Below are 115,343 nucleotides of genomic sequence, written 5' to 3' on the forward strand. Positions count from 1 at the left end.
GCCTGAGCGTCGCCAAGATCCTTAATGGGAAACGTCACGGGGCGTTCCGTGCCGTTGAGGTCATCGTTTATGCCAAGACCTTTAAGCACAAACAGCGGCGCTGTTACACGGCGGAGACGAAGCTCCGTTGAAAGATTCTGCTGAAAAAAGTCTTTTATCATTTTTATGCCCTGCTCCGTCTGCCTGACGTTCAGCAGCGGCTTATAGTCTACAGGCCTTATCAATTTGCTCATATTCTCTCTCATTAATCATAAAATACGGCAGCAAAGATAATAATTTATTATTAATATGCAACAATAATAGATAATTTATTGTCATTATTTCAACGAATACGCAGACAAAACAACACAAAGATCACAGAAAAGACACAAAGAAAGCATAACCATAATTTATCTTACATATTGATTTAGCAAAATGGCATTAAACGGCGACAGAATAAGATTTAGGTGAGACAGTGCCATTTTTTGCGCAAAATTGTGTGCAAAAATAAAATGCAGTACGTCAGAAAGATATTGAGACATAATGCCTGTATGTGCAACAAGAGGAATGACAACGCCGTGCAAAAGGGCACAAACGAGAAGCCGAAAGACCGCAAATCAGAAGGCGAAAGACGGCATAACGCAAAGCGAAATGTATAGTAATAAAACGGCAAAAGCATACCTTTTGCAGACCGACGGCCATAAACCGGCACTCAAAACGCATGAAAACAGGCAGCAAAAGACACAAAGCAGACTTATCAGAAGACTAATACGGCAACAAAAGCGCACATACACAATATGTCATTATAAAAGAACAACGCGCCATTTACTTACATTTTAACATCACACAAATCACCAGATAACAGCCCCCGACAGCCTGACCCGCATACACAAGGCGCTAACCGGGCGCAAAGACACGAAAAAGGGCCGGGGGCTGAAAGCCCGGCCCTGTCATCACAAGAAGAAAATTCAGCAACGCTTTGCTTATATTATGCAAAAAAAATATATGTTCACGGCATTAAGCCTTGGTGCAAGCCACATGACGGCAGAGCCGCTGTCTACTTGCCTATCCATCCGAACATCCTGTCGGGATAGTTGGTTATGATGGCATTCACACCCGCCTTAACCATCTTCTGCGCATCGGCCTTGGTGTCCACGGTGTAAGGAATGACGCGCATTCCGGCAGACTTTGCCTTTGCTACGAAGGCTGCATTGACCATGGGATAGTCGGGACCGACGGCATAAGGCACGAAGCCGAGCTTGGTCATGGCAGCATCATAGCCGCCCGACGTATTGTCTATCAGGTAGAGCAGGCGCATCTGCGGATACTTGGCATGGAGATACTTCAGCGTGCGCACGTCGAAGCTCTGCACGAGCAGGCGCGAACCGAGGTTGCGGGTGCTGAGAGCCTTTACACACTGGTCAGCAAAGGTCTTGTATTCGGGCGTAAGTTTGCCGTCGAGAGCGGCGTCAGACTTGATTTCTATAGTGTATCTTACAGGCGCAAGGCGGTGCTGACGGCAGTATGTTTCAACAGAATCGATGAGCGCCGTCACCATAGGCACATGGGTGTAGAGGCGCTTGCTGTCGGGGAAGGCAGGGTCTTTTACGTTGCCTATGACCTTTGCCGAAAGCTGTTTCCATGTGAGCGAATAGATGGGATACTTCTGTCCGTAGCCTTTGACATAGGGATCGTGCGAAACCACCACTACCCCGTCCTTGGTTACGTGCAGGTCCATCTCAAGGTCGGTTACGCCGAGCTTCACTGCATTGAGCATTGCCTCGATGGTGTTCTCGGGATAAAGTCCTGCACCTCCACGATGAGCTATGACAGAGACGCGAGGTCTGATGACGTCAGAGACGGTGCGGCCGAAGCGGTTGGTCATAACCACCTTTATCTCCTTATAGTTGCCCACGGGCTTGCATCTGAACAGGTGCGACGTGTTGGCGGGGCGTCCGGCAGCAAGCGTGCGCGAGCCAAACTCAAAGTCGACGCCCGTGAAGCGCTGCATGGTGCCCATCAGCTTGCCGTCCTGATACCACTCAACCTTGCAAGCAGGGTCGTAGTCCCAGATATTGGCAACGACATATCCGGGCTGCGTGCCGAAGTCGCCCTTGTCGTAGAGCGTCATCTGGCGCGAGAAGGGGAAGCCCGTGGCCTTATACTGCCACTCGACGCTGCTTCCGTTGACATCTACCACCATATATCCGTTAGGCGCTCCGCAGCGGTTGAGCCATCCGTTCCACCATGCTCCGCTGGCAGCTCCTATGTTGTGCTGATAGAGGTTGCTGTTGACCACCACGTTCTGAAAGTAATGGGTGTGGCCGCAGAACACATGCACCTTGTAGCCCTCGAGCAACTTCTGCAGCGAGGCAGCCCCGCGCATGTTCTGGGCAGGGTCGTCCTTGTTCCATGCGGCGGCGTGCATGTTGAGGATGACGAGCGAGCCCTTGGGCACAAACTTCAGGTCGTTGGCGAGCCAGCGCAGCTGATTCTCCGTGAGCGTCTCAACATACGCCTTGTTGCCCTTATAGTTGATGTTCTTCAGCGTAACGACGTGGGCCTTGCCTATGTTGAACGAATAGTCGGTAGGTCCGAACACAGCCGCATAGGCCATCTCGCCGTAGGCTCCTGCACCAAGGCGCGCGTTGTTGAGTCCCTTGTAGCGCTTGTCGAAGTCGTGGTTGCCGATACACTGAAACATGGTTATCTTCATGTTCTTGAACGACGCGGCATAGCTGCGCAGCAGCGGCAGATTGTCGAATACGATGTCGCCCACGGTGATGCCCACCACCTCACGCGTCTTGCTCAGCGAGTCGACCACGGCACGCATGTCGGGCACCAGTTCGGTGTTCCATCTCTTCATGTCGGCAGCATCAAGCATCTGCGGGTCGGATATGGCTATGTAGCTGAACCTGTCGGCAGGCTTGGTGCGCTTTTCGAGCACAAAGTTGCAGCTCTTAGAGCTTACGGCCGTCCTGACGGGCACGTAGAAGCCGGAGGCTATGCCGTTCTTGGAAGGCAGCTTGTAGGCGGCCGGCGTGGAGATGCTTATAAACTTGCTGACAAACGTGTCGGTGCGCAGCGTCCAGTAGCCATTGGCGTCTGTACGGGTGAAGGCCATGCCGTTGTTGACCACCACTCCGCTGATGCCCCTGCCCGCCTTGTCGGTAACGCGGCCCTTTACGGTAAACACGTTCACACTGGCCTGACCATTGCTCAGAAGCATCATGGTGGCCATAAGGAATAAACATATTCTCAACTTCATAGGCTTTATGTTTTTGTTTTTATACGTTCGCTCTCTGTTATGCCGCACCCGTCATCGGCAGACAACACCCTGCGACGTGCCGCTGCATAGGCAAAACACGCACACGCCATACTGCAAAACTGCGGCTGCGGGCGGCGCAAATCCGGCGGCTTGTAAATTTTTGTACAAAATTACCAAAATATGTTTACATTGATGATGCATAAGAGGTTCAATTGCTTTAAAAAAGTATAACAAAAACATTTCTGCCGTGAAAAAGCCGTCAGAATGACCGATTTTTAAGTCTGTCAGGCACATAGGGGCACTGACGGCATGGTACAATAAGGAGCAGAGAAGATGAAAACTGGCTACAGAGGAGAAGAAAAGCACGCATTGTTACAATAAAAAATTTAAAGTTACATTAATTAATATGATTACAAACCTAAAATCTGAGCGTCATAACATAAACAAGAAAAACTGAAATGAGAAAACTTTTTTTGTCTGCCATCGTTATGTTGACAACGACGGCACCAAATCTTTCTTACGCGAAAGACATTTACGTTTCCACATCATTCCATGAGCCGGCCAACGAAGGCCTGCGCTTTATCTACAGCTATGACGGACTGAGATGGGACACCATACAGGGCACATTCCTGCGCCCGGCGGTAGGAGAACAGAAGGTGATGCGCGACCCTTCGATAGTGAAAGGACCCGACGGCACGTTCCATCTGGTATGGACATCGAGCTGGAAAGGCGACAAGGGTTTTGGTTATGCATCATCAAAAGATCTTATCCACTGGAGCAAGCCAAGACTGATAAACGTCATGACAGACCCTACAACGGTGAACGTATGGGCACCGGAACTGTTCTACGACGACGTGAAGAAGCAGTACATGATTATATGGGCATCATGCATACCGGGCAAGTTTCCCGACTATAAGGAAGACCACTACAACAATCACCGTCTGTACTACGTTACGACAAAGGACTTCAAGAAGTTCAGCAAGGCCAAGGTGCTTATCGACCCTGACTTCAGCAGCATTGACGCCACTCTCGTAAAGAGAGGCAAGGACGACTACGTGATGGTGCTGAAAGACAACTCGAGAGACCAGCGCAACATCAAGGTGGCTTTTGCCAAGTCGCCCTACGGCCCATGGAGCAAGGCGTCGGAGCCGTTCACAGAGAGCTTCTGCGAAGGTCCGTCAACGGCAATGGTCAACGGATGGTATTACATCTACTACGACTCTTACCGCCACGGCATATACGGAGCGGCAAGGACAAAGGACTTCAAGAACTTCCAGGACCAGACAGGTGCCGTAAAGTTCCCTGTAGGACACAAGCACGGAACGGTGTTCATGGCCGACGAGGAGATTGTGAAGAACCTGATAAAGGAGAACCGCGACGCCGTTCACTACACCGGAACGACCGTGGCAACGCCTGCACGACATGACGGCGGACTGTCGCCCGTGGTGGGAGTTCACAGCATTCAGACCATGAGAGGCGAACAGGGATGGCTCTATAACCATCAGCCCATGATGGCATACTGGAAAGGCAAATTCTACATGCACTACCTGACCGACCCGAGAAGCGAGCATGAGCCGCCCGGAAAGACCATGCTGCAGACTTCTGTAGACGGATACAAATGGACTAAGCCCGTTGAGCTGTTCCCTGAATACAACGTGCCCGACGGATACACAAAACCGACATGGCCGGGCGTTGTGGCAAAAGACCTGAAGGCCATCATGCACCAGCGCGTGGGCTTCTATGTGTCTAAGAGCAACCGCCTCATTGCAATGGGCAACTACGGCGTGGCGCTCACTCCGAAAGACGACCCCAACGACGGCAACGGAATAGGCCGCGTGGTAAGAGAGATAAAGGCCGACGGCACATTCGGTCCTATATACTTTATATATTATAACCACGGATTTAACGAAAAGAACACCGACTATCCTTACTACAAGAAAGCAAAGGACAAGGAGTTTGTTAAGGCCTGCGACGAGATTCTGGCTAACCCGATGTACAGAATGCAGTGGGTTGAAGAGGCAGACAGAAACGACGACATACTGCCGCTGAAGACTCCTTACAAGGCGTTCAGCGGATACACTCTGCCCGACGGACGCAAGGTGGGATTGTGGAAGCATGCGCTGACAAGCATAAGCAGCGACGGCGGAAACACATGGAGAGAACCGGCAAAGAGGGCTCACGGCTTTGTGAACTCTAACGCGAAGATATGGGGACAGCGCCTTTCTGACGGCACTTATGCCACTGTATATAACCCGGCTGAATATCGCTGGCCGCTGGCTATATCGCTGAGCAACGACGGACTGGAATACACTACGCTCAACCTGGTGAACGGCGAGGTTACGCCCGAACGCCACTGGGGCAACTACAAGAGCTACGGACCGCAGTATACACGAGGCATACTGGAAGGCAACGGAACACCGCCGGACAAGAACCTGTGGGTTACTTACAGCAACAATAAGGAAGACATGTGGGTGTCGTGCATACCCGTGCCTGTAAAGATAAAGGCTACAGAACATGCAGGAGGCAGCTTCAGCAAGTATGCCAAACTGCAGGACATGAAAGAATGGAACATCTACTCGCCGCTGTGGGCACCCGTAACGCTCAACGGCGAATGGCTGACGCTGAGCGACAAGGATCCGTATGACTACGCCAAGGTGGAGAAACTGATACCGGCTACGAAGGAGCTTACTGTAGACTTCGACGTTAAGCCCGCACAGAACGACCACGGACAGCTCAACATAGAGTTCCTTGACGACAAGGGCAACATGTGCGCCCGCATCGTGCTTGACTCTGCAGCAACAATGAAGGTAAAGGGCGGAGCGCGCTATGGCGGCATGCTGAAGCACTATGACGCCGGACAGACATATCATATCACAGCCAAGCTGTCGGTAGACGGACACGTGGGAACATACTTCGTGAACGGCAAGAAGGCAACGGCACGTATGTTCGACACACCCGTTGACGCCATAACACGAATAGTGTTCCGCACAGGCGACCTGTTCACTGAGCCGAGCATTGAGACTCCTGCCGACCAGTATGTTGACATGCCGCGTGCCGACGAGCAGGACAAGCTGGCATCATTCTCTATTGCAAACGTAAAGACTGCATCGGCAGACGCCGACTCAGCATCAACAGTGCTGAAGTATGACGACTTTGCACACTATGCCGAATACTTCAACAACATGGAGGACGAGAACATCGTTACGGACATACCTAACAGCAAGTCGTCTGAATGGATGAGCAAGAACATACCTCTGTTTGAATGTCCCGACAAGGACATGGAAGAGATCTACTACTTCCGCTGGTGGTCGCTGCGCAAGCACATCAAGCGCACTCCTGTAGGACTGGGCATGACCGAATTCCTCGTTCAGCGCTCTTATGCCGACAAATACAACCTCATTGCCTGCGCAATAGGACATCACGTGATGGAGACACGCTGGCTGCGCGACTCGACATATCTGCACCAGATACTGAACACATGGTATCGCGGCAACAACGGCAAGGCAATGCAGAAGATGAACAAGTTCAGCTCATGGAACCCTGCTGCCATATATGAGGCTTACAAGGTGCTTGGTGACACATCGTTCGTAATGGCGCTGAAGCCGTCGCTCGAAGAAGAATACGCACGCTGGAAGAGCACCAACCGACTGAAGAGCGGACTCTACTGGCAGGGCGACGTGCAGGACGGAATGGAAGAGAGCATCAGCGGCGGAAGACGCAAGCAGTATGCACGTCCGACAATAAACAGCTACATGTACGGCAACGCAATGGCTCTGGCAGAACTGAACAAGCTGGCAGGCGACACAAAGAAGGCAAAGGAATACACAATGGAGGCCGACACGATAAAGAACCTGATACAGACAAACCTCTGGAGCGAGAAGCAGTCGTTCTTCGAAACTATGAGAGGCGACACTCTGGCTGCCGTGCGCGAGGCCATAGGATTTATTCCATGGTATTTCAACCTGCCTGACGCAAAGAAATATGACGAAGCATGGAAACAGGTGGAGGACGAAGAAGGATTCTCAGCTCCCTACGGACTTACAACGGCTGAGAGAAGACATCCCGAATTCCGCTCGCACGGAGTGGGACGCTGCGAATGGGACGGCGCCGTATGGCCTTTCGCAACAAGCCAGACGCTTACAGCCATGGCAAACTACATAAACACATATCCCGAGCCTGTTGTTGGCGACTCTACATTCTTCAAACAGATGAAGCTGTATGTTGAGAGCCAGCACCACAGAGGACGCCCGTATATCGGCGAATATCTCGACGAGAAGAACGGAGCATGGCTGATGGGCGACCGCGAGCGCAGCAGATACTACAACCACTCTACATTTGCCGACCTTGTGATAACCGGTATAGCAGGACTAAGACCGCAGGCCGACGGCAGCATAGTTGTCAATCCGCTCATACCGGAAGGCACATGGAACTACTTCTGCCTGGACAACATAAGCTATCGCGGCAACAACATAGCCATCGTCTACGACAAGGACGGACAGCGCTATCACCAGGGCAAGGGCCTCATGCTCTTCGTTAACGGCAAACTGGCCGCCAAGAGGGACGGTCTGGGTAAACTGACTTATAAAATAAACAAGAAATGAAACGTGTTATAATTCCGGCACTTATGCTACTGAGCATGAGTGCCGGAGCTCAAACTTTTGAAAACAAATTTACAAGACCGCTGAGCGACGTGCTCAACGACGTGTCGGCAAGATTCGGAATAAGACTGAAATACAACGTTGACACAACAGGACTGAAACTGGCGTATGCCGACTTCCGCGTGCGTCCCTATTCTCTCGAAGAGACTCTCAACAACATATTGTCGCCCTTCGACTTCAAGGCTGTTAAGCAGAACGACAAGTTGTATAAGATAAAGCCTTACGAATATCCGCGCAGACAGCCCGAAGACGGACAGAAGATGATAAGCTGGCTGACATCGCTTTACAGCAATAAAACAGAATGGGAGGCACGACGCGACACGCTGCGCAAGGAAGTGAGAGAGCGCCTCGGCATAGACAAGCTGCTGCCGATCTGCTCTAAGGAGAAACCCGAATACTCGAAGATAAGGAAGTTTGACGGATATACCGTGCAGAACTTCAGACTGAAGACAGCGAACGGCCACACTGTGTGCGGCTCTATCTATGCCCCGACGAGCAAGGGAAAGCATCCGCTGATAATATGCCCCAACGGACACTTCAGCAACGGACGCTACGGCAAGGTGCAGCAGCTGAGACTGGGCACGCTGGCACGCATGGGCGCGATATGCGTTGACTATGACCTGTGGGGATGGGGCGAATCTGCCGACGAAGTTGGTAGCAAGGCACACCAGACACCTGAGGCTCACGTGATGCAGGCACTCAACGGTATAAGGATACTAGACTGGATGATACAGCGCAAGGACGTAGACACCAAGCGCATAGGCGTGAACGGAGGCTCAGGCGGCGGCACTCAGACCGTGTTGCTGACGGTGCTCGACGACAGATTTACGGCTGCCAACCCTGTGGTGAGCGTATCGTCGTGGTTCGACGGCGGATGTCCGTGTGAGAGCGGAATGCCGATACAGCTGGCAGGAGGAGGCACATGCAACGCCGAACTGGCTGCAATGTTTGCCCCGAAGCCGATGATGCTGGTGAGCGATGGCGGCGACTGGACATCAACGACGCCCGAACTGGAATATCCTTACCTGCAGCGCATATACGGATTCTATGGTGCTACAGACAAGGTGAGCAACATACACCTGCCGAAAGAGCGCCACGACTTCGGCGACAACAAGCGCAACGCTGTATATAAATTCTTTATTGACACCTTCAACCTCGACGCATCAAAGCTCGACGAGAGCAAGGTTACGATTGAAGACGAGAACGCACTAAGATTTACACCTAAGAAATAAATGAAAAAAACACTACTAAAGACAACATTGCTGGCGGCCGTATGCCTGATGACAACAACAGAGGGAATGGCCGAAAACAAGCATGTGCTGTGGTATGACAGACCGGCATACACATGGACAGAGGCTCTGCCGATAGGCAACAGCCGCCTGGGCGCCATGATATACGGCACGCCGGGCTCTGAGCGTCTGCAGCTCAACGAAGAGACAATATGGGCAGGAAGGCCCAACAACAACGCCAACCCGGAGGCAAAGGAGTATCTGCCGAAGGTGAGACAGCTGGTGTGGGAAGGCAAATACAAGGAGGCGCAAGACCTGGCCACGGCACACGTGCAGGCAAACACCAACAGCGGTATGCCTTATCAGCCGTTTGGCGACCTGTATATCAACTTCCCGGGCAACGGCGAGTACACCAACTACTACCGCGAACTGAGCCTTGACTCTGCCCGCGCCATAACGAGATACACAAGCAACGGCGTAACATATCAGAGAGAATACATTTCGTCGTTCGACGGAAACGTAATAGCCATACACCTCACTGCAAGCAAGAAAGGCATGATAACCTGCAACGCGCAGATGACATCGCCGCAGCAGGACGTAACCATTAAGTCGGAAGGCAACGAGATTGTGCTGAGCGGCATAAGCGGATGGCATGAAGGACAGAAAGGCAAGGTAACATTTACGGGCAGGGCTACGGCAACCGTAAAGGGCGGAAGCATGAGCAGCCGCGACGGCGTATTGCAGATAAGCGGTGCCGACGAGGCCACTATTTATCTGACAATAGCCACAAACTTCAACAGCTATAAGGACATCAGCGGCAACGACACGCTGCGCTCTGAGACGGCTCTGAAAGAGGCACTGACGAAGGACTTCAACACGATTAAGGCCGCACACGTAAAGAAATACAAGTCTCTGTATGACCGCGTGAAGCTCGACCTCGGCAAAGACGCATTTGCGTCAACCACAACCGACAAGCGCGTGGAGCTGTTCAAGAAGCAGACCGACCTGCATCTGGTTGAGACCTACTTCCAGTTTGGCCGCTATCTGCTGATATGCACATCTCAGCCGGGCACACAGCCGCCCACGCTGCAGGGTATATGGAACGACAAGATGCTGCCGTCGTGGGACAGCAAATATACATGCAACATCAATCTTGAGATGAACTACTGGCCGGCAGAGTCGACCAACCTGACCGAACTCAACGGTCCGCTGTTCAGTCTTATCAAGGACGTGAGCGAGACAGGACACAAGTCGGCCGACATAATGTATGGTGCCGACGGATGGGTGCTGCATCACAACACCGACATCTGGCGCGTAACGGGAGCCATAGACAAGGCTCCGTCGGGTCTGTGGCCTACAGGCGGCGCATGGATGTGCCAGCATCTGTGGGAGCATTATCTCTACACAGGCGACGTGAAGTTCCTCGAGAGCGTCTATCCGATAATGGAGAACGCAGCACGCTTCTTCAATCAGATTATGGTGCGAGAGCCTAAGAACAACTGGTGGGTTATCTGCCCCAGTCTGTCGCCCGAGAACCAGCACCCGTACAAGGCAACAACGGCAGCCGGCGTAACGATGGACAACCAGCTGCTCTACGACCTGTTCAACCACGTAATTGACGCTGCCGACATACTGGGCAAGACCAAGACGGCTACAATAATCGACAGTCTGAAGCAGAAGCTCACGGAGATGGTGCCCATGCAGACAGGCCGCTGGGGACAGCTGCAGGAATGGATGGACGACTGGGACAATCCGGAGGACGTGCACAGACACGTGTCTCATCTGTACGGACTCTTCCCGAGCAATCAGATTTCTCCGTTCCGCACACCCGAACTCACAGCCGCTGCACGCAAGTCGCTCATACACCGCGGCGACCCGTCTACGGGATGGAGCATGGGCTGGAAGGTGTGTCTGTGGTCACGACTGCTCGACGGCAACCACGCATGGAAGCTAATCGGCGACCAGCTGACACTGGTGCGCAACGAGAAGAAGAAGGGCGGAACATATCCTAACCTGTTTGACGCACACCCGCCATTCCAGATTGACGGAAACTTTGGCTGCACGGCCGGCATAGCAGAGATGCTCATGCAGAGCCACGACGGCTTTGTCTATCTGCTGCCAGCCCTGCCCGACGCATGGAAAGACGGCTCCGTAAGCGGACTGAAGGCGCGCGGAGGCTTTGAGGTAAGCATGACATGGAAGGACAACAAGATAACAAAGACAACTGTTAAGTCGGAACTTGGCGGCAACCTGCGCATACGTTCAGCTGTGCCTCTGAAGGGCAAGGGCCTGAAGGCTGCAAAGGGCGAGAACAAGAACAGACTGTTTGAAACTCCAACGGACATCCGTCAGAAGATAAACTATCCTGACGCCATCGAGAAGATGCCGGAGGCTGAGAAGACATATCTGTATGACATAAGCACCAAGAAGGGCGCTGTGTACACATTTGAAGCAGAATAATATATGTGGCGGAATATGGGAAAAACAGAACAAAGCCCATATTTCCGCCACTTTACGTATATAAGCCGGGCATGGCCAAGCGGCACAAAATCGGCCATGAAGCAACCGGCTCTGCAACCTACTGATATTCAACGGGTTGCAAAAGGCTACCTTTAACATCGCAAAAGGCGGCCTTTTGGCGTGTAAAAGACCATGTTTCGCAACGCGATATGCCGTCTTTCACAACGCAACGGCGATAAAGCTGGAACATTAAGAGGCAAAAGCAACTTTACAAAACTAATTGAAAAGTGATTGCAAACCTTATGAATTAACCGAGAAAAAGAATAATATTAACTAACAAAAATCAATAAAAAAGTAGTATGAATAAAAGCAGAATACTATTTATCGCAACCCTGCTGCTCAGCACTTTGGCAATAAATGCGGCAGGCAAAATCTACAAGCCGTGGAGCAACGGACGGCTCGTGGTGTCTGAGAACAACCGTTACATAGTGCACGAAAACGGACAGCCGTTTTTCTGGATGGGCAACACGGCATGGCTGCTGCCCGAACGTCTTAACCGCGAGGAGGCCGAATATTTCCTCGAGAAAGACCGTCTGGCAGGATATAACGTAGAGCAGATACAGGTGCTCAACGCCATCCCTACGTTCAACGTGTATGGTCATGCTGCCAACAACGCCGAGTTCGACTTCAGCAAGGTGTCTAAGCCGGGTGTTTACGGCTACTGGGAGCATCTCGACTATATCGTAGACGTGGCTGCCAACAACGGCATCTACATCGCCATGGACTGCATCTGGGGCTCTATGATCGACAAGATGGACGTAAAGAAGGCTGCCGCTCTTGGCAAATTCCTGGGCGAGAGATACAAGGACAAGCCTAACATTATATGGATGATCGGCGGCGACATCATGGGCGACAAGAAGCCTGAGGTGTGGGACGCAATGGCAAGGGCAATAAAGAAGGTGGACAAGAACCACATCATGACCTTCCACCCGAGAGGACGCACAACGTCGGCATGGTGGTATAACGACCGCGAGTGGATGGACTTCAACATGTTCCAGAGCGGACATCGCCGCTACGGACAGCGCAACGGCGACGGCGACTACACTATTAAGGAGAACACCGAGGAAGACAACTGGCGCTATGTTGACATGAGCTTTGAGAAGAAACCGCTGCGCCCTGTTATCGACGGCGAGCCTTCATACGAGGACATTCCGCAGGGACTTCATGACTTCTCGGCTCCGCGATGGATGGACTACGACGTACGCCGCTATGCTTACTGGGCTGTGTTCGGAGGAGCTTTCGGCCACACCTACGGCCACAACTCTGTGATGCAGTTTATACGTCCGGGCCTTAAGGCATCGTTCGGCGCCGAGAAACCTTGGTGGGAGGCAATGGAAGATCCGGGCTACAACCAGATGAAGTATCTCAAATGGCTCATGCTTAGCTTCCCGTTCACTGAGCGCGTGGCTGACCAGAGCATCATCTCAGGACAGAACGGCGAGCGCTACGACCGCATAATAGCTACCCGCGGCAACGACTATCTGCTCGTCTACAACTACAGCGGCAAGCCCATGAGCATCGATCTGACAAAGATTAGCGGCGCAAAGAAGAACGTATGGTGGATGAATCCGGCCGACGGCAAGCTGACTTATCTCGGCGAATACGACAGCAAGGTCGTTGAGTTTACTTACGATGCAGCCTATCTGCGCGGCAGCGACCGTGTGCTTATTGCCGTTGATTCAAGCAAGAATTACATCGGCAAGACAGACGTAATGCTGAAGGAAAAGAACTAAGAAATTAAGAAGTAAGAGTTAAAATAAGTGCTCTAAAGAGAAGAACAAAGGAAGTTAGCGGATTGAAAATCCTTATACTTAATTCCGGCGGATTGCAAATCCGCCGACAGATTAGCTAACGTAGTACTCGCGAGAAAAAGCTACAAGGCATTTGGATTTTTCACTCTTCACTTTTCGTTCTTCACTTAAAAATGCTACTTTAACTACAATATATTAATATCATGTTTAGAAAAATATTATTGGCGGCCCTGGCCTTGTGTCTGTGCATGACGGCTCCCGCGGCAAAGAAGAAGAACGGACGTAAGGCGTCGTTCCCCGTTGCCGTGACCGGACTGAAGACGGAACGCATGGTCAACCCGATGAGCATCGACACGCCACAGCCGCGGCTGGGATGGATGATAACATCGGACGAGAACGACGTGATGCAGACGTCGTGCCGCATAATCGTAGCCTCAACACCTGAAAAGGCCGCAAAGCTTGAAGGCGACCTCTGGGACGCAACGCTCGAGGGCGACCAGTCGCAATGGATAAGATATGCGGGCAAAGAGCTGCGCAGCAACACACCATGCTACTGGCGCGTGAAGGTTACAACGACAAAAGGCGAGTCTGACTGGAGCGAGACGGCAATGTGGAACGTCGGACTGCTCAACGAAGCCGACTGGAGCGGACAATGGATTGGTCTTGAGAAGGCAATGCCGTGGGACGTTGAGGACGTGCACAGCAAGCTCAGCTCGCGCTATCTGCGCACCGAATTCGACCTTGACAAGCCCGTAAAGCGTGCTACGCTCTACATCAGCGGACTAGGCATGTATGAGGCATACATCAACGGACAGAAAGTGGGCGACCAGGTTCTGGCACCTGCTCCTACCGACTATCGCAAGACGGTGCTGTATAATGCGTTCGACGTTACACAGATGCTGACCGCCAAGAACGCCATTGGCGTAACTCTTGGCAACGGACGCTTCTACACCATGCAGCAGAAGAAGAAGCCTTACAAGATAGCCAACTTCGGCTATCCCAAGCTCCGTCTTAACCTCGTCATTGAGTTTGCAGACGGCAAGAAGAAGGTTATCTCGTCGAGCAACAAATGGAAACTGAATCCCGACGGTGCGATACGCTCCAACAACGAGTACGACGGCGAGATATATGACGCCCGCAAAGAACTGGGCGCATGGACTTCTGTGGGCTACGACGACTCTAAATGGATGGCGGCAGAGCGCGTGGGCATACCTACGGGAACGCTGCGCGGAGCGATGAGTCCCAACATGAATGTGGTGAAGACCATGAAGCCCGTGAGCGTAACTAAGCGCGGCAAGGGCTACATCATAGACATGGGACAGAACATGGCGGGCTGGATAAAGCTGCGCATAGGCGGCGTAAATGCCGGCGACAGCGTGAAGATTCAGTATGCCGAGAAGCTCAACGAGGACGGAAGTCTGTTCACAAAGAATCTGCGCAACGCGTTTACAACCGACTATTATGTTGCTGCCGGCAACGAGGACGGCCGCTGGTGGGCTCCTACGTTTGTATATCACGGCTTCCGTTATGCCGAGATTACAGGTCTTGACGATGTAACTGCTGACGGCATCGTGGGCGAAGTGGTAAGCGACGAGATGGAGTTGACAGGCTCATTTGAATGTGCCGACACCATACTCAACAAGGTTTACAATAACGCCATGTGGGGCATCTTGGGCAACTATAAGGGCATGCCCGTTGACTGTCCGCAGCGCGACGAGCGTCAGCCGTGGCTTGGCGACCGTGTGCGCGGATGTTTCGGCGAGGCTTTCATATTCAACAACAACGCTCTCTATGCCAAGTGGGCACGCGACATAACCGAGGCTCAGCGTGAAGACGGCTGCATACCCGACGTGGCTCCTGCCTACTGGAACTATTATTCTGACAACATAACATGGCCTTCTGCCCTGCCCTTCTCGCTCGAGATGATGTATAACCAGTATGGCGACGCCGAACCTATGAGCCGCTTCTACGGCAACGTGAAGCGCTGGCTCGGCCACATGAAATATCAGTATGGCAAGGACGGACTGATGCCGCGCGACAAATACGGCGACTGGTGCGTGCCGCCTGAGGACATAAAGCTGATACACAGCCGCGACCCCAAGCGCGTAACCGACGGCACTCTCATTGCTACGGCCTACTATTACAGACTGAATAAGATGATGGAGAGGTTTGCCACAATTCTTGACAAGCCGGCAGACGCTGCTGAGTTCAGCGCAGAGGCAGCGCGAGTGAAGGATGCTTTCAACAAGAAGTTCCTCACCATAAACCGCAACACGGCTGAGGTGCCGGGTCTTATGCTCTATCCCGACAGCACGTTCTACGGCAACAACACGGTTACTGCCAACCTTCTTCCGCTGGCGTTCGGCATGATTGACGACGACTATGTGCGCGGCGAGGTTGAGAAGAACATCATACACAACATCATCACACTTAACAAGGGAGCCATATCTTGCGGCGTGATAGGCGTGCAGTGGCTTATGCACGGACTAACCGACATGGGCCGCGGCGACATGGCATGGCTGCTGGCAACCAACAAGAAGTATCCGAGCTGGGGCTACATGGCCGAGAACGGAGCCACAACGATATGGGAACTGTGGAACGGCGACACTGCCAATCCGTGGATGAACAGCGGCAACCACGTCATGCTGCTCGGCGACCTCGTGTCGTGGATCTATGAGGATGTGGCAGGCATTAACTCTGACGAGAACAAGCCGGGCTTTAAGCATATCGTGATGAAGCCAGCGTTCAACGTCGACGAGATTGACGACATCAACGCGTCTTACAAGTCTATCTACGGCACAATAGTAAGCCGCTGGCACAAGAAGGCGGGCAAGCTGATATGGCACGTTGAGATTCCGGCCAACACCACTGCCGAACTGCACATGCCCGACGGCAGCATCAGGAACATCGGTTCGGGCAAATACGACATTACTGCCGATATGCCCATGACCGGCAAAGCCGTAGTTTCTGACGAGTTTCTGTATAAGTCGGCATCATTCCCCGAGTGCCATTCTGCCACGATAGCAGAGACAAGCAAGGGCGACCTTGTGGCAACTTACTTCGGCGGAACTAAGGAGCGCAACCCTGATGTGTGCATCTGGGTGAGCCGTAAGCCTAAAGGCTCTGATGAATGGCTGGCGCCTCAGCTCGTGGCCGACGGCGTGTTCAAGACAGGAAGTGAGGAAGCCAAACTGGCTGGTCTGTCAGGACTCGACAGCACCAACGCCCCGGCTGCCAAAGGACCTATACTCGACAAGAAGATAAGAAAGAATCCTGAGGGCTATCAGCGCAAGGCCTGCTGGAACCCGGTGATATATCAGATACCCGGAGGCGACCTTGTTATCTACTTCAAGATTGGCAACAAGGTGGCCGACTGGACAGGCTGGATGGTGCGCTCTAAGGACGGCGGCAAGACGTGGAGCGAGCGCGAGCCGCTGCAGGAGAGCTATCTCGGTCCGATAAAGAACAAGCCCATAATGAGCAAGGGCCGCATCATTGCGCCTACAAGTATTGAGGAAGGCGGATGGCGCCTGTATTTTGAATACTCTGACGACATGGGCAAGACATGGAAACGCACCGACTTTGTTAAGGCCGACGAGGGCGTGAAGGCCATTCAGCCGGCAATAATGGTGCTCAACGACGGCCGTCTGGCAGCCGTGGCACGCACACGCAGCGAGCACATAGGCATAACCTACAGCTCTGACAACGGACTGACATGGAGCAAGCTGCAGCTTATTGACACTCCAAACAATAATAGTGGCCTTGATGCCGTTACACTGAAAGACGGCTCTCATGTGCTTATCTGCAACGACCGCCCGATACCAAAGGGCATAAAGAACGGCAAGGGAGCGCGCACTCCGCTGTCGGTGATGAAGTCTGACAACGGCACCGACTGGAAGCACTGGATAACGCTCGAGGAGTCGCCCGTAAGCCAGTATTCTTATCCTTCGATAATCCAGACATCCGACGGTAAGATTCACTGCATCTACACATGGCGCCGTCAGCGCATCAAGCATGTGGTGATAGACCCTAAGGTGTCTGCCGAATAACTTTAAAGACATACCCGCAACCGCAAGCCATGGGAATGTACACGAGGCAGACGGCCGCAGTGATATTGCACCATGCCCGGTGCGGGTTTTCTTTTTATCTAAGCATCAATTTAATCAGCATAGCATGAAAAAGATTTTTCTTTTATTATTGTTGTTCGTCTCGCTGACGGCCGGAGCCTACAAAGGCTCTTCTGTGGCAGGGCTATTCCCCCTGCAGGGCAGCGGACGCGTTATCTACAACTTCAACCAGGGCTGGCGCTTTCATCTTGGCGACGCCCAGGGTGCCGCTGCTGCCGACTTTGACGACAGCCGTTGGCAGGTGGTGTGCGCCCCTCACAGCGTAAGACTCGAGCCTGCCGAGGCAAGCGGATGCCGCAACTATCAGGGCATTGCCTGGTATCGCAAGCATTTCACCGTGCCTGCCAACATGAAGGGCAAGGACATCACGCTGCACTTTGAGGCCATAATGGGCAAGCAGGAGGTGTATGTCAACGGCAGAAAAGTGAAAGAGCATCTGGGCGGATATCTGCCCATAACCGTCAACCTGACCGAACAGGGCGTAAAGGCGGGCGACAAGTGCGTAGTGGCGGTGAAAGCCGACAACAGCGACGACAAGACTTATCCGCCGGGAAAGAAGCAGACGGCTCTCGACTTCTGCTATCATGGCGGTATGTATCGCGACGTGTGGCTCATAGGCAAGTCGCCCCTGGCAATAACCGACGCGCTCGAGGCCAACAAGGTGGCAGGCGGCGGCGTGTTTCTTCACTACGACAACATATCTGAAAAGAGCGCCGACGTGTTTGTCAACGTCGAAGTTGGCAACACATCTGCCTCAGCGGCTCAGCCTACAGTGGCCGTGGTGGTGAAAGACAAGAGCGGAAAGCGCATCAAGTCGGTTACAAAGAAGATTAAGGTTGGCGCCAAGTCGAACGCTACGGCATATCTTGCCATGAAACTGAAAGACCCTGAGCTGTGGTCGCCCGAGTCGCCCTATCTCTACAACGTCGAGATAAGCGTCATGCAGGGCGGCAAGAGCGTGGACGGCGGCATGGTGCGCATGGGCATCCGCAAGGCCGAGTTCCGCGGAAAGGACGGCTTCTGGCTCAACGGCAAGCCTTATCATCAGCTTGTCGGCGGCAACCGTCATCAGGACTTTGCCTACGTAGGCAACGCCATGCCCAACAGTCAGCAGTGGCGCGACGCCAAACGCCTGCGCAAGGCCGGCATGGTGATAGTGCGCTGTGCCCACTACCCCATGGATCCTGCCTTCATGGATGCCTGCGACGAGCTTGGTCTCTTTGTCATCGTGCCCACTCCGGGCTGGCAGTACTGGAACAAGGATCCGCACTTTGGCGAACTTGTTCATGAGAACACGCGCAACATAATACGCCGCGACCGCAACCACACCTGTGTGCTGATGTGGGAGCCCATACTCAACGAGACACGCTATCCCGAAGACTTCGCCATCAAGGCGCTGCAGATAACCAAAGACGAGTTTCCTTATCCCGGCCGTCCTGCTGCCGTGGCCGATGTGCAGTCGGCTGGAGTGAGAGACAACTACGACGTGGTGTACGACTGGGCCGACAACATTGGTAAGGGCAACTGGCCCGAGGACAAGTGTGTCTTCACGCGCGAGTTTGGCGAGATGGTGGACGACTGGTATGCACACAACAACATCAACCGCGCGGCGCGCTCATGGGGCGAGCGTCCTATGCTCATGGCTGCCCTCTCGCTCTGCGACACCTACGGCGAGATGTACCACGGCCAGCGCCAGTTTATAGGCGGTTGCCAGTGGCATCCGTTCGACCATCAGCGCGGCTATCATCCTGACACTTACTACGGAGGCATATACGACGCCTTCCGTCAGAAGAAATACGCCTTCGAGATGTTCCGCTCGCAAGACCGCAACGCAGAGCCTATGGTGTTCATCGCCAACGAGATGACTCAGTTCTCCGACAACGATGTTACGGTGTTCTCCAACTGCGACAGCGTGCGCCTTACGATGTTCGAGGGCGACAAGGTGATGACTCTTCCTGTTATTCACAACGACAACGACAAACCTTGCGCCCCTGTGGTGTTTAAAGACTTCTGGAACTTCTGGGCAGCACGCGAATACAGCTACAAGCAGCGCAACTGGCAGCGCGTTTCGCTCCTGGCAGAAGGCATAAAGGACGGCAAGGTGGTTGCCGTACAGAAGAAGATGCCGTCGCGCCGCTCTACCAAGCTGCGTCTCTATGCCGACGACATGGGCCGCAAGCTCAACGCCGACGGCAGCGACTTCATTGTGGTTGTGGCCGAAGTTACCGACGACAACGGCAACGTGAAGCGTCTGGCCAAGGACAACATCTACTTCACCGTTGAGGGCGAAGGGCGCATAATAGGCGACGGCGAAAACATCATGGCAAATCCGCGCATCGTTGAATGGGGCTCGGCTCCCGTACTGATACAGGCCACCGACAAGCCGGGCAAGATAACCATAAAGGCACGCTCATACTACGACGGCGTGTATGCTCCGACTGCTGCCGAACTGACAATAGAGAGCGTAGCCCCCACTCTGCCGGCATGCTACACCGACAAGCCCACGGCAACCGTAAGCAAGCCCGTGCGCACAACAGGCGAGACAAAGCAGACGATGACCGACGAGGAGCGTCAGCGCACTCTCGAAGAGGTGAACAAGCAGCAGGCTGAGTTCGGCGTACAGTAAAAGATAAGCCACACAGGAATTCCGCACAGGGATACTTATGTAAAGAAATCTATTTCAAAAATTATCCCGCCAGCATCCCCAAGCGGACGTTGGCGGGATTTTTATTTTATAATCTGCCGACACCCCGCCATGCACTCGTCTGCCCTATCGTCCGCAGCATAATTGTCCGTAAGCAGCCAACCGTTCACCCGTTCTGCTAGTTCCTCAAAAAAACTCTATTGTTTTCGGTTAAAAACTCGGCCACTTTTGATGCAAAAGTGGCCCATTTACGGGTCGTAAACCTATCATTAACAGTTTGAAAGCTGCAAGACCGATTTTGCTTAACAAATAGCTCCATTGCAGATAATTTTAACGCGGACTATAAGGGAAATGACACAAAAATGTTTCAGATTTTCGAGGCATTTTCATCATGACTACATTTTGTGGATAAAAAACATTGGACGCACCTTGAAACTGTGCCGTTCCAAGGTGCGTCCAACATCAATATTATTATTTCTTCAATTATTCTTCTGAACTGATTTTTACATCAATACAGCAATGATATTTTTCAGTTCGCTGTCGATGCCTTCGAGATATGACACCACATATTTATCTTCGCCAAATCCCTTGTATTGCTGCCACGAGTCTTCATCAATATAAGCATCCATGTTTTGGTATGCATTTGGGTGTTTGGCATAAGATATTAAACAACAATATTCAGCGAAATTTTCTGCATTATTGTTGAATATTTGTTGACTATTTACATATAAATTTGTATTTTTGCACTTGACTAAAAAATATAAACCAACAAAAAGTATCCATTCTTATGAAATTAGTTAAAGGCGTATACGAAAATATTATTTCTGAACAAGTTTCAAAAGACATTGAAGAAGCTCAAGATGAAGGACTGATATGTAAAAAAGATGATATTGACATTGCCGAATCGCCATCAATACTGACAGCCTATGTCAGCAAGATTATCAAGAATAAACTGAATGACGACTCATTATCCTTAATTGAAAAGCGCAATTATATCAACAAAATAATAGAACTTATTGACGACGACAACAACGATAAGATAAAAGAACACGATAAACTATTGACTGCCGTTATCAGTAATGAGGAAGAAATAAAACTAAAAGCTACAAACAAAAGTTTGGTTCGTCCTTTATCTGGTTTTAGGGTAAGCAATCTTTTTACCGGCGGACAAAGTACGGTATCGCTGGGCAGTGAAATTGAAAGAGACATAACATGCGCAGATAAGATATTTATAATCGTATCGTTTCTTCGTTTGTCTGGAATTAATCTTATATATGACGCCTTAAAGAAATTCTGTTCTAATCCAGAACACGAACTTCGCATCATTACAACAACATATTGCGGAATAACAGAAGCCAAAGCACTGGAACGACTGGCGACACTGCCAAATACACAGATACGAATATCTTATAATACAAGAATAGAACGACTGCATGCCAAAGCGTTTATTTTTGAAAGAAATTCGGGCCTTCATACGGCATATATTGGCTCATCGAATCTTTCAAAATCAGCACAAACTGACGGATTGGAATGGAACATCAGAATCACTAACGTTGAAAATCCGCATATACTAAAAGCTGCTATAGCAACATTTGAGCAATATTGGAACAGTCATAACTTTGAGGACTTCAACGAAGGAGGTATAAAACGTTTCTATGAACAGACAAGAAAAGAACGTGAACAGTTTAAAAGTGAAGTAGTTCTTCACCGATATTCAATATTGCCACACCAGAAACAGATTTTAGACAGGCTTCAGGCAATAAGAGAGGCCGGCATAAATAAGAACCTTATTGTTGCTGCAACAGGAACAGGTAAGACTGTTATATCTGCTTTCGACTATAAGATAAACTCTGCAAATAAAATTCCATACGGAAAGATACTGTTTGTTGCTCATCGTGAAGAAATTCTTAAACAATCATTATTTACGTACAGGGGTGTGTTGATGGATGCAAACTTTGGCGACATGTGGGTAGGCAATTTCAAGCCAGGCAATATCGACCATCTGTTTGTGTCGGTACAAACGTTTAATTCCAATTATGCAGAAATATTTGAAAAGCTGCCTTCTGATTATTATGAATATATCGTAATAGATGAAGCCCATCACCTTGTTGCAAACAGTTACAGAAAAATAATAGAGCATTTCACTCCAAAAATATTGATTGGACTGACCGCCACACCAGAACGTATGGACGGACAAAGTCTTTTGCCTGACTTCTGCAACAGGATAAGTGCAGAAATACGACTGCCACAAGCATTGGACGAAGGTTTGCTTACACAGTTTCAATACCTTTGCATAAGCGACGACACAGATTTAACCGATGACGAATTAATGGCTGGAAACAAATATATATCCTCAAAGATAATTACCAAACTTTGTACCAGCCAAAGGGTTGCGCTGATCATTGATAAACTAAGGTATTATTTGGCCGATGAACACGAATGCAAGGCGCTATGCTTCTGCGCCAATACAGAGCATGCCCGCTTTATGGCTGAAGAATTAAACAAAGCCGGTTTTAAAGCTGCATCTCTGACTGTTGACAATTCGGAAGAACGACAATCTATAAACAGAAAATTTTCTAACGGCGAAATTAATTATCTATGCGTCGTAGACATGTATAATGAAGGTGTCGACATTCCGGCTGTTGATACAGTTTTGTTTCTCCGTCCTACAGAAAGTATCACAATATTCTTGCAGCAGCTTGGACGAGGATTGCGCCTTTATCCCGGCAAACAAGTATTGACCGTTTTAGACTTTGTTGCGCAACTAAATCAAAAGTATGATTACGCAAGCCGCTTCCGCAGTTTGATGACACATACAGACAAGAACATTGTTGACCAAATAAAAAACGGTTTTACATTACTTCCTCATGGATGCTCCATTCACATGGAGGAGAAAGCGAAAGAATATGTATTGCAAAATATTAAAGCTGCAATTTATAACAGGAACAGACTTATAAATGAGCTGCGCTCTTATACCGTTTGTCCAAGTTTGTCTGAATTTATAGCTAACAACGGACAGGACATACGACTAATTTATAAGAATAACTTATGCTGGACTAAATTAAAGAAGTATGCAGGATTTTGCGACTATAAGGAAGACAGCTATACAAAACGATATGAAAAGGGACTGGGTAAATTAATACATTTCAACACCGCTTCTTTCCTGAAGTTCATAAAAGCAACAATAGCAAACAACTGTAATATAAGCTGTAAGGAAGAAAAAGACAAAACTTTTGCCTTAATGCTTTATTACGTTTTATACCAAGATAAAATTCAAGACCTCGGTCTCAATTCGATTGATGTAGCTATCAGGCAGCTTAACAATTATCCTTTATTCATAGAGGAAATAAAAGAAATTGTGGAATATCTTATTGACCACCTATACATCAAGACATTTTCTATCGGTTCAGGCCTGCCTGACGCTCTTGAACAATACGGCTGCTACACACGTGAAGATGTTTTCACGATTTTTGGAAGACAAACTGCCGAAAGGCGTATGCAAGGAAGTGTAGCCGGTGCATTCAATTTTGAAGAGTATAACACAGAAGCCTTCTTTGTTACACTGAACAAATCGGATGCAGACTTTTCTCCAAGTACCCAATATGACGATTATGTTATAAGCGAATATAAATTTCACTGGCAATCACAAAATAACGATTCTCATGCCGGCCGTGGAAAAAGATTTGTTGAACAGAAAAAGAACAAAAAGAAGTTTCTGCTATTTGTCAGGGAACAGAAAAAAGACGGTTTCGGCAACACATGTCCTTTCCACTGCTTCGGATTGGTAGACTATATACGCTCATACGGCGACTTTCCAATGAATATCGAATGGAAGCTGCAAGAGCCTATAATGCCACAATATTTAAAATCGGTGTAGTAGATAAAAATAATCAATACAAGCAATATGATAAAATCTACTTTCATCGACACTACGTTTGATGGAATTGAGACGGTATAATATTGAGATTGCAGAAAATCTCCCAAATATTCACTACCTTTGTCTCCCGAAGACAATATTTGCGGAAAGATGTATAGCGTTCACGACACGTTTTTTGACGAGGTAAGGCATGAGGGATATGAAACCGTGATGCCATGCGATGAGGTTACGGTGTTCAGCACTAAGGCCGGCATGGGCACGGAATATAAGGTTGCGCCCATGCTCAGCGACTCGTTCAGCATAATGCTGGTGAAGAGCGGAACGGTGAAGCTCTCGGTAAACTACAGCACGGAGACACTAAAGAAGAACTCTATAGCTTTTCTGACGCCTAACATGGTGGTGTCGCTGAGCGATGCCGACGAAGACTTCATGATGGAAGGCGTAAGCTTTATGCCGGCATACTTTGACGACCTGTCGGCCTATGCGCCCGTGTATAACCAGATGATTTCGTTTGCCAACGAGAACGCGCTGCCGATAAGGAGTCTGAGCGAAAGCGAAATGGAATGTATGCAGACGATGCTGGGGCTTTATTCTGACATCAACACGGAACAGCTGCACTACAACGGCCTGATGCTGCATCTGTCTAACCTGCTGCTGTTGCGCTTTGCCGAGATACTGAGGGCGGGATGCGCTGCAGATCCATCGAAGGTGCCGCACACCGTGGAGATTTACCGCGAGTTCAGAAAGCTGCTAATCGGCAATTACCTTAAAGAGCACTACATATTGTTTTATTCATCGCAGCTTAACGTGTCGTCAACCTACCTGTCGCGCATAGTGCGCAAGGTGTCGGGACGCTCGGTAAACGAGCACATAGCGCACATGCTGACAACCGAAGCGCGACGGCTGCTCGACTGCACCGACCTGCCCGTGAAACAGATAGCCTACAGACTGGGCTTCGCCGACCAAGCCTCGTTCGGCAAATTCTTCAGAAAACAGTTCGGCGTCTCGCCTACGGAATATAGAGCAGGCGCAGAACGTAAGTAAAAGTAATCAAGGAGTTATGGAGTTAAGACGTATGCCTTGACGGATATTATCATTTGGAGTTAAAGGAGTTATCCTTTCGCAAGCACTACGTTTACTAATGTGCCGGCGGATCTGCGCTCCGCCGGAATTTAGTATCAGGATCTGTGATCCGATTACTTCCTATTTTGTCTTTATACTGTTGTATTAAACTCGCTTAGACATTTAGATTTTTAACTTTTAATTTTTAATTTTCGCCAGAACTTTCCGATCACTTCCTATTTAAAATTACCTTATAACATTATACCAATTTGGTATTTGGATTTTTAACTTATCATCCTTAACTTAAATAAGCGGTATTTTAAGCGGATCAGGAGATCCTGATATTTAATTCCGGCGGAGCGCAGATCCGCCGGCACATTAGTCTTGTTGATTATTGCCACAAGCACTACATGAATCCACGAAGCAAATGGAATTTAAACAATGTAGCAAAAGCCTCCCCACGGGAAAATCCAAATGCATTGTTGAGTATTGTCATTTGGAGTTAAAGGAGTTATCCTTTCGCAAGCACTACGTTTACTAATGTGCCGGCGGATCTGCGCTCCGCCGGAATTGAATATCAGGATCTGTGATCCGATTACTTCCTATTTTGTCTTTATACTGTTGTATTAAACTCGCTTAGACATTTAGATTTTTAACTTTCGCCAGAACTATCCGATTACTTCATATTTAAAATTACCTTATAACATTATACCAATTTGGTATTTGAAATTTTAACTTATCATCCTTAACTTAAACAAGCGGTACTTTAAGCGGATCAGAGATCCTTATATTCTATTCCGGCAGATTGCAAATCAGCCGGCACAATAGTCTTGTTGATTATTTTCACAAGCACTACGTTAGCATTTGGATTTTTCACTCTTCACTCTTCGTTCTTCACTTAAATATGCTCCTAGCTCACCTTAGTGAGCGATAACTCCTTTAACTTCTTTAACTCCCAATTACAATATCCAACAAGGCATTTGGATTCTTCACTCTTCACTCTTCGTTCTTCACTTAGAAAATACTCCTTTAACTCCCAATAACAATATACCCAACAAGACAATTGCAAAAATAATTAACAAATAACAGAATTATTAAGACATTATCATTAACATGGCATTGGGGCTTATGGTAAAAGAAATAACACAGAAAGAACCTGAAAAATGGACAAAATGAGGCTATTTGTTTCGTATATGACAAATTTAGGGCTGATATAGAATAATCTTAATCAAAGTTAAATCCGTAATTTTGCACACCAAAAAAGCGACATAAAGTATGAGATTACGGAGATTAGCCGTGTTGTTATTATTTGCCGGCAGCAGTGTTGTGGCGTGCCGGATGTCCGCTCAGAAACCGTTGAGGATGACAATTGACGAATTATTTAGAAGAGTGGAACAATCGAATGTAGAAGTTAAAGCGGCACAAAAGGATGTGAACATTTCCAGACAACTAGAAAAGAACGCAAGGGCAAAGCGACTGCCCGACATCGGTCTGGAAGCAGGAGTAAACTATCTGGGGGATGCAACAATTCTGGAACGTGACTTTTCGAACCCTACACGTTCGGCAATGCCCCATCTGGGCAACTTGCTTTCTCTTTCGCTCTATCAGCCTCTCTACTCCGGAGGTGAGATAACGGCAGGAATACAGAAGACGAGATATCAGACACAGATGGCATCTACCGACCTGAAGATTGTTACGGATAACATTAAAATGGAGGTGCTCGACTGCTATCTCAGTCTTCTGAAAAACCGCAACCTGCTGAGTGTGTACGACGAGAACATCAAGCTGACAAAACAACTGATTGAGGAGATGAAGGTGCGCTCTGAACAGGGGCTGGCACTGGCAAACGACGTTACGCGCTACGAACTGACCCTGTCGAACCTTACTTACGACAGAAGCACCGTGGCCAACGCCGTGGAGCATCTTAACTACAGTCTGCTGGTGTATCTCGGACTTGACGAAGACACGATGATAGAGCCATGGCTCGGCACGGACGAGATGAATCTGCCCGACCTTGGAGCAAGCCACTGGAGGCAGGAGGCCGAGATGTCGCCCAAGCTGAAACGGCTCGACCTGGCCTACTCGCAGGCAAAGACCGAAGAGAAGATTGTGCGCAGCCGCATGATGCCCATGATAGGACTGACGGCAGGCAACAGTCTCGAAGGCCCGATAACCAACTGCGCTCCCGTGAAGAACAACAACATTAACACATGGTGGGTGGGCGTGAAACTGTCGATGAACCTGTCGGCCTTCTACAAAGACAACACCTCGCTCAACGCCGCAAGGATGCAGACGGCAAAGCTGGTGGACAACCGCCAGGCCGAAAAGGAAACGATAGACCGAAAGGTGGACCAGATGTACAAATACTACACCGAGGCATGCCGTCAGGTGGAGACGCAGAAAAAGAACGTGGAACTGGCCAACGAGAACTACAGGATTGTGGAGCAGCGCTATTCGGCCGACCTGTCGCTGCTGACCGACATGCTCGACGCATCGACGTCAAAGCTCGACGCCGAAGTAAGACTGGTTAACGCACGCGTGAATGTGGTGTACTATTATTATCAACTAAAATATATTTCAGGAAACTTTTAAACATGAACCGCAAGACAAGACGAATGATCCAGAACATCGTGGTTCTGGCTGTGCTGGCAATAGGTATATGGTGGATATGTGTACAGTTTATAAAATTCAACGTTTCAACCTTCACTGACAACGCGCAGGTGCGCCGACACATCGTGCCGGTGAACGCACGCGTGCAGGGCTACATCAAAAAGGTGTGCGTTGAGGAATATTCCTTCGTGCATAAAGGCGACACGCTGGTGATACTCGAAGACAGAGAATACAGGCTGAAACTGGCCGAAGCCGAAGCCGAACTGCAGAACGCCGTGTCGGGCAAGACGGTGATGAGCTCGGCGATAAGCACCACGGAAAGCAACATAGGCGTGAACGAGGCGTCGATACTGGGCACAAAGGCCGAACTGGAGAACGCCGAACGCGACCTGCAACGCTACTCGGTGCTGCTGAAAAACAAGGCCGTGACGCAGAAACAGTATGACGACGTGAAGACAAGATATGAAAGTACAAAGGCCGAATATGACATGCTGTGCAGACAGAAGCGCTCAACGTCGCTGACCAAGAACGAACAGACAAAGAAACTGGGACAGCAGGACGCAAGCATAAAACTGGCCAAGGCGCGCAAGGACTATGCCGCACTGGACGTGTCGTACACCGTGATAACGGCACCTGCAGACGGATATACATCGAAGATAACGCTGCAGGAGGGACAGCTCGTGCAGCCCGGACAGACGCTGATGTCGGTGGTTGACGAAAACGACGTGTGGGTTGTGGCCAACTATAAGGAGACACAGACAGCAAAGATGAAGCCAGGCGACCGAGTGAGGATAACCGTAGACGCCATACCGGGCATTGAATATGTGGGCGTGATAGAGGCCATGTCGAATGCCACGGGGGCACAATACTCCATAGTGCCGCAGGACAACGCCACGGGCAACTTTGTGAAAGTGGAACAGAGGCTGCCGGTGAAAATACGCTTCACGAAGGAGAACAGCAAAGAGAACATAAGGCGGCTGCGTGCCGGCCTGAACGTTGAATGTGAAATGATCGACTGATAATGGCCAAGCTATATCATACGACAAACACCGTGATACGCATGCGGCAGCTCCTGATGTATAAAGACTGGGTACCGCCACGGCTGCGCTTCTGGCTGTATATGGCGTTCGGCTTTCTGTATCAGTATGTGGGAAGCATCAACACGTCGTACTCAAACCAGATTGTAAGCGAGATAGCGCTGCTCAACGAGGACATACAGATGGCAGGCTACTGCACCCTGGGCGGCATAACGGTGTGCTTCCCGGTGATGTACAGGCTGAAATTCTATATGTACACGCGGCAGCTGTTTTTCGTTTCTGCCATCGGAATAATAATATGCAACGCCCTTACCATGTCGGTAACCGAGCCGTGGATGATATGGGGACTGGCCTTCATTGCGGGCTTCTGCAAGATGCTGGGCATGTTTGGCTGCACGAGCGTGTTCCGTCTATGCGTAACGCCGTCGCGCAACTATGCCGTGTTCTTCCCTGTTGTCTACATCATGGTGTGCGGCGGAACATATCTTTCAGGCATAACGACGGCATATCTTACATACTACGGCAACTGGCGACTGATGAACCTGTTTGTCATAGCGCTGATGATGATTCATTGCGGCATAGTATATTTCATGATGAAGCCCGACCATCGTCCGGGTCCGTTCCTGTCGCTAAATGGTGTCGACTTCATAGGTCTGTTCCTCTGGAGCGCGTTCCTGATATCAGGCATGTGGATGTTCACCTACGGCGAGCATTACGACTGGTGGATGAGCAGCACTATATGGCAGGCCACGGGCATAACGCTGGCGTTTTTTGCCGCAGCCCTGTGCCGGTCGAAGTTTCACGAGAAGCCGTATCTGCCGCTGTCTATATTCAAGTTCAGGTCAGTGCAGCACCTCATGCTGCTTCTGCTCGGCGTTGGCATTCTTCAGGCTGCGCCCAAGCTGTTGCAGTCGATATATCTGTCATCTGTGCTGAAATACGACTCGCTCAACACGATATCGCTCAACTGGCCTATACTCTACGGCGTGGTGGTAGGCTCGCTGCTGGCCTTTGCCACATTCGTAAAGTGGCACTGGGGATTCAAGAAATACTTTATTGTGGCACTTATGCTGCTCACCTTTTACGAAGTGTCGATGTATTTTCTCATCGACGGCGACACCAACAGAGAGGCATTCTTCATCCCGCTGTTTGCCTTTGGCGTGTCTGAGGTGATGATAGGCTCGGCGTCTAACGTATATCTGTCGCAGTCGCTCCCCTTCTCTCACTTTTTCTTCGGCCTCAACTCCATAGGATACATACGCTGTGGCATAGGAACGGCCTTAGGCTCGGCCACGGTGCAGCGACTATACAACTGGTCGATATCAAAAAACAGCCTCAACGCGTCCGACAACATGGACGGAACGGTGATGCCGTTCGACCTGCCGTCGTGGAGCGACACGATGGCTGTGATATCCAAGCAGGCCGTGATGATATCCATAAAGGAGTGCTACGGCTACATGACGGTCATAGGCATACTAATGATGATGCTCATCATTATTCACCACTACCGCCTGCCCGTAATCCGCCTGCTGCCCAGAATGGCAGCCATACGCCAATGGATGAACACCGAGAAGACCAACGACCCGAAGGGCTCCGTTATTCCGAACAAAGCGGAAGAGGACGACAAAGATGAAGAAGATGACGCTGATTGTCTGGAAGATAAAAAAGAAAAGGAGAACTGACGGAAGACAGACACCCCCAAAAACTTCACCTTTCGCCTGCTCCTCAGAATGAAGAGCAAACAGAAGCTAAAACATTAAGACGGCATAAAAGTTGTAAAATTTTGAACAGTTAAGTATGTTTTATATATATTACTGTTCAAAATTTTACTATATTTGCAAAAACAAACAATGTTCTCAATATCCATGCTAATCTAAATAAGCATGGTTACCAGACATCTTGTTTGAGTAAACTTTATCCGTACATCATGAATAATGTTTTAGCAAAACTCGGCAACATACCGGTAACGTCCTCAATAATTGAATCACTATATCCACAATTAAAAGGAGGAAGCCAAAAAATAAGACAACTTGAGAAAAGCGGAGATATTATCCGCCTTAAGAGAGGACTGTACATATGTAATCCTGAGATATCAGACAGGCCTCTGTCTACCGAGCTTATCGCCAATCATCTTTACACCCCGTCATATGTATCTATGTCTTCTGCATTGCGTTACTATGGCCTCATACCTGAAATGGTTTACACTATGCAGTCAATGACGCTAAAACATTCACGTTGCTTTGACACTGCATTTGGACGGTTTGAATATACATACACCCCAAGAAAATCATTTTCAATAGGACTGTCGAGCATTGAAAAGGACGGATATGCGTTCGTGATGGCTACACCGGAAAAAGCACTATGTGACCTGATTGCCAACTCACCAAGCGTAAATCTAAGATCCATAAAAGATGCTGAAACGTATCTTGAAGAAGACATACGCATGGAGATGGACGACTTTTTAATGATGAACGTAAACATCTTTGAAGAATATGCCAAGACTGGCAAAAAGTCGGAATCAATAAGAACCTTAATAAAACTGCTAAACAATGACAAATGACATTTACGACAGTATGCTTTCGGCATACGACCTTTCTACCGAACAGAAGAAACGCAATGCCATATTTGAGGTTAACCAGCAAATAATACTTGCCGGTCTTTATAACGGAGGTTTCTTCAACGTGGCTGCGTTCTATGGCGGTACATGTCTTCGTATTTTCCATGGTCTTCAACGCTTTAGCGAAGACATGGACTTCTCTCTTTTGGCACCTGACGACGAATTTGATTTCAAGAAATATTTTCAGCCCATCATCGATGAATTTGCCGTTGTGGGAAGAAACGTGGAAATAAAAAAGAAAGACAAAAAGAGTTTTGGAAAGGTTGAATCGGCATTTCTAAAAGACAACACTGATGTTTACGACATATCTTTCCGTACAGACAAATCGATAAAAATAAAAATTGAGGTTGACACACAGCCACCGCTGAAATCTGAAACTGAGCAAAAGTTGCTGTTGCAGCCACATTCATTTATGACACGCTGCTTTGTTTTGCCCGACCTGTTTGCAGGCAAAATGCATGCACTGGTGTACCGTGCCTGGAAAAATCGAGTAAAGGGACGCGATTGGTATGATTTTGAATGGTATGTACGCCATAATGTACCACTTGACTTCAAGCATTTGGCAGAACGCGTAAAGCAGTTTAATAATGAGGAAATTGACATGGATACATTTATCGCGTTGCTGAAAGAAAAATTATCAACTGCCAATATAAATCAGGTTAAAAATGACGTCCTGCCTTTTGTCAGGAATCCGAAAGAACTGGATATCTGGTCAAATGATTACTTTGTACAACTGGCAGATTTGATAAAGATTATAAATGTGTAAGAAATAACAAAAACTCGATAATATGAAAGAAATAAGATGTCCTAAATGTCAGAGCGTGTTTCAGGTAGACGAGGCCGACTATGCTTCTATCGTCAGTCAGGTTAAGAACGCCGAGTTTAACGACGAACTCAACCGCAGACTTGAAGAGGTGAGGAAACAATATGCGGCAGAACTGAAGGCCGACGTGATGAAGTCGAAACAGACGTTCGGACAGCAGCTGTCGGCAAAGGATCTTGAAATAGGAGAAAAGAATACTGAGATAGAACGGCTGAAGGCTCAGATAGACAGCATGGCGCAGGCGAAGGCGCTTGAACTGGCTGAAGAGATGAGCAAGAAAGACCAGGAGATATCAGAACTGAAAGCCAAGATAGAAAGCACGGCACAGGCTAAGGCACTAGAACTGGCCGGAGAAATGAACAAGAAAGACCAGGAGATATCCGAACTGAAAGCCAAGATTGAAAGCACGGCGCAGGCTAAGGCTCTCGAACTGGCCGGGGAAATGAACAAGAAAGACCAGGAGATATCAGAACTGAAAGCCAAGATTGAAAGCACGGCGCAGGCTAAAGCTCTCGAACTGGCAGGAGAAATGAACAAAAAGAATCAGGAGATATCCGAACTGAAGGCTAAGATAGAGAGCATGGTACAGACTAATGCGCTCGAGCTGGCCGGTGAGTTGGCAAAGAAGGACAAGGAGATTTCGGAACTGAAATCCACAATTTCGCAGAGTAAGGATGCCTGTCAGATAGCCGTGCTTGAGGAACAACGCAAGGCGCAGGACGCTCTGAAGGAGAAAGAAAACAAAATTGTTGAGCTTACGGGCATGGTGAACCAGCAGAAGAATGAGGCCGCACTGCGTGAGAACAACATAAAGGAAACTTACGAGATACAGCTGAAAAAGAAGCAGGAAGAGGTTGACTACTATAAAGACCTGAAGACAAGGATGTCGACAAAAATGGTCGGCGAGACGCTCGAAATACACTGCAGCACGGAGTTCAACCGCATGCGCCCGCTATTCCCCAACGCCTACTTTGAGAAAGACAACGACGCATCGGGCGGCAGCAAGGGCGACTTCATATTCCGCGACTATGAAGACGGCTTTGAATATATCTCCATTATGTTTGAGATGAAAAACGAAATGGATCAGACTGCGACGAAGCACAAGAACGAGGACTTCCTGAAGAAACTCGACGACGACCGCAAAGCAAAGAAATGCGAATTTGCCGTACTTGTGTCGCTGCTCGAACCTGAAAGTGAGCTTTACAACACGGGCATCGTTGACATGTCGCACCGCTATCCTAAGATGTACGTCATCCGTCCGCAGTTCTTCCTCCCGCTGATAACGCTACTTGTGCAGACGTCAAAGAAGAGCATAGAGTATCAGCGCCAACTGGCCATTGCGCGCAGCCAGTCGGTAGACGTAACCAACTTTGAGAGCCGCCTCAACGACTTCAAGGAGAAGTTTGCCAACAACTACCGCCTTGCGAGCGAGAAGTTCAAGACAGCCATCGACGAGATAGACAAGTCGATAACTCACCTGCAAAAGATAAAAGAGGCCCTCGTAGGCTCCGAGCGCAACCTCCGCCTTGCCAACGACAAGGCAGACGGCCTGACGATAAAGAAGCTTACATACAACAACCCGACTATGAAAGAGAAATTTAAGGAAGCACGGGCTGTTGAGGAGGATGAGGACGAATAATACTCCTGAATGACACACATCAGGCAAAAAACGATAGGCCCCGAAACATCATTATTTACGCACACAAGAATGTAAAACCAATGACGCTTCGGGGCTTATTATGTGTATCTTAACATGGCAATACAGCCACAACTTTTATAAGGGTGTGACGGGAGATACAGTGAACGTGCTTCTGGCGTCAGCGGTCTATAACTTCAAAAGAGCCATGAAAGCTATTTGGTGCATACTTCAAAAAATATGCGAGATACTGTGTCAGAACAATATCTCGCAAAAATGTTTTTTTAAAGGGACGACTAGTTATTGAAGCCATCCCGCTTTCCGCTTAATAAAGAGAATCTTATACCACCAATAATATAGGCGCATTAATCCCAAATACTGCTTGCGTTGTTTTTTTCAAAACCGGGAAAAGGATTATCATCTGAACCAACACCTGCATAATCATCATCAAAATCAGGGTTGCTAGACGGATTTGATCCGGCTAATATACTTATACTACCTTTAATGTCTACAACCTCAATTGTAGGTTTAATATATTTCAATTTATTCATATTTAATTACATTTTATTATTTAACCAATACTTTAATTCCTCCTACGATGTAAACACCTGCCGGCATGCTTATCTTTGTTGTACCTTGACTGACATTATATGAGTATGAACGTCCGTCAACTGTAGATATGTTTATCTTGCGCGGGGAGTCTGATTCGACAACAATTAATCCTTTGTCAGAATTTACCTTATAACCATCATTTTTACCATCAGCAACGCCGGCAATTACGGTAGTCTCATCCTTCATCACGTCACCTTTTAAAGAAAAAGACTTAAACATGGTTGAAACAATGTCTTTTGGTTCAAAGTATGCTTCAAACTGACGAAGTGTTACAAGATTGGCATCTTCTGTACTTGCTGTGTCCCACTTATAAAATGAACTTCCGTCACGATTCATGACATAATATATAGATGGAAGTTCTAAAGCATAGGGATATGGCGTCATGTCAACATTCAATCCTCCATTATTATAATTAGGAGTAGCAAAATCTCCTTTATCCACCAATTTTTCGCCATTAACCAATGTAGGTCCAACAAAAGTAAGAGGAATACCAATAAGACTGTTCTTACCTTCATCCGGTACGGAAATTATGTAACTATGACCAGCCTCAATTGATTCCACATTTGAAGAGAATGTAAGCTGTTGAGCATTGTCAGTCATCTCACCCAACCAGAAATCACCAGTCTTTGTTGATGTAGCCCATGACATCTGGCGTCCGTTTGCATTCTCAATACGAAGTACATTAAACGGTAGAGCCAACGTTTCCCAACCATATCCAGAAGTTCCTGCAGAATTTTTTATCACCCTATCAAAAGTTCTAGTATATGTAACCTTAATATTCTCAAATGTCATATTCTCCAGATTGCTAACAGTAATGCCATGCTGGAAGTTTAACACACCACCTGCAGTTGAGTACGCACGAGGTCCGTCGTTTCCATCATAACTATCATTTGCCAGTTTCAAAGTACCATTACCTTGTATCGATACTGTATGACCATTATCAATGAGGAAAGACTCGAACTTAGAATAGTATAGACCGGCCATCTCATTATTGTTCTTAAGCACAATATCCATATCAACAGTACCAGTCTGTATTGAACCGATACGTGCATTATCAAGAGTTATTATAGCCTTTGCCTTAGGCAAATTGGTTGCATAGCCACTGCGCAGTCCGAAATAGAAATTGTGAAGGTCAAGTTTATCATCACCATCACTATTTGTCCAACCTCCTATCAACGTTACTTCCATTCCATCATAGATATATGGATAAAAATAATTCTGTCCTTTTTTTGCTCTTTCTTCAACAGCTTCTGTAACATTGAGGTATATATCCATTTTAACATTAACATCATTAATGCCTCTTGTTTTCAGTTCATTAAGTTTCTGAGTCAGATTGAATGTATAATCTGCATTATTTGCTGTCCCATATACATATTCTTCTTTATTTTGTCCGTTTTCTGCATATGATACCAAGGCACGCAATTTCCACATCGTAGATGATACTGGAGAAGAAATGGTTGGTAATACTTCGTATGTATCACTAGACCAGATTGCCGATCCAGGCTTTTTTCCTCCTTCACGGAATGTAACAAAACTAGTACGCATCAGCTGCACCTTCATTTGGCCTTCAGCCTCTTTCCCCATCTCTTTACACGTCCCTTGTGAACTTCCGTCATGCCAACGATTGTACCATTCGTTGATTGAATAAATTGTACCAGGCAACTTATTGGCATTATCTGAGCCAACATAGAGTTCTTTAACTCCATAAGGCACATGTAAAGTAGAATTATCACTTATATTCTTAAATACGCACCAATTAATATAATATGGTACCGGATTATAGACATAAACATCGTGCAAACTTCTACAACTGAAAAATGCATTGTAGTTTATATTACTAACATTTTTCGGAATATGTACTTCTTCCAACTTTGAACAATACATAAAAGCATTAGCACCTATAATAGTACAACTGTTTGGCAGATATACTGTTTTTAGTGCAAGTGTATATCCATCGCTATTATAAATTTCTTTATAGAAAGCCGCTTCTGGAACCGCATTTGCAGGGTGACTTCCGCTCGCCACAATGTTGACTTCAGATAAATTAAGTGTTTCAAGCATGGGCATGTTGTCTCGAATATAATAGAAATCATCCGCATTCATGTCTCCTATTACAGTAAGCTCTCCGATGTTACATGGATTAACATTTTTGTTATTTATAACATCAGACAAATACCCTGCCTTTCCTGTTAAATCTACGTTTACATTTTCAAGCTTTGTTTTGTCTATAATCTGCGCTTGAATGGTCATTGTTTCAGTAGGAGTAATATAGAATGCTCCATCAAAAAGATTAGCGAAATTCTTGCTGGCAAAATAGTCTTTCATAAGATACTTCTTACCATTAACAGTAAGTATTACTTCATTGTCTGAAACAGCAGACGATGTACGTTTAGCAAAGAACAGGAATGGGGTGCCATATGCGAGTTCAAGTTCCTGTCCATTGATACTCTCATATGTGAGGCTTGTACTCGTAATGACACGCTGCAGCAAATCAACGCCACCTGTTTGAGCAACTTCAAACTTAACTTTTACGACACCTGCACTAACTGCCGGTATAGATGTAATAAGATCACTGCTCTCACCTGCAAGTGCTTCGACGAGCCTGATGTTTAAGGCACGTTCACCTGTATTTAAATTATCTGCTGTTGCCAAACGTAAAGAATAATTACTCAAGTCGACATCTGACGATGCTGTAAACTTTACTCCCGAAATAAGCAATGAATTTAATATTCTGCGATATGAAAATCCATCAGCACTGTTATACTGCTTTGCTATTTCTAATGTGTTATCTGGCTGTGTAATTATAATTTTTCCACTATCGTCTGTACGTACTAATACTGGAAAAATGTAACCAGAAAACGGCTTACCATCCAAATCCCAATTCTGTAGAGCTGAAGCCGTTACATCAAAAGGCTGTCCTGAAACAATATTATTTACAGACATCGACAAACCACGAGAGCCTTCATTAGACACTAGTTTGAGTGATGATACATCTGCACGAGCTTGCTCTTCCGTACGAATGCCACATACCATTTCAGGAGTATCACCATAAGTTTTATTTCCTATTGTTACACTGAAGATATCATCAACCCATTGAGAATTGTCCGCTATATCAGCGCCTTGTCCACCATTAATATGAAACTTATAACCATATTTTGTATTTACGTCCCTTTTAATACCGTCAATTACAAATGCATGCCTTATAGTTCCTACGCTAAAATCAGATTCTGATTCTGAAGTATAGGTAGCAGCAGGCTCAGTCCCGGCACTATATATTACAGGCATTCCATTATTTATGTTACGTACTATCAGAGCCACCCATTCTTCATCTGTCATCCCACTACTGGCTTTAAGGTAATACTTAACACTGTTTCTGTCAAACTCAAAAGAATTAACCAATTGAACAGCAACTTCAGATAATGCTGCTGAACTTTCATTCTCCCCATATTGTGTATTTATGCTTTGTGCCGCATCATACATAAGTTGGGCAAGGCCATTGTCACCCGTAACTGTATTATAATCATATTTTGTTGGTGACTTATGGTAATCCATTATAATGGTCATAGCCGTTGCCATGCATCCCATCGGATAATCATTTTTGGTTATAGACTTGTAAACATAATTGTAGTCACCCTTCTGCTGGATGGCTGTATTAGTCGGAAAATACAGCTGTTGAGCTGAAACAGCCCACACCGATGCAAGAAGAATAGCGATTGAAGCTAAAAATCTTTTCATTAAAATCAAAAATTAAAAAATAAACAATCTTTTTATACTAAAAAATATTATCCTTAAACGCACATTTATTAATGTGTTACTCAAATTTTATTGCAAATATATAACATTACGATTTAAATATAGGTTTAGATTACATTTTGTTAACTTAAAAAGACAAAATATAATGATTAAACTTAATTCCACATTTAACTCTGTCAATATTTCAATGTATTAACTAACATAGTGATTTAGTGAAGAATGGTTACCGAATGCATGACTTTATCAGTCTTACTATTGGCGGTAGGAAGATGGCGTACTAAATAAGTTGTCAATCTCCTCCAATAAAAAGTATGTCCAGTACACTGCTATTGACTAAAATTAGTGGCCCGGTAACGAATAAAAACTGGGCCACTTTCGGTTAAAAAGTGGCCCACTTACGATGCGTAAACGATAGGTTAATGATTTAAAACCTAAACACTGTTATTTGCTTACACATTTGCTTGTAAAAACATTTTTCTTGCTTATTTTTTTACCATAAACACATGTTTTCCTTTCGATTTTCAGCACTTAAAATCTTATATGCCAAAGACGGCGCAGACATTATACGTCTAAAGCAGCAAAACAGACATATAACATTTTACATTTTTATCAAAGCTACGACAATCAACCTTCCCTACCCTCTCTGTTTCTGTTTGAACAACTGAAGAGGTTTGCCGTAGTTGAGCATGCGCCAGATCCACTCTAGGGGGCCGAAAAGGCAGTAATGAAGCCACAGACGGCTTAGCAACATCTGAAGGACAAACACGCCGAGGGCTATAATCTCTGTAAACGAAAGGCCCACGCCGGCACCAAGACCGAAGCCTATGCCGTAGAAAAGGAACATGCCTGCTATAGACTGACAGATGTAATTGGTCAAAGCCATGCGGCCGGGAGCGGCAAGGGCGCACCATACCGCCGAACTGCTGCTGCGGAGATAAAGCAGGCAGAGGGACGACATATAGGCGAAACCGAGCGGATAGACGCTGACAGCGTAAAGCAATGAGTGGGCAGCGTTGCCAAAAGGATGACCGCCAACGGCGCTCCATGCATAGACAACAGACAAAGGAATACCGACACTGAAGCCTATAACCGACACGCGGCGCAGCAGGTGCCGGTGGGCAGAAAGGTCGGCGTATATCTTCTGACGCCCGATGTAATAGCCTATCAGAAACAGGCCAAGGACCTTAAAGTAGCGGTTGCCGTCGACAAACTCCTGCACTCTCACCAACGCTCCCTGAATAAGAAACTGAAACACCTGAGCATAACTGTCGGCATCGCGCAGCCAATAGCCGAAGTTTTCTTCTGTTATGCCGTACTTGCGGCAGTAATGCCACTGAGCCTCAACGGCAGGAGCCGAGAGACTCACGCCGAAGATTTGTGTCAGTGTGTCGACAGCCACGGGCAGCAAAAGGAAGAAGGCTGCCCACGAAAGCATCTTCCGGTTGCTCACGTTTCTGAACAACGGCAGCACCATTCCCATAAGGGCATAAAGCATAAGTATGTCGCCGCTCCAGATGAACATAAGATGCATGAATCCTATAGCGAGCAACACGGCCATGCGCCTATAGAACAGCCTGAAAGCCCCGTTGCCTTTCTGTTCGGCATGACTTATTATTATCGAGAAGCCCATGCCGAAGAGCAGCGAGAACAGGGTGTAGAACTTGCCGTCGATGAACACATACTGCAAGAATCGCACAATCCTGTCCACACCGGCTGAAGGCATTGACGCGGCAACGTCGGCCGGCTGAAACGTATAGAGCGAGAACTCGGGATAATTGGCAAGACAGATGCCAAGCAAGGCGAAGCCTCTAAGTGCGTCGAGAATGACATAGCGTTCCGACGGCTTTACTGGGGAATAGTTGGTTTTGGACATGGATATATTTTTTAGGAGTTAAGGAGTTATGAAGTTAAGGAGAAGTTCCTTGAGCATAGCGAAAAAAGACGTATGCCTTTAGGGTATTGTCATTTGGAGTTAAAGTAGTTAAAGGAGTTATCGCCAACAAGTTGGCTAGGAGTTAGAGCCATATGCTTTGTGAATCCTTATCCAGGGATAGACACAAGACATTTGGATTTTTCACTCTTCACTTTTCACTGTTCACTTTCGTATGGCGCTGTTTAATTTTTACTTTTTAATTTTTAATTACGCATCGCGCTCCCCGCCTGCTCTTCACATTCACAAGGCAAATCATAATTAGCTAACGCTGAACTTTGTTTCTCCATTCTCAACTCTCAATTCTCAATTTACTTTCTGTTCACCATCATCACGCTTATCAGTATCACGGCAAGACCGGCGAGCTGTATCAGCGTTACGTCCTCATGACCAAGGCCGGCACCGATGACTACAGCAACAACGGGATTGACGTAAGCATGAGTGGCAACTTCGGTGGCAGGACGCACACGCAGCAGCCAGATGTATGCCGTGTATGCCATCATTGAACCGAATACTATAAGATATGCCAACGAAAGCCATGATACGGATGATACTGCGGAGAGCTGCAAACTGCTGAAATCGCCCGACAATCCTGCGCACAAGGCAAACACGAATCCCGCACCAAGCATCTGCCAAGCCGACGACGAGAGTCCGTCGTCATCACTGCCGCGGATGTGATATTTTGAATACAGCGTGCCGCATGCCCACGATATGCATCCGCCTATAAGCAGAAGCACGCCATACTCATAATGACTGCCGCCGTGGCGCTGCATGTTGAGCTGTTCGAGATAGAGCATGGCCACACCAAGAAAGCCAAGCACGATGCCTGCCACGGTGGAGACACCTCTGAAATTGCGACGCCACTGCGGAACATCGAGCAGCATTATCCACAAAGCCGTAGACGAAGCCATTATTGCGACAAGACTGCTGCTGACATAGCGCTGGGCAAACATGATGACGCCCTGGTCGACAAACAGAAGAATGATGCCGCACACGGCCGACTTAAAGATAAGTCCACGGCGCAACAGCCGCTCGCCACGCAACCGGCATACAGCAAGCAAGGCCAGACCAGCCACGGCGAAGCGTACCGTGCCGAGCACGAACGGCGGAAAGTCGTGAAGACAAACCCCGATGAAATAATATGTAGAGCCCCATACAACGTATATGAGGAAATAGGCTGCAGCTACCGTAAGGCGGCCGGGTGGCTGTGGCATAGGCAGTTTGTTTTGTAAATAGTAATAATTGTCAGGCCGAAAGCAGCGCACCAGCCCTTTGGCCGGCACGTTGCCCTATATGCGTCAGCACCATAAGCAATGATGTCAGCCTCTGGTCTTTATCTCGCAGTTGGCTGGTGCCTTGATGTTCTCGTCGATAGTTACCGAACCTATTGAGTCGGCCACAATAACGCCCGATGTCGGATTCTTGATGTTGGCGATAGCTCCGCGTATGTCGGCGTTGAGCGTAGAATACTCGAAGGCCCTGTCGCACTCACTGTCGAACGTGCAGTTTTCCAACACCAGGTCGTGAGCATAGCACAGCGGCTGTTCGCCTGAGATATGGCAGTTTACAAGGCGCAGGTTGCGCGAGTGCCATCCAAGATACTCGCCGTTAAGCTCTGAGTCGTAGATAGTAACGTTCTCCACCTCCCAGAAGGCATCCTTCGTGGTTATCTTGGCGTTGTGTATCTCTACGTTCTTTACATACTGGAACACGTATTTGCTGTCGCTCTCAAAGCCGTCTATGCATATGTCGTTGCTGAACATGAAGGGATAAGTGCCGCCGTGCAACTTCAGGTTCTTCACGTTGATGCGGTTGCAGCGCCAGAATATCTCGTCGGCGTCGTTTATCTCAACGTTCTCGATGTCGATGTCGTTCATCTCGCGGAACATCTTCGGCGCGTCTATCACGGTGTTCTTCATTGTCAGATGGTCTGAATACCACAATGCAGAACGTCCGCCTACGGCAAAATAGCAGTTGTCTATCGTGAATCCGTGGACATGCCAGAACGGATAGTTGCCTTCAAATCGGCAGTTAGTGGCCACAATGTTGCTGCATTCCTTTATGGCCGACTCGCCTTCGCGTATGGTTACGTTGTTGATGTGCAGGTCGTGCGACGCGAACAACGGGCGTTCGCCGCCAAATTCGGTGTTCTCAATCAGTTTCATAATATGTAATCTTTTTATAATTTATTTTTTCGTTGTCAGTAGAGCTGTAGAGCGTTTCTTGCGCATCCGGCTTTAACAGACTATCGTCAGCAACGATATTTCTGCTGTTTTTTCTTTTGCAAAAATACGTATAATCAGATAAAAAAGCTGTATCTAATTTACTGATTAGATGAAACAATTCACAGAAAATATGATTTGCTCAAATTAATTAACCGCCAATATAGGACTTTTCGGCACAAAATGATGACACAGAAACATTTGGCGGAGCTACCTGATTACCCCGAAACAACAGTTTATACTTACACCTGAAAGCAGCAGAATAATAACAAAAAAGGTTGGCATCAACGGCAAAACGGCCGACAGAATCAATGGCTTTTCAGCGCAAATCTGACTCTTCAATACATCTAACCACCGCAAGATCAGCCTCTGCCCAGTCGACTGAGCGCAGCTCTTTAGCGCCGAGCCACACATAGTCTACATGCTCCGAGAGAACGAACCCGTCTGACAGCGGCTCGCAGAAATATGCGTTGAGCGTTATCGAAAAGTCGGGATAATCATGACGGGCAGCCACAATCAGGCTGCCTACAGATATGTCATAATCAAGTTCCTCGGCAAGTTCGCGTCTCAAAGCCTCCTGCGGCGTTTCGCCGGACTCAATCTTTCCGCCCGGGAACTCGTATTTGTAGCTTGTATAACTGTATTTTGTGCGGCCCTTTTTCACGCAGAAATATTTTCCGTCCTTGCGTATTACAGCTGCCACCACATTATAATGTTTAGCGTTCATATTCAGCCTTTCTCCTTTTCTTGTTTCTTATATACTGCCGCAAACGGTCATTCGCCCTGCCCTTCTGCCGCTTTGCGTCTCTTTGCCAGTTCTGCCTGCATCTTCTCGTTGAAACGCTTTGTTATGGGATAAAACACTACCGACGCCAAAGCTATGCCGAACACCACTGCCGGCACTATGCTCGACACGAGGCGTATGCCCTCAACAGCCCCGCTGCTCTGCATGGCTGTGCCGCCCGACACGTAGCCGAATGCCGACAGCAGTATGCCAGACAAGGCTCCGCCGAAGCCGAGCCCCATCTTCAGTGCAAACATTATGCCCGAGAAGCAGAAGCCTGTTGCGCGCCGGTGGTTGAGATATTCCATATAGTCGGCCACATCTGCCACCATTGCCCACATAAGAGGTATCGTCGGGGCATAGGCCAGACTCTTCAATACGCACAGCAGATAAACAAGCACAACATCGTCGGGCGAAGGCAGATAGAACAGAGCCTGAAACAATACGGTGAGCGACAGGCACACTATATATACGGTCTTCTTGCCCAACTTGCCGGCAAGCCATCCCGAAAGGAACACCACACCGACAAACTGCATTATGGCGTTGAGTATGTTGAACAGCGAGAAGCCTGCCGAATAAGCCTCACGCTCCGTATCGGCAAGTCCGAAGTTATGCAGAAACTCATAGAGCGAGCGCTGGTCGAGATAGCTCTGAAAATAAAAGTTCATCGACGAGCCGAACATCGCCAGTGAGGTATATACGGCAAGACACAGCACAAACATTACGCGCCACGACACGTTGCCGAAGGTTTCCTTTACGTCTTCCTTAACGCTTGCCTTCTGTTGCGGCGGCTGGGCTATGCGCTCTCTGGTGGTGAAGAATGTTATGAGCAGACAGATAAAGGCGATGAAGGCAAACAGCAGAATGGTGCGACTCCATCCGCGACTCGCATCCGAACCGCCAAGGCGGTCAATCAGCGGCAGCGTAAAGCCCTGCACGGCAAACTGAGCTATGGTGCTTGCCACAAACCTCACCGTGTTGATGCTTGTGCGCTCCTTTATATTGGCCGTCATCACTCCGCCGAGCGAGGCGTAAGGCGTGTTGTTGAACGAATACATCATCAGCAGAAGCACATACGACACGGCGGCATAAACGGCCAGCAGCGTCTTGTCCTGTATGTCGGGCCTGTGGAAGGCAAGGATGTAGAACAGGCAGAACGGCAGGGCCGACGCCAGTATCCACGGACGATATTTGCCCCAGCGCGTGCTTGTGCGGTCGGTCAGTATGCCCACTATCGGGTCGGCAAATGCACTCACCATAGGCGCCACAAGCAGCACCGAGCCTGCAATGGCTCCGTTGAGTCCGAACACGTCGGTGTAAAACTTCAGCTGATATATCATTATCATCTGAAACACCAGATTGGCAGCCAGGTCGCCCAACGAATAGCCTACCTTCTCGCCGAAAGAAATCTTACCGTTATATGAATTATCTGCTGACATTGTTCTTATCTAGCTTTTCGTTTACATGGCGTATACCTCTGCCAGGCTCACGCCCATTGCTCCGGCTCATAACCATGAGACCGGCACACCGCCCCTCTCAGGGCCATGTTATTAGCAGGAACAAAAGTAATAAAAATTCCTGACAGGAATAACAAAACAGCGAAATAATACAATAAATTATATTACCGTCAGCAATTCAAATTCCGTCCGTATATCTTTATCCTCTTCATTCGTCCATTTTCAGTGCCACGTTTAAAATTCTGTCGTAGCCATTCATATAGTCTGTGGCATAAACGGGAATTGTGATGTCGGGCTTAATGCCTCTTGCGTGATGCTGTTCACCGTCCATGCAGCGCATGAGCATCCCTGTCATTGAGAAAGGAAACAGGGGCAATCCAAACATCGTCATGTCACCCGTTGTGCCGGCAGTGGCCTGCCCAACAATCTTCCCCAACTTATAATTACGCACCATCATCAATATTGTCTCTCCCCAGCTTACAGTTGCTCCATCGCACAAGAATGTTGCAGGCAGGGCTATATGCGGCTGTTTAGCCTTTAGCGTTTCGCTATTTACACGCCATGTAACATTTTGCTGATATGGAAAATTGTTTATCGGAACTTCAGTGGCCGGAGCCGTTACGTCGGATGCAATCAGATGAGCCAGAATATCTTCAAACTGATAAGTGGGAAGTCCGCGCAGGTCGAAACACAACCCTCTGACATCGGGCGTCAATGCCGACATAAAAAGTTTCTCGTTCAGCTCGCGTGAAGTGGCGTTGACATACAGTATTCCGTTCTCTAATTTCCTTATAGGCTGTTTTTCCTTCTCCATCTTCGGAATATTCTGGCTCCGTGCATATAGAGTGTCCTCATATGCCTGTCCCGAAGCATTGACAGTCTGAATAACAAAAGGCGTGCCGTATTCGGCTGAAGACAGCATCTTTTCCACAGCCATCTTGTCGCGATGGGCTTCTGTGGCGGCATTGGTTATCTGTCTGCAATACTGCAAACGCTCAGATGCCTGTTGACCGTTTACGGCATTGAGTATGCGCCACGGTTGCTTGCCGTCTGTCCCTATCATTACAAGCAGCGTGTCGTTCACCGCTTTTGTCTCGGCTTCAGCGTAAAATTCGGGCAGATATGTTGACATGATACCTGAAACATTCATATCTCTACGCACAAACATATGCCCGTCCTTCACCGGATTCATAAAGCGGCAAAGCGTATCATACCATTCCACAAGCGACTCAAAAGAATTTACGCCTGCCATTTGAACGGCTTTTTGCAGATATCTTTCCAACTGGTTGTCCCAATCGAGACTGTCTTCTTCGTAATACGGATAAAAATGTCTTACTATATTCCAGCGTACTGTTATATCAGCCACTCTCACCGCCTTGTCCGACAGCAGTCCGAAAATGAATCGCCTTCTTTTTGACAAAGCCTTATCGTCAATCTGATGATTCTTCCAATAGTCCTTTGCGTCTGCAAGCAAACGGCGTGTTGCCTTGCCGTCAAACTTTTCTTCGGGCAGCGCATGCTGTACGTTAAGGTATTTCCCTTTGCCAACAGGACAAGAGTAATATCTGCAAGCCAAAGGCACGGCTGCCGTATCAGTGCTGCCGGAAATCGTTGAGAGTTTTTTGTAATATGGTATATAGTCGGCAAGTCCGGGCATAAGCAGCTTGGCAAGAAAAGGAACATTGAGCTCGCCCGAACCGCTATAGCTGTAATACATGGCACGGCCACCTGAGCATGTGTCATTTTCACCCGAGGACGAAACAGGCACGGCAGTGAACGACATTGTAGGGGCAAGCGGCTTGAACAATGTCTCTAGGGATTGCGTCTCCGCCCTGTCTGCAAGCAGCGCACACACTTTCATCCAGTCGCTTTCCGACCAGTCTTGTGTATATGGATTGGGCGAAAAGTAACGGACTATGCCATACGTGCGGGCAAACTCCACATATCGTGATGTATCTGCAGCCACGACATCTGCCACAAACGCAAACATACCAAACAACAACAGAATTATTTTGTTTTTCATATTATATTCACATTAAAAGAATATCACCTGTCATTATATTGCGTTATCAAACTGTCATTATATTTGTAACATCAAAAAATCAAGCAAAAGCGGTGTGTTTCCGCCCAAAAACTTTTTATGAAATCCTTCTGAATCTATTAATTAAGGCAACCAATATCAGCAGGCAGAATATGGCGATAATGATGAATCTGGTCTGATTCATTATGTCGGCATAGAAACTGCTGCCGGGGCTTATATAATCTATGACGCATGATGCAGAATTGTTTACCAGGTGCATGCCGAAGCACACCATGACGTTGCGCGTTTTATAATAAACCCAGCCTATAAGTATTCCGCTTATGAACGTGCCGATAATCAGGCTTGGATAGAAATGCAGTATTGAGAACATAAAGGCGGAAATCAGAATACCTATCCACGGATTTGTCTTCCATTGGAGCAGTTTTTCCTCTATACCTCCGCGAAACACTATCTCTTCTGCCAGCGGAGCCAGTATGCTGATGCCTATTATACTTGCAAAAGAGAGCTGTCCGTCAGCTGCAACGGCTTCGCTATAGTCGTTAAGGTTTAGGGCCGAAACAAAAAGGTTGAGCGGCAATATTGAAACCAACATCATCAGCATTGCCATCAGATAGACTGATGCCGGAGAGTTATCTGAGCCATGCTGACCAAAAGACGGCAGCTTCACATATTTTCTCTTTATAAAGAGTGCGGCGATAAACAGATTGCTCAGAATCAGCGTGGCGCTGTCCATACTGCCCAACTGCATGACATCCTCTATCGGCATGTTGTTGTTGAGTACGTAATTCTCAAAAATCCAGCCGGCAACATAAACAATGGCCGGTACAAGTATCAATACGCCAAGAATGTATAACACGTAATATGTTATGGCGACAAATGGTTTTGGCATTGTTTCCATCATAATTTATAAGTTTTTATAAGTTCTCCATATTTTATTTAAGGCATCGGCCTGAGTATGTTACGATTGTTGCCAGCCGACATCATGTCTGCAAATATATAAAATTATTTGTATTGCCGCCCGTTAATCTGAAAAAATATATAGGCCATAGAGAAAAACAATACCTTTTCCGATTCCGACAGCAGATTAATTCTTATTTCTTTGCGTTTATCTTTTTATTTCATAATTTATATGTATCTTTGCCGCCGGATATGACACAACGCTCACGAACGCTGACAAGAGCATGCGCTGCCATGCTGCTTACCGTGTTTATGGCTTATTATGCCATAATCTCGGTGTATGCCCACGTGCATGTGGTCAACGGCGTGATGGTGGTTCACTCACATCCCTTTAAAGACAAGCACAGCCACCCTACGGGGCAGACGCTCGTGCTGCATCACCTCACACATTTTAATTCGCTCGAAGCCGGACCTGCAGCCAAGATTGAGGCGCCCGACGTGAAGTTTATTCACACAAGCTACAGCGAATATGCAGTGGCACACGCCACGCCCGACTACAATTCGGGCATATATCTGCGCGCGCCCCCCGTTTCTTCATTTTCATAAATCATTTTATCCCGAAATCGGCCGTTGGCATTCGGTTGGATTTTTGTTTTGCATTGGGCTGACTGACGTATGACTTTTTGCCGGCATGGTGAACTATGCCTGCGAAAAAGCAGACGGCATGACGGCAACAAGAAAGCGAAAATACGGCCGGTAAGGTTATATCCTATGGCATTAATAACCTCCAAACGGCCCGATGACCGATCAGGGTTTATCTCAACATTATTATTTATGCTGTGACGACGCAGGCATGCCGTGCCGTCATGGCCGGATATTACGCATTTTTTAAGAAATAAATGAAGAAACTAATATTACTTTTTCTGGCGGGCCTGCTGTGCTCGCTGGCAGGGATGGCCCATCCCGTTGAACCAAGTACGGTGAAAGAGGGCAACATCATAACAGGACACGTCATTGAGAAAGGAACAGAGGAAAACCTGGCCTACGCCACGGTGCTTATTGTGGAAAACGGCATGGGCACCGTTACGGGCGACGACGGCCACTTCCGCCTGAAGGATGTGCCGGCAGGCAAATACACGCTGAAGGTGCAGCTCATGGGCTATGCCTCGCAGACCAAGACCGTTGTGGTGAGCAACGAATATACCGTAGACCTGCACTTCGTGATGGAGAAAGAGGACATCATGATGGACGAGGTGGTTGTCTCGGCCAACAGAAACGAGACCAACAGAAGGGTGGCTCCGGTGGTGGTGAACGTGATGAACAGCAAGCTGTTTGAGACGGTCAACTCTACCGACCTTGCCAAGTCGCTCAGCTACCAGTCAGGACTGCGCGTGGAGAACAACTGCCAGAACTGCGGCTTTCCGCAGGTTAGGATCAACGGTCTTGAGGGTCCTTACTCGCAGCTGCTCATAAACAGCCGCCCCGTGATGAGTGCGCTGTCGGGCGTGTACGGGCTGGAACAGATACCCGTAAGCATGATCGAGCGCGTAGAGGTGGTGCGCGGCGGAGGCTCGGCGCTGTTTGGCGCCAACGCCGTGGGCGGCACCATCAACATCATAACCAAGGACCCTATAAACAACTCGTTTCAGGTAAACTCTACGATGTCGAACCTCGGCGGCAAGACATGGGAGCAGTATTTCGGCGCAAACGCCTCGCTCGTGTCCAAGGACCGCACCTACGGCGTGGCATTCTATCAGGCTTACAGAAACCGCAACCCTTATGATGCCGACGGCGACGGCTTCTCCGAGCTGGGCAAGCTCAACATGAACACCTTCGGACTGAGGGGATATTACCGCCCCACGCAGTTCAGTCGCCTGAGCATAGAGTATCACACCACCAACGAATTCCGCCGCGGAGGCAACAAGTTTGACCTGCAGCCGCACGAAACCGACATAACCGAGCAGACGCGCCACGTGATAAACAGCGGCGGACTGACCTACGACATATTCATGAACGAATACAAGCACAAGCTGTCCGTGTACGGCTCGGTGCAGCACACCGACCGCGACAGCTACTACGGCGCGGGCATGGACGCCAACGCCTACGGCACTACCGACGACCTTACGGCCGTGGGCGGAGCCATGTACTCGGGCAACTTCGACCGCATGCTGTTCGCGCCTGCCACGCTGACGGGAGGCTTTGAATACCAGTTTAACGGGCTTCACGACGTCATGACGGGCTACGGCCGCGACCTGAAACAGTATGTGAGGATTGCCGGGGCGTACCTGCAGAACGAATGGAAGATGAGATACCTGACGCTGCTTGCCGGATTCAGGCTCGACAAGCACAACCTCGTGGACAACGTGATATTCAGTCCGCGCGTCAACCTGCTGTGGAAACCCACCGACAGGCTGCAGGGCCGACTGACATGGTCTACCGGATTCAGGGCGCCGCAGGCTTACGACGAAGACCTGCACGTGGCTGCCGTGGGCGGCGAGGCGATGATGATAAAGCTGGCAGACGGACTGAAACCCGAACGCTCAAACAGCTTCAGCGGCTCGGTTGACTGGGCTTTCAATCTGGGACACTTCAGCTCTAACCTGCTCATAGAGGGTTTCTACACCATGCTCAACGACGTTTTCTATCTCGAAGAGACAGGATTCGACGAGACCACGGGCACCAAGATACAGGAGCGCCGCAACGGCCACGGGGCAAGAGTCTACGGAGCCAACATCGACTATAAGATAGCCCACGGCAAGGAGGCGCAGCTGCAGCTGGGCTTCACCGTGCAGCAGAGCCGCTACACCGAGGCGCTGGCATGGAGCAGCGACCCCGACGTGGCGCCTACAAAGCGCATGACGCGCACGCCCGACTGCTACGGCTACTTCACCTTCACGTCGGCTCCGCTCAAAAACTTCGACTTCTCTGTGTCGGGTGTCTACACGGGCAGCATGCTCGTGCCCCACTTTGCGGGATACATAGAGAAAGACAGAATGGAGAAGACGCCCGACTTCATGGACCTGAACCTGAAGCTCAACTACACCTTCGTGTTGAACGACCATCTGAAACTGCAGTTCAACGGCGGCGTGAACAACATATTCAACGCCTTTCAGAAGGACCTTGACAAGGGTGCCGACCGCGACTCAAAATATTTCTATGGCCCCACTCAGCCGCGCACGCTGTTCATAGGCGTCAAGATATTCAACTGACACTAACGGCTGCAATTATCGGCCGCAACCATGCCCTGCCCCGCTACACACAGCATCTGCCGCAACAGCCATGCGGCAATGGTGCATGTGTAGCGGGGCATTTCGTCTGCACAAGCCAGACTGATGACAGCGAAACGGAGCTGAAACGCCAGCTCCACGAAAGAAAAGTCTTTACATTTTTCATGTACAGAGTTTTCTTTAAAATAGAAAACGGACTTATAACGGATGTTAAAGAAACAGACATTCAAGCCTTCGGGATTTAACTTTGATTTACAATTAACGCCGTCTGACACCCCCAGACCAATGGTTTTTATGCCCTTAATCAGGCTTTTTAGAGGCACAAGTCAATGACTTACGAGTTGAAAACCTATTGTTTTTCACCCGTAAGTGGCCGAGTTATATTTTTTAACATTCACGCCCCGACATCTCTATCGGCATAAATCACACTATATCAACAACTTAACAAAATTACGAAATTTCAGCGTTTTTCGTCCGAAAGCCGTGTCTGCGCTGACGGAGGCCATTCTGAGAGCGTCAAAATCAAAAAGTTTTCTGTCTGCCAAGTTCTCAACAGGCAATAAAATAGAGGCGAGTAAATCCCGCTAAAATTCATCTCGATTTACTGTTTTAAAACTAGATTTAAAAAGTAGATATTTAGGCTTAATTTGTTCTCTTGAGAAGCCGAATTTATTCTAACCATTTCATTCCAAAACACAAGGGAAAAAGTAATATAAATTGCTGATGCCAATCTAATGTTTTTACATAAGTTGTTATAGAATGTCGATTAAGATGGCAGAATATAGAACTGATGTATTATTTATCAAATTATTTATCAGATTTTTTGGGAAAAATTGTGAGAATAAGGAAAATATAGTATTTTTGCATCAACATACTTACCCCGCTTCCCACTAGAACAGCGCGCTCAGGGTAAGTTTTTTTATTAAAGATATGTCGAAGCAAATATATAACCAACCACAGATTTCGGTAAGTGAGCAGATTCAGCTATTAAAATCAGAAGGTCTGTCTTTCAAAGACGAAAAGCGTGCATTTCATTTGTTGCAGAATATCAGTATGTTTAGGATGAAAAGCTATCTCAAACCATTCAGACAGCACGAAAGTCATCAGTTTAAAATCGGCTCTACTTTTGAGGAAGCATACAATATTTACAAGTTCGATTCTGAACTTAGGAAGATGGTTTGCTCGGAACTGGAGAAGATAGAGGTGTCTGTTCGGACGCAGTTGTCATTGATTATGAGTGATGCAGCCGGTATATATTGGTTTGAGGATTCTGCGAATTTCCGTAATGCGAACCGTCATTCTTCCTTACTGAAAAGTTTGGATGAAGAACTTCACCGCAGTGATGATGATGCCATTGTTGCCTTTCAACAGAACTATTCTAACAAATTTCCTCCGAGTTGGATGACCTTTGAAGTCAGCTCATTTGGTACACTCTCCATGATGTACAGATGGCTCAATGCCGGTCTGTCGAGACGTCAGGTGGCAAAGTTCTATGGCCTGTCAGATACTGTAATGGAATCATGGCTGCACTCCATCGTCTATGTTCGCAATATCTGTGCACATCATAGCCGTTTATGGAATCGCAGACTTAGCATCAATGCCATAGTGCCAAGACGCACCAATCTAACTTTTATTCCAATCCCGAGTGATACCAAGAAAGTATATTACGTGCTTTCAATCATACTGTACTTCTTACAAACAGTAAATCCCAATACTACTTTTCCTGCCCGTTTTAAGGCATTGCTTAATAAATATCCTTCTATTGATGTATCTGCAATGGGCTTTCCAACTAATTGGGAATTAAATTCCTTATGGACTGATATAACAACATGTAGGATATAACTCATCAAAAGAGCTTCTGTGAAAAGAAACTCAAAGATTCCCTACGGATACCTATACGCTGCCTGCAACTGATGCTGAATGCCAACATGCCGCGGGCATGACAGCAGAAATAAGCCGGAATGACATGAGGCAGACGGAGCCGTGGGGCCGCTGCAGAACAGGCAAACAGAACCGGCACGACAAGACTGAAAAACAATAGCCACAGAATTTACGCCGCTCACCAATAATCTGACACACAGACATTTTCATCACTTAATTCTTGCACAGATGTTTTTTTGTTATTATCTTTGCAAGACAAGTTTATACGAGCTATATACGGCAGTCTGACGCCATTGGACACAGATGCCTGCATCACGGCGCCGGCTGACTATCACCTTACATTTTGTTAATCTCTAAACAACTTACAGAATCAAAAAAATTAACACCATATAAAGATGAAATCCCTGTTGCGCCTTATATTGCTGATAACGTTATTACCCGCTGTCGCCGCGGCCCAGCCCGACATGATAGTGGAGCACTACACCAAGGAGAGCGGACTGCCAAGCAACACAGTGTACTGCGCGCAGAAAGACGGCGACGGCTTTGTGTGGTTCGGCACATGGCACGGCCTGTGCTCGTTCGACGGCACTACGTTCACGCCCTTCATAACACGCACCAACCACAGGTCGGACATGCCGCCGCGCAAGGTGCGCAACATCATTGGCGACAAGAACGGATATCTGTGGATACGCAACACGGACAACCATCTGTATATGTTCAACAAGTATGACGAAACCTACCACGACATATACAACGAGCTGAAAAAGCAGTCGCGCAACGTGCAGGTGATAAAGATACAGGCCATGGACAACGGCCACATAATGCTGCTGACGCGCAACAAGGACGTGTTTGAGGCATACGTCAACGAGGAGAAGAAGATTGAGGTGAGAAAGATATTCGACTCGCGGCGCCACATCGACCCAGCCACAATGAAACTGAAGACCAACATCCTGGGCGAAAACAGCCGCTATGTCTACTGGATAAGCAGGAGTCTGGTGCTCAACATCGTTACGAAGAAAAACAGCGCCCCGCTGCTGGGCAGGATAAAGGACAGAGACATAACATGCTTCAAGAAAAAGAAGCAGTATCTGTGCATCGGAACTGCACGCGGCATCCTGTATATCATCAACACCGCCAACGGTCACACCGACCAATATGCCTTCAAGGGGATGCAGTCGGCCGTGTCGAGCATAAACATCATCGACGGCAAGGTGTACTTCACCACGAAAGACGGGCTCTACTCCTTTGCCAGAGGCTCGGCACCGAGGCTCATAACATCGCAGGCATCGGGCATCACGCAGTCGTTCACCGACAAATATAACAAGCTGTGGCTGTGCTCCGGCAGGGGCCTGCTTATATGCCACGACCCCAAGACAGCCACGTCGCAGACTTTCACCATGCCCACAGACAGCCTGTTTGCAGAGATGAAGTTCAGAGACACAGGCGCCAACGGCCTGTTCATACTGATGCGCAACGGCGAGGTGTGGCGCTACAACCATCAGACAAGGATGGTGCAGAACATCAACCGGCAGAAAGACTTCAGCAACTACACGTCGGAGCCTCACTTCTTTGACATCGACATCGACGCAAACGGCATCCTGTGGCTGTCGTCCACCAGCAGCGGTGTCTACAAGGTGTGCTTCCCGCGATACAACTTCAGGTTTATGTTCCCGCAGATGCTCATAACCGACAACGACAGCGACAACAACGGCATACGCGCCGTATATCAGGCACGCAACGGCGACCTCTGGATAGGCACGCGCAAGGGCGAGCTGTTCTGCATGGACCTGAAGACCAGGAACATAAAGCGAAAGTTCAGCAGCAACGAGATAGGCCCAGTCTACCACATAATGGAAGACAAGAAGGGCAACTACTGGTTCTCTACAAAGGGCGCCGGACTGATAAAGGCCACACCCGACGCCATGGCGCCACAGGGACTGCGCATAACACGGTATACCAACAAGCGGGGCGACCGCAACTCGCTGAGCAGCAACCGCGTGTATTACACCTATCAGGACAGCCGCGGGCGCATATGGGTGTGCACCTTCTACGGCGGACTGAACCTCATAGAAGAACGCGGCGGCAGAATAATATTCAGAAACAAGCGCAACGGGTTCAGGCAGTATCCGCGCTACGAGCTATACACAGACGTGCGCTCCATAACCGAAGACCGCAACGGACGCATGTGGGTGGGCACAACAGACGGACTGATGTCGTTCGACGGAAAGTTCAGCAAGCCGTCTGACATAAAGTTTGAGACCTACCGCGAAAGCCACAAGTCGGGAATAACCGACAACGACATCTTCACGATGTATAAAGACCACAAGGGATATATCTGGATGGGCATATTCGGCAGCGGCCTCAACAAGATAGAATATTACGACGAGAAGAACCGCCAGCCCGTGCTGAAGACATACATGATAAACGAGAAGCAGGGCGGCGACGTCATATCATCTATCGTCGAAGACAAGAGCCACTGCCTGTGGATATGCACCGAGAACGGACTGGCAAGCATGAAGCAGGGCTCGTCTTACCTGAAGAGCTACGACAGGTTTGCGGGCTTCCCCGAGGTGAACATCGAGGACAACACATCGATATGCCTGCACAACGGCACCATACTGATAGGCAGCCGCCAGGGCCTGCTGTCGTTCGACCCTGAGGCAGTAAGAAACGACAACGACGCCCGATACCCCACCTTCATAACCAACTTCAAGGTGGTCAACCGCGAGCTGTGGGACTTCAATCCGCCGATATTCGAAGGCTCGCTGAAGTATGCCGACAAGATTGTGCTCGACCACGACCAGTCGACATTCACCATTGAGTTCTCAGCCCCCTACTACGCCGACAACAGCCTTATACCCTACACCTACATACTCGACGGATACGAAGACGAATGGCACAACAGCGGCACCAACCGCATAGCCTCGTATGCCAACGTACCGCCGGGCCACTATAAGTTCAGAGTTAAGGTCAACGACAACAACTCGCCCGAACGCGTCATCGAGATAATCATCAGTCCGCCGTGGTGGGCCACATGGTGGGCTTACACCATATACACCCTGCTGGCGCTGTTGGCTCTCTACGGTGCGCTGCGTCTCGTGATGTACATGATAAAGATGCGCAACGAGGTGTATATCAACGACCGTCTGGCCGAACTGAAGATACGCTTCTTCACCAACGTCAGCCATGAGCTGCGCACGCCGCTGTCGCTCATAAAGGGCCCGATAGAGGAACTGAAGAACACCGAGAAGCTGAGCCCTACGGGCAAGGAGTATATTAGCCTCATCGACCGCAACGCGCGCAAGATGCTGCAGCTGGTAAACCAGATACTCGACTTCCGCAAGATTCAGAACGGCAAGATGAAGATGCACGTGTCGTATGTCGACCTCAACAGCATGATAGAGCAGCTCATGCAGGAGTTCAGGATGCATGCCGAAGAGCGCGACATAGCCTTCGTGTTCGACAAGGCTGAAGAACACGTCACGGCATGGTGCGACGCCGAAAAGATAGCCATAGTGCTCAACAACCTGATGAGCAACGCCTTCAAGTACACCGGCGAGGGAGGCAAGATATGCATAGCGCTCGAACACGACTACGACAGGCACATGTGTACGATAAGGGTTGAAGACGACGGAGTGGGCATACCAAAGTCGCAGCTTGAGGTGATATTCGAGCGCTTCTCGCAGGCAAGCAACAAGACGTCTGACGACAACGCCTACGCCGGCACGGGCATCGGCCTTTCGCTGTCGAGAGAGTATGTCAACATGCACCACGGACGCATATGGGCCGAAAACATCGACGGAGGCAAGGGCGTGGTGTTCTCTGTAGAACTGCCTACTGGCCGCGAACACTTCGACGAGAAAGACATCGAAGTCTACTTCGACGACAACACGGCTGGCAGCAAGACAGCAGACGAGGCCGAAGCTGAACAGGACACGCAGGAGCAGAAAGCGGAAGAACCGCAGGACGACCTGCCTACGATAATGCTCATAGAGGACAACATCGACATGTGCCGCATGCTGCAGCTGCAGCTGCGAAGCAACAAATACAACGTGTTTACGGCGCACGACGGCGAAGAAGGACTGAAGAAGATTTATCAGCACCACCCCGACATAATAATAACCGACCTCATGATGCCGGGCATGGACGGCATGGAGCTGCTGCGCAACGTAAGACAAGACTTCAACATCAGCCACATACCCGTCATCGTGCTCACGGCAAAGAACACCGAGGAAGACAAGCTGACATCCATAAAGAGCGGAGCCAACGCCTTTATAACAAAGCCCTTCAGCAGCAGTCACCTCATGGCCAGAATAAACCAGCTGCTCGAGGAGCAGCGCATCTTCCAGCGCAAGATGGTGGTGCAGACCACCGTGGAGAGCACGGCCGAGGCGGCCAACGACTCTTACGAACAGCACCTCGTGAAGAAGGACATCGAGTTTGTACACAAGATTCATGAGATTATTGAGGAGAACCTCAACTCTAACGACTTCAACATCGACACCATAGCCGGCACGATAGGTCTTAGCCGCTCTGCCTTCTTCAAGAAGCTGAAGAGTCTGACGGGCTTTGCCCCGGTAGACCTCGTAAAGGAGATAAGGCTGACCAAGGCTGCACGCCTCATAGAGACAACCGACGACAGCATAACAGAGATAGCCTACTCTGTGGGCTTCCGCGACGCAGGCTACTTCGGCAAGTGCTTCCGCAAGAAATATGAAATGACGCCAAAGGAATACAGAGCCGAAAAACGTCAGGCGCAGCAGCAATAGCATTGCCGGAATTATGGCACGAAATAAAGCGACGGCACGAAATAAGACTTAAAAGCAAGCTAAGGAACTGCATAAACAGCACTCTGCATCAGCCTGCCTTCCGTCCCATTCGTTTATATTAACCGGAATGGACGGAAGGCACGTTGATTATATATAAACAGACAGCACGACAAAACTAACTTTCTTTCCAATATTGCAATAACATCGCTACGACAGCAAATCCTCTATGATAAAAGTACATTTTTTTGCTTTAAAAGAATAAAATTACAGTTTTTTTTCATATATTTGGAGTGCCGTACAACGGAAGGGACAACGATGACGATGTGGACGGCGAAGTGCTCATTGAAAAGCGGAACAACATCTGGAATACGACTTACCTCTTCAATGCGAAGGAGAAACCTCGTGTACGTCAACACGGGACGCACGAAGAAAGACGGAACGACAGACGAGAAAACCCATGAGCGCAAGCTGAAATGGGACGAGGAGAACCGTCTGCTGGCCTCTGACGATGACGGATTCGTGACCAACTACTGGTATGACGCTGACGGCGAGCGCACAGTGAAGACCAGCGGCGAGAGCGAGCAGGTGTATGTGAACTCAGAGTTTGCCGGCGGACGCACCAACACGGCCAAGTTCTCACTCTACGTGAGCCCTTATCTCGTGGCAAATCAGGGCGGACGCTACACCAAGCACATCTACATAGGCTCACAGCGCATCGTATCAAAGATAGGTGACTTCGCATCCTACGGCGCAGATCCGAGGCGCATACAATATGCCGGCAAAGAGGCTGACGCGGTAAATGTGGACTATGATGTTAAATATAGTCAACAACTGCAGGCAATCAAAGAAAATTATGCTACATTTGGAGTGCCGTACAACGGAACGGACAACGACGACTATGTGGACGGCGAGGGCTTCTGCTGTGACGACGGCACGATTGAAGCAGCCATCGCCCAGGCCAACGCACCGGAAGACAACTTCCAGGAAGGCGACGCATACGAGAAGTTGCAGTTCTATTACCATCCCGACCATCTGGGCAGCAGCAGCTACATCACCAATCTGGACGGTGAAGTGGTACAGCACATAGAGTACGTGCCGTTCGGCGAAGTGTTCATTGAAGAGCGGAACAATATCTGGAATACGCCTTATCTCTTCAACGCAAAGGAGTTTGATGAGGAGACTGGATTGTATTACTATGGTGCAAGATACTATGATCCGAGGTTGAGCGTATGGATGAGTACGGATGCTATGGAGGAAAAATATCCAGGCATAAGCACTTATTGTTACACTAATTGCAATCCTCTAAAATACATTGATATAGACGGAAATGATTGGTATAAAGATACCGATGGCACATATCAATATAATCCGAATGTTCATGCACAAACAGATTTACAGAAAAATCAAATTTACATGGGCAAAATTCTAAAGAACAAAGATAATTCTATAATTTATCGTAAAGACGGTAGCATTTGGTTTAAAAATGAAACAGCAGCTTATAATAGGATGTGGAAACAAGCAAACCAACATTATAAACGTAATGGTAACATACATGGACGTGAAGTTGCAGGGGTTGTCTTATCCAATAAGTCTGTTCTTGTTTTACCAGATTATAAGAATGACAATGAAACTTCTTATGTCGGAGCATATGGATATGAAATAATAGACGGTCGTACTTTGACAAAAGGAAATGAACGTTTATCAATCATTGGTCAGGTTCATACCCATCAAGATAAAAGTTTACCTGCAGAGGCTTCATTTTATACTGGGGACGGCTATGGAGATATGGGATTTTCTTTATATAATAATTCGCTTCCTGTCTTTACGATGGGACATGATGGCAAACTTCATGGTATTCGTGGATATGGAATTAATGAAAAACAACCCACAGCTTTACCTGTTTCCTTAAACGCAAACGATAAATCTTTGTCAAATTTATTAAAAGGGACAACCACTTTATCCAGTATAATTAAAAGATTGCCCAAATTAGTCAAATAATCAACTTGACGTGTAAAATATAAAAGTTTCCTTGTCCTTGTATAAAAAGGGCAAGGAAACTATAAAGTATAGAAACTGTTATAAATAAACTATATAAAAGGATTTTGCAATGAAATATAAAATATTCTTAATGCTTACTTGTATATTCATCTCGGCCTGTAATAAAAGAGGTAAGGAAGATGAATTGAGTAGTTTTTTAGGAAACAAGCATTTTATGCAGATTATCAATCAATATGCAACTACAGCAGGGTATGACAGTTATGTAATACTTCCAACAAATCGTCTGTCTAATTTTGACGAAAGGAAGCATGGATTTTTATTAGGGCCTTTATATAACGGTTTTCTTGCAGAACTGAAAGACTCTATTATAATCGAATTTTGCGAGGTGTCACACAGAAAAATATATGCGATGCCGGTTATTAAAAATAAAATGCAGAATCCAAAAGGAACGTTAAATGTAAAGTATTGCAATAGAGACAGCTTTTTAATAGCAAATTATAAAGGAAGAGAGATTTATACCCATAGCTGTTTGATTAATTTCCTAAAAAGAGCTATATTGATATATTATAATGACAAACAGGTTATAACAATGGAAAATCGTCCTGACACAATTGTTTTACCTAATATAAAATGCGATACATTGATTAATTAATAAGATTATAAATATTTTTATGATATTTTTCTTTGATTGAATACTATATCATACCCGTTGGCGGAATTACTTGATGCTTCCTTGTGACAGCTACTTACGGTTTACTGTTTTTCGGAAGATTTTGCTTACGGTTTTCACTTGCTTCCTGCAAGTTTGCAAGAGGCATCCTTTTACCGCATAAAAGGTTGTCTTTCAAAAGACAAAAAGCTATGTATTGCATACTGAAAGAACACTATTGGGAACTGTAAGCATGATCGTACCTCACAAAACAATTCCGCCAACTGGTTATATCATGTAATTATCAATAATGATAAGATACTATCAAATGAAATACAAATAATTCTCTTTTGAAACATGATTTTTGACATTTTCTGAACTTAATAGTCATCTATTAAACGCCATTATTTTTGACATGAAACAGAGTTGCATACCCTATCACTATCCCGACCACTCTGAGAACAACGTTAAGTACTACTACGGCGGACGCAACGCCTCACAGAACCGCATCGGCAGGCTGATGCTCCGCGAGGACGGAACAGGTGCCATAGAATACTTCTACGGCAAGATGGGCGAAGTGACCAAGACCCGACGTACGCTGATCGTGCCTAACCAGGCCATCGCCACCTACGTGACCCAGTGGACCTACGACAGCCACAACCGACTGCTGGAGATGATCTACCCGGACGAAGAGAAAGTGACCTACACGTATGACCTGGGCGGACAGCTTACGAACGTACACGGATACAAGTCGTACGGATATGACTATGTGAACCGCATAGGATATGACAAATTCGGCCAGCGAACGTACATGAAGTACTGCAACGGAGCGGAGACATTCTACACCTACGACCCGCAGCGTCGCAGACTGCAGAACCTGAAAGTGAATGCCGGAGGAAATACCATCATGGACAACGCCTACACGTATGACGCTGTGAGCAACGTGCTGAGCGTGGCAAACGGAGCAGCCCTGCCACAGAGCGGCAAGGCCGGCGGACAGATGAGCCACAGCTACACCTACGACGCACTCTATCGTCTGACAGGCGCAACCGGAACCTACACGGGGGCAGACAGCAAGACGGCAAGTTACACGCTGGCAATGGGCTACGACAATATGCACCGCATCACCTCGAAGAGCCAGCACCTGACGCAGGGCAACCTGCAGTTCGACGGCACGCTCAACGTGGGCTATGACCTGACGTACACCTACGGACAGGAAGATGGAAAGAAATTCCAGCTTGACAACGTCAGTGACGTGAACTACCGCACGGAAACCACTCCGGACGAGAGCCGGAAGACACGCAACAGCCACGCCTACGAGTATGACGCGAACGGAAACCTCGTGTACGTCAACACGGGACGCACGAAGAAAGATGGAACAACAGACGAGAAAGCCCATGAACGCAAACTGAAATGGGACGAGGAGAACCGCCTGCTGGCCTCCGACGACGGCGGATTCGTGACCAACTACTGGTATGACGCTGACGGCGAGCGCACTGTGAAGACCAGCGGTGAGAGCGAGCAGGTGTATGTGAACTCAGAGTTTGCCGGCGGACGCACCAACACGGCCAAGTTCTCACTCTACGTGAGTCCTTATCTCGTGGCCAACCAGGGCGGACGCTACACCAAGCACATCTACATAGGCAGTCAGCGCATTGTATCCAAGATCGGTGACTTCGCATCCTACGGCGCAGTTCCGAGGCGCATAGAGTATGCGGGCAATACATATACCTTATATTATATGGCCACAGTTCGTCGTCAGGCAAATAGATTTTAATTAAACAAGATGATTTATGCTCTCAGCCATCCTTGCTGGTCTTTTCGTACGTTTTTTCTTGACACAGCCCATTATGCCAGCGAAAAAGCGAACGGAAAGACTATTAAGATAAGGCAAAAGCACAGGCTGACCAATAACATAAAGCATTAACATTGCTGAATATTAATTACTGGTTGGGACATAAAAGACGGCAAACGGCATTGGAAAAGGTATGCTTTTAGATGATGAAACGTGGTGTTTTACGATGTAAAAGGACAGCTTTTACAAGCTGCATGGGCATGTTACGACGCAAGAAGGAACAGAGATATGAAAAAGATTTTAAGAAAAACTCATCACTCATCACAAAGCTGCATAAGGGCCTTGCAGTCAAGGCTTTAGAGTGTGACGAGTTGCATTTCCAACTCATCACATCCGAGGTGAACGGTCTGTTGCGTGATGAGTACGCAAAGCAACTCATCACAACTTAACAATCTGTAAATCAGCATATTAAAAGCTATTGTGACGAGTGATGAGTTTATTAAGATAAGTTTTTTGTATCAGAATTTTGCCGAATCACAATGGCCGCCAGTTTAGCGCTAATAAAAAAACGACGAAATGAATTGGGTAATGATTTGCGAGATTCGGATAGTCACTACGTTATTTGAGCTGCGCTTATTGACATTTAAGCACAATTGGCCATTAGACCGCACATTGTTTTATCTGTTTTGTGTCTTCATGCTTTCAGCCCGTCTTTTAGTTTCTGAACGCTGATAGCCGATTAGGATTAAAGCGCCTGTGCCCATTTTCGCAAAAGGCGTTTCGCATAATCGGGACGCACGAAAGTTAAATTCAGTTAATAGCATTTTCGCTTTTGATTACAAAGCAAATCAGTAATCGTTTAAAGAGAAAAACATCAGAAAATCTATTAACTTAATAAAATTAGCTTATGAAAAAAATTTTTACTTTAGTAGCAGTTGCACTTGCAGCAATGAGCGCAAACGCTCAGGATTATTATGCTGCTGCAACTTATGATGCAGACAAGAACGTAGTAATGGCTGAAGAATTCCAGAATGCTGTTATCGACACTCAGAACGGCAAATCTGTTGTTACCGTAGATCTTACAAATGTAACAATGACAGCAGTAGGCGGCACTACTCCTAAAGAAATAGACAAAGACGCAAACGTATCAGAATGGAATGCCATAGAATGGAAGACCGGCAACCAGGGCGACATCGAGTTTCCTTACGTACAGGGAACAGGTAACCCCTACGTTAAGCTTCTGGCAGAAGAAGTGATTACAGACGGCCAGCCTACAGGCACATACCGTCCTGCATACGAATACTACGAGCCGGACGGAAGCAAGGGTCTGCCCGTGTCAGGACTCTACTATGAGTTCAAGGCTAAGGCTGAAGGAACTCTCGTACTCGGTGTATGGATCAACAAAGGTAACCGCAAGCTCTTCGTTGTAGACAAGGAGACACAGAAGGCTCTGACACCTAAAGTAGACTATACTCTGGACGGATATGAGAACGGCGTGACAAACGAAGACGGCACAAAGGCTTACACCATGGACATCCCTACAAAGGGAACAGAAGGTGACGACCTGTACATCTGGGGTGCAAAAGGCGGCAACCAGGCAATCTGGGGATGGCTGAACATACCTATGAAGGCTGACCAGACCTACATGGTGTTCCTGCACAGCGCACAGATTGGTGTAAGCGATGTTAAATTCAAAGCCGGCACAAGCGGCATCAACGACATAACAAACAACACATTTGACGCTGATGCTCCTGTATACAACCTTGCCGGACAGCGCGTAAGCAAGGATGCAAAGGGCATACTGATTCAGAACGGAAAGAAGTTCATCAGAAAATAAGCCTGATGACGATTGTGTACGAATCGTACGTAAACCAATAAACATCTTTTATACATAACGCACAAATAATCTTCCTAAAGACAGCACGCCTGTCATTAGGAGGATTATTTGCTTTTGGAGGATATGATTAATCCTGACTCTGCTAATCACAGTTTTTCTTTATGACTTGCCACTCCGGCAGCTGCACCATACTGCTGTTCTTTTTGATGAGATGCCCGCAGACACACCAAACGGGCGCAAACGGACAAACAGAAGCATGCCATATCTAATGCGGACATCAAAACACAACCGGCAAAACTCATACATGAAGGATAAAAAAAACATATATTTTCTATGTCTGCCATGCGACAAATATGCACCATCCGAAACGTATCATGTTATAAATCAGCCGTTTACACCAGGAGCAAAAGCGACAAATAGTTTAATGCAACCTTTTGTTTTTATTTTTTATTATATTTTGGTTACATTTTTCTATTATATCCGTCAAAGAATTGTAAAGGAGAAAATATGCCCTGATGCCATGGGCAAGACATACTTGAAAAAACAAATTTAATTATATTGTATAACATTAATAAAAACATTCTTATGAAGAAAAATCATTTTTCACTACGAAGAAAGGCATACGCCCTGATGTCGCTTGCGGCAGGCGTGCTGCTCTTTGCTTCATGTGCGCAGGATGGTTTCGACGAAGAAAGCTTCGACAGCGGTGTATACAACACACAGCTTGAGGCTCCTTCAACAGACGACATCCAAATCACGGCAAGCGCAGATGGAACACAACAGACCATCAGCTGGCCGGTAGTCTATGGTGCAGGCGGCTATCATGCCATCCTGACTAACACTACTGCAGGAGAAGTATTGGTAGACTCTGTCTACGACGGCACTTCATTCGCCGTAGCACGTGTTGAGGACAACAACTACGAACTGTCTCTGGAGGTTCTCGGCAACGAGGAAAGAAACAACACAGGCTGCGACCCTGTAATCAAGACTTTCAACACCTTTGCCGTTGCATTTGCAACAATTCCTTCAGGAAGCGACCTCTGCGAATACTTCCAGAACAACCCTATACCTGAAGGCAACGAAGAGGAACTCGTATACGACCTTGAGGAAGGCGGACAGTATACAGTTTCTAATATTCTTGACTTTGGCGGAAACAAGATACAGCTGCGCTGTACAAACGACCAGAAGAGACCTACAATCACTTATGGTGAACAAGGAACAATACGCACATCAGCTCCTCTGAAACTGAAGAGCCTCAACTTTAACTGCAGCGCATCTGCAAACGAGGCAATAGGACTGAGCGAGACACCTGACGAGAGCATAAAAGGCGCAACAGGCAGCGGCGACTACTACAACATAATGGGTACGCTGCATATCACAAGCTGTAACTTTGAAGGAGTGAACGCCCAGTTTATACACGACAACAACGTGAAATATTGTATTGAGACATGCATCATAGACAACACTGTGGTGAAACTGACATCTACAGCATCAAGCGGCGTAAGCAGCAATGCCATAATCTACTTCAAGTCAGGATTCATCAATAGCCTGACGATACAGAACTCTACTATCTGGCAGGCAAGCACAGAAAGCGATGCAAAATACCTCATCCAGTATAACAACTCAGGACGAAGCACACGTGCCGGATATACAATGAACTATGTTAACTTCATGAACAGCACATTCTACAACATTGCCGGCAGCGGACAAATAGCCAATTACAGCGGATTCAGCGGACAGGCATGCTCAACGTTCCTTATGACCGACTGTATATTTGTAGACTGCTCTGCTGACATCGCACGCCGCTTTATCGGTGGAAGTTTCAGTACAAACCCATCTTATACATTTGCCAACAACACTTATCTGCAGGATGCTGCCACAGACACTTATGACAATGAAGAGAACTACGACAAGAGCGGCACTGCAATAAAGAGCAACCCGCAGTTTGCAGACCCGACAAACGGCGACTTCACTGTCAACGGAGGCGAACAGCTGTCGAAGAGAACCGGCGACCCGCGCTGGCTTCCGGCTGCAGAATAATAATCGATAACAAAAGAAAAACATAAGATATGAAAAGAAAATTCATAAAAGCTCTATGCTTCGGCCTCATGGTTTGTGCTGCCACACCGGCACTGGCACAAAGCCAGACGGTGAAGGGTACAGTCGTTGACGAAAACGGCGACCCTATCATTGGCGCATCTGTCCGCATAAGCGGCAAGGAGGACGCCGGTGTGATAACCGACATAAATGGTAACTACACCATCTCTGCACCCAAGGGCAGCAAGGTGACAATATCCTACATCGGATATCTTACACAGACCGTTGCTCCCGGCGGAAGAACACAAATGCAGGAAGACTCACAGAATCTTGAAGAAGTTGTCGTAGTAGGTTACGGTGTGCAGAAGAAGGCTCACCTGACCGGTTCTGTTGCAACTGTTCCTATGGACGAGATTCAGGACATGACCTCAGGCGGTCTGGCAAGCAGTCTGTCAGGACTTGTCAACGGTCTGAGCGTAAGCGGCGGCGACACCCGTCCGGGCGAAAACGCAACAATGTATATACGTGACACCAACTCGCTCGGCGACGTAGGTAGCGTGGCACAGCAGCCTCTGTTCGTCATCGACGGATACATCTATCCAAACGACGTAAAGGTGGGCAACTCAACACAGAACCTCGGTGCAGAGGCATTCAACAACCTCGACCCGGCAGAAGTGGAGAGCATCTCTGTGCTGAAAGACGCTTCAGCAGCCGTCTACGGTGCACGTGCGGCCAACGGTGTTATCCTCGTTACCACAAAGAAGGGTAAGCTCGGCGCACCGCGCATCTCTTACAGCGGTACATTCGGTTTCACAGACGCCGTATCACATCCCAAGATGCTGAGCGCATACGAGTATGGCCGTCTCTACAACGCTGTTGCAGCAGCCGACCCGAAGAACACATCGCTCAACCATCTTACAGACCTCTATCAGGCAGACGAGCTCAACGCCATGAAGGGCCTCAACTACGACCTGCTGGACAAATACTGGGAGACTGGCGTTACGATGAAGCATAACGTAAACCTCAGCGGAGCAACTGACCGTGCAAGCTATTTTGCAAGTCTTTCTTACTTCGACCAGGACGGTAACCTCGGCAACCTTGACTACAACCGCTGGAACTACCGTGCAGGAGTAGACGTTAAGGTAAGCCAGTGGCTGGGCGCAAACCTCAGTGTATCAGGCGACTACGGAAAGAAGAACACACCTTACATCAAAGTGGGCGGTACTTCTAACGAAAAGGACTACAATATCCTGCTCACACGTCCGCGCTATATTCCGGAGTATGTCAACGGCCTGCCAATCGCAGCATACGGAATAAGCAACACTCAGGTGGACGATGACCAGAACTACTCATTCTCTGAACTGAGAAACAACGGCGACTACAGCCGCACGATGAACTCTAACATCAACATTCAGGGAAGCATCAACTACGACTTCGGATGGAGCAAGATACTGAAGGGACTGAAGCTGAGATTCTCTTACTCAAAGAGCATCAACACAGACAAGACCAACCAGTATGGCTCTGAATACAAAGTGTACACAATGCAGACACGCCCCGGAAGCGGAAGCCACCTGTATACTCCGGTAGAAGGTCAGGACTACAGCCAGTTTATCACAGAGGCGAACCTGCTGCCCCATACAATAGCCAACGGTGACCCGTCACAGCTGAACCGCTCTATGACACGTACAGACAACTACCAGATGAACTTTACGGCGTCATATAACAGAGACTTCGGCGAGCACAGCATCGGAGCATTATTCTCAATAGAGAAATCAGAAGCAGAGAGCGAGTATCTCTATGCCATGGTTTCAGACCCCTACCCCTTCACAACAGGACAGTCAAACTCAGCTGAGGGCGAGACAAAGGTTATAACCTTCACCCGCAGCGAGTCAGGAACTCTCTCTTACATCGGACGTATCAACTATGCATACGCCAACAAGTATCTGGCAGAATTCCTTATCCGTTCTGACGCTTCAACGAAATTCGCCCGGGAAAACTATTGGGGAGTATTCCCGTCATTCAGCGCAGGTTGGGTAATGTCTGAAGAAAAATGGTTCAAGGAGGCTCTTCCATGGGTAGACTTCCTGAAAGTTCGCGGATCATTCGGTATGACAGGACGTGACAACACAGCCGCATGGCAGTGGATGCAGGTTTACGCCCAGGACGCCAACCGCGGTCCGGTGTTCGGTACAGGCATCTCTAACGAAAGCGAGAACCGTATAACCATCAACAAGAACAACTCTGCCGTAAACAAGGATGTTCACTGGGATAAGGTTTACAAAGCCAACTTTGGTCTCGACTTCACCGTACTTGACAACCGTCTGAGCGTTTCTTACGATATGTACCGCGAGTGGAACCGCGACATGCTGATGAACATCAGCCAGGCTATCGAGGGAACAATCGGTACACAGTCGGCAGCAGTAAACCTTGGCGAGATGGACAGCTGGGGCTACGAGTTGAGCGCTACATGGCGTGACAAGATCGGCAAGGACTTCAAATACCGTATCGGTCTCAACACAGGCTACAGCGACAACAAGGTGCTGAACATGGACTTCGCCACAGACTATATCTATCGTCAGATACAGCGCGGCGGACGTACAGACATCGGTCTGTGGGGTATGCAGTGCATCGGCATGTTCCGTTCATTCCAGGATATTGAGGAGTATTTCGACAAATACAACATCACATCTTACCTCGGAATGAGCAAAGACGAGGTTCGCCCGGGTATGCTTATATATAAGGATGTACGCGGACCGCAGCAGGAAGACGGAACATACGCAGAACCTGACGGCGTGGTAGACAAGGACAACGACCAGGTATGTCTGTCTAACCGCAACAATCCTTACAGCGTTACAATGAACCTCGGCGCCGACTACAAGGGATTCTCTCTCACAGCCCAGCTGAGCGCTTCATGGGGTGGATACAGCTTCGTTGACGCTTCTGCACTGAAGTCAGGCTCAGGCGTAGACGACCTCGAGTTCACCAACATGCCTTCATTCTGGAATGTTGACAACATGTACTCATATCAGGACATATACGATGCAGCCGGCAACCTCGTAGTAGCTGCCAACCGCAACGGAAGCCTGCCTAACCTCGCTTACCAGAGCGTAAACGCAATAACATCATCGTTCTGGAGAATAAGCGGAACACGAGTAAAACTGAGCCGTCTGACACTGGCCTACACTATTCCGTCAAGCCTCGTGAAGAAAATCGGTATACAGTCAGCCCGCGTAAACGTTACAGGCCAGAACCTGCTGAGCTTCTATAATCCTTATCCAGACAACTTCATGGATCCGATGTGCAGCTACGGTTCTTATCCTACACTGCGTCAGTTTACAGTTGGAGTAAATCTTACATTCTAAGAAAATATAACCGTTTAATAGAATTTTATCAATGAAAACAAATATAATAAAAGTGTTCGGACTTGGCCTCATCGCAAGTATGACCATCACATCATGTAGTGATGACTTCCTTGAGGAAAAGAAGAACTACGATAACGTAAATACAGGTATTTACGACACAGAAGAGGGATGCCTGCGCCGTGTATACGACGTTTACAGCTGGTGTCTGCCTACGGTGAACAGCGACCCCACATGGCAATATCCTTCTACAGGAAGCAACGACACTCAGGCACAGTCGACTGAGGAGTACAGCGGCTTCGGAGCATTCGTTGATCCGCAGAACCCACTGTCTGTAATGAGCGGAACATCTGTTCCTGACTATTTCTTCGGTACTCCGAACAACATTCAGAACAACGCATGGGGACGTATCCGCAACATCAACGACGCCATTGAAGGCATCTCAGGCGGCGCCCTCTCACAGGAGAAGAAGGACGAATATCTCGGACAGCTCTACTTCTTCCGTGCATGGTGCTACTATAACCTCGTGAAATTCTACGGAGGTGTGCCAATCGTAACAGAAGTGCAAGACCCGGTAGAGGGTGTTGTAAACCCTCGCCGTTCAGCAAAGGCTTGTATCGACTTCATCCTCAGCGACCTTGACCAATCAGCCAAGATGCTTGCTGACAAGACTATGAACGGCGGCTGGTCGAGCGACGAATGGGGTATGGTAACAACAGGAACAGCCCTCGCGCTGAAAGGCCGTGTGCTGCTGCTGTGGGCCAGCCCGCTGTTCAACCGTGCCAACGACGAGACACGCTGGAAGAACGCATACACACAGATGAAGGCCGAGCTCGACTCTATCAACTCTTGCGGCTATGGTCTGTTCACATCTACAAACAACGTAAACGGTTCAGACTTCGCACTGCAGTTCAACCAGAGCGACAAGAACCCTGAGGCTGTGTTCGTAACTCTCTACAACACTGTACAGGCCGGCGACGGTCAGAAGAACAGCAACTGGGAGCGTTATATCCGTCCGAAGAACACAACAGGTTCTGGCAAGAACGCTTCTGCAATGCTGGTAGACATGTTCCCGATGGCTGACGGTAAGCGCCCGGCTTCTGCCGACACTTACACAAAGCTCGAGGCTTCGTCTATGACATACGACCGCGAACATCCGTTCATGAACCGCGACCCGCGTTTCTACCGCACATTCGCATTCCCCGGCTTCCGCTGGGCTTACAACGGCAACAGCAGCGTTCAGGAGGCAGATCCTAACAACCCGCTGTATGACGACGGAAAGAATTATGAACTCTGGAACTACGTATGGTATACAGACCTCGACGACCAGGGCGACCCTGAGAGCGGAAACGACTATGGTGCAGACAACCTGCTGACAAACTGCTCTGGCGTTTACGTGCGCAAGCGTTCTGACGACTACGACGTAAATACAAACTCTATGTACACCTTCACCGGTACAGCAAGCAACGGCGGATTTGCTTATTCAGCTCAGCCTTACATCGAGCTCCGCTACGCAGAGGTGCTGCTCAACCTTGCTGAGGTTGCATGCGGTGCAGGTGAGTTGACAGACGCCGTAAGCTATCTGAAGCAGGTTCGTGCCCGCGCAGGCTACACCGGCGAGAACAACTACGGACTGCAGAGCAACCTTGAGTCAGACCAGGCTGCATGTATGTCGGCCATTCTCTATGAGCGCCAGATAGAGTTTGCATACGAGGGCAAGCGTTTCGACGACCTTCGCCGCTGGATGCTCTACGACGGTGGTGCAACAAAGGTTGAGGGTGCGCCTTCAACATGGACACTGACAGGATGGGGCGGCAACACATGTACATGGCTCGGCTTCAAGCAGCTCAACGGACAGCGCCGTGAGAACATGGAATTCCGCGTAGCCGACAAGTATGGTGTTGGCGGAACAACAGCCGACAGCGACCCGCTGCTGAAGAACGGCGGAACACGCTGTGCAGCAGTAGACCTCCGCAAGGAGCTCAACCCGCAGCTGGAAACTCTGAAGACATGGTACAGCGACAACCTCGTTCGCAAGGACAAGAAGGGCGACTCTTACGACCAGAACAAGGTTAAGCTCTACATGAACTTCCTGCCTCGCTACTACTTCCTCGGACTGACACAGGGAGCACAGAACAACAACAAGGCTCTGGAGCAGACCATCGGTTGGGAAGACAGTCAGCATGGAGGTTCAGCCGGAACATTCGACCCGCTGGCAGACGAATAAACATAGCTAATCTATATAAGAAGAGGCATGCCGCAAATGGCATGCCTCTTTTTTATATCCATACACAAGGCTGACGGAGAAACATCAGACACGAGCCGCAGACACGCCGACTCCAACCATAAGCCTGCACCACTCTCTGCCCTACCGACACATTCATGCATTCTGCAAGCAATTTACTTTATACCGAGTGAAAGCCAACAGCCCTTGACCGTAAATTCTGCCCTTGCTGACAACCTAAGCGGCACCAATCAGCACAAAGCAAAACCATGATGCGGCAAAATCAGAATGACATACTTGTAACAAAAGTCAAAAAACACCAACTGACAAAACAAAATGTATATTATGAAAAGACTATTTTGCCTTAATTACATAGATATTTTGTAATTTTGCAGTGAGAAGTTACGAAAAGAGTGTAATTTATTGGAAATGAGCATTGGGTAATCGCTCATAATAGTAATAGGTTACGAATTAGTTAGTTATCTACTGCATTATTCTTCTGTGCGTTGCGTAACCTTCAAAGAACTCTTCGTATGCAAAAGTAACAATAAAACGGGAGATTTAGAAATGAATCTCCTGATTTTTTCTTCTCACACAAGTTTTTCCGTAAAAGCGATTTTATCCGTCAGCACACCATCGCCCAAAAAGATTTTGAACGAACGTGTGCCGACTGCCGCATAAGCGGAGAAAAGGGCTTTGCCTCACGCCTAAACAATAGTTTAGACTGATGAGACAAGGCCCCTTTCTTTTGTGCTTATGCCAAAGAGGTGCTTTTACGGGGTTTTGACGATTTTTCTTTTTTCGTTGTCCTTTTGAGCCGGAAGCGGAAAGCCGTGTATGACCGCACATTCCATAAATGGAACAAGCCGTCACTCACAGCATACAATCCGGGAAGAATGATTTTATCCATCCGACCAAAGACGTTTGGCCAAACAGATAAAAACATACTTCCTTGCCGATGGTTTGCCTGGTTTCACGCTACCGGCTATGTTCTTTTCTGTTGGGGATGTCTTTCTCACGGATTTCTCTTTTGAAGTTTTACTGTCTAATCTGCCTCTACTTCCGTTTACCTCCATTTTCGCGCCTTTCAGTGAGCCGCATCAGGCAGTCATTTTCGTGCTGGGTGCAAAGGTAACTCCGGGATTGTACGGGAAAGCAAGGTCAAGCCTCCTGTTTTCTGGAAAAATCTCCAGCCCTTCGGGTAGTATTTTCCCGAAAAACCTTGCATTCCCTAATCCCTACCTTTTTAAGCACCCGAAACGAAAACGACCGATGCGACAGAAAGACGCATTAAAAAAAATGTCGGATAAACGAGAGGCAGATAAGATAGTTTGAAACTCAACTCCCTCAGCTCTTGAATCCGCATTAAAAAACAAAAAATCAAAAACAAAACGGATATGAGAACGGCAATAGCAACAAAATTCGTGGCATGGGAAGTACCAAGTTTGGAGAACCTGCAAGGCAGCAAGGTGTACGGACTTCGCACCAAACTGAACAATGGTGAGAAATTGAGCCGAGAGGAAAAGGATTGGCTTACACGCAACGTGAACAGCAACACCTATTTCAAGAGCGCAGTACCCTTGCAAGGTTGGATGTTTGACTTTTCCGACATTCTCCGAACCTACATTGTAAAGCAGTATGGGCATTGGGCGGAATACAAGGCTACCGACAAGACGGCACTCCGCAGTTTCCTATACGGCAGGATAGACAGCATCGTGGAACTTAACAAATGATACGGCTATGACAGCAACGGTAAATTTCAGACAAATGGCGCAATACATAGGGCTTGCGATATGCACCCTAATCATGCGCACCGCCTTTTGGGTGTCCGGCATCCTTTGGTACATCGTCAGAGAGATAATAAACGGAGTGTTCCGAGTGGCAATAGGGGTAATCGTGGCTATTCTTTCCGTTATCCTGTTCTTCGGCTTCATTCTTTGGTTATTCACCCTTTAATCCCTACCGACATGGCAAAGAGAAGAAGCAAGACAGTGGAGCAACAATGCAGATACTACGAGGTGGGCAACATCTTCGAGTACATGGTGGAAACATACCTCAACGGCAATATGTCCGTGTTCCGTGGACTCTACCACGAACTGAACAAGAACGCACGGAAGGACTTTATAGACTTCCTATTGAGCGAGGTTGAGCCGATTTATTGGAGGGAGATTTTGAAACATACTATTTGACAACTCATAAAAACGACAGCGATATGAAAGGAACAGACCATTTCAAGAGAACGATACAGATGTATTTGGAACAACGTGCGGAGGAAGACACGCTCTTTGCGAAGAGCTACCGCAATCCAGCCAAGAACATTGACGATTGCGTAACCTACATTCTGAACTATGTGCAGAAAAGCGGTTGTAACGGCTTCACGGACGGAGAGATATACGGACAAGCAGTACACTACTATGACGAGAACGAGATTGAGGTGGGCAAGCCTATCCAATGCCAAGTGGCGGTGAACCACATTGTGGAACTCACGGCAGAGGAAAAAGCAGAAGCACGTCAGCAGGCAGTCCGCAGATACCAAGACGAGGAACTCCGCAAGTTGCAGAACCGCACCAAGCCGACAAAGGCGAAAACAGAAACCCAAGTTCAACCCTCATTATTTGATTTTGGCTTATGAAACCGAGAAACAAATTTGAAAAAGCAGTTCTTGCCCAAAGCAAGAAACTACGCCCGATAACCCCGATACAGATAAATTGGGCATTCCGTAATTGCGTGGAGCATTATGCACACCGCTTGCCGAAAGGTCGTACCACTTGTATGGATTGCGGTCATAGTTGGGTAATGACGGAGCAGACCGAGCATTGTACGTGTCCCGAATGTGGAGCAAGTTTGAAAGTCTGCCTCACCTATCAGCGCAAGGTAAGACAAAAGCAGTATTTCACAACCCTTACCACAAGCGGAGAATACCAAGTGCTACGAATGTTCTTGCTTGTCGTGGGTATGGAGAAAGGGGTTAATGCCAAGTCCTATGCCCTTGAAATCGGGCAGTATTGGTGGAATGAACAAGGGCGTAAGGCTGTTGTTGCCATTCCACGCACATTGGGATGCTACATCGACACGTTCTCATTCGCTTCTCCTTTTGCTATCCGCAATGACAATGAAGCGTACCGCCATATCTCATATTCCCCGATATATCCAAGATATAAGGTGTTGCCGACGCTCCGCAGAAACGGCTTTAACGGCAATTTCCACGACATTGTACCCACCAAACTAATACCGGCATTATTGTCGGACAGCCGTGCGGAAACGCTGTTGAAGGCAGGGCAATATCCCATGTTGCGCTACTATCTGTACCACTCTTTCAATATTGGAGAGTATTGGGCTTCAATCAAGATATGTATCCGCAACGGCTATACTATTGAGGACGGCTCAATGTGGCGTGACACCATAGACCTCCTGCGTCATTTCGGCAAGGACACAAACAGCCCGAAATACGTTTGCCCTGCCGACCTCAAAGTTGAACACGACAAGTTGGTGGCAAAGCGCAACCTGCAAAGGAAACATGAGCGGACTGAACAGCAACGCAGGAAAGCGATTGAGGACGAGAAACAATATCTGAAAGCTAAGGGCATATTCTTCGGACTTGCCTTTACCGACAGCCTTATTTGCGTCAAAGTCATAGAGAGCGTGGAAGAAATGGCAGAGGAAGGAAGGACGATGCATCATTGTGTGGGCGGTTACCACAAACGAAAAGACTCCCTTATCCTATCCGCCACCATTGACGGAAAACGAATTGAAACGATAGAGGTGTCACTAAAAACTTTTGAGGTGGTGCAGTGTCGTGGCGTATGCAACGAGAACTCCGAATACCACGACCGCATCATCGCCCTTGTGAACAAGAACGCCAACCTTATCCGCCAGCGGATGAAAGCGGCATAATATCGACATCTAACAACTAACATTATGGAAGTAAGATTTGAAAGCATGGTTTTCCTATGGGATGATAAAATCCCCACGATGTTCCTTGAATTTATGAACCTCCTCACTCTTTGTCAGAGTGAGGAGCAATTAAGGGCGAGCGTCAAGGACTTTGCCGAGAAACACGAACTTGACAAGTTCTTCCTTTACGGCTTCGGCTCTCATCATTTCTACCTGCACCAACGCTACACGAGCGACCCCGAAATGGTGATGCAACACAGAGTGCTGTCTGTACATTTCTAATCATCTAAATAACAACGACTATGGCAACAAAAATGACAATTAACGGAGTAAGCACCTGCCAATCGGCAGGAACGGAGAACTACGAGAAATTCCAAACGGGTATCGGCAGACGCAAACGCACCCTTGTGCAATACGACTACCGCCACACGGACGGGGAACTTTTCTCTTGTGTCAAACCCACATTAGACGAATGTCGAGCCGCACGGGACAAGTGGCTAACGGCAAAGGAAAGGAAGGAGGAGAAGCGATGAACGAAGCAGGCTACCAAACGCTGATAGTCAAATTCAGCGAACCCATTACGGCATTGGACGGCATCTTTGACGATGCCGAAGCGTGGGGAGTTGATACCCTAAAGGGGTGGATAGACAGCTATGAAAGCAGCCGTTTCACTGCCATTGACAGCCATACGGCAGTCATCACGAGCGAGTATAACATGGAATGTCTGAAAGAGTGGCTGGAAAAATGCACACCCATAACCGAGAAAACAGAATTTTGAACATTGGGGCGGTGTCCGCACCGCCCGAACCATAAACCTAAAAGACAACGGATATGATAGCAAAGACAATTTTAGAGCAGATTGGCGGCAGACGCTTTGCCGCCATGACGGGAAGCAAAGACTTCACAGACATGGGCAACGGCTTGCGCATGAGCCTTGCGAGGAACAAGACCAGTGCCAACCGCCTTGACATCATCTATGACGGAGGGGCAGACCTATACAATATGCGTTTCTACCGCAAGACGTTCAGCAAAAAGACATTCGAGAGCAGGACGAAGGACATTGAAACGCACGAGGGGATATATTGCGATATGCTGGAGGAAATGTTCACGATGGTAACGGGACTTTACACCCGCTTTTGAGGGGTGGGCGGCAAAAGCCGCCTACTTTCTTTCATGAGCATGATGGCGGATAAGAAAGTAGGCAAAGAAACCTTTGTACCAATCTACGATAGTATTCACAAAAACAAGTTTTAATCATGGAAACAATCAGACAGAACGGAAAAACCATCTTGTACAGCAACGACGGCATAAGCATAAAGATGGTTTTCAAGAACCTTACGGGCAGGAATTTTCAAGGTCAGGAATATACAGACTATATCCGGCATATCGCAATCGGCAGCATGGGATTTTCACCCGGTATCATAGAGCATTGCAGGGACGGTGAGGTTGCAGGCAAAGGGACAATCCCGAATGTATGAAAACTGAAACTCCGATGAAGTTGGCGGCTTCATCGGAGTTTCTTTCGTCAGACACTTATTCTTTATGGTACATACAGCAGCGCAAACTCAGCCTTCCTTCGTTTGAGCAGCATGGCGTGGCGTTTCCCCTTATAGTTACAGAAAGCGATATACTCCCGGTAGATGTTCCTGTCACCCGCCTCCAGCTTTCGGATTAGCGTGCTTTTGGGTATCTTCCCACTCCCCAAAAGACGGTACGGACCGACATTGTAGGCGAGCGTGGCAAGCAGAAGCGAATCCTTCCCGAACTGCTGGAACATCGCGCAGAACTTCCGCAGGTCTTTTCGCAGAAGCGCGTCCGCCTGCCGCTTCGTCATGGTGCGTGCCGAATACCTTTCCCCCGGCTGCAACCGATGTCCATATCCTACATACGGGTGATGTTTTTCCGAATGCCAGCCCTCAAAATACTTCGTGCATCGCACCGCCCTCTCAAATGGTGGCAGCCGGTAGATAGCCGCCTGCCCGTCCGTTCCCTCATGGCGTCTGTTCCGTGCGGACACGGAACAGACCGCCAGAAGCGAACAGAGGATAGCCATGAATACACGCATCATCGTGTAAGGGGCTTGAAGTTCCCGATGGGGACAACAGTGATAACCCCGTCATCCTTCACGTTTCGGTTGTTGAAGTCAAATTCCAACTCATAGGAGTTGCCGAAATTGTCCTCCACTACCACGATGAAGTTGTGCGCCTCGTCACCTTGCGCCGTGTAGTACAGCCGGAACTTCTCGTTTTCGAGCAGGTAGCGGTCATTGGGCAGGAAAGTGATGCCGTTGTCCATTTTCAGTGTGCCCTCACCCTCGAACTGGAAATACCGGATGGTATAGAGGGTATTGGCGAAATCGCCCGTTTTCTTCAGCTCACAGCGGATTTCCACCGTCTGCCCCTTTGTGACCTTGTTCGGCACGGGCATGGTTTCCACCGTGAAGGGATAGGATTGCTGGATGTCCATATCGTCGTCGCACGATACGAATGTGAATGACACTGCAGCGAACAGGCAGAGTGCCAACGCCTTGAAGATTGATGTTCTCTTGTTCTTGTTGTTCAGTATGTTCATTATTCTTTGATTTTTAGATTGTTGTTCTTTTGTTGTTTTCTTGATACTTGTTGCAGGTACTCGTTCAAGTCCTTGCAGCCTTGATAGATGCCGGAACGGTCTGTCACCTTTCCTCCGTAGCGTGTCCGCAGGGCTTCCATTGCCCTGCGTCCGGCTTCGTCTCGGTCGAGGTAACAGTCGATGCGCTCGTACCAGTCCAGATGTTTCAAAGCCTTTTCCACGTTGGCGACGGAGTTCAGCACAAGGCAGTCACCCGTTGCCAAACCGAGCGTGACGGCGGACAGGAAGTCCATAAAGCCCTCGAACACGCTGCACACGTCCGCCGGGATGTCCCCCGCCTTGACCAGCGACACGTCCTTTGGTGGTACGCAACCCTTGAAACGGCGGCTTCGGGTTTCATAGCCGCCCGACACGTTCGGAAAGCCGACGGCAAAGTACCGCTTACCACGCACGCCGTAGTTCAGGCGGCAGCAGTGGCGGGATGCAACGGCATAAGGGATGCCTCTTTCCTTCAAATACTCCGTCAGCGGAGAGCGGAGCAGCGGGACGGCTTCCACTCCCTCAAAGGCAGGTTCGGACGGTTCCGGCAGGTACAACGGCTTTTCTGCTGCGGCAAGCGGCATACGGGCGGTTTCCGCTATGAATCTCGCCTGCGCCATGAAATCCCCGCTTCGGGTAAACTCCCCGACAAGCGTGAAGATGTCGCCGCCCTTGCCCAAGCCGAAGTCGTACCAGAGCTGTTTCGCCACGTTCACACGGAAGGAGGGCGTGCGTTCACTGCGGTATGGCGCACGATACCACAGCTCGTTTCCGCTCCTTCGGACAGGCTCATGTCCCAGCCGTGCGAGAAAGTCCGCAATGGGTATCTGCCTCATATTCTCAATGTCCGTCCGTTCCATGCGACGTGTCTGTTGATGATTATCTTGACGCCCGCCCCGAACTGCGTATGGAACTTCCGTGTGTCGCCACCCCACAGCAGGCGCTCCCGGAGGTTGGCGAGCAGGGCGATACGGTCAGCCACGTAAAACTCCACATCGAGCGTCAGCGCACCGCCGTAGATGAAGGCGTCCCGGTCATGGAGCGTGGAGCCGTCATGCAGCACTTTCTCGCCCCAATTCACCGACTCATATCCGGCGAGAGCCGAAGCCCCCGCATAGACGAACACTATTTTACGGGCGTCGGAGAGTATCTTGAAATAATAACCGCCCTCCGCCGTGAACTGCGCCACAGGTATGGCGGTATCCTTGTACGGGTTGTTCTTCAAGAGGTATTCGCCACCGAACACCCACTTGTTACCGTTCTTCGTGTAGGTGGAGAGAGCCGCCCCGAAACTGTAACCGCCATTGTTGCCACTTAAACGCATACCGTCCACAAGGTTAGCTCTCAATTCGATGCCCTGCATCTTCGGCAGGCACCGCTGGGCGTGCGCCTGCCCCGTGAAGAGGGCAAGCGATGCGATGACTATTGCGATGTACTTTCTCATGGTCAGCGCACTTGAAGTTCGTTGATGGTACCCGCACGTACCAAGTCCTCGTTCTCAATCACGAAGGACTGATGACGGCCTCCGTTCTTCTCGTTCAGCTCCACCACGAGGCACTTGCCGTCGGGGATGGTGAACTTCGCCATCGTGAATACCGTGCGCTCGCTCTTTCTGCCCGGCACACAGGTGGCATAGTTCTGCGCACGGAGCGGCAGGATGATCTGCTCCTGCACGGCGGTACGCTTCGCCACCTTCTTGTCAACGATTTTCCATGTGATGTAGTCCACATCGAAAGGCACGTTGCTCTGGTTCTTTATCTCCGTGTGGAAATAGAGTAACCCGTTATGCGTATAGATACCTTTCAGCAGGTACTGGATGCCGAATCGCTTGCAGCCGATATGCTTCACCTCGCGCTTGTTCTGCCCCAGGATGGACTTCATGATAAGGCGCACCAGCATCGGGCTTTCGCTGCCCAGCTCCCTCAGGTAGATTTCCTGCGCGTTGTTCGGGCGGTTCACCTTCTCGCCATCATGGATGAAGTCACACATCTCCACGTTGAGCAGCAGCGGTTCATCGGCATATTTCACGTTGAAGGTATAGAAACTCCCGTCCTCCGTTATCACGGACATATTGGTTTCGTTCGGGAAGTTCCTCACGGTCGCTTTCACGCGGATGACGTTCTCCGCTCCGTCGGCTTTACCCGCAATCAGGTCGGGCGAGCCTAAATCGACGTAGCGCACCTCCGAGGGGAAAATGACGTGGACGGTCTTGTCGTAGGTCACTTCCAAGCCGTGCGGGGGAACCATGCGGTCGAAGGTCAGCTTCTTTGTCAGCCCGTGATACAGATCGCCGTCCGCCTCCTTCTGCGGATAGACCTCCTTTGTCAAGGTCGGTTGTTCACTTCCGTTGTCCGTTACAACGGTTACGTTCTCCTGCGCGTTGGCAGTTACGATGCCCATAGCGAGGGCAAGTATGATGATTACTTTTTTCATTCTACTTTGGATTTTAGTGGTAAATAAAAATTTGGTTGTTGTTTTTTTAGTCGTTGATTGTTATTGTTTTCAATCTCTGTCCTGATATAGCATGACCTTGTATCCGGATTTCAGATGCACCTTGACGGTACGCATCTTCTTGGCGATATACTGGCTCGTGCCTTGTATCAGCCCCTTGCCCAAGTCGGAGGCGAGCTGCGCCCCTGCGTTGGTGGAGATATTAATGCTGCTGCCCAGCGAGCCGCCCATGTTGGCGGCAACCTCCCTGACGGCGTTCATCTCCATCGAGTTTGGAATGAAGATGCCGGGCTGTCCGTCCGTGTCATACACCGCCAGTTCTACCGGTATAATCGTACCTGCGTACTCCAGCGAAGTAATTTCAATATCGAGTCGTTCGCCCTGAATCTTTGCCGTGCCTACCACCACTGCATTGCGGGGTATGATTTTGTCCGCCACTGCCATCGGCTCCAGCAGCCGTAATCTTACCGCCTGCCCGTCAGTCACACTCTGCGCCCCATAGACACACGCCGATATGGTGTTCCTGTCCGATACAGTCGTGACACCCACCGCCGTATTGAAACTGCGGTTGCGCTCCTGCGAGAAGGAGGCGACAAACTCAGCGTTGCTCATCGGCTGTGAGAGCGAAGATACCACCTGATGCGTTACCTGCCTGACAGGTGCAGCCGTGTTCTTTCCGGCTTTCTGCACGGGGTAAGGCTCTGCCGCCTGTCCGACAGGTGGCTGTGTGCCGTTCTGCCCGCCCATGTACTTCGCCGCCAGTTCATAGGACTTCTCCATGAGTGCCACTTGGTCATCCATAGCGGATGCCTTGCCTTTCTCGGTTTCCAGTTCCGATTCCAGCGAGGCGATACGCTCTAACAGTTCGTCCATATCCGCATTGTCGTTCTTTGGCTGCTCGTAGAAGTTGCCGAGCGTGGCATTGAGGTCGCGGTAGGCGGCTGCGGATGATTGGATGGTCTTCGGGGCGGACTTCACATTCTCTTCCATGCCTCCGGGATTGGCAAGGTCGAAGTCCCTGCCGCTATCCGTTTCCGCCACTTCGCGGTCGAACATATAGCCCAGCTCCTGCATGGTGCGGCTGCGGTTCTCCTGCCGTTCCTCCATCGCCCCCTGTTCGTAGGCTTTCACCTTGTCGCCGATGATCTGACGGTTCGCCTTGTCAGCGTCGGGCATTTCGATATTGTAACCACCCGTTCCCGGTTGCTGCTCCTTGTCGGAAGACGGGGCGAATATCAGCCACATAGCACCGATGAATACCAGCACCATAGCGGGCAGCACTATCATTTTCTGACGTTTCAGCCTTTGGGCTTCGGTCAGCGGCTTGCGCTCCTTCTTCGGTTTCCCGTTGTCGGGAGCCGCCTTGTTCTCGTTTTTAGGTTCATTCTTCGTCTGTTCCATATAAATAAGGTATTACATTATGATTGTTTTCCGGCTTTACGGACAGTTCCACCTGTCCGGCATGGTCTGTTACTATCCGGCTGCCGTCATTCCTGCCGATGTCATAGACAGCTTTGCCGAAGGTGTAAAGGGCAAGCACCGTGAAGGCGGCGAGCATCGCCAGCACGATGCGCTTGCGTGTTTTCGGGGGCAAACCGTCCAGATAGCCTTTGAGCCTTGCCACCAGCATTTTCTTTTTGTCGTGGAGCTTCCAGTACGCACGCCAAAATGATTTTCTGATTTTCTTCATGTCCGTTACCTTTTGATGGTTTGTAAATCCTTGTTCTCGATGATGGTGAAGCCCTCGATGGTGAAACCGTTGGGATTGTCGTCCGAACGGGACGAGTTCAAAAGGCGGCACGTGGTCACGAGGCTGCGCTCGGTGACGTTGCTCTGCCGGATGATCTTCTGCGTGGCGTAGGTCACGGTACGGTAGGGATAGCCGTTGAAGTCGCACACCACGCTGTCCACCTTCAGCACTTGGTTGATGTTCCCGGCGATGATGCGGTTGTAGTACCCTTTCTCGGCGAAGTCCGAATAGTAGTTGTACACGCTTTTGTCCGCTAATAGCAGGGCGCGTTTCACATTATGCTCTATCGCGCTCTTTTCGGGTGAGAGCGTGAAGAACAGCTCGTGGAAACGGCGCACGTGTTCCCTCGCTTCTGCCGGACGGTTCTGCGACAAGTCTTGCGAGAGAGCCAGCATCAGCGACTTGCCGTTGTCCAGCACGTAAATCTTTTCCCGTTGCCGCTCCGCGAAGCGGTAGGAACTCCACACGCTCCATACCGTTATTACGGCACACAACGAGAGGAAGACGATACCGAACAGGCGTATCTGCCTGAACGATGATTCGATGTTTTTAAGTGACTTAAATTCCATTGTTGTTTATTCGTTTTTAATTGTCAGTTGATTATTTCAGTAGTTTCCCGGCACGTCCGACCACGTTTCCTGCGGCTGCGCCCGCCACGCTGCCCGCCATACTTCCGGCTCGTCCTGCCGTCTGGTTCACGTTGCGACCGTAGCTTCCCATGCCTCCGGCTTGGATAATCCAGCCTGCTACCGTGGGGATGGTGAAGTAACCAATGATGCCGATTATCATGAAGACGATGTACACCCCGTCGCTCGAATCCAGCGAGAAGTTCGGGTCAGCCTGCATCCGTTCGATGTCGCTTTGCAGCATCAGCACTTGTATCTTCGCCAGTATGGTGCTGAACATATCCGACACGGGCAGCCACAGATAGACCTGTATGTAGCGGCATATCCACTGTGTAAGCGTGCTTTGGAAGCCGTCCCACACCGATATGGCGAAGGCTATCGGACCGAGTATCGCCAGCACCACGAGGAAGAACGTGCGGATGGTGTCTATCACGAGGGCGGCGGCTTGGAACATCAGTTCCAGTATCTCGCGGAAGAAGTCGCGGATGCCCTTCTTCATGTTGTACATCCCGCGCTCGATGTACATCCCCGCCATCGTCACCATGTCGCCGGGCGACCAGCCCAGTTCTTCCAGTTGTTTGTCAAACTCCTCATTTGACACGAGGTAGGCGGTTTCGGGATTGCGCATCATCGCTTCGTACTCCAGTTTGTCCTTCTGCTCACGGTATCGGTTCATGTCCAGCGTTTCCGCCTCCAGCATCTTTGCCGTACCCTGCACGACGGGCGACATGATGCTGTTTATCGTACCCAGTACCACCGTCGGAAAGAACATGATGCACAGACCGATAGCGAACGGGCGGAGCATAGGGAACACGTCTATCGGTTCGGCTCTCGCCAGCGACTGCCATACCCGGTAGGCCACATAAAAGAGTGCGCCCAGCCCGGCGATGCCTTTCGCCACGCCCGCCATGTCCCCGCATAGCGGCATCATCTGTTCGTAGAGCGAGCGCAGAATTTGGTGAAGGTTGTCGAAATTCATAGGCTACCAATATCTTTCGTTCATGTTCCCGTACAGCCCTATGATGCGGTCAAGGTCGTTTTTCTTCTTCGCACGCAGGTAACTCACGCTAATGTTCTTGTTGGTGTAGTAGCTCACGAGGTTGCGGTAACGCTTCATTTTGGAGTAGCAGCGTTCCACCACGTCCATGCGCTCCTTGTCCGTCATGGAGAGCGTGGTGATATTCACCACATTCTTCAGTTCCGTCAGCACATCGTTGGATTCCTCCAATAACTTGGTGTAGCCAAAGGCGATGGCTCCCAGTTCCTCCACCGTGAAGTTGTCGTCACGCATCATCTTCTGGAAACTGGTCACATAGGTGTCGGTGATGTCACCCACCATCAGGATGGTCTGCTGCACCTTCCGGGCGTCCTTTACCAGATTGTTCACGGATTTGAGTGCGTCGTAATACTTCTTGCCCTGTTCGTAAATCTTCACGGTCTCTTGAAAATTTTTTATCATATTTTGGGCGGTCGTGGAAGTGTGTACCACGTTCTTCGAGGTGTTCACGATGCTCTGCGCGATGTTGGACGGGTCTATCACCGCCCACTGTGCGCTTGCCCTGCCGACTGCAAACAGGCACAGGCAGATAATAAGTGTTATTCTTGTTCTCATGTTACTTTGGATTTTAGTGGATTTCATTATTTATTGCTCGCCTATCGGATGGTCCGGTTTCGGGTTCACACGCACGTAGTCCCCGTTCGGCGAGAAGGTCAGGATGTCCGTCGCCTCGTTGTAGGACACGTCGATGCGGAATCCGGTGTTCATGAACAGATTGCCGTTCTCCTCCTGCAAGAGATAGGTTTCCGGCTTCAGCTTGCGGCGGATGCCGCTCCGCTTGAATACCGTCACCTTATAGGCTTCGCCCTCCTTGTAGATAAGCACGTCGGGCTTGCCCTCCACACTCTCCCAGTTTCCGCAAAGCAGGTCGCGTCGGTTGTCCGTTATGTCGCAGGATTGCAGCACCATGACCGCCAGCCCGATTAAACACTTGCTGACTTGCAGCATTTTCGTTCTTGATATACTCATACGCATTTTCTTTTTTAGTTGATGAATCTGTTTCTATTTATTCCTTTTTTCTCCGCCTTTCGGCAAGCTGCCGGATGACGGCTTCAATGTCGCCGCCCAACTGTTCCGCCAGACGGTAAACCTCTACTTTTTCCGTTTCTTCGGTGGTGTACGCCAGATACTCTTCAGCACTAACTTCGGTGGCATAGACTGCCGACTGCGTGCCGCCCAGTCCTATCCACACTTCCTTGTAGAGCCTTGACGGGTTGTTCGCCATGTTGATGGAGAGTATCTGCGACTTCTCTTTCTCCGTCAGACCCAACAGGGACTGTATGGCATCAAACTTGTTCATGTACTTCCGCTGGTCAAGGAGTATCTTGCAGTCGGAGTTGTTGATGATGCTCTCCTTGACGACGGGCGAGGAAATGATGTCGTCCACCTCCTGCGTCACCACGATTGCCTCCCCGTAATACTTGCGCACGGTCTTGTACATATAGCGCAGGTACTCAGCCATGTTCGCCGAAGATAGAGCCTTCCAAGCCTCTTCCACTATCAACTGTTTCCTTACGCCTTTCAATCGGCGCATCTTGTTGATGAAGGCTTCCATGATGATGATGGTCACCACAGGGAAAAGCTCGCGATTCTCCTTTATACTGTCAATCTCGAAGACGATGAACCGCTTGCCGAGCAGGTCTATGTTCTCCGTGGAGTTGAGCAGGAAGTCGTAGCGTCCGCCCCGGTAATACTGCCGCATGGTAGTGAGCATATTGTCGATGTTGAAGTCGGACTTCTCCACCTTTATCTCACGTTCTGCCAGTTCGCGGCGGTAGTCGTCGCGCATATACTCATAGAAGGTGTTGAACGAGGGGACGATGCTCCTGTCAGCCCTGATACGCTCGATATAGGCGTTCACCGCACTGCCCAGTTCACCGCTTTCCGTCTTCGTCACCTTGTCGTCCTCCGACTTCCAGAGCGTCAGCAGCAATGTCTTGATGCTGTCCTTCTTCTCCACGTCAAACACGTAATCATCGGTGTAGAACGGGTTGAACGAAATCGGTTTCTCCTCCGTGTAGGTGAAGTACACGCCGTCCGCCCCGTTTGTCTTGCGCCGGATCATTTCGCACAAGCCCTGATAGGAGTTTCCCGTGTCCACCAGTACCACGTGCGTACCCTGCTCGTAGTATTGCCTCACGAGGTGGTTCATAAAGAAGGATTTGCCGCTGCCCGAAGGACCCAACACGAACTTGTTGCGGTTGGTCGTGATACCCCGCTTCATCGGCAGGTCGCTGATGTCGAGGTGCAACGGTTTTCCCGTAAGCCTGTCCACCATCTTGATGCCGAAGGGCGAGAGCGAGCTGCGGTAGTTGGTTTCCTCCGTGAAGAGGCACACCGCCTGCTCGATGAAGGTGTGGAAACTCTCTTCTGCCGGGAAGTCCGCCGCATTGCCGGGCATCGCCGCCCAGTAGAGTGTCGGGCAGTCGATGGTGTTGTGGCGCGGCACGCACTCCATGCTTGCCAGCTGGCTGCCCACATCGTTCTTGATATGCTTCAGTTCCTCCGCGTCATCGCTCCACGCCATGACGTTGAAGTGCGCCCGTACCGAGGTCAGCCCGTAGGAATGGGCTTCGTTCAGGTACTGGTCTATCCACTCGCGGTTGATGCTGTTGCTCCGGCTGTATCGGGATAGCGACTGCATATTCCTTGCGGACTTCTCGAACTTCTGCAAATTTTCCTCGCTGTTGTCGATAATCACATACTGGTTATAGATGTGGTTGCAGGAAAGCAGCAGCCCCACGGGGGAGGCGAAGGAGAGGCGACAGTCCGAGCGGTCGGTGGAGAGTTTCTCGTAGCGGATGTCGGTAGCCACCTTTCCGGGCATATCCTCCGCGTCGGAGAGGGTGTGCAGGCACAGGCGGTTGTCACCGATACGCATTTCTTTTGCCGAGAGGTCGATGTCCTGCAAGGTCGTGTCGCCTTCGGGCATGAGCGAGAAGTAACGCTCTATCAGCCCGGCGGACTTCTCCGTCCCGACAATCTCGTCGGTGGAGAGGCGGCGCAGCCTCACAAAGCCGCTGTCGTTCATGATGCGCTCGAACTGTTCGGCGGCCTCCATGAACTTCCCGGCGGTTTCCTTGTCCAGCTCCTTCGGGATGATATGTCCCCGGCACAGCGTACTGAAGTTGCTCTGCATACGGTTACGTTCTTTCGTCGTCTTGGTCAAGTAGAGATAGCAGGAGTGTTTCAGGTACGGACGCTCGTTGAAGTGGCGTTCAAAGGAACGGCTCAAGAAACTCATGTCGTCCTTCTGTAACTCCGGCATATATTTCTCCTTGATGAACCAATCCTGCTTATGCACGACGCAGAAGTACGGCAGCACCTTGATAGCCTTGCACCAGCAGCCGTGTATCGCCTCGTACTCTGCGCCCGTCACGGTGTAAAGCTCCGGCAGTTCCACCTCAAAAGCCACCGTGATGTCGGCGTCTTTGGAGATGATGCAGCCATGCTCCACCGCCAGCAGGGGGAACTTGTTTTCCAGTGTTATCATTTTGGATGTATTTCTCATGTCGTTTCTTCCTTTCGTTGCCGTTTGAGTAATCGGGTGATCCGCCGTCGGTTGATAAGGTATCGGGGATGGCTCCTTGCCGCTCCCAATTTCATCAGCCCGTGTTCGCCGTACCGGGCGTTCAGCGCGAAGGTCTGCCATACGAGGACGGAAGACGATGCCGCGCCGAAGCCGATACATATCCACTGGTCGATGCCGACCATATAGAGGATGACGAACAGGACGAAGAGAGCCAGCAGACCTCCACAGAAGATGAAGAGGTACTGAGCCTTCAAACCCTTGAACTCGACCGGACGGCCGATACCCTTGTTTATCGGGTATTCAGCCATACATTGTTTATTAAAGGAAGAATGAGCGCAGGATAGTGGCGGCGACAATCAAGAAGATACAAGCCCCGAACCACGAGGCGGCGGTCTTCGAGGTGTCCGGGTCTCCGGACGAGAATTTTCCGTACACTTTCACGCCACCGATAAGCCCGACTACCGCGCCGATGGCGTAGATTAATTTCGTGCCGGGGTCGAAATACGAACTCACCATAGAGGTGGCTTCGTTGATGCCAGCCAGACCGTTTCCCTGTGCGAAAGCGGAGGCGGTTGCGGCAATCATAAGTGCCGCAGCGATGATTAACTTTTGTCTGATGTTCTTGTTCATAAACTGTTCTTTTTTGTGCCGTCCAAAGGGTGGATAGTCCTTTTTCGGGCGGTTGATACTTGATTACTTTACTTTGGTTTTAGTGGTTGCCCGTTTGTTTCTACGGACTTGGGGCTGTCCGTTGCGGGTTGGCTGTACCTTGTACCGCCGTGCGCGTGGGTGTCGTCATTTTACGTTTTCATTTCCATTCTTTTTTAGTTGTTATACATAGTTTCGGAAGTCGAACTCCTCGATGTTGTCGGGAATCACGAACACCTTTTCCTTTTGTTGTGTCACGGTCATGTTCACCGTGTCCACGAAAACTGCCATCGCCTTTGCAATCCTCTCGCTCATTGCTTCATCGGTCAGGCGTTCCGTTATTCTTGTGAAAAGCTCTGTCCCGTCCAGTTCCGTCATGACCTTTCCGGCGTGTCGCATTTCCTCATCGGATGGTGATTCCTTCCGTATGGTGTGTACTGCCATGTCAATATCCTCGAAGCTACTTCCCGAAGCCTGCTTTTTGTCTGGTTCTTCATCCTCCGGTTCATCTTCTCCGTACTCCAGTTCCGAGGGCGGGATGCTCGTGAAGGTTTCATCGAGTTTGTCCTCCGGTACTTGTGTCGGGCGTGAGACGGTTTCCGTGTTTCCGTCGTCAAAAGTAGCCTCTTCCTCCGACAGCTCAATGCCTTTTTCCGAAGTGGCGGCTTCTTGCGTCGGTATGGCAGCGGTTGTCCGGGTCGATGCCATCTTGAAACGGCTCTTGCCAATGATGTCCGAGGTGTCTGCGTGAGGTATTTCCTTATCCTTTCCTTGCTCTGCCACCGTACTGTCCAATGACCGCCACAGCCCGGCAATATGTCTGAAGAAACGGATGAGCTTCGTGTCCATGATGCGGTCATAGAACAGCAGAAACAGAAACCACACGTTGCAAGCAACCGATACGATTAAAAACGCCTTTGTCATAATCTTACTTTTTGGGCGTTTTCAATCTGTTCCATGTACTGCTGCCCGTATTGTCGGAAATGGTCGCGGAGGATGTTATCCACAAACTTGCCGATGCTCAAACCGTTTCCCATCCGACTGGTAACGATAGCGACTTTCTCATGAATTTCTCGGCTGATGTATATACATTGCCGCGTTTTGATTTCCGATGCTTGCAGGAAAGTCGAGAGCGGTTTGTCTCTGCCTTTATCCTTGCGGAAGTCAACGTCGGTATTTTCCTGTCCGTAGTCGGTTACACACTTTGCTGCACGGACAGCGGTTCTTTCACTCTTTCCTGTTTGCAGATACTCAGCCTGACGGTTCTTATTTGTTCTTTTCATACTTCTTTGTTGTTTTTGAGTGTTTATAAATTATAGGATTCCATGTGCCGTTTGAACGATTCGGCTATCTCGTCTTGGAACAGCGTGAAATGGTGTGTCAGCACGTTGTCAAGAAATGCCGCGATAGTCACTTCGTTGCCTCCGATTACATGAAGCATCTTCTGTATGCGGTCGTGGTACTCCTTGCGGATATAGACCTGCTTGCCGAGCCTTGCCGTGATATTGGAACCGCATATGAATACTGTGTCATAATCCAATTTTCCCGGCTTGCTGTTCCTGCGCCTGCGTTCCGGCTCCTCTTTGGAGTGCGAGGCGGGTGGAGAAACGGCTTCTTGTATCGCTTCTTTCGGAGGTGGGACAGGAGCGTTCCCGTCCGTGCTTCTCGCTTCCGGCGGAATGCTTGTATCGTCCAGTCGAAATGAGTTGATTACGGCTTCGCTGTCGATGTCCTCGATTCTTGTTTTCTTTGCCATGCCGTTCAGTTTTTGATGATGCCGAGAATCTCATCGACGAGTTTGTCGAGGTTGCTGCCGCGTACCAGTATTTTGTCCGCCGGAAACGCCGTGGAGCGGAATACCGCCTTGCGTTCTGCCGCCGTCTCCTTGCGGAAGCGCTTACTGTCCGGTAGATGTGTTTCCAGAATGGGCAGGGCGAACTCGGCACAGACCTTGTCGTATGCCTTGTAAAGTTCAGTCTTTTCGCGTCCGTCCACCATGTTCCACACGAGGTAAATCCCTTTGATGCCGGACTTGCCCGTGCTTATCATCTGTTCGTTGATGACAGTGGCGAACTTGATGGAACTCTCCATCACCACACGGTCGGCGATGATGGGCGTGAAGATATAGTCCATTTGGGAAATGGTCTGCACCACATCGGCATTGTTGATTGTTCCCGGCAGGTCGAAGAACACGAAATCGAGGTCGGGCTGCGCTGCCACCAGATTTTCGGCGGTCTTTACCGCATCTTCCGCACGGCTGCATCTGATGGTGTACGGGTTCTTCTTCAGTCGTTTGAGCTGCTCATACGCCAGCACCTTGTAATGCCCGTCCTCCATGACGGCTTTCATGTCACGCTTGCGCATGTCATGGATACTGTACTGCGGGAAATCGCAGTCCACCACGGCTACGTTGTAGCCTTTCACATAGTGCAGATAGCTTGCTACAAGCACTGTCAGGGTTGTCTTACCCGCTCCACCTTTCTGCGTGGAGATTGCCACATAAGTTGCTTCTTTCATTTTTTTGATAATTTATTTGGTTATACATCTGTCCGGTGGCGGTAGCGTATTGTCATTAGTACGTACGCACGCACTCCCATTCATTTATTTATTCACTCCTTAATCCGGCTGTGCCTGCGGGTATTCATCGGTTTGTCCAACCGTCCATGCTTTTATCCGTCCGCACGGACGTGTGCTTGGAAAACTATCTGTATACATACACCTGTTTTCAACCGTTTGGATTGATGCCCGGATTGCTGTCCGAACATCTGGCGGAAGGAGTGTATTTTCAGTCCCACATCCGAATCACACTGCAAATAAACAAGGATATTTTGGAACTTGTATCACTTCTCCGGCAAGTGGCAGCACGTTGCGCCGGTTGACACTGATTGTCTGGGTCAAGCCTCTGTCCGACATCGCTTTAAGGGCGTAACTTTGCACCTGAACGGCAGGGTACGCCGCAGGTGGCGCAGCCCGGAGTTTGAAAGAAATCATCCCCAATCCGTCCCCAACGGATTTTTATGTTCACCTGAACATAGCAAGGTATGTTTTCAGCCGCTCAAAATATTTTGAGCATCCCGGAAAACGCCTTGCCCTTGCAGGGGGCGGGCTTTCCCTCCGAAGTCGGAAAGCCTTTCAGAACTGCGGTGCTGTGATCCGAAGCGGCGGCTTATGCCGTCAATCCGCTAAATCCAAAGTAATATGAAAGAGAAAAGGAAAAGCAAAGCAGGGAGAAATCCCAAACTTGATCCGGCGGTGTACCGTTACACCGTCCGTTTCAACGAGGAGGAACACAATCGTTTCCTCGCCATGTTCGGAAAATCGGGTGTCTATGCACGGTCGGTTTTCCTCAAAGCGCACTTCTTCGGACAGCCGTTCAAGGTGCTGAAGGTGGACAAGACGCTGGTGGACTATTACACCAAGCTATCGGATTTTCATGCGCAGTTCCGCGCCGTGGGTACGAATTACAACCAAGTCGTGAAGGAACTGAGGCTGCATTTTTCAGAGAAAAAGGCGATGGCGTTGCTCTACAAATTAGAGCAACACACCGTCGAACTCGTGAAACTGAGCCGCCGGATTGTGGAACTTTCAAGGGAAATGGAGGCGAAATGGTCGCAAAAATCAGTGTAGGAAACTCGTTGTACGGCGCGATTGCCTATAACGGGGAGAAGATTAACGAGGCGCAGGGGCGGTTGCTTACGACCAACCGCATCTACAATGACGGTTCGGGAAAGGTGGACATCAACAAGGCGATGGAGGGTTTTCTCACCTTCATGCCGCCACAGATGAAGGTGGAGAAGCCGGTGGTGCATATTTCGCTCAACCCACATCCGGAGGATGTGTTGACCGATGCGGAATTGCAGGATATAGCCCGCGAGTATCTGGAAAAACTCGGTTTCGGCAACCAGCCTTATCTTGTTTTCAAGCACGAGGACATCGACCGCCACCACCTGCACATCGTGACGGTGCGGGTGGACGATAACGGGAAATGTATCAGCGACAAGAACAACTACTATCGTAGCAAACAAATCACCCGTGAGCTGGAGAAGAAATACGGGCTGCACGGCGCGGAGCGCAGGAACCGCCGGCTTGACACGCCGCTAAGCAAGGTGGACGCATCGGCAGGTGATGTGAAGAAGCAGGTGGCTGGCACTGTGAAGGCTCTGAACGGGCAGTACCGTTTTCAGACGATGGGCGAATACCGTGCGCTCCTTTCCTTATATAATATGACGGTGGAGGAAGCGAGAGGCAACGTGCGCGGACGGGAGTATCACGGGCTGGTTTATTCCGTCACGGACGACAAGGGTAACAAGGTGGGCAACCCGTTCAAGTCCTCGCTTTTCGGGAAGTCCGCAGGTTATGAAGCCGTACAGAGAAAATTTATCCGTTCCAAATCAGAGATTAAGGACAGGAAGCTCGCCGACATGACGAAACGCACCGTTCTTTCCGTGCTGCAAGGCACTTATGACAAGGACAAATTTGTATCCCAACTCAAAGAGAAGGGCATCGACACCGTACTGCGCTACACGGATGAAGGGCGTATCTATGGAGCGACGTTTATCGACCACCGCACAGGATGTGTACTGAACGGCTCTCGCATGGGCAAGGAGCTTTCGGCGAATGCCTTGCAGGAACACTTCACCCTGCCATACGCCGGACAACCGCCGATACCGTTATCCATCCCTATGGATGCTGCGGACAAGGCATACGGACAGACCGCATACGACCGTGAAGACGTATCGGGCGGAATGGGCTTGCTCACTCCCGAAGGTCCGGCGGTAGATGCTGAGGAAAAGGCTTTCATCCGGGCGATGAAGCGCAAAAAGAAGAAAAAGCGCAAGGGCTTGGGTTTGTAATCGGAGTATCAACAATTAAAAAATCAATGTATGTCACAACAAGAAGACGATTTGAGGGCATTGGCGAAAATCATGGATTTTCTGCGTGCCGTGAGTATTATTTTAGTGGTTATGAACGTGTACTGGTTCTGTTACGAAGTCATCCGGCTGTGGGGCGTGAACATCGGTGTGGTGGACAGAATCCTTCTGAACTTCGACCGCACGGCGGGGCTGTTCCATTCCATACTGTACACAAAGCTGTTTGCCGTCCTGCTGCTTGCCCTGTCCTGTCTGGGTACAAAGGGGGTCAAGGGAGAGAAAATCACTTGGGGAAGAATATGGACGGCACTCGCCGCCGGGTCCGTGCTGTTTTTCCTAAACTGGTGGATACTGGCTCTGCCGCTTCCGATTGAGGCGGTGATGGGGCTGTATGTCCTTACCATCGGTACGGGCTATGTCTGCCTGTTGATGGGAGGTCTGTGGATGAGCCGTCTGTTGAAACACAATTTGATGGAGGATGTTTTCAACAACGAGAACGAGAGTTTCATGCAGGAAACAAGACTCATCGAAAGCGAGTATTCGGTCAATTTGCCGACACGCTTCTATTACAAAAAGCGTTGGAACAACGGTTGGATCAATGTGGTGAATCCCTTCCGTGCGTCCATCGTGTTGGGTACGCCGGGCAGCGGCAAGTCATACGCCGTGGTAAACAATTTTATCAAGCAACAGATTGAAAAGGGCTTCTTGATGTACGTGTATGACTTCAAATTCAGCGACTTGTCCACCATTGCCTACAATCATCTGCTGAACCACCCTGACGGCTACAAGGTGAAGCCGAAGTTCTATGTGATCAACTTCGACGACCCGCGACGCTCTCATCGGTGCAATCCCATTCACCCGGATTTTATGGAAGATATTACGGACGCCTACGAGAGTGCCTATACAATAATGCTCAACCTCAATAAAACGTGGGTGCAAAAGCAGGGTGACTTCTTTGTGGAATCACCTATCATTTTGTTCGCCAGTATTATATGGTATCTTAAAATCTATCAGAACGGGAAATATTGCACGTTTCCCCATGCCATCGAATTTTTGAACCGCCGCTACGAGGATATTTTTCCGATACTGACTTCCTATCCCGAACTGGAGAACTACCTTTCCCCGTTCATGGATGCGTGGCTCGGAGGGGCTGCGGAGCAGCTCATGGGGCAGATAGCGTCGGCAAAAATTCCGCTTTCGAGAATGATTTCACCGCAGCTCTATTGGGTGATGTCGGACAGCGAGTTTACGCTGGACATCAACAATCCCGAAGAGCCGAAAATCCTATGCGTGGGCAACAATCCCGACCGTCAGAATATCTACGGGGCGGCTCTCGGATTGTATAACTCCCGCATCGTGAAGCTCATCAATAAGAAGGGGATGCTGAAGTCGTCGGTCATCATAGACGAGCTGCCGACGATATATTTCAAAGGGTTGGACAATCTTATAGCTACCGCCCGAAGCAACAAGGTTGCCGTGTGTCTGGGATTTCAGGATTTCAGCCAGCTGGTGCGCGACTACGGTGATAAGGAGGCGAAAGTGGTGATGAATACGGTCGGTAACATTTTCTCCGGGCAGGTGGTAGGTGAAACGGCAAAGACACTATCGGAACGATTCGGTAAGGTGTTGCAGAAACGGCAGTCTATCTCCATCAACNACGGTGATAAGGAGGCGAAAGTGGTGATGAATACGGTCGGTAACATTTTCTCCGGGCAGGTGGTAGGTGAAACGGCAAAGACACTATCGGAACGATTCGGTAAGGTGTTGCAGAAACGGCAGTCTATTTCCATCAACCGGCAGGATGTTTCCACCTCCATCAACACGCAGATGGATTCACTCATCCCGCCAAGCAAGATTTCCGGCTTGACGCAGGGTATGTTTGTCGGTTCGGTGTCCGACAACTTCAACGAGCGTATCGAGCAGAAGATTTTTCATTGTGAGATTGTCGTGGATGCCGAGAAGGTGAGGCGCGAGGAGAAAGCCTACAAGAAAATCCCCGTCATTACCGACTTTACGGACGGGGACGGCAACGACCGCATGAAGGAAACGGTTCAGGCGAATTACAGGCGCATCAAGGAGGAAGTGAAGCAGATTGTTCAAGAGGAACTGGAACGTATCGCAAATGATGAAAACTTGAAACACCTGTTGCAGCAGAAATAACAGATTCCTTTATATATGAAAAAGGGGATGTGTCAAAACACCCCAAATATGAAAATTACCCCTGTCACAGATATCTGTAGCAAGGGTAATTTTGTTAAAAAGAGAGTTTTGACGCCCTCTTTTTATTCTCAGATTTGAGATGCTTGTTGATGGTGGTAATGGCAAGCGTCAGCAAATAATTTTTCAGCTCTGTATCGTCTTTAAGCAGTATGCTGTATTCTTCGGCAAACATTCTCAACAGTCTGGTTCTGAGTTTCGACATTTCTTCACCGAAAGGTATCTGTCGGTTTTCTTGCCAATACTCAATCACTACGGAAGATACCAGCCACTTGAACTCGGATTTCATCTCTTTGCCGAGTTTCTTGAAGCGGATTTGTTCGCTAATTGGCGGCTCGTTGTATGGCATCATGTCTGCCGGGTCATAAACGGATATACTGCCGATACCATAATCCATGATTATCGGTAAATCAGTTTTTACATCATTCTTATGTTTCTTCTTTTTAGCCATACCCGTTATTGTTGCAGGAAACCTTTACCTTTATCAGTAAGATAGTATTTCTGTTGCGGACTCTTGGAGCCTACGGGATAAAGTGAAAGGACCAAACCGGAATTTATTGCCGGATGGATATAGTTCTTTAAGAAATTCCTTTTATCTTTCATTCCCGTTTTCTCCATGATTTCTTTAGCAGAGAGAGTGTTGTTCCCAATAGCAGACAACAGTTTTCCTAACTGTGGGGTTACTGTGGGGTTACTATAGGGTTGCTGTGGGGTTGCTGTGGGGTCTTGTCCTACTGTAGTTCTTGTATAATGAAACACAATCCATACAGCATTGCCGTCGGTATGAAACTCCGGATCCGGAATACCGACACGGCGACATTCGTTTACCATAAGGGCTATGCCACGTCCCCAACTCTCCAATACTGCACTTTTGTACAGCACATTGGCTACTATCAGATTTTGTGGTTCGGAATTGTGGCCACCCAACAGTTTCTCAATGGTAATATCAGGCGGAAATGTTCCGCTGTTTTCAATCTCCACGCGGTCATCATAGATAGCAATCCCGACTGAACTGCCGGGGCGATGGTAAACACGATGTGCAAAAGCATTTATGCAACATTCTCTCAATGCCTTATATGGCACATTCAGTTCCTCTTCTCTGTACAAACCTTCAATTTTACCGGAAAGGGACAAATGCTTGAAGAAAAATGCCATTGCAGCATCCAGCAAGTTGAATATATTGCCTGTCACACGCTGATTATCTAAAAATTCATCTTTTGTCGTTCCTTTGAACCGGGCTAAACGGAGCAGACATTGGGGATAATGGTAGAAGTTTCGTCCGAATAGGACAACGGAAGCATTGTTCAGCTTTCCATCATTCAACAAGTCAAATTTTTCAAGGATGGTTCGGACATCCTCCTGCATAGAACCTTCCGGCAAACGTCCGCCTCTGATTCCTCCACGTACTGCGCCCAAGATTGCCGTTTCGTCAAGGTCGGATATTTTCAAGCTGGGATTTTGCATGGAATCCCAAGCATAGGTTCCGCCTCGCTGCATAACCAACAGGTTGTATATACCCTGCGGCATGGCAGATGTAACGCTCTCTATCCGTTGATAAGCCCTCCCCTTATAGGTGAACGGGCGCATATATCGTTGTTCTTCCGCTGATAAAGCTATAACACTTTTGTTCGTTCCCGGAATGTCTGTATAGGATATATCAATGGTCGCAAACGGCTCGATTCGTCTGATGGTTTCCGCAATATCGCGCTTCGTCTTGTCGCTCACTTCCTGACCGATAATCTTTCCCTTGTCGGTTACACCGAACAGCACCGTGCCGCCCGTACCGTTCAAGAAGGCACAAAGAGTTTCAATTCCACGCTCCAACTGCCCGGTAGTTTCTTTGAACTCAACTGTCCCGCCTTCGGCTCCGGCAATCAGTCCATTCAATATTTCGAGGTTATCTATTTTCATCCGTCATTGATTAATACTTGCAAAGTTAATGATTTTAATCGGCTTTCCGGCAGATAATAGAGTGATTGTAAATGAAGAAGGATAAGAAACCGTATAATCCGGCCGCTTATCCTTTGTTTGGCATTCGTTTATCTCCTCATCCGCTCCAATTCATCGTCATGTCGCATCTTCGCGTTCAGTTTGTCCTGCATCTTTTCAAGGAAGTAGGTGCGACTGTCGCTTTTCCTGCGTTTGATGTCCGTATAGAAGCGGTAGCAGTCTTTGGACTCCACACCGAAAAAAGAATAGAGGACAGGGGCAAGCTCTTTCAGCGAAGCCTTGCCGCCATTGATGCAGCCGGTGGCGTAGAGGGCATAGATTAGTTCTACCAACTCGACGGCATTACCGGTCCATTGCAGGGCTGGGACTGTGGCTTTGGTTTCGGATGTGGATGTTAGTGGTGGCACGGAGGTAATTGCAGAAGCGGATACCATCTTCTGCATCTTTCGGATGAATGATAACGCCTTGCGGATATACACAGTGACGACATTCTCCTCCGATGCCGACAAGTTCTGCGGATGGTGCTGTAATTCGATTTCGGCAAAAGCCAACGCCACAATAATATGCTTGGCATCATTGCCGCCGTAGCACAGGTTTATTACTTCCTGCACGAATCCGCCGTATGCCGTTTCCGTGCTACCGTTGTCTTTTCCGTTTATCAGGGCGAAAAACTGTGTTTCCGCCAATATGAGATGGTTCATTATCTTTTCTGTTTTGAGGGTTTACACTTGTTTATCAGTGTGCGCACACTGATATATGGGCAAATCATAGCCCTAAACACGAGAAAAGATTGTGAGAAAATTGTACTACATTGTTTTTCAGAAAGATAAAATTCAAAAATAATTTTATCCTTGATTGCATCCCTTGTGAAATGTGTTCAGATTCTGAACATGTGTTCACTTTCTGAACACGGAAATTCCGCCAAGATGTTCATAATCTGAACATTTTATGCCCGTGGCTCTTTATGATAGGTAAGCCGGATTACTCCGTCCCTATAAGTTTTGTTCTCCATAAGCCGCCAGTCATTCATAGGTAGTGCTGACTTGAAAAAATGCGCTCCGTTTCCGTCGATGGTTGGAACAACGTATAGTATGATTTCATCTATCACGTTCATCCGTAACAGTCCGTTGGCATATTCGGTATTCCCGGCAGTTACTTCCAACAAATGGCAAATGCTTCCACCTTCCTCTCTCCATTCTTGAAGCACGGATACCGAATAGTCGGATGTCAGCTTATACAGGGCATTGGCACGTATTTCATCCATACCGTAATCTTCGGTTTGAAGCAACCGCTTCCGGGGATGCAGTTTCATCGGACAGCCATCTATTGAGATAACGGCAAGTAATTGTATTTTCGCCATAACGTATTTCCTTTCCTTTTTGGCGAGGCAAAAAAGTAGCGTGCAATTCACACTACTTTCAAGCGATGGCTCTGGTAAAGCCTTTACGGAGAGTACGTGAATGCACGCTATGCGTAGGCATAGCATAAGCATCACGCAATCGTCTCCGTAGTTTCAATTTACCAGATTTTCGCTCGAAACGCCTTGCGGTCTTATGTCTATATCATCGGCGAAAAGTTACCCAATCGCCTGCTATTTTCTGAAATACAATTGCAAAGTTAATCAATTATTGCCATTTACAGCCATACTCCGGTCAGTTTTCTTCATTCAATCCATATTCTACCAATTTATTATACAGCGTTGTCCTGCCGATACCCAGTATCTTTGCAGCCATTTTCTTGTTACCGGCTGCTTGTTTCAAAGCACGCAGGATACGTCCTCTTTCTTCATCCCCGCTCTTCAATGTAAAACAAGCGGAAGTAGCGGACGGTTCATTGTCAAGTTCCAAATCGGCTTCGGTTATCATATCGCCTTCTGATTGCAGGACTGCCGTCTGTATCTTCTGTTTCAACTCGCGCACGTTGCCCGGCCACGCATGGGCGAGCAGGGCATTACGGGCAGATGCGGCAAAACCTTTTACTTCACGTTCCAACTCACGGTTTGCCATTTCACGGAAGAACTCGGCCAATGGCATGATGTCTTCCGGGCAGTCGCGCAAGGGCGGCATGGTTATCACATACTCCTGCAAGCGATAGAGCAAATCCTGCCGGAACCGCTTTTCCGTTACGGCTTTCTGCAAATCCTCGTTGGTTGCAGCCACTATCCTCACGTTGGCTGTTTTGTCCTCCTTTGCTCCGACGGGACGGTAACGGCGTTCCTGTATGGCGCGGAGCAGCATCTGTTGCATCTCCATTGTTAGGTTGCCCACTTCGTCAAGGAACAGCGTGCCGCCATCCGCTTCCAGAAAATACCCCGTCTTGTTTGCTTCGGCACCCGTAAACGCGCCCTTGACGTGTCCGAAGAAGGCGGATTGTATCAATGACGGGGACAAGGCTCCGCAGTCCACTGCCACAAAAGGTTTATCGGCAAGTTTGCTTTGTTGGTGTATATGTTGTGCGATATGTTCCTTGCCCGTACCGTTCTCGCCCAGTATCAGCACGCTCATCCGGGTGGTGGCTACAAGGCGCACACGTTTCTTGATTTTCTGATAGGCTTCGCCCTGCCGGACGAATATCGGAATGTTCCATTGTAGTCGCTTTTCATGTTCTTTTTGCAGGGTGCGGATAAGCGGTATCAGTTTATCCTCCAACAACTGTTTCTGTATGTAATCCTTTGAGCCGAGCTTCATACTTTCCACTGCCGTATGCACCTCCCCGTAATTGGTCATAACGATAAACACCTGTTGTTTGTCGTTGGCACGCATCCACCGTAACAACTCTATGCTTTCACCGTCGGGGAGGCGTAGGTCGGCAACGACAATATCATCCACCTCTGACTTTACCAATAGTTTCTTGGCAGTGGCAAGATTATATGCCGACATAGTATCGAAGCTGTCTTTCTTCAGCAGGTTGCAGACATAATCGTTATAGACGGGGTTGTCCTCAATCACAAATACTTTCATCCGACAACCTCCTTTCCTTTTGCGCAAGTTCTATGATAACTGTTCCCATACGAAGCATGGCATCCACGCATTTCCGCAATTCCATTTCGGAACATTCAGATTCTTGATGCAGCAGTTCATACAGGTTCCACAAGGGTTTGTCAGCACGGATAACAGCCCATGAACTTCGCTGACGGTGTATCCATTCGTCCAACGCCTTGCGGTCATTCCTCTCCATGATTTCCCGGACAGCCTGCATATCCTTTTCTGTTTCGGTTATCAAACGGTCAAGCATCGCCCGTTTGTCACCATATGCAAGCAGAGAGGACAAGTCGGGAAGTTCATCCTTGTCCGTACTTATCAAAAGGCATTTGTCTGATACAGCAACCAGTTCGGAAATGGAAAATGGCTTGAACAGGCAGGCGGTAAATCCATTTTCCAACAGCTCCTCTTCGCTGCAACTGCCGGAGGCGGTCGCCACGACAATGGGAATCTCTTTCGAGTTGCTGACACTTGACGAGCGTAACAACTCCAACACCTCATAGCCGTTAATCTCCGGCATCTTCATATCGGTTATCATGAGGTCGTATGTGTGCTGCCGCATGGCTTCCATTGCATCGCCAATAGTGGTGAACGTGTCGCAATGCACACCTATACCAGCATACATTTCCTTTGTCATGGATAATACCATCGGATTGTCGTCCAATACGATGACAGAATAAGGTCTTTCTATATGAGCCAGACTTTCTGCGGCTGTCTGTTCTTCAATACCAATATCGGCAGTGTTCATTGGCAACTCCACAGTAAAACGACTGCCTTCTCCTTTTTCGCTTTCCAAGCGTATAGTGCCGCCAAGCATCCCGACTATCTGTTTCACAATGCTTAACCCCAATCCGAAACCGTCTTGCGTGGCGGCGTTGGAAAGCCGCTCGAACGCTCCGAACACTCGCTGTTGTTCTTCCGCACTCATGCCGGTTCCGGTGTCCTCTACTACAAGGGTCAGCCTATTGCCGTCATAGCTTATGACAAGTGAAACGCTTCCGGCATTCGTGAACTTGACGGCATTGCCCAGCAGGTTGTCGCATATCTGTATGATGCGCTCCTTGTCGCCATTCAGGATAATACCCTCCGGGCACTCGATGGTAAGTTTAAGATCTTTTGCTTCTGCTTGTTGCGTAAACTCCGTTTGCAACAGCTCCGCGATGTTTTCCAAACGAAACGGACGGACATTCGCCTGTTCCTTGCCGCTGTCCAAGCGGAAGAAGTCAAGCAGGGAGTTGAGCATGTCGGTCATTCTCTTGGAGGCTTGCAGGATATTGTCCGCATAACCGCTTATCTTTTCTTCTTCGTTGTCCTGCATCAGTTCCGCATATCCATGTATGGCAGTCAGTGGTGTGCGTAGCTCGTGGGTGATGGTGTGCATCGCTTTCTTGCGTGAGGCTATCAACGATTCGTTTTGTTTTACGGACTTTTGCAGTTGCCCGATTAAATCTGTTGTCTTACGTTTGTACTGCTTGATGCGGGTGGCATAGCGGTGAATGATGATGTATGAAATAATGAGCAACAGCAGCATGACACCCGTTATGATACCTACCTGCAAGAACGACTTTTCACGCATAGCGGATATTTCCGCCTCACGTTCCTGCAAGTCAGCCTGCACCTTGTGGTCCATCTGCTGGATAAGGGTTTGCAGTTGGCGGTTCAGTTCCGCATTGCGGCTGGCAAGGCTGTCGGCATATTCCGACAGACGATGGCTTTGGGCACGTTGTTGCGCTATCATATCACGGTTCAGTGTGTAGAGCATCGTGGTGGTCGTCGTCGGAGGTGCTTCCTGTTTCTTGCCGAACAACCCGAGAAAACCTTTCCTCCTCTGTTTCTTCGGCTCTTCCTGCCTGCTCGTTTGCACTATCACCGGCACCTGCTTGGCTATCCGGCGGTTGATGTCCGCCTGTTGTTCCAGAGCCTCCATGATGGCGCACAGCCGCTTTTCCTTGTCCTCCAGCAAGTGGCGCACGCTGTCTATGCGCACCGATTCGTAATGGCTCTTGAAGCGGCAAAGCATACTATCCACCGTCATCCGTTGCCGCCGGTATGCCGCCACATCCTTATCGTCCCATTCCAGCACCGACTCGCCCAAAAGAGACAACTCCACCACACCCACATACGCATCGTGTGTTTCCTTGCGGAAGCGGTTGATTTCACGGTTCTCCCGTTCCAGCAACTCCAAGTCGCGCCATTCTCCGAGCCACGTGCAGATGATGCCGCCCACCAGCAGGACTATCAACAGATAGCCTGCGGCAAGCAGCTTGCGGAAATGCTTGGTAGTGGTAACGAATTGTTCGCTCATTTGCTGTTTGTGTAAATACCGTTATTTAAAATACGCATATAGGTCGTGGAACTTCGCAGGTTCATGGATGAGAATGGCGGCCATGCTGCCTATGACCGCCACCAGAATTATATATCCGAATAGAATTCTACTCCTCAATGAAACAACCATTCTTCCCTTATTTACAATTGTTATAATTATTAAGGCATCTGACCACCGGCGATAGGTGGAATTTCTGTTAGTATGGGATTTCTCGGGATTGAGTTAAAAATTCTTTGGCCACGTATGGCTTGACTTGGAGGAGCGTTTTCATTTACATCAAGCCGATAACATCTATCGTTAAATGTTATAATTCCCCAAATACCAATGGTTCCTGGGATTCTCGCCAATCCTTCAGTAGGTTTAAAAAGAACAACATTATCTATTATTCGATTTTTAACCGCCAGATTCCATGATGTTTTAATACTATTGTTAGGCGTTGGAATATGAGCAACATACCTAATGCCATTGTGCCTAAAACTGGCCATATAACACCCCGAAAAACCTGAACTTAAAGTATCTATGCCATTTGAAGCAACGACTGCTATTCCATCCGCAATATATATGACACAGGCATAGTCTAATCTAAGAAAACGATAGTTACGGGTATATCCTTTTATTTGAAATGTCAAATTACTTTGCGTGGCAATCGGAGGGGTCAAACCTACATTATAAATATTTTGATAATGAAACCGTGCAATATTTGTCATTACTGCTCGACTGTTTGGCAATCTTAATGCTTGAATCAAATTCATATATTTACTTACTGTTACTTTCGTTTGTTATAGGCTCGATACATGATGCCATTATATCCATCAGTTTAGACAGACCTTCGGTCTGCGGCTGCTGACTGGCTGTCACATGTATCTGGTATTTTGCCGTTTGGTTGGTCATGCGGGTGTTCTCGCGGGCGGTCGTGACTTTGCCGCTGATTTCCGCATTTATAAACCAATGTTTTGCAGAAGCTTTTGCCTCTACTTCTGCGTTGGTAGTGCTTTTTACGTTTGATGTATCGGTAACCTCCATCTGGAAATCGACATCCACGCGATCTATGAGCAGGGAAGGAATAGGCACCAATCCTATAAACGGAGCCTTGACACTTTGTGACATTGTTGTCATTTTTCCATCCTGCTGTATCGGTCTTTCGACATCGAATTCCAATATACGCGCTTTATTGCCGCTTTTACCATCAAATGCAATTTGCTGGTAGAAATTCCATGCTGTCGCTGCCAATTCCTGTTGTGCTTCGGCTGCTGCAATAAGTGGAGCTGCAATAAGTTCCCGCATGGGAAGCCCCTTGAATTTGTCAGTCACGTTTGAATCTGCTTTAAGAACTGGAGAAGTTTCTCTGTTTTGAGTCTCTTCCAATGCAGCGGAGATAATTTCTTTCGCCTGTCCGCTTACATTTTCATTCAAGTTTTCCGCATTTTCTTGTTGCCCTTGGTTCTTTATTTCTTCTGCCATAACATTTGAATTTTAAAATTGTTAGATATTTTTTACAAAATCGTCAATAATTCGGGAAATGCTCTCCGGAGTCTCCTGAACCTTAAAATTGACGCAAACCTCCATGACATCATCCGCATCCGGTTTTATGTTGCTCATCTGCATCTGGAGATTGGCTCTTTGTGGGCTGGATAACAATAAGTTGTTTTCCGGAATCTGTGATTCCACGCTTCCGACCTTCGCCTTGAACTTTATCTGCACATTATCCATCGCAAGATAATGATGGGATATCAAAGCTATAAGTGGAATATCAATAGTCTTGTCTCCAACCATGATTTTTTTCGATTGGAACGTATTTGCGTTATTTGCATTTGTTCCTTCAAAAAGTCTGGTCAGATTTTGTATCTGATGATTCTGCAATGTATCTTGTGCACAGTTTACGGCGTATTGCAAACCATTCATAATATCAGAGAATGAATTGGTTTGAACACTGTCCGGCTCATCGTCATTATTTTTCTTGTCTCTGTGAAAAAGTCCCATGTTTTTAATTTAATTACTTGATTTGTTGCCTTTAATGAGCACCAATCTTGGCAATGTCCGGCTTACAGCTTCCATATTTACACTGGAGTCTATATTATTATTAACAATGCCTTGATGCCAAAACCTATATGGTGGATTCTCCGTGTGTTCCATCACGTCCTCCTTTTTTTATTGGGGTTATACTTCGTTTAATGTTCGTTGCGGACGGAACATTTCCGCCCGCAACGGCTTACTGCTTCCTCAAGGTAGGCAATGCTCCGTTAAGTTCGTAACGCCACTTTGAGCCTGCGTTCTGCAAGGCGGTGTTCATGGCATCAACGGCGTTCTTCCAGGTAACGCCAGTGCCGTCCACCTTCGTGGCTTCGGTGCTTTTCTTATTGTAGCCGATACCTTGTTCATGATTGTTCTTCCAATAGCAGGCGGTCATCACGTTGGCGTAGTTATTTCCCAAAAAACCGCCGATATGTACATAGCCAGTGCTACTACCCGTACTGGTTACGTTGCCCGTGGCATAGCAGGCAAGGAGGCTGCTTCCTGCGTTCATTCCCACCAGACCGCCGCCAGCGATATTCTTTTTGGGGGCTATTTCTATGGTCACGTTGCCCGTGGCATAGCAAGCGGTCAGGGTGGCACTCGAATTCGTCTGACCTGCCACGCCGCCGACATCGACCGTTCCCTTCACTGTGGCCGAGGAGCTGCATCCGGTGATGGAACCGCCTATTTGAACACCCACCACACCGCCGACATACACCGTGCCGCTGACGCTGCCCGACACCGAGCAGTTTTCAATGGTGCCCCAGCCAGATCCTACCACGCCGCCAATACTGCCGCCATATATTTGATTGCTTGTTATCTGTACGCCCTCCATCACCACGTTCTTCACCGTACCAGCTCTATTGAGCCAGCCGAACAGACCCGCAAATTCGTCATTTGTCGTAAAGGTCAGCCCCGTAATGGTATGGCCGCCACCGTCGAAGGTGCCTTTGTATGAGTTGTCGTAGTCTGTGCCTATCGGTGTCCAGTCTTTGCCTGTGAGGTCAATGTCAGCGGTGAGGGTAATGTTTATGTCGGTCTTACCTCCGTTCACTAATTCGGCTACATTCAGCAGGCCGTCGGCGTTATAGACCGTGTAGCTGCCGTTGCTCTCTATGGTATAGCCCAGGTCTTTTGCCGCAGCGAGGGAGACGGTGTAGGTATATTCACCGCCCGCCTGCCAGTCGGTAGCATTCTTCATCTTATAAACGAAGGTCTTGCCGTTAGTGAAGGTGCTGGTAATGAAGGCTGTGCCAGCTGCCACACTTTGCGGGGCGACGATGGCGGTGTAGGTGTTGCTGCCCTTGTCATACGGGACGATTATATCCGGGTTGTCGCCTTCGGTGGAGAGACCCGTCAACTGCACGGATGCCAGCCCCTCGGTGTAGTCCGTCAGAACGACGGTCACTCGCGCCGTGCGGTGGGTGAAGCGGAGCGTGGGGCTACCGTAGATCACCTTCTGTCCGTCGGCTACGATGAGGTCGCTGGTCTCAAAGTCTTTCTGGGCACTTTGGTTGGCTTTTACCTTTACCGCAGGTGGGGTTGTCTCGCCAGCGGTGTAGGGCCACCACGCTGTGACGGTGATGTCGTTGTGGTTGGTCCAGTAGTACGGGTCGGTGGAGGTCAGCGTGGCGCTGGTGGGGTCGGCGGTGGAGGGCGTCACGTTGTACGTCTTCACCATGCCGTCCATCAGAACTGCCACGCTCTGCACACCCGTCCAATTGCCATTCGCGGGGGCACGGGTGCCGGCGATGGCTGTCGCAGCGGGGTTCAGCCCCGTGGCGGTGAAGACGATGGATGTGCCTTCCGCCCCTTCCGGCAGGAAGCCTGCTTCGTCCTGCGTGCAGGCGCCCAATAAGAGGGCGAGCGCTGCAAGTGCAAAAAATCTTGTCTTCATTATATCTGTTGTTTTATTACTCTGGTTCTTTCCGTTGTGGGCGGAACTTTTCCGCCCGACGGTTTACTGCTTCCTCAAGGTAGGCAATGCTCCTTTAAGTTCGTAACGCCACTCTGAGCCTGCGTTCTGCAAGGCGGTGTTCATGGCATCAACGGCATTCTCCCAGGTAACGTTAGTGCCGTCCACCTTCGTGACATTGGTGCTTCCCCTATTGTAGCTGATACCTTGTTCATGATTGTTCTTCCAATAGCAGGCGGTCACGGTAATGTAGTTATCTCCCAAAAAGCCGCCGATATGTACATGGCCAGTGCTACTACCAGTACTGGTTACGTTGCCCGTGGCATAGCAGGAAAGGAGGCTGATTCCGTCGTTGAATCCTACCAGACCGCCGCCAGAGATATCCTGTGTGCGGTCTATTTCTATGTTCACGTTGCCTGTGGCATAGCAAGCGGTCAAGGTGGCACCAAAAATCGTCTGACCTGCCACGCCGCCGACTTTGATCGTTCCCTTCACTGTGGCAGAGGAACTGCATCCGGTGATGGAACCGTCCCTTTGAACACCCACCACACCGCCGACATACATCGTGCCGCTGACGCTGCCCGACACCGAGCAGTTTTCAATGGTGCCCCAGCTATATCCTGCCACGCCGCCGGCATAACCCGACCTGTGATTGCATGTTATCTGTATGCCATCCATCACCACATTCTTCACCGTAGCGGCGCCATTATTGAAATTACCGAGATAGCCGAACAGACCCGCATATTCGTCATTTGTCGTAACGGTTAGCCCCGTGATGGTATGGCCGCCGCCGTCGAAGGTGCCGGTGTATGAGTTGTCGTAGTCTGTGCCTATCGGCGTCCAGCCTTTGCCTGTGAGGTCAATGTTTTTGTCGAGGGTAATGTTTATGTCGGTCTTACCTCCGTTCACTAATTCGGCTACATTCATCAGGCCGTCTGCGTTATAGACCGTGTAGGTCTTGGTGTTGCTGTCGTAGTTGTAGCCCAAATCCTCAGCCTCACCACTCTCGCCGCCGCCGTCAACCCAGCTGCCGATGGTGCAACCCTCTAACGTCAGGCCGGTGGCGTTCACCTTAACGGTGTAAGAATAGCGGTTGCCAGCCTCTAATACGACGTTGTTCTGCGGGCGGAAGTAGAAGGTGCCGCCGCCGAGTTCCACCCGGACGAACGGCTTGCCTGCCACAACGGTCTGCGGGGCAGTCAGTGCCTCGTAGGTGTTGCCGCTTGCGTTGTAGGTCTTGATGGCAGTCGGGTTGCCGTTATCGGCGGACAGGCTCACGAGGCTCACCGTGGCACCGTCCACGCTCGTGAATCCCGTGCCGGGCTTCAGTTCGATTGTCACGCGTGCCGTGCGGTGGGTAAATTCAAGAGTCGGGTTGTTAAATTCCACCTTCCGGTTCTCAGCAGAGATGAAATCGCTGTTTTGGAAGTCAGCCAGTTTGCTTTGGTCTTCTGCCACCTTCACGGCAGGCATCTGTGTGATGTCAGCCTTGTCGAAGGGGCACCATGCCGATACGGTAATCGGGGCGCGGCTGGTCCAGTAGTACGGGTCGTTCTCGCGTGAAAGCGTGGCACTCTTGAAATCGGTAGAAGCCGTTACGGTGTATTCCTTTACCGCATCGCCCATCTTGAGTGCCACGGAAGTGACGCCCTGCCAGTCGCCGTCCACAGAGGCACGGGTGGAAGGGGCTGCCAGCGGCGTTGCTTCTACGGACAATCCGGTGGCACGGATGACGACGGGGTATTCACCTTCGGGCAGACGGTTATCGCCAGCAAGTTCGTCCTGCGTGCAGGCGGCGAGGGCGAACAGCAGTGCGGTGGCTGCGGGGATAAATAATCTATGTCTCATAATTCTTCATTCTAATCGATTAATTATTAACATCCTACAGGTCAGCACCCACATCTCCACCGTCTATATCGTTCCACTTTGCAATGGTGGCTTCGCTGACTTCAAGGACTTTGTTGCGTACCTTGACGGTATAGGTATAGTTGTTGCCCGCCAGCAGTGCGCCATCGGGCATGGTGAGTGTGGCATGATATTCCTGACCTTTGTAATTCACAACCAACGGCAGGGATGCAACTGTCTGCGGGAAGAGGATGATCGATGACGTGAGATTGCCGTCTGCCAAATTCATGGTCAGTTCTCCGGTCTGTGCCCCGTTGTCTGCGGTGGCAATACCGTCGGCCGTGTTGAACGTACCGGTGAGTAACAATCCGTCCAGCGTGTAACGTTCAGGCTTGACCACACTGAAATTCACGCCGTCGCCCGCCTCGAAGGTAAGGGTTATCTGGCTCATGCGGTGGTGGAAGGAGTTGTCTTCACCGCCTTTGGCGGTTTTGTCGGTGAAGCTTACTACCGGGTTGTTTTTGTCTCCCGTGGCTCCTGAAGCAAAGAGGAAGTCGATGGCAGACTGGTTCTGCTGCGCCGTGGCATCGGTTGTGGCTGCGAGGATGCCTCCCGCCGCGTTGTACGGATAGTAGGCGCGGAAAGTATGGGTCTTTGTATCTTCGATATAGATAACCTTTCCTTCTGCCTCAAATTTCCCGTTTTTCAGGATGAAAGGCACGTTGCCGTACTGGGTGTCGTTGCCGATGTCGGTGATGCCGATACGGTCGCCGGCAGTCCAGGTGGTTCCGCTGGCGCGGGTGGCGGGGGCGATGTTGGCGGTAAACTGGGCGGCCACGGGGTCACCGTTCAGGTTCTCGTTGTCGTTGTTGCAGGCTACCAGTGCGAGGGCGAGCATCGCAAGTGCAAAAAATCTTGTCTTCATTATATTCTGTTATTATATTAGTTAAATTCCATTTCAATAATTGCTGCACCTTAGCAAAATCAAAGCAAGCTTTGCTTCTGCGTTCGGTTTGCTAATTATTTACAAATCGGCATTTACATCATCACCTTTCACTTCTTCCCAGCCGTTGATTTCGACTCCGTCCACTTCCATGCCTTCGGGAGTCTCAACCAGCGTTCCGCCGAGGGTCAGCGATTCGCCCTTTCCGGTGTTGAACCCCTTGAGGGCTTCCGTGATGTCGCTTTTCAGCGTCGTGGGGGTCGGGTTGCCGTCCGCATAGCGGATTTCACCCGTCAGCAGTTGTTCCGTGCCGGTCACACCCAGCAACCGCACCGTGGCTTTCCACTTGCCGGCATCGTCACCTTCGGTTATCTTGGTGAAGGGCAGCACGACGTTTGAAGCGGCTCCGTAGGTATCGGTAGCGAAATCGAGAGTTCTGGCTGCACCCGTCAGATGGGCAACAATCTCCGTGATGCGTCCGGCGGCATCCCCCGTCGGTTTGATGATAAGCGTCAGTTCGCGTACCTGCTGCTTCATTGCGGCGGTCAGCGGATAGTCCTTGTCTTTCTCGATGCTCACCTGTTTCGTATAGGTGAAGAACCATCCCGGGGCATTGTTCACAAAGGCATCCGTTCCTGCCCGGTTTCCCGTGGCTGCGGCAATGGTGGCGGTGGTACCATTTACCATGATTCCTTCAGCAGGGTTCCACACCGCAAGGGTGTAGCTGCCCGGAGCAAACAGATGGTTGGGGGCATGGGTGGCGGAAGTCTCCGTACCCGTATAGTCACCCATGGTAACCGTCCATGTGGTAGGTATGTCGATACCCTCACCGCGTGCCGACCAGTCGGCTGTCACCGCAATCTTCCCATAGTCGGGATGCGGCGTGTCATAAAGCGTGTCCTTCACGCAGGAAGAGAGCAGCACGGCGGCTGCCATTCCTACCATATTTATATATTGTCTTGCTTTCATACTCTATTCCTCCGTATTAGAATAACTTCCATACCAATGTCACACCGGCGTTGATGGGGCCACACCAATTTTTTGTCTCGTTGCCACAGCGCACGCGCACACCATCGATGACTTCATATTTTTCGAAATCGGCATTCAGGTAGCCCAAACCGAGGTTGAAATCAAGATCTAATGCCTTGTTTAGTCGCAGCTGATAGCCGGCGGTGATGCCGCCACCCATCAGGTCGCCCTGCTTGCCTGTTTCGGAAAGCTTGTAGTTGAACTGTCCAGCCTTGAACATCGCGCCCAGATGCCAGGCTTTCTTCTCACCCATATAGTAACGTACTTCCGGAGCCACTTCCCAGAGTGCATAGCGGCGGTCTTTGTCACTCCAGCTCCAAGAAGTCCACGAGCCGTTTACGGCAATGCCCCACGATGGACAGATGCGCCATTCAAGTCCTAAATCTGGTGTCAAGGTAGCCCAGCGCAGCAGGTTGGCACGCAGGGAGAGATGATAATCAGTTGTGATTTTGGTTTCCGACAGCGTGTCGGCAAGTGTATTTTGTTGAGCGGTTTTCTCGGCTTCTGCCTTTTCAGCGGCAAGTCGGGCTTCTTCCGCCTTGCGCTGCTCTTCGGCAAGCCGTTCCTGCTCGGCACGCTTCTCGGTTTCTAAGCGTTCGGCTTCCGCCTTGCGTCGTGCTTCTGCTTCCGCATCCGTCACGGCTGTTTCCTTTACCGGTACCGTCAGGCGCACGGTGACAAAATCACCCTCTGTCACATGATTGCGGGTAATGAAGTTTTCTTCCTTGATTTTCGCTCGTGTAATCAGTTCTGATTTCACACGGTTGGCACGAATCTTCGCTGTTGCAAGGTTCTTGACTTCACTGCTCTGCGAATTGCAATATCCGTCAACCAATAGCGGCAGTTTGCCGTCAAGAATTGTTGCTTTGTTGTTTTCGATACATTCCAACAGGCGGGCAAGTTCCGTGTCATTGCCATTCCAAGGCACGTAGAACATGTCCTTCTGCGTAACGAACCGGAAGGTGTAGGTCGTGTCTGCTTTCTGCTGCGCAATGACAGGAAAAGTTAGCGTCATCAGCCACAGAAACAGGGTAAGAAAAGTGATTTTTCTGCTCATATAAACTTGAATTCATTATCTTTGTCATCTCCAAAGGTAATAAATGCCATTCAGCGCCCAAAATATTACAAAAACTTTTTCTGTTGAAATACAGCGTTTTATAAAAAATTGTCGTTTGAGCACTTTTCAAATTGTCGTTTGAGCACCTTTTTGTCGAATTAGCACTTTTTTGTCGCTTGAGCACTTTTTGAAAATGGGCTTCTGAGACCTTTTTCATCGGCTTTTTACCACACAAATTATTCCAGATTTGCTTTTTTCCACTTGCCAGGCGTACATCCTTCCTTTTCGGTAAATGATTTGATAAAGTTACTGCGAGAAAGAAAGCCGGAAGACTCAGCCAGCTTCTGTATATTGATTTCCGGATGCTCCTTCAGTATGTTTTTCGCATACTCCAACCGGAGACCGGTTATCCATTCGCGGAATGTCATTTTATACGTAGTCTTGATATAAGCGGAAAGATAGGTACGGTTCGTATGAAGTATTTCGGACAGTTCTTTTATGGTAAGTCCCTGCTGGACATAGCCGTCTGTCTTTATCCAGTTGGCCACTTTCTCTATAATTTCTGTATAGGACACTGGAACTTCTTTCTCAGAAACTATTTTAGGTTCTGTTTCTGTATCTGTCAGAAGTTCTTCTTCAGACTGTATATCTTGCTCAAAAGCATTTTCCACCTGTTCATAGAACAGCAGGTAGTTCTGATAGCTGTAGAAAAGATAGCTGTAGAACGGTATTGACGACAAAATCCAGATAAAAACATATTTGTCTGGCAGAAATGTCAGCAATCCGCATCCGACACCGAAGATAACAGCCCAATAAGTGAATATGGAAAGCCATTCGATATATGTACCTATATCATCCGCCTGAGTTTCATTGAAAATCCGAATGGCTCTACGGTATGCAATTATGACTCTGCGAGCTAAAACGACTCCAAAAACGACTAACCATACAGCTAAAGCAAATAAAGAGAATTTTTGCATGATTCCGCTTGGCAACAGGAACAACACAACTCCGGAAAGAGTTGAAAATATAATCCATAAAATGATATGTGTCCACACACGCCGTTTGGTAATGTAAAAACGATCAAGCAACATTATCAATGCCGAACTGAACAGAGAATAGCACAGGAAGTATGTGGACATGTTCATCAATATGGCAGAATCCGCATTTTTGAATCGGATACCAAAGAAGAAATGTACCGAATAATTTGCCGAAAGCAGCAGCATAGCTATACCCATAATCTGTCGGGAGCGGAGATAATTCTTGAAAATTTTCTCCTGACTTCGTCAACGTGTCACCCAAAAATCATCAGTAAACAATGAAGCAATGCGTTGATGACGTTTCATCAGCATAGTTCTGTTGATAGTCTGCTTACTTTGAGGCAATGTCATCTGTATAGTCACTATAGTTTTAGCAAGTTCGAGCACCTTGTCCACACTCATATTTATGCCTGATAGTTTCAGCAGACGCTCCAATTCCTTGTAAACTTTCAAGGCCACGAAGCAGATACAGACATGTGCTTCTATCCTGCGCCTTGTAAAGTGAAACATTGGTCTTATCTCAATCTTTGATTTTGATATGCGGAAAGCTCTTTCAACATGCCACAGGTTATGGTAGGCGGCATATACGTCATTGACGTGTATATTCGTATTGGTAAGGTATCCTTTGAGACCATCCCATTTCGCATCCTTCTCCAGTTTCTCGTAATTGATGGTCACCTTTACATTTCCTTCCATTTTCAGGAATTTGTTGTATCCACGCTTGTTGATATTGTCTTTGGTAAGCGTACCTCTGTGGTATGCCTTCTCCAGACGGCGTATACCTTTCTCACGGTTATAAGCATCCTTTCGGGCACGCTCTTCTGTATATCCGACCAACAACCTCTGTCCGTTACCTTTATCGTATTCAACCATTTGGCAGTCCGTCTTAGGCTGCTCCAGTATCCATTCCTGTATCTTCCTGCTCTCGTTCTTGATTTTCGCACCGATGATATACTTGTAACCGTTTGCTTCAAGGTCGGCTATATTATCGTTGTTCATCAACCCTGAGTCAGCCACCACGACAAAATCTTCCAGCTCATATTTCCGGACAAATTCAGTCACTACCGGAAGCATCGTGTGCCCCTCGTACTTGTTGCCCTCATGGATGCAATACGCAAGCGGATAGCCGCCAATGCTGACCAACAGTCCCAATATAATCTGAGGGTTCTGATGACGCCCTTCCTTGGAGAAACCGGTTTTGCGAAGCTCGTCCTCATAGTCCGATTCAAAATAGAGTGTGGTGACATCATAAAACAGCACACCGATGTGGCCGCCTAAAATATTCTTCGTGTGAAGGACGCTTATGTCCTGAACTATCTTATGTTGGTTATCGCTCAGTTTGTCCAAATAACGATAGATCTTCGACAGGCTGACATCTTCGTCAAAATGATTCTTCAGATACTCCACTGTCGCAGCTTTGCTTGCAGGATAAGACAAACGGGCTTTTACAAGTTGGCGGAATACCTCATCATCTATCCTGTTGAATCCAACGCTGTCAAAGACACGGTCAAGTATCAGGTCCGCTCCATTGATCGAGATGTTGGTTATGCACGAAAGCATCTGTTCGGCACTCAGAAGTTCTGCATCACACTTCTTACGTTCCTCACCGAAAAGATCCAGCCGTGGATGGCGGTGTTCCTGTTCCTCATATATCCATTTACGACCTTTCATTACGAGAGAATCTACCTCTTCTTGAGTGCGCGCTATACCTATAGTGGTAAGCTCATTCATCTTGCCCTTGACCTTTTCAACCACTATGACACCTACATTGCCTGATGGGTATTTCTTTTTACGTATAAACATGTTTTTTGCATCGTGTCACCCTAAAATGGGTGACACAAAATTACAAAATATTGTTTATCAACGAATTATAATGTTTAGTTTTTTTGAGTGACGAAGTCAGGAAGAAGAAATGTACCGAATAATTTGCCGAAAGCAGCAGCATAGCTATACCCATAATCTGTCGGGAGCGGAGATAATTCTTGAAAATTTTCTTTTCAGGAGTCTTTGCAAACAAAAAATAAAAGCCGAAGAATAACATCAACGGCAGTGCGGTATAAAGTGAAAAACTGTATATAGATATAGATGGCTCCATTGTTATGCTTATTTGATTTTGATACAAAGTTACGTCTTTTTCTTCACAAATAGACACATAATCTATGATTTAACGTTATAGATTCGGTCATATTAGATTGAAAAATTATTAGAATTAAAGCCAGTGGTGAAAAATTCAACCACTGGCTTTTTCTGTCAAGACTTCGATATTAAAGTTTTACACCTTTGGATTCCGATAAACCGAGTCTCCCTATAATTAAATGACTGCGTACAAAGTCCACGTGCGGGCTTTCCGGCTGTTGTTCCGTCTGTTTTTTCTCGTTGCCTTGCCGGTTCTCTTCCGTGTTTTCCTGAGCCGGAGCCAGCTCAAGCTGTATCTTGCGGTCCAGTGCGGCGAGTTCGGACTTCAGCTGTTTCAGCTCGTCCTCCTTCTTCCACACCTTGCCCGCTATCTCCTGCAACTGCGGAATCTCCTTTTCCAGCACTTCGTTCTTAGACTTGTACTGGTCGATGATGGTCGGAATCCTCTCCAATGCGTTCAGAAAGTTTCGTGCGGCAGCAATCGGGTCTGCCATCGCCAGATGCCCGTTGTTGTAGGTGTACTTGTAGTTCCCCTCCACCACGAAGCGGTTGTCGGTGAACTCCAGACCTTCTTTGAGTGTCCTCTCGCTGACCACCTTTATCGGAAAGCCGTAAAGTTCCCCGACAGCCTTGTACAGTCCACCAGTCGTGGCGTTCTTGGCGATTTCCTGCAAACGCTTACCGATGACCTTCTCATCCGTTGAATCCACGCCGTCCACCTTAACAAGATTAAGGCGGCTGCTTTCCTTATCAGTCTGCACAACGGAAAGAAAACGGTTCCAGTCTTCCGTCATGGCTTCGATGAAAGCCGTGTTGTTGCGCAGTTCTCCCGTCTTGGATTCCAGCTTGAACTCCGAATCGCGCTTGCCCTTGTTGAACGACTTGCGTTCCCCTTCGAGCGAGGCGATACGCTTCTCTAATTTCGCCTTATCCAAAAGGTCGGTATTGCCGGAGAGCAACGCCATGTATTCCGAGAAATTCATGCCCGATTTTTCGTCCATTGCCCCCTCGTCGATGGTACGTGCGCCCATCGCTCCGCTTTTGAGCTGCGATATGAACGTCTGCTTGCAGTGCAGCAGATTGAACTTGTAGCTGTCCAGCGACTTTTCCACCGCGTAGATGATGACATCCACGTTGTTCTCGGC

At 48.8% G+C, this 115,343-nt stretch carries 85 protein-coding genes and 5 pseudogenes (2 of these 90 cut by a window edge); 42 read left to right on the forward strand and 48 right to left on the reverse strand.

Translation table 11 applies throughout. From position 1 onward, the window contains the following. Positions 1–233, reverse strand: partial view of an aspartate--ammonia ligase gene (gene asnA, locus EJL04_RS07785; protein WP_125104597.1) — the 5' portion only. Its footprint begins 805 nt before the window's first position; 233 of the gene's 1,038 nt are visible here — the first part of the coding sequence; its start codon is at positions 231–233; the stop codon falls past the left edge of the window. An 803-nt stretch (positions 234–1,036) separates the two neighbouring features. Beyond that, positions 1,037–3,247, reverse strand: a complete 2,211-nt coding sequence (locus tag EJL04_RS07790; RefSeq protein WP_125104598.1) for a glycerophosphodiester phosphodiesterase family protein — start codon at positions 3,245–3,247, stop codon at positions 1,037–1,039. A 488-nt stretch (positions 3,248–3,735) separates the two neighbouring features. Here EJL04_RS07790 and EJL04_RS16590 point away from each other — a divergent pair. The 7 genes and pseudogenes from EJL04_RS16590 to EJL04_RS07820 all read left to right on the forward strand — a co-directional run. After that, positions 3,736–4,623 (forward strand): annotated as a pseudogene (locus tag EJL04_RS16590) (glycoside hydrolase family 43 protein); the annotation flags it as partial. Next, on the forward strand, positions 4,597–7,848 hold the full coding sequence (locus tag EJL04_RS07795) for an MGH1-like glycoside hydrolase domain-containing protein (protein ID WP_241210006.1): 3,252 nt from the start codon (positions 4,597–4,599) through the stop codon (positions 7,846–7,848). The pseudogene EJL04_RS16590 and the gene EJL04_RS07795, both read left to right, overlap by 27 nt. Next, on the forward strand, positions 7,845–9,137 hold the full coding sequence (locus EJL04_RS07800; protein ID WP_125104599.1) for an alpha/beta hydrolase family protein: 1,293 nt from the start codon (positions 7,845–7,847) through the stop codon (positions 9,135–9,137). Before EJL04_RS07795 ends, EJL04_RS07800 begins: the two co-directional genes overlap by 4 nt. 48 nt (positions 9,138–9,185) lie before the next feature. Next, entirely contained in the window at positions 9,186–11,594 is a 2,409-nt protein-coding gene (locus EJL04_RS07805) for a glycoside hydrolase family 95 protein (RefSeq protein ID WP_239684925.1), read from the forward strand. Between the two features lie 359 nt (positions 11,595–11,953). Next, a complete protein-coding gene (locus EJL04_RS07810; protein WP_125104600.1) occupies positions 11,954–13,387 on the forward strand; it encodes a glycoside hydrolase family 140 protein in 1,434 nt (477 codons plus the stop codon). 212 nt (positions 13,388–13,599) lie between these two features. Next, positions 13,600–17,454: a family 78 glycoside hydrolase catalytic domain gene (locus EJL04_RS07815; protein ID WP_478354260.1), complete on the forward strand. Its 3,855-nt coding sequence runs from the start codon at positions 13,600–13,602 to the stop codon at positions 17,452–17,454. A gap of 124 nt (positions 17,455–17,578) precedes the next feature. Beyond that, positions 17,579–20,158 carry a glycoside hydrolase family 2 protein gene (locus EJL04_RS07820; protein WP_125104601.1) on the forward strand — a complete coding sequence of 860 codons (2,580 nt, stop codon included), beginning with the start codon at positions 17,579–17,581 and terminating at the stop codon, positions 20,156–20,158. Between the two features lie 521 nt (positions 20,159–20,679). Here EJL04_RS07820 and EJL04_RS16720 read toward each other — a convergent pair. Further along, entirely contained in the window at positions 20,680–20,805 is a 126-nt protein-coding gene (locus tag EJL04_RS16720; RefSeq protein WP_277595972.1) for a hypothetical protein, read from the reverse strand. Between the two features lie 158 nt (positions 20,806–20,963). Here EJL04_RS16720 and EJL04_RS07825 point away from each other — a divergent pair, with 158 nt between their 5' ends. The 8 genes from EJL04_RS07825 (at position 20,964) to EJL04_RS07860 (ending at position 33,841) form a co-directional block, all read left to right on the forward strand. Continuing rightward, a complete protein-coding gene (locus EJL04_RS07825) occupies positions 20,964–24,053 on the forward strand; it encodes a DUF3427 domain-containing protein (RefSeq protein WP_125104602.1) in 3,090 nt (1,029 codons plus the stop codon). Between the two features lie 120 nt (positions 24,054–24,173). Next, positions 24,174–25,097, forward strand: a complete 924-nt coding sequence (locus EJL04_RS07830) for a helix-turn-helix domain-containing protein (protein WP_164511737.1) — start codon at positions 24,174–24,176, stop codon at positions 25,095–25,097. A 1,380-nt stretch (positions 25,098–26,477) separates the two neighbouring features. Continuing rightward, positions 26,478–27,707, forward strand: a complete 1,230-nt coding sequence (locus EJL04_RS07835) for a TolC family protein (protein WP_164511738.1) — start codon at positions 26,478–26,480, stop codon at positions 27,705–27,707. 2 nt (positions 27,708–27,709) lie between these two features. Then, entirely contained in the window at positions 27,710–28,744 is a 1,035-nt protein-coding gene (locus tag EJL04_RS07840; protein ID WP_021853812.1) for an HlyD family secretion protein, read from the forward strand. Between the two features lie 2 nt (positions 28,745–28,746). Then, complete coding sequence (locus tag EJL04_RS07845; protein ID WP_125104605.1) at positions 28,747–30,444, forward strand: MFS transporter; 1,698 nt, start codon at positions 28,747–28,749, stop codon at positions 30,442–30,444. Between the two features lie 245 nt (positions 30,445–30,689). Beyond that, positions 30,690–31,322, forward strand: coding sequence for a type IV toxin-antitoxin system AbiEi family antitoxin domain-containing protein (locus EJL04_RS07850; RefSeq protein WP_125104606.1), 633 nt, complete (start codon positions 30,690–30,692; stop codon positions 31,320–31,322). Then, the gene (locus tag EJL04_RS07855) at positions 31,312–32,145 is read left to right on the forward strand and encodes a nucleotidyl transferase AbiEii/AbiGii toxin family protein (protein ID WP_125104607.1); all 834 of its coding nucleotides are present in this window, start codon (positions 31,312–31,314) and stop codon (positions 32,143–32,145) included. Before EJL04_RS07850 ends, EJL04_RS07855 begins: the two co-directional genes overlap by 11 nt. A gap of 22 nt (positions 32,146–32,167) precedes the next feature. Next, the gene (locus EJL04_RS07860) at positions 32,168–33,841 is read left to right on the forward strand and encodes a DUF2130 domain-containing protein (protein ID WP_125104608.1); all 1,674 of its coding nucleotides are present in this window, start codon (positions 32,168–32,170) and stop codon (positions 33,839–33,841) included. A 362-nt stretch (positions 33,842–34,203) separates the two neighbouring features. On the opposite strand, the gene EJL04_RS07865 is transcribed toward EJL04_RS07860, so the two are convergent. The 9 genes from EJL04_RS07865 to EJL04_RS07905 form a co-directional block, all read right to left on the reverse strand. Continuing rightward, positions 34,204–34,389, reverse strand: a complete 186-nt coding sequence (locus EJL04_RS07865; protein ID WP_125104609.1) for a hypothetical protein — start codon at positions 34,387–34,389, stop codon at positions 34,204–34,206. 16 nt (positions 34,390–34,405) lie between these two features. Further along, positions 34,406–38,185: a C10 family peptidase gene (locus EJL04_RS07870; protein WP_125104610.1), complete on the reverse strand. Its 3,780-nt coding sequence runs from the start codon at positions 38,183–38,185 to the stop codon at positions 34,406–34,408. A gap of 652 nt (positions 38,186–38,837) precedes the next feature. Beyond that, the gene (locus EJL04_RS07875) at positions 38,838–40,076 is read right to left on the reverse strand and encodes a DUF418 domain-containing protein (RefSeq protein ID WP_125104611.1); all 1,239 of its coding nucleotides are present in this window, start codon (positions 40,074–40,076) and stop codon (positions 38,838–38,840) included. Positions 40,077–40,444: 368 nt separating this feature from the next. Further along, positions 40,445–41,347, reverse strand: a complete 903-nt coding sequence (locus EJL04_RS07880) for an EamA family transporter (RefSeq protein WP_125104612.1) — start codon at positions 41,345–41,347, stop codon at positions 40,445–40,447. Between the two features lie 105 nt (positions 41,348–41,452). Next, the gene (locus EJL04_RS07885) at positions 41,453–42,298 is read right to left on the reverse strand and encodes a DUF3737 family protein (protein WP_125104613.1); all 846 of its coding nucleotides are present in this window, start codon (positions 42,296–42,298) and stop codon (positions 41,453–41,455) included. Between the two features lie 376 nt (positions 42,299–42,674). Beyond that, a complete protein-coding gene (locus EJL04_RS07890; protein ID WP_125104614.1) occupies positions 42,675–43,082 on the reverse strand; it encodes a (deoxy)nucleoside triphosphate pyrophosphohydrolase in 408 nt (135 codons plus the stop codon). Between the two features lie 47 nt (positions 43,083–43,129). Continuing rightward, positions 43,130–44,578, reverse strand: coding sequence for an MFS transporter (locus EJL04_RS07895; RefSeq protein ID WP_125104615.1), 1,449 nt, complete (start codon positions 44,576–44,578; stop codon positions 43,130–43,132). Positions 44,579–44,804: 226 nt separating this feature from the next. After that, positions 44,805–46,619: a S41 family peptidase gene (locus EJL04_RS07900; protein WP_125104616.1), complete on the reverse strand. Its 1,815-nt coding sequence runs from the start codon at positions 46,617–46,619 to the stop codon at positions 44,805–44,807. A 115-nt stretch (positions 46,620–46,734) separates the two neighbouring features. Beyond that, positions 46,735–47,538 (reverse strand): CPBP family intramembrane glutamic endopeptidase, encoded by an 804-nt coding sequence (locus EJL04_RS07905; RefSeq protein ID WP_125104617.1) that lies wholly within the window; start codon positions 47,536–47,538, stop codon positions 46,735–46,737. Positions 47,539–47,786: 248 nt separating this feature from the next. Here EJL04_RS07905 and EJL04_RS07910 point away from each other — a divergent pair, with 248 nt between their 5' ends. The 23 genes and pseudogenes from EJL04_RS07910 to EJL04_RS08025 all read left to right on the forward strand — a co-directional run bounded on the left by EJL04_RS07910 (position 47,787) and on the right by EJL04_RS08025 (position 76,682). Then, on the forward strand, positions 47,787–48,140 hold the full coding sequence (locus EJL04_RS07910) for a hypothetical protein (RefSeq protein WP_125104618.1): 354 nt from the start codon (positions 47,787–47,789) through the stop codon (positions 48,138–48,140). A gap of 293 nt (positions 48,141–48,433) precedes the next feature. Next, a complete protein-coding gene (locus tag EJL04_RS07915; protein ID WP_125104619.1) occupies positions 48,434–50,743 on the forward strand; it encodes a TonB-dependent receptor in 2,310 nt (769 codons plus the stop codon). A 948-nt stretch (positions 50,744–51,691) separates the two neighbouring features. Beyond that, on the forward strand, positions 51,692–52,603 hold the full coding sequence (locus tag EJL04_RS07920; protein WP_021853789.1) for an Abi family protein: 912 nt from the start codon (positions 51,692–51,694) through the stop codon (positions 52,601–52,603). A gap of 434 nt (positions 52,604–53,037) precedes the next feature. After that, positions 53,038–57,411 (forward strand): two-component regulator propeller domain-containing protein, encoded by a 4,374-nt coding sequence (locus EJL04_RS07925; protein ID WP_125104620.1) that lies wholly within the window; start codon positions 53,038–53,040, stop codon positions 57,409–57,411. A gap of 396 nt (positions 57,412–57,807) precedes the next feature. After that, positions 57,808–59,409, forward strand: a pseudogene (locus EJL04_RS07930) (RHS repeat domain-containing protein); the annotation flags it as partial. A 109-nt stretch (positions 59,410–59,518) separates the two neighbouring features. Then, positions 59,519–60,061, forward strand: a complete 543-nt coding sequence (locus tag EJL04_RS07935) for a hypothetical protein (protein ID WP_125104622.1) — start codon at positions 59,519–59,521, stop codon at positions 60,059–60,061. Positions 60,062–60,869: 808 nt separating this feature from the next. Next, positions 60,870–61,781, forward strand: a pseudogene (locus EJL04_RS16600) (RHS repeat-associated core domain-containing protein); the annotation flags it as partial. Between the two features lie 332 nt (positions 61,782–62,113). Further along, the gene (locus tag EJL04_RS07945; RefSeq protein WP_125104623.1) at positions 62,114–62,302 is read left to right on the forward strand and encodes a hypothetical protein; all 189 of its coding nucleotides are present in this window, start codon (positions 62,114–62,116) and stop codon (positions 62,300–62,302) included. A 458-nt stretch (positions 62,303–62,760) separates the two neighbouring features. After that, positions 62,761–63,690 carry a hypothetical protein gene (locus EJL04_RS07950; RefSeq protein ID WP_125104624.1) on the forward strand — a complete coding sequence of 310 codons (930 nt, stop codon included), beginning with the start codon at positions 62,761–62,763 and terminating at the stop codon, positions 63,688–63,690. A 585-nt stretch (positions 63,691–64,275) separates the two neighbouring features. Next, complete coding sequence (locus EJL04_RS07955; protein WP_125104625.1) at positions 64,276–65,730, forward strand: DUF4992 family lipoprotein; 1,455 nt, start codon at positions 64,276–64,278, stop codon at positions 65,728–65,730. A 29-nt stretch (positions 65,731–65,759) separates the two neighbouring features. Then, complete coding sequence (locus EJL04_RS07960) at positions 65,760–69,089, forward strand: SusC/RagA family TonB-linked outer membrane protein (RefSeq protein WP_125104626.1); 3,330 nt, start codon at positions 65,760–65,762, stop codon at positions 69,087–69,089. Positions 69,090–69,120: 31 nt separating this feature from the next. Continuing rightward, positions 69,121–71,313: a RagB/SusD family nutrient uptake outer membrane protein gene (locus EJL04_RS07965; RefSeq protein ID WP_125104627.1), complete on the forward strand. Its 2,193-nt coding sequence runs from the start codon at positions 69,121–69,123 to the stop codon at positions 71,311–71,313. A gap of 921 nt (positions 71,314–72,234) precedes the next feature. Continuing rightward, entirely contained in the window at positions 72,235–72,645 is a 411-nt protein-coding gene (locus EJL04_RS16605) for a hypothetical protein (RefSeq protein ID WP_241209963.1), read from the forward strand. A 62-nt stretch (positions 72,646–72,707) separates the two neighbouring features. Then, complete coding sequence (locus EJL04_RS07980) at positions 72,708–73,043, forward strand: hypothetical protein (protein WP_004310306.1); 336 nt, start codon at positions 72,708–72,710, stop codon at positions 73,041–73,043. Positions 73,044–73,050: 7 nt separating this feature from the next. Beyond that, positions 73,051–73,266 carry a hypothetical protein gene (locus EJL04_RS07985; RefSeq protein WP_005643957.1) on the forward strand — a complete coding sequence of 72 codons (216 nt, stop codon included), beginning with the start codon at positions 73,051–73,053 and terminating at the stop codon, positions 73,264–73,266. A gap of 11 nt (positions 73,267–73,277) precedes the next feature. Further along, the gene (locus EJL04_RS07990; RefSeq protein WP_005643956.1) at positions 73,278–73,499 is read left to right on the forward strand and encodes a hypothetical protein; all 222 of its coding nucleotides are present in this window, start codon (positions 73,278–73,280) and stop codon (positions 73,497–73,499) included. Positions 73,500–73,522: 23 nt separating this feature from the next. Next, positions 73,523–73,942 carry a PcfK-like family protein gene (locus EJL04_RS07995; protein WP_125103782.1) on the forward strand — a complete coding sequence of 140 codons (420 nt, stop codon included), beginning with the start codon at positions 73,523–73,525 and terminating at the stop codon, positions 73,940–73,942. Beyond that, positions 73,939–75,204 (forward strand): PcfJ domain-containing protein, encoded by a 1,266-nt coding sequence (locus tag EJL04_RS08000; protein WP_004310303.1) that lies wholly within the window; start codon positions 73,939–73,941, stop codon positions 75,202–75,204. Before EJL04_RS07995 ends, EJL04_RS08000 begins: the two co-directional genes overlap by 4 nt. A 24-nt stretch (positions 75,205–75,228) precedes the next feature. Further along, entirely contained in the window at positions 75,229–75,486 is a 258-nt protein-coding gene (locus EJL04_RS08005; RefSeq protein WP_005827305.1) for a hypothetical protein, read from the forward strand. A gap of 20 nt (positions 75,487–75,506) precedes the next feature. Then, positions 75,507–75,737 (forward strand): DUF3873 domain-containing protein, encoded by a 231-nt coding sequence (locus tag EJL04_RS08010; protein WP_005643946.1) that lies wholly within the window; start codon positions 75,507–75,509, stop codon positions 75,735–75,737. After that, positions 75,677–75,982: a DUF6956 domain-containing protein gene (locus EJL04_RS08015; RefSeq protein ID WP_005643944.1), complete on the forward strand. Its 306-nt coding sequence runs from the start codon at positions 75,677–75,679 to the stop codon at positions 75,980–75,982. The genes EJL04_RS08010 and EJL04_RS08015 overlap by 61 nt, the downstream gene beginning before the upstream one ends. 53 nt (positions 75,983–76,035) lie before the next feature. Continuing rightward, the gene (locus EJL04_RS08020; RefSeq protein ID WP_004310301.1) at positions 76,036–76,344 is read left to right on the forward strand and encodes a hypothetical protein; all 309 of its coding nucleotides are present in this window, start codon (positions 76,036–76,038) and stop codon (positions 76,342–76,344) included. 116 nt (positions 76,345–76,460) lie between these two features. Further along, positions 76,461–76,682, forward strand: coding sequence for a DUF7688 family protein (locus EJL04_RS08025; protein ID WP_004310300.1), 222 nt, complete (start codon positions 76,461–76,463; stop codon positions 76,680–76,682). 62 nt (positions 76,683–76,744) lie between these two features. On the opposite strand, the gene EJL04_RS08030 is transcribed toward EJL04_RS08025, so the two are convergent. The 18 genes from EJL04_RS08030 to EJL04_RS08115 form a co-directional block, all read right to left on the reverse strand. Next, positions 76,745–77,272: a glycoside hydrolase family protein gene (locus EJL04_RS08030; RefSeq protein WP_005827312.1), complete on the reverse strand. Its 528-nt coding sequence runs from the start codon at positions 77,270–77,272 to the stop codon at positions 76,745–76,747. Further along, positions 77,269–77,775 carry a DUF3872 domain-containing protein gene (locus EJL04_RS08035; RefSeq protein ID WP_005827314.1) on the reverse strand — a complete coding sequence of 169 codons (507 nt, stop codon included), beginning with the start codon at positions 77,773–77,775 and terminating at the stop codon, positions 77,269–77,271. The genes EJL04_RS08030 and EJL04_RS08035 overlap by 4 nt, the downstream gene beginning before the upstream one ends. Next, positions 77,775–78,674, reverse strand: a complete 900-nt coding sequence (locus tag EJL04_RS08040) for a toprim domain-containing protein (protein WP_077154581.1) — start codon at positions 78,672–78,674, stop codon at positions 77,775–77,777. Before EJL04_RS08040 ends, EJL04_RS08035 begins: the two co-directional genes overlap by 1 nt. Beyond that, a complete protein-coding gene (locus EJL04_RS08045) occupies positions 78,647–79,258 on the reverse strand; it encodes a conjugal transfer protein TraO (RefSeq protein WP_125104628.1) in 612 nt (203 codons plus the stop codon). The genes EJL04_RS08040 and EJL04_RS08045 overlap by 28 nt, the downstream gene beginning before the upstream one ends. A gap of 2 nt (positions 79,259–79,260) precedes the next feature. Further along, on the reverse strand, positions 79,261–80,247 hold the full coding sequence (gene traN / locus EJL04_RS08050; RefSeq protein ID WP_125104629.1) for a conjugative transposon protein TraN: 987 nt from the start codon (positions 80,245–80,247) through the stop codon (positions 79,261–79,263). Positions 80,248–80,316: 69 nt separating this feature from the next. Then, on the reverse strand, positions 80,317–81,666 hold the full coding sequence (traM, locus tag EJL04_RS08055) for a conjugative transposon protein TraM (RefSeq protein ID WP_005643927.1): 1,350 nt from the start codon (positions 81,664–81,666) through the stop codon (positions 80,317–80,319). Continuing rightward, entirely contained in the window at positions 81,647–81,955 is a 309-nt protein-coding gene (locus EJL04_RS08060) for a TraL conjugative transposon family protein (RefSeq protein WP_005643926.1), read from the reverse strand. The genes traM and EJL04_RS08060 overlap by 20 nt, the downstream gene beginning before the upstream one ends. A 5-nt stretch (positions 81,956–81,960) precedes the next feature. Then, positions 81,961–82,584, reverse strand: a complete 624-nt coding sequence (gene traK / locus EJL04_RS08065) for a conjugative transposon protein TraK (protein ID WP_007366506.1) — start codon at positions 82,582–82,584, stop codon at positions 81,961–81,963. Positions 82,585–82,615: 31 nt separating this feature from the next. Beyond that, entirely contained in the window at positions 82,616–83,620 is a 1,005-nt protein-coding gene (traJ, locus tag EJL04_RS08070; protein WP_005643924.1) for a conjugative transposon protein TraJ, read from the reverse strand. 3 nt (positions 83,621–83,623) lie between these two features. Continuing rightward, positions 83,624–84,253, reverse strand: a complete 630-nt coding sequence (locus EJL04_RS08075) for a DUF4141 domain-containing protein (RefSeq protein ID WP_005643923.1) — start codon at positions 84,251–84,253, stop codon at positions 83,624–83,626. A gap of 30 nt (positions 84,254–84,283) precedes the next feature. Then, positions 84,284–84,667 carry a DUF3876 domain-containing protein gene (locus EJL04_RS08080; protein WP_004308928.1) on the reverse strand — a complete coding sequence of 128 codons (384 nt, stop codon included), beginning with the start codon at positions 84,665–84,667 and terminating at the stop codon, positions 84,284–84,286. A 37-nt stretch (positions 84,668–84,704) separates the two neighbouring features. Then, the gene (locus EJL04_RS08085) at positions 84,705–87,209 is read right to left on the reverse strand and encodes a TraG family conjugative transposon ATPase (RefSeq protein ID WP_005643922.1); all 2,505 of its coding nucleotides are present in this window, start codon (positions 87,207–87,209) and stop codon (positions 84,705–84,707) included. Then, entirely contained in the window at positions 87,206–87,538 is a 333-nt protein-coding gene (locus EJL04_RS08090) for a DUF4133 domain-containing protein (RefSeq protein WP_004311206.1), read from the reverse strand. The genes EJL04_RS08085 and EJL04_RS08090 overlap by 4 nt, the downstream gene beginning before the upstream one ends. 10 nt (positions 87,539–87,548) lie before the next feature. Beyond that, positions 87,549–87,860: a DUF4134 domain-containing protein gene (locus EJL04_RS08095; protein WP_004311205.1), complete on the reverse strand. Its 312-nt coding sequence runs from the start codon at positions 87,858–87,860 to the stop codon at positions 87,549–87,551. A gap of 201 nt (positions 87,861–88,061) precedes the next feature. Then, complete coding sequence (locus EJL04_RS08100) at positions 88,062–88,802, reverse strand: hypothetical protein (RefSeq protein WP_005643920.1); 741 nt, start codon at positions 88,800–88,802, stop codon at positions 88,062–88,064. Next, positions 88,799–89,188: a DUF3408 domain-containing protein gene (locus tag EJL04_RS08105; RefSeq protein ID WP_287647342.1), complete on the reverse strand. Its 390-nt coding sequence runs from the start codon at positions 89,186–89,188 to the stop codon at positions 88,799–88,801. The genes EJL04_RS08100 and EJL04_RS08105 overlap by 4 nt, the downstream gene beginning before the upstream one ends. Beyond that, positions 89,185–89,634 carry a DUF3408 domain-containing protein gene (locus EJL04_RS08110; protein ID WP_005643918.1) on the reverse strand — a complete coding sequence of 150 codons (450 nt, stop codon included), beginning with the start codon at positions 89,632–89,634 and terminating at the stop codon, positions 89,185–89,187. The genes EJL04_RS08105 and EJL04_RS08110 overlap by 4 nt, the downstream gene beginning before the upstream one ends. A gap of 5 nt (positions 89,635–89,639) precedes the next feature. Beyond that, positions 89,640–90,395, reverse strand: a complete 756-nt coding sequence (locus EJL04_RS08115; RefSeq protein ID WP_005643916.1) for a ParA family protein — start codon at positions 90,393–90,395, stop codon at positions 89,640–89,642. Between the two features lie 146 nt (positions 90,396–90,541). Here EJL04_RS08115 and EJL04_RS16850 point away from each other — a divergent pair, with 146 nt between their 5' ends. The 4 genes from EJL04_RS16850 (at position 90,542) to mobC (ending at position 94,909) form a co-directional block, all read left to right on the forward strand. Next, the gene (locus EJL04_RS16850) at positions 90,542–90,757 is read left to right on the forward strand and encodes a hypothetical protein (RefSeq protein WP_036657560.1); all 216 of its coding nucleotides are present in this window, start codon (positions 90,542–90,544) and stop codon (positions 90,755–90,757) included. A 319-nt stretch (positions 90,758–91,076) separates the two neighbouring features. Continuing rightward, positions 91,077–91,505: a conjugal transfer protein MobA gene (gene mobA, locus EJL04_RS08130; protein ID WP_002560988.1), complete on the forward strand. Its 429-nt coding sequence runs from the start codon at positions 91,077–91,079 to the stop codon at positions 91,503–91,505. Then, complete coding sequence (mobB, locus tag EJL04_RS08135) at positions 91,484–92,731, forward strand: conjugal transfer protein MobB (protein ID WP_002560989.1); 1,248 nt, start codon at positions 91,484–91,486, stop codon at positions 92,729–92,731. Before mobA ends, mobB begins: the two co-directional genes overlap by 22 nt. A 30-nt stretch (positions 92,732–92,761) precedes the next feature. After that, positions 92,762–94,909, forward strand: coding sequence for a conjugal transfer protein MobC (gene mobC, locus EJL04_RS08140; RefSeq protein ID WP_241209964.1), 2,148 nt, complete (start codon positions 92,762–92,764; stop codon positions 94,907–94,909). A gap of 94 nt (positions 94,910–95,003) precedes the next feature. Here mobC and EJL04_RS08145 read toward each other — a convergent pair whose 3' ends face one another. From EJL04_RS08145 to EJL04_RS08230, 18 genes and pseudogenes are all read right to left on the reverse strand, one after another. Then, positions 95,004–95,417 carry a hypothetical protein gene (locus tag EJL04_RS08145; protein ID WP_005643906.1) on the reverse strand — a complete coding sequence of 138 codons (414 nt, stop codon included), beginning with the start codon at positions 95,415–95,417 and terminating at the stop codon, positions 95,004–95,006. A gap of 5 nt (positions 95,418–95,422) precedes the next feature. After that, on the reverse strand, positions 95,423–96,877 hold the full coding sequence (locus EJL04_RS08150; RefSeq protein WP_004309736.1) for an ATP-binding protein: 1,455 nt from the start codon (positions 96,875–96,877) through the stop codon (positions 95,423–95,425). A gap of 128 nt (positions 96,878–97,005) precedes the next feature. After that, positions 97,006–97,617: an RteC domain-containing protein gene (locus EJL04_RS08155; protein WP_004309735.1), complete on the reverse strand. Its 612-nt coding sequence runs from the start codon at positions 97,615–97,617 to the stop codon at positions 97,006–97,008. 245 nt (positions 97,618–97,862) lie between these two features. Next, entirely contained in the window at positions 97,863–98,276 is a 414-nt protein-coding gene (locus EJL04_RS08160; RefSeq protein WP_004315319.1) for a dihydrofolate reductase family protein, read from the reverse strand. A gap of 292 nt (positions 98,277–98,568) precedes the next feature. Further along, the gene (locus EJL04_RS08165) at positions 98,569–99,876 is read right to left on the reverse strand and encodes a sigma-54-dependent transcriptional regulator (RefSeq protein WP_004309733.1); all 1,308 of its coding nucleotides are present in this window, start codon (positions 99,874–99,876) and stop codon (positions 98,569–98,571) included. Continuing rightward, the gene (locus EJL04_RS08170; RefSeq protein WP_077154590.1) at positions 99,857–102,202 is read right to left on the reverse strand and encodes a hybrid sensor histidine kinase/response regulator; all 2,346 of its coding nucleotides are present in this window, start codon (positions 102,200–102,202) and stop codon (positions 99,857–99,859) included. Before EJL04_RS08170 ends, EJL04_RS08165 begins: the two co-directional genes overlap by 20 nt. 179 nt (positions 102,203–102,381) lie before the next feature. Next, positions 102,382–102,975 (reverse strand): hypothetical protein, encoded by a 594-nt coding sequence (locus tag EJL04_RS08175; RefSeq protein ID WP_053397350.1) that lies wholly within the window; start codon positions 102,973–102,975, stop codon positions 102,382–102,384. Between the two features lie 4 nt (positions 102,976–102,979). Beyond that, on the reverse strand, positions 102,980–103,684 hold the full coding sequence (locus EJL04_RS08180) for a DUF2589 domain-containing protein (protein WP_007749099.1): 705 nt from the start codon (positions 103,682–103,684) through the stop codon (positions 102,980–102,982). A gap of 21 nt (positions 103,685–103,705) precedes the next feature. Next, a complete protein-coding gene (locus EJL04_RS08185) occupies positions 103,706–104,203 on the reverse strand; it encodes a DUF2589 domain-containing protein (RefSeq protein WP_005680436.1) in 498 nt (165 codons plus the stop codon). Positions 104,204–104,432: 229 nt separating this feature from the next. Further along, positions 104,433–106,133, reverse strand: coding sequence for a fimbrillin family protein (locus EJL04_RS08190; protein ID WP_077154591.1), 1,701 nt, complete (start codon positions 106,131–106,133; stop codon positions 104,433–104,435). Between the two features lie 63 nt (positions 106,134–106,196). Beyond that, positions 106,197–107,999 (reverse strand): fimbrillin family protein, encoded by a 1,803-nt coding sequence (locus EJL04_RS08195; protein ID WP_077154592.1) that lies wholly within the window; start codon positions 107,997–107,999, stop codon positions 106,197–106,199. Positions 108,000–108,033: 34 nt separating this feature from the next. Continuing rightward, positions 108,034–108,921: a fimbrillin family protein gene (locus EJL04_RS08200; protein WP_077154593.1), complete on the reverse strand. Its 888-nt coding sequence runs from the start codon at positions 108,919–108,921 to the stop codon at positions 108,034–108,036. A gap of 99 nt (positions 108,922–109,020) precedes the next feature. Beyond that, a complete protein-coding gene (locus EJL04_RS08205; protein WP_004310046.1) occupies positions 109,021–109,908 on the reverse strand; it encodes a FimB/Mfa2 family fimbrial subunit in 888 nt (295 codons plus the stop codon). A gap of 16 nt (positions 109,909–109,924) precedes the next feature. After that, positions 109,925–111,025, reverse strand: a complete 1,101-nt coding sequence (locus EJL04_RS08210; RefSeq protein WP_008645876.1) for a DUF3575 domain-containing protein — start codon at positions 111,023–111,025, stop codon at positions 109,925–109,927. 236 nt (positions 111,026–111,261) lie between these two features. Beyond that, positions 111,262–112,293, reverse strand: a complete 1,032-nt coding sequence (locus tag EJL04_RS08215; RefSeq protein WP_125104630.1) for a helix-turn-helix domain-containing protein — start codon at positions 112,291–112,293, stop codon at positions 111,262–111,264. Between the two features lie 15 nt (positions 112,294–112,308). Further along, positions 112,309–113,865: an IS1634 family transposase gene (locus EJL04_RS08220; RefSeq protein WP_125103887.1), complete on the reverse strand. Its 1,557-nt coding sequence runs from the start codon at positions 113,863–113,865 to the stop codon at positions 112,309–112,311. 100 nt (positions 113,866–113,965) lie between these two features. Continuing rightward, positions 113,966–114,157: pseudogene (locus EJL04_RS16610) on the reverse strand (AraC family transcriptional regulator); the annotation flags it as partial. Positions 114,158–114,380: 223 nt separating this feature from the next. Then, positions 114,381–115,343: pseudogene (locus EJL04_RS08230) on the reverse strand (helicase-related protein); its annotated part runs 1,557 nt beyond the window's last position; the annotation flags it as partial.

The organism is Prevotella marseillensis (genome assembly GCF_900625065.1).
Lineage (GTDB): Bacteria > Bacteroidota > Bacteroidia > Bacteroidales > Bacteroidaceae > Prevotella > Prevotella rara.

What these genes read in the sequence shown, in the direction of transcription:
- EJL04_RS07790 (WP_125104598.1), bottom strand. Translation starts at nt 3,247, where the DNA reads ATGAAGTTGAGAATATGTTTATTCCTTATGGCCACCATGATGCTTCTG.
- EJL04_RS07800 (WP_125104599.1), top strand. Translation starts at nt 7,845, where the DNA reads ATGAAACGTGTTATAATTCCGGCACTTATGCTACTGAGCATGAGTGCC.
- EJL04_RS07805 (WP_239684925.1), top strand. Translation starts at nt 9,186, where the DNA reads ATGACAACAACAGAGGGAATGGCCGAAAACAAGCATGTGCTGTGGTAT.
- EJL04_RS07810 (WP_125104600.1), top strand. Translation starts at nt 11,954, where the DNA reads ATGAATAAAAGCAGAATACTATTTATCGCAACCCTGCTGCTCAGCACT.
- EJL04_RS07820 (WP_125104601.1), top strand. Translation starts at nt 17,579, where the DNA reads ATGAAAAAGATTTTTCTTTTATTATTGTTGTTCGTCTCGCTGACGGCC.
- EJL04_RS16720 (WP_277595972.1), bottom strand. Translation starts at nt 20,805, where the DNA reads ATGGATGCTTATATTGATGAAGACTCGTGGCAGCAATACAAGGGATTT.
- EJL04_RS07825 (WP_125104602.1), top strand. Translation starts at nt 20,964, where the DNA reads ATGAAATTAGTTAAAGGCGTATACGAAAATATTATTTCTGAACAAGTT.
- EJL04_RS07835 (WP_164511738.1), top strand. Translation starts at nt 26,478, where the DNA reads ATGACAATTGACGAATTATTTAGAAGAGTGGAACAATCGAATGTAGAA.
- EJL04_RS07840 (WP_021853812.1), top strand. Translation starts at nt 27,710, where the DNA reads ATGAACCGCAAGACAAGACGAATGATCCAGAACATCGTGGTTCTGGCT.
- EJL04_RS07845 (WP_125104605.1), top strand. Translation starts at nt 28,747, where the DNA reads ATGGCCAAGCTATATCATACGACAAACACCGTGATACGCATGCGGCAG.
- EJL04_RS07850 (WP_125104606.1), top strand. Translation starts at nt 30,690, where the DNA reads ATGAATAATGTTTTAGCAAAACTCGGCAACATACCGGTAACGTCCTCA.
- EJL04_RS07855 (WP_125104607.1), top strand. Translation starts at nt 31,312, where the DNA reads ATGACAAATGACATTTACGACAGTATGCTTTCGGCATACGACCTTTCT.
- EJL04_RS07860 (WP_125104608.1), top strand. Translation starts at nt 32,168, where the DNA reads ATGAAAGAAATAAGATGTCCTAAATGTCAGAGCGTGTTTCAGGTAGAC.
- EJL04_RS07865 (WP_125104609.1), bottom strand. Translation starts at nt 34,389, where the DNA reads ATGAATAAATTGAAATATATTAAACCTACAATTGAGGTTGTAGACATT.
- EJL04_RS07870 (WP_125104610.1), bottom strand. Translation starts at nt 38,185, where the DNA reads ATGAAAAGATTTTTAGCTTCAATCGCTATTCTTCTTGCATCGGTGTGG.
- EJL04_RS07875 (WP_125104611.1), bottom strand. Translation starts at nt 40,076, where the DNA reads ATGTCCAAAACCAACTATTCCCCAGTAAAGCCGTCGGAACGCTATGTC.
- EJL04_RS07880 (WP_125104612.1), bottom strand. Translation starts at nt 41,347, where the DNA reads ATGCCACAGCCACCCGGCCGCCTTACGGTAGCTGCAGCCTATTTCCTC.
- EJL04_RS07885 (WP_125104613.1), bottom strand. Translation starts at nt 42,298, where the DNA reads ATGAAACTGATTGAGAACACCGAATTTGGCGGCGAACGCCCGTTGTTC.
- EJL04_RS07890 (WP_125104614.1), bottom strand. Translation starts at nt 43,082, where the DNA reads ATGAACGCTAAACATTATAATGTGGTGGCAGCTGTAATACGCAAGGAC.
- EJL04_RS07895 (WP_125104615.1), bottom strand. Translation starts at nt 44,578, where the DNA reads ATGTCAGCAGATAATTCATATAACGGTAAGATTTCTTTCGGCGAGAAG.
- EJL04_RS07900 (WP_125104616.1), bottom strand. Translation starts at nt 46,619, where the DNA reads ATGAAAAACAAAATAATTCTGTTGTTGTTTGGTATGTTTGCGTTTGTG.
- EJL04_RS07905 (WP_125104617.1), bottom strand. Translation starts at nt 47,538, where the DNA reads ATGATGGAAACAATGCCAAAACCATTTGTCGCCATAACATATTACGTG.
- EJL04_RS07910 (WP_125104618.1), top strand. Translation starts at nt 47,787, where the DNA reads ATGACACAACGCTCACGAACGCTGACAAGAGCATGCGCTGCCATGCTG.
- EJL04_RS07915 (WP_125104619.1), top strand. Translation starts at nt 48,434, where the DNA reads ATGAAGAAACTAATATTACTTTTTCTGGCGGGCCTGCTGTGCTCGCTG.
- EJL04_RS07920 (WP_021853789.1), top strand. Translation starts at nt 51,692, where the DNA reads ATGTCGAAGCAAATATATAACCAACCACAGATTTCGGTAAGTGAGCAG.
- EJL04_RS07925 (WP_125104620.1), top strand. Translation starts at nt 53,038, where the DNA reads ATGAAATCCCTGTTGCGCCTTATATTGCTGATAACGTTATTACCCGCT.
- EJL04_RS07935 (WP_125104622.1), top strand. Translation starts at nt 59,519, where the DNA reads ATGAAATATAAAATATTCTTAATGCTTACTTGTATATTCATCTCGGCC.
- EJL04_RS07945 (WP_125104623.1), top strand. Translation starts at nt 62,114, where the DNA reads ATGTTACGACGCAAGAAGGAACAGAGATATGAAAAAGATTTTAAGAAA.
- EJL04_RS07950 (WP_125104624.1), top strand. Translation starts at nt 62,761, where the DNA reads ATGAAAAAAATTTTTACTTTAGTAGCAGTTGCACTTGCAGCAATGAGC.
- EJL04_RS07955 (WP_125104625.1), top strand. Translation starts at nt 64,276, where the DNA reads ATGAAGAAAAATCATTTTTCACTACGAAGAAAGGCATACGCCCTGATG.
- EJL04_RS07960 (WP_125104626.1), top strand. Translation starts at nt 65,760, where the DNA reads ATGAAAAGAAAATTCATAAAAGCTCTATGCTTCGGCCTCATGGTTTGT.
- EJL04_RS07965 (WP_125104627.1), top strand. Translation starts at nt 69,121, where the DNA reads ATGAAAACAAATATAATAAAAGTGTTCGGACTTGGCCTCATCGCAAGT.
- EJL04_RS07980 (WP_004310306.1), top strand. Translation starts at nt 72,708, where the DNA reads ATGAGAACGGCAATAGCAACAAAATTCGTGGCATGGGAAGTACCAAGT.
- EJL04_RS07985 (WP_005643957.1), top strand. Translation starts at nt 73,051, where the DNA reads ATGACAGCAACGGTAAATTTCAGACAAATGGCGCAATACATAGGGCTT.
- EJL04_RS07990 (WP_005643956.1), top strand. Translation starts at nt 73,278, where the DNA reads ATGGCAAAGAGAAGAAGCAAGACAGTGGAGCAACAATGCAGATACTAC.
- EJL04_RS07995 (WP_125103782.1), top strand. Translation starts at nt 73,523, where the DNA reads ATGAAAGGAACAGACCATTTCAAGAGAACGATACAGATGTATTTGGAA.
- EJL04_RS08000 (WP_004310303.1), top strand. Translation starts at nt 73,939, where the DNA reads ATGAAACCGAGAAACAAATTTGAAAAAGCAGTTCTTGCCCAAAGCAAG.
- EJL04_RS08005 (WP_005827305.1), top strand. Translation starts at nt 75,229, where the DNA reads ATGGAAGTAAGATTTGAAAGCATGGTTTTCCTATGGGATGATAAAATC.
- EJL04_RS08010 (WP_005643946.1), top strand. Translation starts at nt 75,507, where the DNA reads ATGGCAACAAAAATGACAATTAACGGAGTAAGCACCTGCCAATCGGCA.
- EJL04_RS08015 (WP_005643944.1), top strand. Translation starts at nt 75,677, where the DNA reads ATGTCGAGCCGCACGGGACAAGTGGCTAACGGCAAAGGAAAGGAAGGA.
- EJL04_RS08020 (WP_004310301.1), top strand. Translation starts at nt 76,036, where the DNA reads ATGATAGCAAAGACAATTTTAGAGCAGATTGGCGGCAGACGCTTTGCC.
- EJL04_RS08025 (WP_004310300.1), top strand. Translation starts at nt 76,461, where the DNA reads ATGGAAACAATCAGACAGAACGGAAAAACCATCTTGTACAGCAACGAC.
- EJL04_RS08030 (WP_005827312.1), bottom strand. Translation starts at nt 77,272, where the DNA reads ATGATGCGTGTATTCATGGCTATCCTCTGTTCGCTTCTGGCGGTCTGT.
- EJL04_RS08035 (WP_005827314.1), bottom strand. Translation starts at nt 77,775, where the DNA reads ATGAACATACTGAACAACAAGAACAAGAGAACATCAATCTTCAAGGCG.
- EJL04_RS08040 (WP_077154581.1), bottom strand. Translation starts at nt 78,674, where the DNA reads ATGGAACGGACGGACATTGAGAATATGAGGCAGATACCCATTGCGGAC.
- EJL04_RS08045 (WP_125104628.1), bottom strand. Translation starts at nt 79,258, where the DNA reads ATGAGAAAGTACATCGCAATAGTCATCGCATCGCTTGCCCTCTTCACG.
- traN (WP_125104629.1), bottom strand. Translation starts at nt 80,247, where the DNA reads ATGAAAAAAGTAATCATCATACTTGCCCTCGCTATGGGCATCGTAACT.
- traM (WP_005643927.1), bottom strand. Translation starts at nt 81,666, where the DNA reads ATGGAACAGACGAAGAATGAACCTAAAAACGAGAACAAGGCGGCTCCC.
- EJL04_RS08060 (WP_005643926.1), bottom strand. Translation starts at nt 81,955, where the DNA reads ATGAAGAAAATCAGAAAATCATTTTGGCGTGCGTACTGGAAGCTCCAC.
- traK (WP_007366506.1), bottom strand. Translation starts at nt 82,584, where the DNA reads ATGGAATTTAAGTCACTTAAAAACATCGAATCATCGTTCAGGCAGATA.
- traJ (WP_005643924.1), bottom strand. Translation starts at nt 83,620, where the DNA reads ATGAATTTCGACAACCTTCACCAAATTCTGCGCTCGCTCTACGAACAG.
- EJL04_RS08075 (WP_005643923.1), bottom strand. Translation starts at nt 84,253, where the DNA reads ATGAGAACAAGAATAACACTTATTATCTGCCTGTGCCTGTTTGCAGTC.
- EJL04_RS08080 (WP_004308928.1), bottom strand. Translation starts at nt 84,667, where the DNA reads ATGAGTATATCAAGAACGAAAATGCTGCAAGTCAGCAAGTGTTTAATC.
- EJL04_RS08085 (WP_005643922.1), bottom strand. Translation starts at nt 87,209, where the DNA reads ATGAGAAATACATCCAAAATGATAACACTGGAAAACAAGTTCCCCCTG.
- EJL04_RS08090 (WP_004311206.1), bottom strand. Translation starts at nt 87,538, where the DNA reads ATGGCTGAATACCCGATAAACAAGGGTATCGGCCGTCCGGTCGAGTTC.
- EJL04_RS08095 (WP_004311205.1), bottom strand. Translation starts at nt 87,860, where the DNA reads ATGAACAAGAACATCAGACAAAAGTTAATCATCGCTGCGGCACTTATG.
- EJL04_RS08100 (WP_005643920.1), bottom strand. Translation starts at nt 88,802, where the DNA reads ATGACAAAGGCGTTTTTAATCGTATCGGTTGCTTGCAACGTGTGGTTT.
- EJL04_RS08110 (WP_005643918.1), bottom strand. Translation starts at nt 89,634, where the DNA reads ATGGCAAAGAAAACAAGAATCGAGGACATCGACAGCGAAGCCGTAATC.
- EJL04_RS08115 (WP_005643916.1), bottom strand. Translation starts at nt 90,395, where the DNA reads ATGAAAGAAGCAACTTATGTGGCAATCTCCACGCAGAAAGGTGGAGCG.
- EJL04_RS16850 (WP_036657560.1), top strand. Translation starts at nt 90,542, where the DNA reads ATGCTTTTATCCGTCCGCACGGACGTGTGCTTGGAAAACTATCTGTAT.
- mobA (WP_002560988.1), top strand. Translation starts at nt 91,077, where the DNA reads ATGAAAGAGAAAAGGAAAAGCAAAGCAGGGAGAAATCCCAAACTTGAT.
- mobB (WP_002560989.1), top strand. Translation starts at nt 91,484, where the DNA reads ATGGTCGCAAAAATCAGTGTAGGAAACTCGTTGTACGGCGCGATTGCC.
- EJL04_RS08145 (WP_005643906.1), bottom strand. Translation starts at nt 95,417, where the DNA reads ATGGCTAAAAAGAAGAAACATAAGAATGATGTAAAAACTGATTTACCG.
- EJL04_RS08150 (WP_004309736.1), bottom strand. Translation starts at nt 96,877, where the DNA reads ATGAAAATAGATAACCTCGAAATATTGAATGGACTGATTGCCGGAGCC.
- EJL04_RS08155 (WP_004309735.1), bottom strand. Translation starts at nt 97,617, where the DNA reads ATGAACCATCTCATATTGGCGGAAACACAGTTTTTCGCCCTGATAAAC.
- EJL04_RS08160 (WP_004315319.1), bottom strand. Translation starts at nt 98,276, where the DNA reads ATGGCGAAAATACAATTACTTGCCGTTATCTCAATAGATGGCTGTCCG.
- EJL04_RS08165 (WP_004309733.1), bottom strand. Translation starts at nt 99,876, where the DNA reads ATGAAAGTATTTGTGATTGAGGACAACCCCGTCTATAACGATTATGTC.
- EJL04_RS08170 (WP_077154590.1), bottom strand. Translation starts at nt 102,202, where the DNA reads ATGAGCGAACAATTCGTTACCACTACCAAGCATTTCCGCAAGCTGCTT.
- EJL04_RS08175 (WP_053397350.1), bottom strand. Translation starts at nt 102,975, where the DNA reads ATGAATTTGATTCAAGCATTAAGATTGCCAAACAGTCGAGCAGTAATG.
- EJL04_RS08180 (WP_007749099.1), bottom strand. Translation starts at nt 103,684, where the DNA reads ATGGCAGAAGAAATAAAGAACCAAGGGCAACAAGAAAATGCGGAAAAC.
- EJL04_RS08185 (WP_005680436.1), bottom strand. Translation starts at nt 104,203, where the DNA reads ATGGGACTTTTTCACAGAGACAAGAAAAATAATGACGATGAGCCGGAC.
- EJL04_RS08190 (WP_077154591.1), bottom strand. Translation starts at nt 106,133, where the DNA reads ATGAAGACAAGATTTTTTGCACTTGCAGCGCTCGCCCTCTTATTGGGC.
- EJL04_RS08195 (WP_077154592.1), bottom strand. Translation starts at nt 107,999, where the DNA reads ATGAGACATAGATTATTTATCCCCGCAGCCACCGCACTGCTGTTCGCC.
- EJL04_RS08200 (WP_077154593.1), bottom strand. Translation starts at nt 108,921, where the DNA reads ATGAAGACAAGATTTTTTGCACTTGCGATGCTCGCCCTCGCACTGGTA.
- EJL04_RS08205 (WP_004310046.1), bottom strand. Translation starts at nt 109,908, where the DNA reads ATGAAAGCAAGACAATATATAAATATGGTAGGAATGGCAGCCGCCGTG.
- EJL04_RS08210 (WP_008645876.1), bottom strand. Translation starts at nt 111,025, where the DNA reads ATGAGCAGAAAAATCACTTTTCTTACCCTGTTTCTGTGGCTGATGACG.
- EJL04_RS08220 (WP_125103887.1), bottom strand. Translation starts at nt 113,865, where the DNA reads ATGTTTATACGTAAAAAGAAATACCCATCAGGCAATGTAGGTGTCATA.